The following is a 115,343-nucleotide window of genomic DNA, read 5'->3' as shown; positions in this document are numbered from 1 at the left end:
CTGCCTATCGCCGCGGTGGGTGCCTATGGCACGACCGGCGTGATCCGCGTTCGCATTGACGACCGCAAGGCCGCCTGTGAAATCACCCGCCTGCTGATCGGCCTTGGCCATCGCCGCATCGGCTTCGTCCTTGGCAACCCCGACCAGTCAGCCAGCGCCGAGCGCATGGCCGGATTTCACGACGCGGTGCGCGAGGTCGAGGGCGTGGAGACGATGGTGGTCGCAGGCGACTACCGCTACGAATCCGGTCTTGTGGCCGGCGAACAGTTGCTAGGCAGCGACAACCCACCCACCGCCATCTTCGCCAGCAACGACGAGATGGCCGCCGCTGTCGTTTCGGTGGCGCACCGCCGCCAATTGCACGTGCCGGATGAACTCACCGTCGTTGGCTTCGACGATACCACCGCCGCTGTCATGCTGTGGCCGCCGCTCACCACCGTGCATCAGCCCGTCCATCGCCTCGCCAAGGAGGCGCTGGGCCTGCTGGTGCGGAAGATTGCGTCGGGCGCGGACGGGGCCGCCGAGGGGCGCGACGTCATTCTCGATCACGAGATCGTTGTGCGCCAGTCCAGCGCGCCGCCTAGCGGCGGGTCAGCCCGCGGATGAGCGTGTTGGGCAGAAACGAGTTGTCCCATTCCGCGCTGCCGTCTTTGGGTGCAGGAGGCGTCGGCCCCACTCGCAGGGTGATCAGTCGATACTTCGGGCTGATCGCCACGATCTGGTTCGAGTTGCCATCGAACAGGTACAGCTCAGGATCAAGATAGGGTTCGGAATGAAGCACTTGCGGCCCCAACGTGCCCGGAGCACCGAAGCCGCGACGCAGGCGATAGGGATCCCCGATCCAGATGCCGAGGCCGAAGTTGGGATTCTGGGCCGTGCCTTTGCGCATTTCAGCGACATAACCCTTTGGTAGCAGGCGCTTGTTTTGCCACTTGCCATCGTCGAGCAGAAGCACGGCCATGCGCAGGTAGGTATCTGCCGGCAGAAAAGTGCAGCAGCCGGAATGGGCAAGGCCGCCCGGCTTGCCGACCCAGATCCTGCCGCCTTGCGCGCCTAGCGGAGCAAGCACTTCGCGGCTGAGAAAGTCGCCATAGCGCTGCCCGGTCGCCCCTTCGATGACCATCCCGACAAGGTCGCTCGGCGCATTGGCATAGGAATAGCGCGTGCCCGGCTCATAAGGCATCGGATAGCTCTCGATGATCCGCTGGCCGAAGTCGTTGTCGAGCAGAGCAGAATTGTAGGGATGCGCAGGGTCGGGGCTGAACCCTTGGTCGAGCATGCCTGATCGCATGTCGAGCAGATAGCGGATGGTGATCTTCGCTTTCGGCGTACCTTTTGCCGAAGGGATGAAATCGGCAATGGACTGGTCGAGGGAGCGGATCTTGCCCAATGCCATCGCCCGGCCGACCGCAATGGCGGTCAGCGGCTTCGACAGCGACTTGGAGACCAGAGGCGTTCGGGCATCCACCCCCTTGCCGTACCATTCGTTTTCAATCCGGCCATCGCGCCAGACGATGAAGGCGCTGCTGTTCATCGCTTGCGCATAGGCGCGCGCCTTCTCGAGAGCCTCGGGCGCAATGCCGCTCTGTTTCGCGCTTGCCTTCGGCAACGGTTTCCAGCGGCTGGTACCGGCGAGAGGTTCCATGGGGGCATAGGGAAAGTTGCCCGGGTCCTTGATGAAGACGGCAAGGCGCTCGTCAAAGACTGCGCGCGAGTCGGACCAGTTGGGCTGTGCCACCGCATTTGTGCCGATAATGGCAAGAAAGAGACCGGTTTGCGCAATGCGTAGTGCAATACGAGTTGGTTTCATGCCCATTCCCCATTCTGCGGCCTGATCCTCGGCGTTCTGCGCCGTCGGCCGCGTCTGCAGTTCTCCGATTTTCTGCGTGAATGTGCGCGCTCTCCGTCGCTTGCCCTGCTTTATCACCGCAAGGCGGATAGTTTGGTGGCTTTCGCAACCTCCCGCAGCGGCCCGGTCCATACCCCGTATCAGAAGTTAGATTGGAGTCCGCTGGATATGACAGGGGTTGAACGGTGCCAGGTGGCGATTGTCGGAGCTGGTCCCGTAGGGACGGTTCTGGCCACGCTGCTGGCCCAGGCGGGGGTTGATGTGGTCGTGCTCGAATCGGGCGAGGACTGTGCGCAGGATCTGCGTGCGTCCACGTTCCACCCGCCGACGCTCGAAATGCTCGATACCATCGGCATCACGCCGATGTTGCTGGAAAAGGGCCTGAAGGCGCCGGTCTATCACTGGCGCGATCGCAACACGGGCGAAGTGATCGATTTCGATCTCAGCGAGATCGACGACGTCACCCGCTATCCTTTCCGCATCCAGTGCGAACAGTATCATCTGTCTCGCGCGCTGGCTGGCGGCCTGGAAAAATACTCGAACGCCAAGATGCATTTCAGCACGCGCCTGCTGACCTTCAAGCAGGATGAAAGCGGCGTCGATCTGTGGGCTGAAACGCCCTACGGCATCAATCGCCTGCGTGCCGAATTCCTGATCGGGGCTGACGGCGCCAATTCGATCGTGCGCAAGTGGCTCGGGATCGAGTTCGACGGGTTCACTTACCCGGAACGCTTCCTGTGCCTGTCGACCGACCTTGAGCTGGCCGATCACCTGCCGAACCTGGCCTACGTGAATTACGTGTCCGATCCCAAGGAATGGCTGGTTCTGCTGCGCGTGCCATCGCTGTGGCGCGTGCTGGTGCCGACCGATGGCTCGCTCAGCGATGAAGAGTTGCGTTCTGACAAAATCAAGAACGGCATCTTCGATCGCCTCGTCGGCGATGGCGCTTCGGTAAAGACGGAGCACCGCACGCTCTATCGCGTGCACCAGCGGGTGGCCAAGTCGTTCCGCGAAGGCCGGGTCATGCTGGTTGGCGATGCCGCACACCTCAACAATCCGCTTGGCGGCTTCGGCATGAACTTGGGTGTCCACGATGCCTTCAACCTGTTCGAAAAGCTTGAGCCGGTGCTGAAGGGCAAGGCTGCGATGGAGCCCAGCCTCGCGCTCTATGATCGCCAGCGCCGCGAGGTAACACACAGCTTCACCCAGATGCAGACCAAGGAAAACATGGCCTTCATCAAGGGCGGGCAGGACGGAGCGCACGAAGCGCGTCGCGCCAAGATGCTGGAAATCAAGAACAACGACGAAACCCGCCGCAATTATCTGATGCGGCAAGCCATGTTCGACAGCCTCGCCCAGGCGGCTGCGATCGTTTGATGCGAAGCGGCGTCGCGGTGGTGGGACTGCGGCGCGGCTTTTTCCGGAGACATATCCAATGGTTGACGTCCAGGGTTACCGCGCCTGTCTCGGCGTGATTGCCCCTTCCACCAACACCACCGTCCAGCCCGACATGGAGCGCATGCGCCCCGCCGGCGTGACCAACCACTTCTCGCGCATTTTCGTGGAAGATCCGGTCGCCCTCTCGAATGAGGATTTCATCGCCGGCACGACAGCGATTGCCGAAAACACCATGGACGCGGTGCGTTCCGTGATGACCCTGCGGCCGGAATATCTGGTGCTGGGCATGTCCGCGATCACTTTCTACGGCGGGGTCGAGGGCGGCAAGAAGTTCAAGGCCGAGGTCGAGGAACTGGCCGGCGTAGGCGCGTCGACCGGATCGGAATCGGTGGCGGCGGCGCTGAATGCCTATGGCAACGTCAAGACCGTCAGCTTTGTTTCGCCCTATTACCCCGTCGCCAACGCTGAGGTACGCCGTTTCCTTGAGGAATCCGGCTTTTCGGTGGTGCGCGACGTGCCCCTGCAGTGCAAGCGGTGGACAGACATCGCCAAGGTAACGCCGCAGCGTTTGCGTGAAGTGATCGACCATCTCAACGGTAGCGATGTCGATGCAATCGTGCAGGTCGGCACCAACCTTTCGATGGTCAGCCTTGCTGCCGAATACGAGCTCAAGCTGGACAAGCCGGTGATCGCGATCAACACCGCAACGTATTGGCATGCGTTGCGTACGCTCGGCATTACCGACCGGATCGAAGGCCTCGGAAGACTCCTCTCGGAGATCTGAGGCTACGGGTGCGCGCGCGGTTCTCCCTCCGCAGACGCGCACCCTCAACGCCTTTGGCGGTTGACCTTCACCGAGGCTGGCCGCCGCTGCGCGTCCAGTGCGATCACGAGTTCCGCCCGAGCCGGCATTTCATCGAGAATGTGCCGTGTGATCCGTTCGTAGTACATCACGAAACGGTCGATCGCCTTTCGGTCCATCAAGCCTGAAACGTCACGGCCTTCGCTGGCCAGAGCGCGGCGCAGGGTCTCCTCCTGCTCCAGACGCCACTCGGCCACGACCTCGAAGCCGGGGGCCTGCAGCAGCACCAGCATGTCGAACTTCGAGAAGAACGCCTGATACTGTCCGGCGAGGCAGGCGTTCACGTGGCTCCGCCAGACCGCATCCGGGTCTTCGTCCCGTTCCAGCGCGTTGATGGGAGCGCTGAGCAGGCCGACTTCCTGCGGCCGCGCCCCGATGCACCAGCCTTCGAACAGGACGATATCGACGGGAGTGTCTACCATCCGCCAGTCCTCGTACGGAACCTGGTCGTCCTTCGCCTTGTCAAAAGCCGGCAAGGCCAGGGATCCCGTCCCGCCAAGCGCATCGAGAATGCGGATGCCTGCTGCAACGTCATGCGTGCCCGGAACGCCCCGCACCGCAAAGAGCGGATGGACCATCTCAGCCAGTCGCTGCCGGCCGGCCTTGGGCAGATAGAGATCATCGAGCGACAGCGTTACCGTTTGTAGGCCGTCTTGCTCCATGCGCTCGGCCAGCAGGCGAGTGGTCCACGTTTTGCCGCAACCTTGCGCTCCGCAGATGCCGACCGCGAAGGGACCTTTGCGGTCTTGCGAAAGCTGATCAAGGATCGCTTCGGCCAGAATCTCGACGGTGCTTGTCATGCGGTGTCCCCAAGATGGACACCGATTATCAGGCGCGCCGAACAGCGCCGCAACCTAGAACCGCAGGATCGGCTTTACCACACGTCCCGATTCTGCGGCCGCAAACGCCTCGGATATTTCGTCGAACCTGAACCATTCGACGAGGCGGTCGAACGGGAAACGACCTGCGCGGTGGTATTCGATGAGTTCAGGGATGAAGCCTTGCGGATTGGCGCTGCCTTCGACGACGCCGCGGATCACGCGGCCCGCGCTCATGATGTGGGTGGTGTCGGCCCGCACTTCGGTGCCGGGGGCATAGGCGCCGACCAGCGCGATTTCGCCCCGCGGCGCGAGGGCAAGGATCCCGGCATTTACCAGCGAGGCAATGCCCGTGGTATCGATGATATAGTCGAACCCGGCCGGACAGCCCGCTTCCGCCGCCAGCGCCGTGAAGTCGTCACCACTCCGCAAGGCGTGGGTCGCGCCAAGTTCGATGGCAAGGTCGAGCCGCGCTGGATTGACGTCTATCGCGGCAATCGTTCCCGCGCCAGCGATGCCCGATGCCATGACCGCAGACAGGCCGACCGCGCCCACTCCGATGACCGCGACGCTCGCTCCCGCGCGCACGCGGCAGGCGTTGAGCACCGCGCCCGCGCCGGTCTGGATGCCGCAGCCCAAGGGGCCGAGAAGCTCGATCGGCAAGTCCTTGGCCACCTTCACCGCATTGCGCCGGTTGACCACGGCATGCGTCGCGAATGAAGATTGGCCGAAGACATGGCTATGCACCGGTGCGCCACCTGCGTCGGTCAGCGCGGTCGAGCCATCGGCGCGCGCACCGAAGAAATTCAGCGGTACCCATGCATGGCAATAGGCGGGCGCACTTTCGTCGCAACTGGGGCAATCGCTGCAGGACATGAAGCTCAGCACGACATGATCGCCCACCACGAGATCGGACACGTCGCTGCCCACCGCCCGGACGACGCCCGAACCCTCGTGACCCAGCACCACGGGAAGCGGCACTGGCAGGTGCCCGTCGCGCATCACCATATCCGTATGACAGATGCCGACGCCGCGCATTTCGACGAGCACTTCGTCGGCGCGCGGAGCGTCAATGGTGACAGTCTCGATACTTGGCGCTGCGCCCGCAGTGCGCAGGACTGCGGCCTTGGCGGTGGTCATGTCGGATTTCCTGTGAATGGCAAAAGCGATGGAGGCGAAGCCCCGTCCACGGTTCGGATTTGTGGCGGGGCTTCGGACGATCAGAACTTGAAGCCGACGCGGGCGTACCATTCGCGGGGCCGGTTGTAGCTGCCGAAGTAAACCCCGGCCGCGTCGTTGGCTCCTGCCGAAACGAGGTAGCGCTCATCGGTCAGGTTCGTGGCGCCCACGGTCAGGTCCCACTTGCCGCCTGGTTCGCGGTAAGTGAGGCTGGCGTTGACGATGTCGATCGGCTGGCGGCGCAGCGGAAGATAGCGCGCCACGTCGTTCCACACCGCGCTCTTGTGCGTCCAGTCAGCCAGGAACACCATCGAGCCACCGTTGCCAAGGCCGAGTTCATAGCGCGGCGCCAGATTGGTGGACCACTTCGCGGTCTTTGGCAGCTGTCCGCCAACCACGGCACCTTCGCGCAAGCCGGGGATCGGACCCGCTACGTCGGGGCGCAGGACGCTGGCCGAGAGCGCCGTGAAATAGGCATCGAGATAGCCCACCGAAGCGTTTATCGTCAGGCCCTTGACCGGAGCGACGATGGCCTCCAGTTCAACGCCCTTGATCCGCGCTGTGCCGGCATTGTCGATGGTGGGCGAAGTGCCGACCTGCTGGTTCAACTGGACGTTCTTGTAATTGGTCGAGAAGGCCGCGATGTTTACTTGCAGGCGACGGTCGAGCCAGGTGGACTTCACGCCAACTTCGAAGGTCTCGGCAATTTCCTCGTCGAAATCGGGCGCCACGTTACCTTGCGGGTTGGTCAGTCGCGTGGTCCAACCGCCGGTCTTGTATCCTTCGGAATAGCTGCCATAGACCATCACGTCGTCATTGGGGTGCAGCTGCACGCCGATCTTCGGCGCGAAGTTCGAGAAGGTCTTGCGGTTCATGCCTGGCACGTAGACCCGTACCGGGTTGGTGGGATCGGGATAGGACAGCGCAGCAAAGCAGGGCGGGCCGCCCGCAGCCTGCGGCGGCGCCAGCGGGAAATCGCCGAACGGGAAGATCGTGCCTGCAGCGTTCGCGCAGCCGAACAACTTGTAGTTGCCGCCGTTCAGATCCTGCTGGCCGCCTTCGAACAGCTTCGTCTCCTTGGTGTATCGCCCGCCCAGCGTGATCCCGATCCAGTCGTTAACGCGGAAATCGACCTGGCCGAAGAAGGCGTAGTTCTTGGTGTCGAAGCTGTTGGGGCCATCCACCTGCAGCAAGCCTTCGTCGAAGGTCACGTAATCGTGCAGGTCACCGTCTTCCTTGAAGTAATAGGCGCCGGCCACGAAATTCAGCTTGCCGTCGAGAAGGTTGGACCCGAGCAATTGCACTTCCTGGCTGAACTGCTGCTGGTTCTGGCTGAAGGTCAGCTCAAGCATGGAAAGCGGCGAACCGTCGAGGTCTGACCCCGCCTTCCAGTCGGTCTTGCGGTAGCTGGTGATTGAGCGGACCATCAGGCCTTCGGCAAGGTCATACTCCAGATTCCCAGCAAAGCCCCAGGCACGCAGCTTGTTGAGCGTCGGACCGGTGGCATAGGTCTTGTCCGGATCGCCGGTGATGAAGCGCCCATCCCATGGCAGGCGATTGTTCGTGGGGTCGGCATCGGTGTTGACGCCTGCCAGCGAACCCAGGAGGCGACCGGGGTTGACGCTGGTGCCGCGCGCGCCACAGATCGCGCTGGCGCCGCGTGCGGCGATCTCCGCCTGTGTCGAGCCGATGCAGAAATTGTAGAGCCCGGCGAAGAGGAAGCCGCCGGCCGGATTGATCGGGTTGATGCCGGTTCCGGGCAGGGGGTTGGTCGGGGCAAACGGTCCCGGCGGGAAGGACACGCCGAGCAGCGAGTTGTTCTGGCCTGAGGAATCCTGATTGGTGTAATCACCCGAAAGCGTTGCGCGGAAGGCACCGCCATCGTCCCACCGCAGCTTGCCGCGCAGGCTCATGTTGTTGTCCGCGCTCTGGCGCGATGACGTCGAGTAGTCCGCGTTGTTGAACGAGGTGAAAGGATCGGAATTGGCAATAGCGCGCATTTCCGCCGCGCTTCCGTTGTAGGGGATACGCTTCTGGAAGCCGCTGCGGCTGGTGACCGCGCCCGTCAGCGAGGCGGCAAGGCTGTCCGTCAGTGGCAGGTCCAGCGTGGCGCGGGCGCGCAGCAGGTCGAAGCTGCCAGTGGTAAGGTCACCGGTCAGGCGGAAGTCCTTGCCGGGATTGTGCGTGACGATCGAGATCGCACCGCCGATGGTGTTGCGCCCGAACAGCGTGCCCTGCGGTCCCTTCAGCACCTCGATGCGCTCTACATCTGGCAGGTCCTGGTTGGCGCCGACGGTACGGGCCAGGAATACGCCGTCGAGGTAGATGCCGACGCCTGGATCGATGTTGAACGCAAAGTCGTCAGAACCGATGCCGCGGATCGTTGCGGAAAGCACGGCCGACGATCCCGAGAACGGCGTGCCACCATCAAGGTTGACGTTGGGCGCGATGCCGCTCAACGCGGAAATGTCGGCAACGGCGCGTTCCTTCAGCGCAGTGCCGCCGAATGCGGAAATCGCGATCGGCACGTCCTGCACGTTCTCGACGCGCTTCTGCGCGGTGACGACGATCTCCTCGATGCCGCCAGCATTATCGGCCTGCGCGGTTTCCTGGGCAAACGCCGGAACCGCCAGAATGGATGCAGCAAGCGCAACGACGCTAGCCGAAGTGAATCGAGCCTTCATGCAGAACCTCCCATGTTTATGGGATCGGTCTAGCTGTCCGTTTCAAAGCTGCATGTCCCAGCGCGCAGGAAACCGGACGGATGCGCAAGGACCTGTCAGTTCATGCGGCGATAGTGGCTGGGCGTTGTGCCGAAGTGCTGCTGGAACCGGCGGGCGAAGTGCGCGGGATCGGCAAAGCCGCATTCCATGGCAATGGTGGTGACGCCCGCACCGGGCTCGCTCACCAGCCTCCTTGCCGCGCGGTGCAGGCGGCGGCGCATGATCAAGGCGCTTGGCGTTGTTCCGGTACTGGCAGCAGCGGCCTGTAGCGTGCGCAGGGGAACGCCAAGGCTCTTCGCCAGAACCGACGGGGTGAGGTCTGGATCGCCGATCCGTTCAAGGATTACGGCTTCGGCGCGCGTCAGGAGGAAGTGACTGGGCGCTTCCGTCACTTCGCCGCTGCCCTCGATGCACGAGGCAATGATGTCGCCAAGGATGCCCGCGTGCATCTGCCAATGCGCATCGGGCAGAGTCTCGGGCGCTTCCTGCCACAGCGAGGACATGTAGCGATGGGCAAGCCGGGTTGAAGGCAGTTGGCCGGAAATGCGCTTTGCGACGAAATCGTCGATATTGGGCATGCGCTCGGCCAGCGTGCGGCGATCGAACTCCACCACCATCATCTCGTGCGTCGTACTGGTGTCGAAGCGATAGAACTCCTCGGCTGCGCACAGTACCATGTCGCCTTCCGTCAGATCGACGGTGCGGCCACGCTGTTCGAGCCGGGCTACGCCGCGCGTCAGTAGGTGCGCGACGAGCGTCTGATCGGTGGGCCGGGTATGCCTTTCGGCATGGCGCGAGATTACGGCAGCGCGCGAATAGGGGCGAACCATGCGCAGCGTTCCCATCTGCCACACGGTCAGTCGCGCGTCGAAGCGGTCGCGCGGGGCGTCGACGACCATGCCGGTGTAGGTCGAGGCGATCAGCTCGTTCCAGTAATCGAGCCGATCAACCGGAGCAAGTTCGCGCGTGCTGAGAACTTCGAGCATGGTTTTACCGCCGGTTTCAGGACTCTCCGGCAGCATTGTTATAGGATATAGCAACGCCTGCCAAGCGTCCGCTTGTCAGCCCAGCTTGCGAAGCGGTTCAGATCCGTCCCAGTCTTTCGCGGCGTCCTTGATCATCTGGAAGATGGCATCGGCGCCGGTCATGTTCTGGAGCAATTCGATCACGTGGCCGGGGCCCTTTCCGGGATCGACGTAGATCACCTCGCCGTCGGCACCGACTTTGCCCTCCACGAGAATCTCGGCGCCTGCTTCGGCGCAGGCGGCTCGGGCTTCTTCGATAGAATCCACAAAGATGCAGATGTGGTGGAGACTGTCGGTCACCGCGTATTCGCCGGTGTAGATAGAAGGCTCGCCGTTTTCCGGACGGATCAGTTCGATCTGCACATCACCCCAATAGGCGATGGCGATGGAGAACACCGCGCCCGTGGGCACGCCCTTGTACTTGGCATCCCCGAGCGCGACGTTCTCCATCAGGTAGAACGGGCCGACGCCCATCGTCTCGGTCCAGTATTTCACCGCCGCGTCGAAATCCTGCGGCAGGTAGGCGAGTTGGCCGACAGGGCCGAGTTTGGTGATCGCGCGGGTCATTGGAAAAGGCCCTCCGGTGCTTCGAGCAGGCCCTTGAGCGTCTGCAGGAACTGCGCCCCTGCTGCGCCATCAATGGCACGATGATCAACCGACATGGTCAGTTGTATGCGGGTCTCGAAGGCGATGCCGCCATTGTCCGCCTCCACCGCGACGCGATTGGCTCCGCCGACGGCAAGTATCGCACCCTGCGGCGGGTTGATGATCGCATCGAACTGTTCGATCCCGAACATGCCGAGGTTGGAGACGGAGAATGTGCCGCCATCCATGTCCTCATAGCCAAGCTTGCCTGCTTGCGCCTTGTCGATCAGCGCGCGGGTGGTCGCCGCGATCTGGGCGATGTGCATGCGGTCTGCCTGGCGGACAATCGGAGTCACGAGGCCCTTGGGGCTGGCCACGGCAATGGCGACGTCTGCGTGCGGGAACGAATGCACGCTGTCGCCATGGACCTGTACGTTGACGTCAGGGTGCTTCACCAGTGCCAGCGCCACGGCCTTGACGATGTAATCGTTGATCGACGCCCTGGTACCGAGAACGAGGTTCGCCGTCTTGCGCAAGTCCATCAGCGCATCGACCGAGGCCGAGACGCGCAGGTAGAAATGCGGGATGGTCTGCTTGGCCTCGGTGAGGCGCTTCGCCACGACCTTGCGCACCTTGTCGAAGGGCTGGACGCTCGGCTGGTTGACAACGAGTTCGAACGGCGCACCGAAGACTGGCGCAGCGGCCGTGGTCGGCTTGACCAGCGCTAGCACGTCGGCCTTGGATATGCGGCCGCGCGCGCCGGTGCCCCTGATGGAGGATAGGCTGATCCCGTGCTGCGCGGCAATGCGGCGGGCGAGGGGGGAGGCGAACGCCTCGGGGCTGTCCTCGACAAGTTGCGCGCTGCCCTTGTAGGATACCGCGCGTTCGGGGCGCAAAGCCTGCACCACGTCCTGGTAGGTAATGCGTCCGTTGCGGCCCGACCCTTCGATCGGCTCGATATCGACGCCTTCCGCTTCGGCGAGCTTCAGCGCTTCCGGGCTGATCGCACGGTTGGTGACGATCTTCTTGGGCTCGCGCGCCGGTGCCTGGGCAGGTGCAGCAGGTGTCGCTGCCGCCGGGGCCGGTGCAGAACCACCGCCCTTGGCCGCAACCGAGGTTTCGGCGGGCTTGAAGCCGGCGATGAACTCGTCGACCTCGGCGTCGCTGGTATCGGCATCGGCGAACACCGCCAGCAGCGCCCCCACCGGGTGCGCTTCGTCGCTCGCCGGGGTCAGCAGGCGCTTGAGCACCGCATCGTATTCAGCCTCGACCTCGTTGGTGATCTTGGCGGTTTCGATCAGGCACAGGACTTGGCCTTTGGAAAAGGCCTCGCCTTCCTTGACCATCCATTCGGCGATCGTGCCCTCGGTCATCTCGATGCCCCACTTGGGCATGCAGAACGGGCGGATATTGGCCATGTCGCGGCTCCTCAGCGGTAGCCCAGAACCTTGCGCACCGCCGCCTCGATCTTGTCGATCGAGGGGAGGTAGGCAGATTCCAGCTCGCGCGCGAACGGGATGGGGGTGTGCGGCGGGTTGACCGACAGCGGGGGCGCCTTGAGGCTGGCGAAGGCCTTTTCAGCTACCAGCGCGCAGATATCGGCCCCGAGGCTGCAGCGCGGCGGCGCTTCGTCGACGACAACGAGGCGACCGGTCACTTCGACGGAGTCGAGGATCGTTTCCTCGTCCAGCGGGCTTGTGGTGCGCAGGTCGATTACGTCGCAGCCGATGCCCTCGGCGGCCAGCTTGTCCGCCACCGCTTCGCAGAAGCCGAGAAGCAGACCGGTCGAGACGATCGTCACGTCCTGCCCGGCGCGGGAAAGGCGGGCGTGGCCGAACGGAATCATGAAGTCCGGATCGTCAGGCACTTCGCCGCTGACGCCATAAAGCGCCTTGTGTTCAAGGAAGATCACCGGATCATCGTCGCGGATTGCAGTGCGCAGCAGACCCTTCACGTCGGCAGGAGTGGTCGGCAGCACCACCTTGAGGCCGGGCATGCCGGTCAGGATCTGATGCACTGCCTGGCTGTGCTGGGCAGCGGCATTATAGCCCGCGCCATAGGCCATGCGGATCACCGCCGGGCACTTGGTCTTGCCGCCGAACATGTAGCGGAACTTGGCGATCTGGTTCCAGATCTGGTCGAGAGAGACGCCGATGAAGTCGGCAAACATCAGCTCGGCAATCGGGCGCTTTCCCGAAAGCGCAAGGCCCGCAGCCGCACCCATGATTGCGCTTTCCGAAATGGGCGTGTCGATCACGCGGTCCGCGCCGAACTTCCCGAACAATCCGGTCGAGGTCGACCAGATGCCGCCGATGGCCTCGGGGCCACCGGGCGTGCCCATGCCGCCGACAATGTCTTCGCCCAGGCACACGACGTTCTCGTCGCGCTCCATTTCCTCTGCGATCGTCGAGACGACAGCGTCGCGGTACATCATTTTTGCCATTGGTCCGCTCCCTCGTCTCAGTACGAAATGTAGACGTCGGTCAGGACGTCTTCGGCGGTGGGACGATCGGCAGCCTTGGCTTGCCGGACGGATTCCTCGATGGCCTCCAGCACTTCGGCGTCGATCTTGTCGAGGTCTTCGCCTGCCAGCAGCTTGGCCTGGGTCACGCTTTCGCGGAACTTCTTGAGGCAGTCGCGCTCCTCGCGGATGCGGTCGAGTTCGCCCGGGCCGCGGTAGCGCTGCGGGTCGCCCTCGAAGTGGCCAAAGAAGCGCTCGGTATCGAATTCCACCGCCGCTGGACCGTTGCCGGGAACGCGCACGTAATCGAGCACTTCGCGCATGGTTTCATAGACCGAGAAGAAGTCGGTCCCGTCCCCGCGCCACACCTTCATGCCGAAGGCTTCAGCGCGGCTGGCGATGTCGCCATTGGTGCCGACCGCATACTGATAGCCGGTGTGCTCGGAATAGTGGTTGTTCTCGAACACGAAGATGGTCGCGGCCTTGGTAACCACGGCCATGTTCATCGCTTCGAACGTGGTTCCCTGGTTGCACGCGCCGTCGCCCGAGAATGTGATGGCGACCTTGCCCTTCCCATCGATCTTGGCGGCGATCCCGGCGCCTACCGCGATGGGAGCGCCCGCGCCGACGATGCCGTTGGCGCCGAGCATGCCCTTGTCGACGTCGGCAATATGCATCGAGCCGCCCTTGCCCTTGCACAGGCCTTCGCGGCTGCCCCAGATTTCCTTCATCATTCCGTTCACGTCACAGCCCTTGGCAAGGCAGTGGCCGTGGCCGCGATGGGTCGAGACGATCTTGTCGTCATTGTCGAGATGCTCGCACACGCCGACCGCGACGGCTTCCTGCCCGCAATAGAGATGAGTGAACCCGGCAATTTCGCCGGTCTGGATATCGACGTGCAGGCGTTCCTCGAATTCGCGGATCACCTTCATCTGGCGATAGGCGCGCAATAGCGCCTCACGGCTCAGTTGCATCCTCTTCTTCCTTTACAGTCCGAGCACAGTGCGCGCGATGATGCTTGCCTGCACTTCGTTGGTTCCGCCGAAAATTGTCCATGCCCGGCTGTTGAGATAGCGCGCAGACGCGACCTGCGCGCCCTCTGCGTGGATCGGTGCCGGGGCATTGTCGCCATAAAGCGGCCGCGCCAGATCGAGCTGGAGGCCGGCCGGGCCATAAAGATCCACTGCCAGCAGATCGACGTCCTGACGGAGGTTGGAGGCCAGCAGCTTGCACAGCGAGGTTTGCGGTCCGGGCGGGCGACCCTTGGCGATCTCCGAGAGAATCTTCAGCTCGATCATCTCCAGGCTCTGGATGCCCAGTCGCACCTTGGCCACGCGGCGCTTCCAGTCAGTGTCGTCAGCCAGCCTGCCGCCACGCCCATCGGGCTCGTCCTGCGCCGCCTGTTCGATCTGGGCAAGGTCGTATTCCAGCTTGGGCGAATGGCACGAACCACCGCGCTCGTTCTCGAGCAGGAACTTGGCGAGCTTCCAGCCATCACCTTCCTCGCCGACGCGGTCCTCGACCGGCACGATGGCGTCTTCGAGGAACACCTGGTTGACCTCATGGTCACCGGCCAGCGTCAGCAGCGGCCGGACCGAGACGCCGGGCTGGTTCATGTCGACGAGCAGGAACGAGATACCTGCCTGCTTCTTCACGCTGGCATCGGTGCGGACCAGCGCGAACATCTTGTTGGCCCAGTGGGCGTGCGTGGTCCAGATCTTCGATCCATTGAGCTTGTAATGCGTGCCATCTTCGGAAAGCACGGCACGGCACTGCAGGCTGGCAAGGTCAGAGCCTGAGCCGGGTTCGGAAAAGCCCTGGCACCAGTAATCCTCGCCCGACAGGATCTTGGGCAGGTACTTCGCTTTCTGTTCGGGCGTTCCGAAAGTATAGATCACCGGGGCGACGAGCTTGAGACCCAGCACCGTCAGGTTCGGTGCGCCGGCAAGTGCACACTCCTTTTCGAAGATGTAGCGCTGCGTGGGCGTCCAGCCCGTGCCGCCCACGTCCTTGGGCCACTGATAGGCAAGCCAGCCCTGTTCGTTCAGCACCGCGTTCCAGCGCTGGCCGATGTCCGGTTCGACGAACACGGTGGGCGACATCGCGGCGCCATGCTTCACTTCTTCAGGCAGCTTCTCGGCCAGAAAGGCGCGCACTTCGTCACGGAAGGCCAGTTCTTCGGGAGAAAGATCGATATCCATAACTGTCAACGCTCGAGAATGGTAACGGCAGAGACGCCGGGGGCGCCATAGACATGACTGTATGCGGTCTTGGGATTGCCGGGAACCTGCCTGCCGCCGCCATCACCGCGCAGCTGGACGACATTCTCGTAGACCTGGCGCAGGCCCGATGCGCCGATCGGCTCACCACAGGCGAGGCAGCCGCCATCGGTGTTGACCGGAAGGCTGCCGCCAATCTCGGTGCGACCTTGCGCCAGCCATGCTTCCTGATCGCCGTCCTTGCAGAAGCCGTTCTCGGCCATGTGCATGATCTCCGCGCCGCATTCGGTGTCCTGCAGCTGGGCAAGGGCAATGTCTTCGGGCCCGATACCGGCCATGCGGAAGGCATCGGCGCTGGCGATCTGCGTGGCCGTGGCCTTGCCACCGCCGATGTCGATCGACGGCGCAAAAACCTCGAAGCTCTTCGGCGGGCGGGTGCGCATCGTCGCAGCCTTGAGCCGGACCAGCGGCTTGCCCAGCTCGCGCGCCTTCTTCTCGCTGGCCAGGATCAGCGCGACGCCGCCCTCAGCCGGAGAGCAGAACATGTATTTGGTATAAGGGTCCGAAACGAGCGGCGCCTCGAGAATGGTCTCCATGTCCACCGGTTCGCGCCGCCAGGCGTGGGGGGCATGCACCGCATTGCGGAAGGCCTTGTTGGCCACGCGCGCCAGGCTGGTCTGGCTGATGCCGTGTTCGTGCATGTAGCGCATGATCTTGGCCGCAAAGAACTGCGTGGTGATCATGTAGCCGGCATCGCCATACCATTCCGGCAGGTTGTATTCCGAAGGCAGGGCATTGAACGCGCCGCGCGGGTGCTTGTCGAAGCCGACGGCAAGCCCGATGTCGAACTCGCCGCTCTTGATCGCCATCTGGGCAGAGAACAGCGCCGAGCCTCCCGCCGCACAGCCGTTGCGCACGTTGATGAACTGCACGCCGGTCAGGCCCAGGCGCTCGACCATCGTATCGGGATTGCCAGCCGCGTCCGAACTGCCATAGGCAAACTGGATCTGCGGCCATTCGATCCCGGCATCGGCCAGCGCCTCGCGCACGGCATATACGCCCTGTTCGAGGCCGGACAGCCCATCGGTGCGACCGAACGGGTGAATGCCGACGCCAACAATGCAGACATCGTCGCTCATGCCGCATCTCCTGCAGGCCGGAAGGCGGGGATCATCACCGGATCGGCGGCATCCGGATCGAGCGGTATCATGGTCAGTTCCAGCGGCATGCCGATGCGGATGTCTTCGAAGGCGATGTCGGTCAGGCGCGATTCCACGATCACTTCGCCCGGCAGCTCGACGTAGGCGACGGCCCATGGGCGAAAGGCCTCGGGGCCCTTGTAGGGTGGCGATTTCGGGCGATAGCGCTGGATGGTGTAGGACCACAGCGTGCCGGTGCGTGACAGCACGACTCGATCGTACCGGTCACCAGTGGGACAGGGAAACACCACGCGGCCCGAATCACGCTCGCGCCCGCCGATCAGGTGCGGCGGGTTGTCCTCGGTAATGAGCCCTTGGGCGATAACGTGCATTCCACTCCCGTCCGTGCAAGTCCGGAGGCCTGATTCCGGTTTCCTGCACTAGACCCGTCGAAGCAGCATTTGCCGACTCTGCAAAACGCTAGGGTGGGCAAAACGCTAGGGTCAGCAAAACGCTAGGGCAAGCAAACGGACAGGGGCGAGCGCATTGGTCGAAGTTGGTCCAGCAGGCGCGGAATTTCGCTCTTGAGGTTGAAGAAGCCCTTGCCGCAGTGGGGCCAGCACAGGCGGTCCCACGTGCGCTGGTGTTCGGCAAGGACCATGCCGTTTGCGGCAAGTCGTGATCGCAGCGCGTCAAGCGCGGCAGCGACCGGACCGACGGGGGCAAAGCCGGTAACCACCTGCCTGCAGCCGTGAAGCGCGGCGAAAGCCACGGGATTTGCGACCCCGACAGGACATTGCCAGTGAGCAGCAGCACGAAGGGCTGCGTCGTCGAGTGCCATCCGGTCCCACTCGTTGGCCGCAAGATCGTCGGCAACAACCACGGCGCGCACGTCAAGATCTGGCAGGACAGTTTCCAGCGAGCAGTCTTCAGGCGTCAACAGGACCAGCGTGGGCAGGGCAGGGTCCAGGGCAATTGCCGTGCGGAGCGGCGTTCGCGGCAAGGGTGAAGCCGCCTCGGGAGTGCGCGCCACTCGGGCAAGGCCTTCGGGCCTGAACCTGCCCCCGGTCATCGCCGCGATCCGGTCGGCATCGGCAAGATAGGTCTTGCCCGGCGTGTGCAAGCCCGCCACCCATCGCCAGCTCAGCGTATTGGAAGCAGGGTCTGCATCGACCAGCTTCTCTAAGAACCACTGCGCACCCAGTTGCCAGGGCAGGCCGAGCGTGAAGATCCAGATCGATGCAACCTGCATCCGCGCCCAGTTGTGCAGGTAGCCAGTCGCCGCAAGCTCACGTGCCCAATGGTCGAAGGCATCGATGCCGGTGCGGCCTGCCATCGCCTCGGCAATCATGGTGCCGGGATGAAACGCGCTGACATCGGCGAGGTATGCGCTCCACACCCCGGGGCGCTGCTCCAGCCAGCCCTTCCAGTAGGTCCGCCAGAATACCTCGGCAAGGAACTTTTCGCACTTGTCCAGCCGATGCGCCGCCAGAACGCTTTGCACAACTTCGTCTTCGCCGATCAGACGGCGGCGCAGCGCGGCGGAAAGGCGGGAGACATTGGCGTGGTTGCCCTGCGGGTCGACGAGATTGCGCCGCGCCGCATAGGCGCTGCCGGCGCGGGGAACGAAACGTTCGAGTCGTTCGAGAGCAGCGGCGCGGGTGAGGGGGAACCTGTCCATGCCCATGGCCTAAACCCGCTGGCAGTAATCCTCGACGTGGCAACAGGGCCGTGTTGCGAGAGGATAGGCGCAGGGGCAGAGCGGGCGAACGATGAAGGAGTCTGCCCGCGTGACCCGAACCACCCTGCCTCCTGCCGTCACCGTCTTGGGACTGGCGGGCTGGCTGCCACAGGCGCTGTGCATCTGGGCAGTAATGGACAAGGGGCCGTATCAGTGGACCGCCAAGGCGGCAGGCTGCTTCTACGCTGCGCTGATCCTGTCGTTCCTCGGTGGGCTGTGGTGGATGGCCGGGCTGCTTGGCGGGGTGCGGAAGTCCGGGCTCTATGTCGTGTCGGTGCTGCCCAGCCTTGCTGCGTGGGCTGCGCTGCTGCCGTGGAGTGAGGGCTGGCACTGGCCGGGCCCTTCGCTGGTTGCGCTGGGCCTGCTGCTGCTGGCCAGCCCGCTGGTAGACCGCAAGCTTTCCGGCGACGTCACTCTGCCGCCGGGCTGGTTGCGTTTGCGGGCGTGGATGGCGGGCGGCCTTGGCATCCTGACCCTGGCACTCGCATCACTGGGCTGATCTCGCACTCACGTTTCGCTTGGTGGAACGCTCCGGAACAGCGCCGATAGCGAGGCGCCCACAGGCGCGATAACTCTTTCGGCAAGCGGAGATCACGCCGCACCGGAGGGGATATATGCCCGATAAGACCACAGCCCTTGCCATCGCAGGGGCAACGCTGCTCGCGCTGGCCGCGCCCGCCATTGCCAGCCAGAAACTGGGCGAGACGCAACCGATCCGCGCGCCGGAGACGGTCTACGCCAAGACCTGCGGCTACTGCCATGGCCGCAACGTCGGCCCGATTATCCTTGGCCGGGCAATCCCGGCGGAGAGCGTCAAGTACATCGTCCGCCATGGCCAGAACGGCATGCCCGCCTTCCGCCCGACCGAGGTGAAGCCTGAGGAGCTGGAAGCTCTCGCCGCCTGGATCGAGAAAAGCGATGCTCGCAAGGGGGAGCACGGACAATGAGCGATCTGAACCTCGACCGTCGCGGCCTGCTTGGCGCAGGCATCATCGGTGCAGCCAGCCTTGGCCTTGGCACCGGCGCCAGCGCAAGGAACCCCGCGCCGCTCGCCCCTCACATGTCCAAGGCAGACTTTGCCGGGGCGATGAAGGCCTTCCGCGCTGTCGTTGGTGCGGAATGGGTGTTCGGCGATGAGGAAGCAGTCGCTCCCTACGCCAAGGTCTATGTGCCAGACCCGGCGAACCGCCACGTGCCCATCGGAGCGGTCTGCCCCGAAAGCGTTGAGCAGGTGCAGGAAATCGTCCGCATCGCCAACAAGTACCGCCAGCCGCTCTGGCCGGTCTCCACCGGCAAGAACATGGGCTACGGGATGACCGCGCCCGCCACGCCGGGGCAGGTCGTGCTCGATCTCAAGCGGATGAACCGCATCCTTGAAGTCGACGCCGATCTCGGGACTTGCCTGCTCGAACCCGGCGTCACCTACCAGCAGCTCAAGGATTACCTGGTAGAGAACAACATTCCGCTGTGGATCGACGTGCCGACTGTCGGCCCGATTGCCTCGCCGGTCGGCAACACGCTCGATCGCGGGGTGGGCTATACGCCCTATGGCGAACACTTCATGTTCCAGTGCGGAATGGAAGTGGTGCTGGCCGATGGGCAAGTCATGCGCACCGGCATGGGCTCGATCAAGGGCAGCACCGCGTGGCAGGCGTTCAAGTGGGGCTACGGACCCTATCTCGACGGCCTGTTCACCCAGTCGAACTTCGGCGTCGTCACCAAGATGGGCCTGTGGCTCATGCCCAAGCCGCCAGTCTACAAGCCCTTCATGGTGCGTCATGGCGAAATGGCCGACGTGCCGCGCATCATCGAGGCGATGCGCCCGCTTCGCGTCTCCAATCTCGTCGCCAACTGCAACCTGATGATGAGCGCGTCCTACCAGCTCGCCATGTTCAAGCGCCGCAACGAGATCGTGCCCGATGGCGCGGTGCTCGATGAGGTGTCTCTCAAGAAGGCGGCCAAGGCCAATGGCCTCGGCATGTGGAACACCTATTTCGCACTCTACGGCACCGAACAGACCGTGGCGGGCGTCGAGCCGATCATCCGCGCCAGCCTTGAGGCCAGCGGCGGTGAAGTGCTCACCGCGGCCGAAATGGGCGATAACCCGTGGTTCCATCACCACGCCACGCTGATGGAAGGCGGCCTCAACCTTGACGAGATCGGCCTGTTGCGCTGGCGCGGGGCCGGCGGGGGCCTTGCGTGGTTCGCGCCTGTCGCCGCCGCGCGCGGCGTTGAGGCCGAGCGCCAGACCGCGCTGGCCAAGGAAATCGTCGAACGCCACGGCTTCGACTACACCGCCGCCTACGCCATCGGCTGGCGCGACTTGCACCACATCATCGCGCTGCTGTTCGACAAGTCCGATGCCGAGCAGGAGAAGAAGGCCGACGCCTGCTACCGCGAACTCGTCACCCGCTTCGGCGCGCAAGGCTGGGCGAGCTACCGCACCGGCGTGAACTCGATGGAGCTTGTCGCCCAGCAGTACGGGGCCGTGAACCGCGAATTCAACGCCAAGATCAAGCACGCGCTCGATCCAAACGGCATTCTCGCCCCCGGCAAATCAGGAATCGTGTAAGATGATGCGCTTCGAAGGAAAGGCCGTCCTCGTGACGGGCGCCGCCACCGGCATCGGCCGGGCCACAGCCATCGCATTCGCTCGCGAAGGCGCCTCGGTAATGATCGGCGACATCGACGACCGCGCCGATGAAACCGTCGCGATGATTCTCGGAGAAGGGGGCCGGGCGGCCTTCCGCAAGACCGACGTGCGCAAGGCCCCGGAGCTGGACGAACTGGTGGCGCAATGCCTCGACCGCTTCGGCCGGATGGATGCGGCGTTCAATAACGCCGGCGTCCTGCCACCGCAGCGTCCGATCCACGAAATTCCGGAGGACGAACTCGACCTTGCCATCGACGTCGACTTCAAGGGTGTGTTCTTCGCCATGCAGGCCGAAATCCGCCACTTCCTGAAGGTCGGCGGCGGGGCAATCGTCAACACCGCCAGCGTCGGCGCGCTGATCGCGGATCCCAATATGAGCGCCTACTGCGCAATGAAGCACGCCGTCTCCGGCCTGACCAAGGCGGCGGCCGTGGAATATGCGCAGCAAGGCATCCGCGTGAACGCCATCGCGCCCGGCTTCGTCGTCACCCCGATGACCCAGCACTGGGCCGACAGCAACGAATTCACCCAGATGTTCTTCGCCCAGAACATTTCAGGCCGCGCCGCGCGCCCCGAGGAAATCGCTCCCACGGTGCTGCACCTGTGCTCGGACGGAGCCAGCTTCATCAACGGCGCCACTTTCACCATCGACGGCGGCCAAACCGCACACTGAGGAGACGGAAATGCGAAAGGTTCTCTCGCTTCTCGCGGCATCGGCGCTTTCAATCAGCGCAGCCCATGCCCAGACACCTGCAAAGGGGCCGCTCGAATACAAGGTGATCCCGACCAGCCCGGTCAGCATGGTGGCCAACGTCACCCTGATCACCGGTGAGAAGGACGCCGTCCTTGTCGACGTACCCTTTGCCCGGTCCGACGCCATGCGCGTTGCCGCTGAAGTGCTCGACAGCGGCAAGAGCCTCAAGGCGATCATCATCACGCATGATCACCCCGATCACTTCTTCGGACTGGACGTGCTGCAGGATGCATTCCCGGACGCTAAGATCATCGCCAATCCGGTTGCCGCCAAGGATATGGCGCGCTCGATCCCGATCAAGTTCAAGCGCTGGAGCGGACAGCTCGGCACGAATGCGCCCAAGCGTCCTGTGCAGCCCGTGGCGATGGCCGGAGACAGCTTCGATCTCGAAGGCCACAAACTTCAGGTTCTGGGCCCGATGCAGGGCGATCACGTCCATTCGACCGTGGTCTGGGACGCCGAGACCCGCACCCTGATTGCAGGGGACATTCTCTACAATGGCGTCTACGTCTGGCTCGGCGAACACGGACCTGCGCAGTACGATGCCTGGCTGAAGACGCTTGACCAGCTCGAGGCGCTCAATCCGGTCAAGGTCGTCGGCGGACACACCAAGCCCGGCCTGCCTGATGACAGCATGAGCATCGGCTGGACCCGCGCCTACATCAAGGCCTTCGCCGAGGCGCGCAGCCGGTCGAAGACCTCAAAGGAACTCGCCGCGATCATGGCCGCGAAGTATCCCAATGCGACCGAAGTCTACGGCGGGTTCCTGCTTGGCATCTCCAGCCAGGTTGGCGCTGGCGAAATTCCGCCGTGGGATGAGTGAGGGACGATGAACGAGACGGAAGGCTGAGACCTCGAACGGCTGTTCACGCACATGCCTCGGTGACCACCCTCAAGTCGCCAGCGAGATATAGCCCAGCTGCGCCGCCTTGAAGACTGTCTGGCTGCGGTTCACCGCATTGAGCTTCATCGAGGCGTTGTGGATGTGGAAACGCACCGTGGCCCGGCTGCGGCCCATGATCATGCTGATTTCCAGGTCGGTCTTGCCGATGGCCGCCCAACGCAGGCACTCCACCTCACGCTTTGACAGGCGCGAGCCCGAGGGCAGGGCCTGCGCCGATCCCATCGCATGGACATAGCTGGCGATGAAGGTGCGTGCATAGATGCCGAAGGCGTCGCCGTTCTCAAGGAACACGTCATCCAGTTCGGTCTGCGCAGGATCGAGCGGATTGAAGCTGACTGCACCGATCTGCCCGAACGGCAGGTGCACGGGCACGACGATGGCAGCGCGGGTCATCGCGCGAGCCTCGAAGTTGGTGAGGTCGATGGCGGTCAGGTAGTGGTTAGGCTGGCGGGTGTGAAAACCGTTGGCGTTCACCCAGAATGGCTCGCTCTCGAACCGGCACGCAGACGTCAGCGGCGAATCGAGCGCGATGCGCGAATTGCGCCACCACACCTTCTCGTCGTTCCAGCCGAATACGTCGCGTGCCAGGATGTTGCCATCGGCATCGACCGGCGTGCGCTTGTCAGCAATATCGTGCGCAGGGGCGGCACGCATGCCGGCGGCCGTTGCGATCTGGTGCAGGGCTTCTGCCGCGCGGCGCACGTCCTGCGGATTGCTGATCCTGACCGAGTCGATCGACTCCACCGAAAGCTGCACTGACCTCTCCTGTACTTATGGACATGGGTCATACCGGCCAAGTGCTTTGGAAACAACGACGGTATTGGCTCAAACGCCTAGTCATTTGCGCAGCATGGCGAGCCGTGCGAACTTGTTACAGGTCGTCTCCTTGAGGAGAGGGACGTGAATTTCGACCTGAATGAAGACGAGGAAATGCTCAAGGCCCTTGCCGAGCGCTTCGTCGATGACAACTACGACCTCGATCGCCGCCGTGTCTATCTCGGCGGGGCGAATGGCTTCTCGCCGCAGATGTGGTCCCTGCTGGCCGAACTCGGCCTCGTTGCGGCACCCCTGTCATTCGAAAGTGGCGGGATGGCGCTAGATGCCACTGCGATCGCCACGGTGTTTCAGGCGCTGGGCAAGGGCCTCGTTGTCGAACCCCTGATAGAAAACGTGATGGTCGCAGCGCGGCTGTTCGAACGCGTCGCCCCGGCCGATCTTGCTGCACAGTGGATGGAAGGCCTTGCCATGGGCACCCGCCGCCTTGCGCTGGCCCATGCAGAACAGCGTGCCCGTGCAGGACGGACCTTCATCGAAACGCGCGTCGATGATGCGGGCGCTCTGACCGGAGCGAAATCGTGCGTGCCCGCCGGCGGCGGGGTTGATGGCTATATCGTCACCGCGCGCGAACATGGCGCACCTGCCGATCAAGACGGCGTGGCGCTCTATCTCGTCGCCGCCGATGCGCCCGGTCTTTCGATCAACCCGTGGCGGATGGTGGACGGATCGCTGGCAGTCTCGCTCGATCTCGCTGCGGTGCCGGCCCAGCGGCTCGGCGGCTCGCTGGCCGATGTTGCCGAAGTCGGCGTGCTTGCCTCGCTCGCCCGATCTGCCGAGGCGCTGGGCATAATGCAGCAGCTGTTCGAAGCCACGCTCGATTACCTGCGCACGCGTCAGCAGTTCGGCACGCCCCTGGGCTCGTTCCAGGCGATCCAGCACCGCATGGCCGCGCAATATGCCGCGATCGAGCAGGGTAGGGCACTGCTCGATCTTGCCATTGTCAGCCAGGGATCGGACAGGTTCGCCACCGCCGTTGACGGCCTGCGCGCCTTCGTCGCCCCGGCTTCGGTCGAACTTGGGCACGAGATGATCCAGTTCCACGGCGGCATGGGCGTGACCGACGAACTGTTCATCGGCCACGGTCACAAGCGCCTGCTTGCCCTGTCGCGCTGGCCCGACGACGGGCTTGCCGCGCTCGACCGGTTTGCTGCTGCCTGAAGGAAGATGGCCCGAACCTGAAGGTTTCAGGGCCGTCTTGCCTCAGAACTCCGACCAGTCTTCGGCAAGCGCGAGGCTGCCGCTGGGTTGCATCGGAGCAGCTGACTTTACAGGAGACTGAAGGGCAGCACCGGGCGAACGTACCACGACCGGTCCGGTAACCCTTGGCCTGGCGCTCGGCTGATCCTTGATCAGGAACGCGCCGACGCCTGCGGACAAGGCATTGGCCTGTTCCGACAGACTGCGCGCCGCCGCTGCCGATTGCTCTACCATCGCGGCGTTCTGCTGCGTCATCTGGTCCATCTCGGCCACGTCGGCATTCACGCCGGCAAGGTTGCGCACTTGCTCTGCGGTATGCGAGGCGACTTCGGTGATGAAGCTGCTGATCTCGTCGATCAGTCCGTTCAATTCGCCGAGGACGGAGCGTGTCCGCTCGACGGTCGTGACGCCCCTGGCAACCGTGCTGGTACTGCTATCGACCAGCCCCTTGATATCCCGCGCAGCTTCGGCGCAGCGCTGGGCAAGGGCGCGCACCTCGGTGGCGACAACGGCAAAACCCTTGCCGGCCTCCCCTGCGCGCGCCGCTTCCACGCCAGCGTTGAGCGCCAGCAAGTTGGTCTGGAAGGCGATGCCGTCGATCAGCCCGACAATCCGGCCGATTTCCTGAGACGATTTCTCGATCTCGTGCATGGAATCCATTGCCGAGGCGGCAACCTCGTGGCCTTCTGCGGCCTTGGCGGCTACGCTGGCCACGGAGCGGTGGGCGGTATCTGCGCGCTCGGCGGTCTGGCCAAGCGCGCTCGTAACCTGGTTCATCGCCGTCGCCGCACGCTGCAGGTTTGCGGCCTGCCGTTCGTTGCGGCGGGCAAGATCGGCTGAAGCTGCGTCAATCTCCTCCGATCCGGTCAGCACCGTTCCGGCGAGGCCGCGAATGCTGGCGAGCGCGTCCGAGATACTGGCAAGCCCTGCATTGAAATTGCGGCGCATCTCCTCGTACTCGCCGGGGAACGCCTCGGTGACTTCTGCCGTGAGGTCGTTGGCGGCCAGTCGTTCCAGCGAACTGTTCATTCGGTCGATGATCCGGCGCTGCGTTTCCAGATCGGTCGAGGCGCGGATGCTGAGGCGAAACTTCTCCATCGCCTTGGTCATGCGCCCCACGCAATCGGCATGGTTCGTATAGCGGATCGGACTCTCGGTATCGCCGCCGGCTAGCGCTTCCATGCGTACGACCGTGTCCACATAAGGCCTGCAAATCCGCTCCGTCACCGTGCGCATGATCATGAAGGTCAGGACCAGCGAGATGACTGCGGCGCCTGAAACGAGCATGAGGATGTGCTCGGGGAACAGCAGAATGGCGGGAACGTCGAAAAGGGTCAATGCCGAAGCGCCGAGCAGCGCCAGCATCATCAAGCGCATTTTTTCGCGGATCGGCGCCTGCGTTTCGAACCAGTCCAACATGCAGCGGTTCCTTTCTTTCCTCGCCGCTTCCATTGGTACGCACGGCGATGAACTGCGAAGAATCTCGCGAACCGTCTTACCTCTCGAGCATGAACGCCGGCCTCCATGCCCGATTGTTGAAACTCCTCATGTCCTTTGGTGCAGGTTTCGGCTTGGCCAAGGGGCAGGACCCTCGCGATGCGCGCAGCATCCTTCCAAGGTACAATTGGCCTCGTCCCGGCTTGGGCGCACACTGCTGCCAGATCTCGATAACAGGATTTCGGAGGACCGAGGATGTTGCAGCAGGCCCTTAGCCAGTTCACTGGCGTTTCACTCATTCGCGACAAGTTCGACAACTTCATCGGCGGCAAGTGGGTTGCCCCGGTGAAGGGTGCGTACTTCGACAATATCTCGCCGGTGACGGGCCAGGTCGTGTGCCAGGTCGCGCGTGGCACGGCCGAGGACATCGAGCTGGCGCTCGATGCCGCCCACGCTGCCAAGGATGCCTGGGGCAAGATGTCGACCACCGAACGGTCGAACATCCTGCTCAAGGTCGCCGACAAGATGGAAGCGAACCTTGATCTGCTGGCGATGGCCGAGACCATCGACAACGGCAAGCCGATCCGCGAGACGACCGCCGCCGACATTCCGCTCGCCATCGACCACTTCCGCTATTTCGCCGCCTGCGTGCGGGCGCAGGAAGGTTCGATTGCCGAGATCGACCACGACACCGTCGCCTATCACTTCCACGAACCGCTGGGCGTGGTCGGCCAGATCATCCCGTGGAACTTCCCGATCCTGATGGCTGCGTGGAAGCTTGCCCCGGCGCTGGCCGCAGGCAACTGCGTGGTGCTCAAGCCTGCCGAACAGACCCCGATGTCGATCCTCGTGCTTGCCGAACTGATTGCCGACATCCTGCCCGCCGGCACGCTCAACATCGTCAACGGCTTCGGCATCGAAGCAGGCAAGCCGCTTGCCACCAACAAGCGCATCAGCAAGATCGCGTTCACCGGCGAGACCACCACCGGTCGCCTGATCATGCAGTATGCGTCGGAAAACCTCATCCCCTGCACGCTGGAACTGGGCGGAAAGAGCCCGAACATCTTCTTTGCTGACGTGATGGACCACGACGACGACTTCCTCGACAAGGCGCTCGAAGGCTTCACCATGTTCGCGCTCAACCAGGGCGAAGTCTGCACCTGCCCGAGCCGCGCGCTGGTGCATGAATCGATCTATGACCGCTTCATGGAAAAGGCGATTGCCCGGGTCGAGGCGATCAAGCTCGGCAGCCCGCTCGATGCATCGACGATGATCGGCGCGCAGGCCTCGAACGACCAGATGGAGAAGATCCTCTCCTACATCCAGATCGGCAAGGACGAAGGTGCCAAGGTCCTCACCGGCGGCGAGCGCGCGATGCACGAGGGCGATCTTGCGCAAGGCTACTACGTCAAGCCGACCGTGCTCGAAGGCCACAACAAGATGCGCGTGTTCCAGGAAGAGATCTTCGGCCCGGTCCTCGCCGTGACCAGGTTCTCGACCGACGAGGAAGCATTGGAGATCGCCAACGACACCCTCTACGGCCTCGGTGCTGGCGTCTGGACCCGCGATGGAACCCGCGCCTATCGCTTCGGCCGCGGCATCCAGGCCGGTCGCGTCTGGACCAACTGCTACCACGCCTACCCGGCCCACGCGGCATTTGGCGGCTACAAGCAGTCGGGCATCGGGCGCGAAACCCACAAGATGATGCTCGATCACTACCAGCAGACCAAGAACCTGCTGGTCAGCTACAGCCCCAAGAAGCTTGGCTTCTTCTGAGGCGGAAGATGGAGATACCGGCGTAACTGCTGGAGGGAGACGGCGCGGCGCAGGGAGGAAGGTCCCGCCCGCGCCGTCACCATTTGTGATCTGCCCTTTGCACTTCGGCCGCAAGAGCGCGAAGGTGAAGCGATGAACAAGAGAGGATGAACCGATGGCCCAAGTCGTCGTCAACGTGATGTACAACGCGCCTGCCGATCCGGAAGCGTTCGAAGCCTATTACTTCGGCACGCACATGCCGATCGCCGAGAAAATTCCCTCGGTAGAGAAGGTCGTCCTCCTCAAGGGCCTGCCCGGACCCGATGGGAGCCCTCCGCCGTACTACCGCCTGACCCAGATCTGGTTCGCCGATGCCGCCGCAATGGCCGCGGGCATGGGCTCGGCCGAGGCCCATGCCGCTACTGGCGACATTCCGAACTTCGCCACAGGCGGCGCATCGGTCATGATCTCCGAAGTCGGATGAGCAACCTGCCGCCCCGCGTTCTCAATACGCCTGAAGCCGGGGACTGGATCGCCCGGCTGACGGCTGCTCACGGACCGTTGATGTTCCATCAGTCGGGCGGATGCTGTGATGGCTCCGCGCCGATGTGCTTCGTGGCCGGCGAGTTCCGGGTCGGAGGGCAGGACGTGCTGCTCGGCCATGTGGCCGAGGGTACGCCGGTATGGATCGGGGCGGCGCAGTTCGAATACTGGCGGCACACCCAGGTCACCATCGACGTCGTTCCGGGGCGCGGCTCGGGGATGAGCCTTGAAGCGCCCGAAGGCGTGCGCTTCATCGTGCGCAGCCGGGTGTTCAGCGATGATGAAAGCGCCGCGCTCGAGGCCGCGGGCGAGCCGCCGCGAGGGGACAGCGTTGCACTTGGCGAGGGCACGGCTTCGCCCTAAGCTGCGCGGCAGGCAGGAGAACCCGCAAGAGGTCAGGCCATGGAGGATGCGGTGATGGAAACGGCGACAGCAGTGGACGAGGCGCGCATGATAGCGTGCACTTCGCGCGCAGCCGATCCCCGCGCCGCAGTGGCCGAGCTTGCCGAGTGCATCGAAGGCCGCAAGCTGGCCGGGGCGCTGCTGTTCTGCTCCAACGCCTATCCCCGCGATGCCCTTCAGGCCGAACTGGCCAGCGCCATGCCCGAAGTGCGGCTCTTTGGCTGCACCAGCGCAGGTGAATTGAACGATCAGGGGTATGATACCCATTCGGTCGTGCTGATCGGATTCCCCGAAGGCCCCTTTTCCATGGCCTCGCTGCGCTTTGACGATCTCGATCATTTCGATCCGCAGGCTGCACAGGGCGCCATCCGCCAGCTCGTCGCCCAGTCGCGGCGCGAACATGGCGAGGGGCTGCATCAGGTCGCGCTGTTCTTCGTCGATGGCCTTTCCCACCGCGAAGAACTGCTGACGATGACCGCGCAGCATGCGCTGGGCGATATCCAGTTGATCGGCGGGTCAAGCGGCGACGGCCTGTCGTTCCGCGACACGGCCATTTTCCACGAAGGCGCCTTCCACAAGGACGCCGCGGTCATCGTCCTTCTCACCAGCCGCCGCCCTCTGCATGTCTTCTGCAAGAGCTTCTATCGTCCCGGCCCGGCCAAGATGGTCATAACCGAGGCGGATGCCGAATCCCGGGTCGTCACCGAGATCAATGCCGCCCCCGCCGCCGAGGAATACCGCCGCCTTGCCGGAAGTCCGCCGTCCGAACTCAACGCCCAGTTTTTTGCCGCCTATCCTCCCATCGTGCGCACCGGCGGCCAGTTCCACGTCCGGTCGATCCAGACGGCCAATGACGATGGCTCGCTGACCTTCTACTGCGCGATCGATACCGGCGTCGTCCTGTCCATCGGGGAACCGGTAGATCGCATCGCCGAAATGGATGCCCTGTTCGAGGAAATCGGTCGCAAGGTGGGCGAGATCGACCATGTCGTCGGCTTCGATTGCGTGCTGAACCGCCTCGATGCCGAAGACCGCCAGCAGGCCGGCATTGTCTCGCGCATGTACGTCGCCAACCGCGTTTTCGGCTTCAACACCTATGGCGAGCAGTTTCGCGCCGCGCACATGAACCAGACCTTCACCGGTCTCGCCGTCGGGCGATGAGCGGCTCGAATCTCACCGGCATTCTTGCCCCCGCCATGGTCAATGGCGAGGACGAGATCACCGCCTTGCGCGCCCGCGTGCGCCAGCTCGAAAAGATCAACGCCGCGCTGATGGACCGGGTGGAACGCTCAGGTGACATGGAGGGCGGCGCGTTCTCGATGTTCGAAACTGCCATCGCGCTCGAATCCGTGGTCCGGGACCGCACGAGCGCGCTCGAGGCGGCCATGGCCGAACTCGCCGCCGCTAACGAAGACGCCACTGCCGCCCGCGTCCTGCTGCGCGATGCGATCGAATCCCTCAGCGACGGGTTTGCCCTCTTCGACGCCGATGACCGCCTGATCCTGTGCAACCGCGCCTTCCTCAAGATATTCCCTGCCGTCGAACCGATTTCCGGTGACAGCCCGGAGTTTGCCGAAATGGCCAGCCGCGTGGCGCTGACCGGCTCGACTCTCGGCGCCGCAACCGGTCCGGATCGCTGGCTCAGCGACCGGGTCGACTGGCACCGCCGTGCCGAAGGGGCCCATGTGCAGGCGCTGGGCGACGGGCGCTGGATCCAGATCAACGAACTGCGCACCAGCGATGGCGGCATCGTCGGCATCTATACCGATATCACCTCGGTCAAGGCCGAGGACGCCCGCCAGCGCGCCTTGGAACTGGCAGAGCGCAACCTCGCGTTGCAGGCCACGCTCGATACCCTGTCCGAAGGCGTCTGCCTGTTCGATGCCCAGCGCCGGATGCAGGCGTGGAACGAAGGCCTCGTCCGCGTGCTCGGCCTTTCCGGCAGTGACCTGCTGCGCCATGTCGAAAGCCATGCCCAGCTGGTGCAGTGGTGCAGCTGGCGATTGGGCCTCGAATGTGCCGACAGCCTTGCCTGGCGGGAAGGCGATACGCGCCAGCTTTCCGCCGAATGCCTGATGGATGGCCGGCACTTCGTGATCCGCTCGGTCCCGCTCGGTAACGGCGGCATGGTCTTTACCTTTGACGACGTGACCGACCACGTCAGCCTGCAACGCTCGTTGACCGAGACCGCCGAACTGCTGGAGCGCCGGGTGCAGGAGCGCACTGCCGAACTGGTCGAAGTCAACCGCCAGCTGGTCGAGGCAAAGAACGAGGCCGAAACCGCCAACCGCTCCAAGACCAGCTTCCTCGCCGCCGCCAGCCATGACTTGCTCCAGCCCCTGAACGCCGCGCGCCTGTTCGTCTCGGCAATGGACGGCCTCAAGTTGCCGGAGCGTCCGCGCGCTCTCGTCAGCCAGGCGTCAACCGCGCTGGATTCGGTCGAAGACCTGCTCGAAGCCCTGTTCGAGATTTCCCGCCTCGATGCCGGTGCCATCCAGCCCGAAATCGGCGATCATTCGCTCGGCGCGATCCTCCATGCCCTGCGCGTGGAATTCGCCCCGCTCGCCGCCGCCGGCAAGCTCGAATTCGACGTGGTCGAAACGCCGGCCTGGGTTCGCTCCGACGCGCGCCTCTTGCGCCGCGTCCTCCAGAACTTCGTATCGAACGCGATCCGCTATACCGAGGCTGGCCGCGTCGCTGTCGAAGTCGACGAGATACAGGGCATGATCCGCGTCACCGTGCGCGATACCGGCCCCGGCATCGCCGCGTCCGACCGCGAGGAAATCTTCGGCGAGTTCCGCCGCGTCGGCAAGACGCAGAAAATCCCCGGCAAGGGCCTTGGCCTTGCCATCGTGCGCCGCGTGTCGACCATGCTCGATCACCCGATCGGCCTCGATTCCGTCCCCGGCCTCGGTTCCGCCTTCTCGATCATGCTCCCCCGCGTCGAACCTGTCGCCGCGCCTGCGCCGGTCGAGCCGGCCTCGGGACCGTCGACCGGCAGTGGGGGCCTTGTCCTGGTGATCGACAACGATCCCGCGATCCTCTCGGGCATGGAAGCGCTGCTCGAGAACTGGGGTCTCGAGGTGGTCACCGCGCGCGATCCGGCAGAGGCCTGCGTCGCTGCCGCTCTTGCCCGCCGCCCTGCCATGGCCATCGTCGATTACCAGCTCGATGACGGCCTGACCGGAGAGCAGGCCATTGCCGCGCTGCGAGCCCGGGCCAACTTCGATCTGCCCGCCATGGTCATCACTGCCGACCGCAGCGAGGAGACCAAAGCCCGCTTGAACGCACTGGCGCTGCCGATCCTCAACAAGCCGGTCAAACCCGCCCAACTCCGCGCCTTCCTGCGCCAGAGGGACGTTCTCTGATCCCCGAGTCCAACACCCGCTTACCCTAGAGCGCGCGCCGTGCCTTCATCCACGCCTTCGCGTGGTTCTGCACCTGCAATAGCGAGGCGAACACCGATTTGCGCGGCTCGGGCGTGCCGGTCCGCCCGATCGCATCGATCTGGGCATAGTACCACATTTGAACGCCGAAGCCCGCGATGGTGCGGACGGTATCGAATTTCTCCAGCCAGCGCAGCGCCGGGGGCAGCAGGCGCAGCGCGGCCTCGAAGCGGGGCAGGTCGGCGCTGTCCTCCAGCAGATTGCGGCAGGCATCCGGCGCCCCGCACAGCGGTCGCCCGATGCCGATCAGGTCCGCCGCGCCCGTCTCCAGCGCATGCTGCATCGCCGCGCGGGTGCGGAAGCCGCCGGTCACCATCAGCGGCATCCTCGTCAGGCTCGCCTTCATCGCCTTGGCGAAGTCCACGAAATAGGCCTCGCGTGCCGCCGTCGAGGCCGGGACATCCGGCCGTTCGAAAGGGTCCAGCCCTTCCATGTCCATCATCGCCGGTTGCTCATACGATCCGCCAGAAACCTCCAGCAGGTCGACGCCCGCCTCCTCCAGCCAGCGCGCGACGGTCAGGCTCTCATCAAAGGCAAACCCGCCTCGCTGGAAGTCTGCCGAATTGAGCTTCACCGAGATGCCGAACTGCGGGCCCACGGCTTCGCGCACTGCTCGCACGGTCTCCATCAGGAACCGCGCCCGGTTCTCCAGAGATCCGCCCCATCGGTCGGTGCGCTGGTTGCTGCGCGGGCTGAGGAATTGCGAAAGCAGGTAGCCATGCGCGGCATGGATCTGCACCCCGCCAAAGCCCGCGTCCTGCGCCGCTTTCGCACAAGTGGCAAACCGCCCGATCAGATCGAGGATCTCCGCTTCCTCAAGCGGCACCGGCTCGCCGAACTGCCCGCCCGGCAGCCCCAGCTTCACCGCCGATGGCGCCTTGGGGTGCGGGTTGATAGTGGCCTGCGTCTGCCGCCCTGCGTGGCTGATCTGCATCCACAACTGGTTGCCTGCGCGCGTCCCGGCCTTTGCCCACTGCGCCAGAGCCGCCTTCGTCGCCGCATCGGCCGCGCGATCGACGATGACATTGCCGGGGCGCTCCAGATGGTCACCATCGATCTGCACGTTGCCGGTTATCAGCAGGCCTGCGCCACCATCGGCCCATACGCCATAGAGCCGGTCAAGTTCCGGCGTCGGTCTGCCCGACGGATCGGCCAGTCCCTCGGTCATCGCGCCCTTGGCGAGGCGGTTCGGAATGACGATGCCGCACGGCAGGGCCAGCGGTGTCTTGATCAGCATGGCAATCTCCCCCGCGCCAGTCTGCCAGACCGGGCGCGTAGTGCAATTGCCGGATCGTGACCGTTTACCCCTTGAAGCCGATCTTCCCGGCCATGATCACCGCCTGCGTCCGCGAAAAGACGTTCATCTTCTGCAGGATCGCGGAAACGTGCGCCTTCACCGTCGTCATCGAGACATCGAGTTCATAGGCGATCTGCTTGTTGAGCCGCCCGGCGACGAGGTGCCCCAGGACCACCCGCTGCTGCGGGGTCAGGCTGTCGATCCGGCTGCGGATCGCGTCTTCCTCGGCAGCGGCGGAGTCATCACCTTCGAGTTCAGGCATGTAGATCTCGCCCGAAAGCACCTGGTTCAGCGCGTCGAGGATTGCCGCGCGCTTGAGGCTCTTGGGCACGAAGCCCGCCGCCCCTGCGGCCAGCGCATCGCGCACCACCTTGCGGTCTGTCACGCCCGAGACCATCACTACCGGCGTCGCCGGAAAGCGGTCACGCAGGGCTTCGAGGCCCGACAGGTGAGAAACATCCGGAATGTTGAGGTCCAGCAGGACCAGGTCGACATCCCCTTCCTGCTCGAGGGTATTGAGCGCAGCTTCCAGGCTGTCTGCTTCAAGGATCGTGCAGGAGGGAAAGGCGTCGTCGAAGATCGAGCGCAGCCCATCACGCACCAGCGAATGGTCGTCCACGATCAGCACGCGATCAGGTCCGTTTACGGCCATGGCAGCGCTCCCCCTTTCGGCTGCGAACGTGGTAATTGCGATGGTATTGCTCATCTGTCTCTACCCGGGGAGGGGGTGGAGCGCCAGACCTGCGGTAAGGTCCGGCGCCCCGGGGAAAATCACTTCGGCAGCTTGAACACCCAGAGCGAACCGCCCTGGCTGATCTCCTTGAAGGTCTTGGCCACCTCGCCGCCCCACAGCGGCACCGCGCCGCCCCAGCCGGACATGACCGCGACATACTGTTCGCCGTCCTGCTCCCAGGTCACCGGCGAGCCGACCACGCCCGACCCGGTCTGGAACTTCCAGAGTTCCGCACCCGTCTTGGCGTCGAAGGCCTTGAGGTAGCCCTCGGGCGTGCCGGTGAACACCAGATTGCCGCGCGTGGCCAGAACACCACCCCACAGCGGAGCCTTGTTCTTGTACTCCCACACGATCTTGCCGGTGGCCGGGTCCATCGCGCGAAGCGCACCGATGTGGTCTTCTGCAATCGGCTTGATGGTGAAGCCTGCACCCAGGTAGGCCGCGCCCTTCTTGTAGGCGATGGGCTCGTTCCAGATGTCCATGCCCCAATCGTTGCTGGGCACATAGAACAGGCCGGTGTCCTGCGAATAGGCCATCGGCATCCAGTTCTTGCCGCCGAGGAACGACGGGCTGGCGAACACGGTCTTGCCTTTTTCCGCGGCATTGGGCGCGCCGGGGCGGTTTTCGGCCACGTAGTTCGGACGGCCGGTCTTCAGGTCGATGCCATTGGCCCAGGTCGTCTGCATCACGAACTTGTGCGCGCCCAGCAGCTTGCCGTTGGTGCGGTCAAGCACGTAGAAGTAGCCGTTGCGGTCGGCCTTGGCGCCGAGCTTCATCGGCTTGCCCTTCATCGTGGCATCGAACGGGATGAACTCGTTCACGCCGTCGAAATCCCAGCCGTCATGAGGCGTGGTCTGGTAGTGCCACTTGATCTCGCCGGTATCGGCATCGATCGCCAGTGTCGAGGACGTGTAGAGGTTGTCGCCGGGGCGCAGGTGGCTGTTCCACGGGCCGGGGTTGCCGGTGCCGAAGTAGAGCAGGTTGGTGCCGGGGTCATAAGTGCCGCCCAGCCAGGTCGCGCCGCCGCCGGTCTTCCACAAGTCGCCGGTCCAAGAAGCGTTGAGCTTGCCGGTCATCGTGGAAGGCTTGCCACCCAGCGTGCCGATGTGGCCTTCGATGGTCGGGCGTGACCACACCAGCTCGCCCGTATCCACGTTGCGGGCCTGCACTTCGCCGATCACGCCGAACTCGCCACCCGAATTGCCGGTGATGACCATGTCCTTGACGATCAGCGGCGCCGCCGTTGCCGAATAGCCGGCCTGGTAGTCGGCCAGCTTCTTGTTCCAGATCACCTTGCCGGTATGGCGATCGAGGGCAACGAGATGCGCGTCCAGCGTCGCGAAAATCACCTTGTCGCCATGGATCGCCGCGCCGCGGTTAACCACGTCGCAGCAGGGCATGATGCCATCGGGCAGGCGGGCGTTGTATTCCCACTTCTTCTCGCCGGTGCGCGCATCGAACGCGAAGAGGCGCGAATACGAACCCGTTACATAGATCGTGCCGTCATAGACCAGCGGCTGCGATTCCTGACCGCGCTGCTTTTCACCGCCGAGCGATGCTGCGAAAACGGGCACGAGATTCTTGACGTTGCTGGTGTTGAGTTTGTCGAGCGAGCTGAACCGCTGCTGCTGCGGGCCCATGCCATAGCTGATCACGTCGCCGGGCGTGGCCGCATCGTTGATGATGTCCGCGCTGGTCGGCCCGCCGGCAATGGCTGGAACTGCCGAAAGACTGGTGGCTGCCGCAAGGCCTGCCAACACGATTGAAAAACGCCGCTTCATCCTGTCCCTCCTGTTATGGGGTCTTGTTCTGCGATGGAGTGCGGTCATGCGGGAATCCCCCCGGTTCGCCACTGATCCCCTATCGTCGATGTGAGCCTATCGGTTGCAGTATGCTGCACAATTGAACCTTGGGATAAGGCCTTGTGCTTCATGCCCAGGCGCGCCAAATGCTGCGCAACACAACCGCAGCAAAAACGGTTCGGGGAACACCGGTCGCAGTCGGTGTTCCCGTCCCCCCGTTGGCCCGCCAATCGAGGATGGCGGGTGCGAGATGACCGTTCAGGATTGCGCGGAAAGCGCCGGCTTCCAGTTCACGCCATGGCGTTGGAACAGCGCGGCCATGCGCCCATCGCCAATCATCTGCTCGAGCACTTGCTCAAGCCTGAAGCCCAGGTTGCGCGAATTTTCCTTTACCGCGATTCCAATGTCCCAGCCCGGCGACATCATCATTGGCAGCGGTCCCTTGCGCACCTTGATCCCGGCGTCGGGGTTGTCGGCGACGACAGCCTCGATCTGCGCGGTGGTCGCCACGGTGAAGTCGGCACTGCCATCCACCAGCGCGGCGGGCGCATCATAGCCATTGGGAACGTGGACCAGGTCCTTGGCAAGGACGCCGCCAGCGTGGCCGAGCAGGTAGAAGTCAGGGATCGAGGCGAGTTCGGCGGTGATCTTCCGGCCCTTGAACGACGCCGGCACCGCTTCGCAGTTGCCGCCATCGCGCGAACAGGCCGCGCCAAAGGTTTCGCGGTAATAAGGCGCAAGGAACACGACATTGTCTTCCTGCTGTATCAGCTGCCGCTCGAAGGGTACGTGCAGCATCACGTCGCATGGCTGAAACCCGAGCAGCCCCCCGCGCCAGACCACGTTGCGCAAGTCGTCGGAGATGTCCTCGCCCGCGAAGAACAGCTGGACATCGGCGCGAACGCCCAGCGCTTCGGCGAGCGCGCGCGCAATGTCGGCATCGATGCCTGCCACCTTGCCGTCCTTGTTCCACGACCAGGGCCGGTTATCCGCATAGAGTCCGACCCGAAGGACTCCGAGGTCTTTGACCTTCTCAAGCGGTGCGGCAAAGGCGCTGGAGGACGCGGCCAGCGCGGATAGCGCTAGCCCCTGCAGGAACGAACGCCTGCTGGCGCGCATTGCGGTCACTCTTCCGTATGCTTGGATTCGATCCAGGTGCGGATCGCCCATCCGGCCTTCTGGCCGAGCACTTCGCCGAACGGTGGCATATAGACCTTGCCATCGCGTGACGAGCCGTGCTGGAAGCGCTGGACGAACCATTCGTCGCCGCTGTCGCCGGTTTCGAGATAACGCAGGTCAGGCGCAATTCCGCCCGAGATCGCGTCGAGCCCGTGGCAGCGTGCGCAGTTCTGGCCATAGGCAGACTGGCCGATCTCCAGCGCCTTCTCGTTGCCGCGGTAGGGGTTGACCGTCACCCAGGTGTCATTGCCACCGACAAGGTCGGGCAGTGCCGAAGTGTCAACCGCTTGCGGCGTGACGTTACCATGCGCGGAAAGGCTCGATGCGATGGCGCCGGTGGCCAGCGCAGCAGCCGCCAGCAGGGCGGCACGGCCCTTGGAGATCTTGATCATCAGTCATCCTCTGCGACACGGGTGCGGATGATCGTCCGCCCCGATAATGCTCTTTGCTTATCGCGCTGCCGGGCCATCGCAAATTGAACCATGGTACAAGACCAAGGTGTCATATGCGCGCGCACGAGCGTCGGATATGGTGCGCAGCATGGAGAGACAACTGAAGGCATTCGCAGCAACCCTGCTGCTCGGCACCACCCTTGCGCCTGCGGCACACGCAACGCGCGCCTACGTCAGCAACGAACGGTCCTCGACCGTGACGGTGATCGATGTCGAGAAGGGCACGGTCGAGGCGGAATGGCCGGTCGGCAATCGCCCGCGCGGCATCGCGATGACGCGAGACGGCAAGGCCCTGCTCGTCGCCGCCAGCGCGGACAATGCGGTGGAAATGCGCGATCCCGCCACTGGCGCGCTGCTTGCTGCCCTGCCTTCAGGTGCAGATCCGGAGCAGTTCTTCCCCGCCTATTCTGGCAACCTGCTTTTTACTGCGAACGAGGACAACGCCGCCGTCACGGCGATCGATCTCGATGCGCGCAAGGTTGCGTGGCAGGTCACCGTCGGTGACGAGCCCGAAGGCGTCGCACAAAGCCCCGATGGCAAGTGGTTGCTCGTCACCAGCGAGGAGGACAACACCGTCGCCTGGATCGACCTTGCCACGCGCACCGTGGCCGAGGAGATGGAAACCGACGCCCGCCCCCGCCACATCGAATTCGAGGGCAAAGGCCAGAAGGTGTGGATCGCCGCCGAAATGGCCGGGACGGTGCAGATCGCGGACGTCGCCACCAAGTCCATCGAACAGACCATTGCCTTCGCTCCGCCCGGCGTTCCGGCCTACAAGGTCATGCCCTGCGGCATCCGTTTCACCCCCGATGGCAAGACCGCGATTGTCGCTCTTGGACGCGCCGACAGCATCGCCGTCGTCGACGTTCCCACCCGCACGGTGCGCGGCTACGTCAAGGTCGGCGACCGCCCGTGGCACCTTGCCATAACCCCGGACGGAACCCGCGCCATCGTCGCCAACGGAGCCAGCGATTCCGTCTCGTTCGTGGATATTGCGGCGATGCAGGTTACCGCCACGATCAAGGCAGGCGGCGGCCCCTGGGGCGTCGCACTGGGGCGCTGACTGACCTTCGTCATTATCCCAAAGTCCAACGCCCAAAGTCCAATATCGCAGTTTGTTTCCGCGCAGCATTCTCTCCGCTCAGTCGCAGAATAATCGACACGACCTTTCACGGAGGGGATGGAAATGAACATGAAGAAGGCGCTTTGCGCCTCGGTTGCGCTCGCCACGATGGCGATTGCGACCACGCCCGCCTACGCCGGCACGGCCGAACTTCTCAAGCGCCTGCACGAAAAGGGCATCCTCTCCGACGAGGAATATGCCGAGCTGCTGGCCGAGGAAAACAAGCCGTCTCCCGCCCCCGCAGCTGCCGCCGCACCTGCCGGCGATACCATGACCCGCGCCACTGAATCCGTCGATTCCAGCCGCATGGTCCGCATGGCCGCGTCGGGCATCGGCCTAGAAGTCGGCCCCGCCACGATCACGTTCTCTGGCTCGGTCAACGGGTTCTACGTGCACGACAATCCCGCCACGCCCACGGCGCGCACTGCCGTCACCGGGGGCATTGCCAGCGTCGGCGCCAACAACTCCAGCGCGATCCGCAATGGCCTGCTCCCCGGCTTCCTCAAGGTCTCGGTGGCGACCCAGCAGTCGGGTTGGGACGTCGGCGCCACTTTCGGCATGTACCCCGGCATCAACTCGACCGCCTGGGGCGCTCTCGGCGCCAACAACGGCGGCCAGCCGACCGCCCTTGCCACCGCCGGCATCGATTTCCGCCAGACCTACATGACCTTTGGGCGCCCCAACGTCGGCACCTTCAAGATCGGCCGCGATATCGGCCTGTTCGGGTCGGAGGGCATCCTAAACGACATCACACTGCTGTCCTCGGGCACGCCCGGAAACAACGTTGCGCCGGGCAACACCACACTGGGACGCATCGGCGTCGGCTATATCTACACCGATTTCCAGCCCCAGATCACCTACACCTCGCCCAACCTCAAGGGTCTGCAGGCTTCGGTCGGCGTGTTCCAGCCGCTGTCCTCGCTCACCGGCCCTGCCGAGAGCAATTCGGCTCCCGGTTTCCAGGGCAAGGTGACGTATGACGGCAAGTTCGGCGATGTTGCCGCGCGCCTGTGGGTGTCGGGCATCACCCAGAAGCACGATATCGTTGGCGGCGGCAGCTACACCGGCAGCGGCGTGGACTTCGGCGGCAAGGTCACCGTCGGCCCGGTCACGGCAACCGGCTACTACTACACCGCCAGCGGCCTTGGCACGACAGTGCTCGGCCTGTTCGACACCGGTCTTCCGCAGACCGGCAGCGGCGTTGCCAAGCGCGATTCCAGCGGCTTCTATGCCCAGGCGCTGGCCACCTTCGGCAAGGTCTCGGTCGGCGGAAGCTATGGCGAAAGCCACCTCGATTACGCAAGCAACACCGATCGTCTCGCCAATCCGAACCTGCTCGATGTGAACTCCAGCTATGTCGGCCAGGTCCGCTATGGCCTGACCTCGTGGGTCACGCTGATCGGCGAATACGTGCATTCGAAGGCCGTCGCCCACTCGGGCAACAAGGCCGAAAGCGATGCCTTGGCCGTCGGCGGAATCCTGTTCTTCTGAGCCGGATTTCATAAACTTAACATTCGATACCAAAGTCCACCCTTGTCGGCGGCGCCGATTGCTCCCAAAGCGCCGCCGACAGTTCTGTCTTCAAATCGTCATCCGGAAAGTCGCAGCAGATGGACGACACCAGTTTTCTTCGGGCCCGTTCAGTCAGGGTTGGCAGCCTCTTGGCCGCAGCCGCTCTTGCCTCCACCGCGCTTCCGGCCTTTGCCGATGAAGGTCCCGATGGCCAGATCGTCGTCACCGGCGCCGGCCTCGAAAAGACCCCGGGCACGCCTGCCTATTCTACTGTCGAGATCGGCCGCGATGCCATAACCACATCCGCCTCGGGCCGCATCGAGGACGTGCTGACACAGGTCGCCGGGTTCCAGCAGTTCCGCCGGTCAGACAGCCGCTCGTCCAACCCTTCGGCCCAGGGAGTCACGTTGCGGGCGCTGGGTGGCAATGCCACGAGCCGCGCGCTCGTGTTGCTCGACGGCGTCCCCATGGCCGATCCCTTCTTCGGCTACGTCCCGCTCCCGGCGCTCACGCCCGATACGCTGGGCTCGATCCGCGTCACCCGCGGCGGGGGCTCGGGCCCGTTCGGGGCGGGAGCGCTGTCCGGCACGATCGAGCTCGAGAGCGCAGGACCCGATCAGCTTGGCCTCGTCAACGGCCAGCTCCTCGCCAGCCAGCGCGGCGAGACCGAAGCTGCCCTGAGCATCGCCCCGCGCCTCGGCTCGGGCTTCGCGGTTGTCTCGGGCCGTTGGGATCGCGGCAAGGGCTTCTTCACCACGCCGGAATCGCAGCGCGTTCCCGCCACCGTTCGTGCCCGCTACGAGTCCTGGTCCACCCAGGTCCGCGCCGTCGCGCCGCTCACCGATACGGTGGAGCTTCAGGCCCGCGCGCTGGTCTATCGCGATGATCGCCTGCTGCGCTTCAAGGGCGCCACCACCTCCAGCGAAGGCCAGGACGCCAGCCTGCGCCTGGTCGGCCGGGGCGATTGGCAGTTCGATGCCCTCGCCTATGTCCAGGTCCGCAATTTCGACAACATCGTCGTCTCCGCCACCAGCTTCAAACCCACGCTCGACCAGTACGATACGCCCGCGCAAGGGCTTGGCGGCAAGTTCGAGCTGCGCCCGCCGATGGGCGAAAACGATGTGCTGCGCCTTGGCGTCGACTGGCGCCGGGCATCGGGCACGATGAAGGAGAACGCAATCAGCGCCGCCACCGGTGCCATCACCGCACGTCGCCGGGCAGGGGGCAACAACACCGACCTCGGCTTCTATGCCGAGAACGACCTGACGCTGGGCAGCCTTGTCCTCACCGGCGGTCTGCGCGCCGATCGCACCGTGATCGCCGACGGCTATTTCGAAGTGCGCAACACGGCAGGCACTGTCACCAGCCGCACCGATTACGCCACGCAGACCGATTGGACCGTCACCTGGCGCGGCGGCGCGGTGCTGCGCGTCAGTGACATGATTGCTCTGCGCGCCGCGGCCTATACCGGCCTGCGCCAGCCCACGCTCAACGAACTCTACCGGCCCTTTACCGTCTTCCCGGTAACCACGCAGGCCAACGCCGCCCTGCGCAATGAAAAGCAGAAAGGCTTCGAGGCCGGGATCGACCTGACCCCCGCCGAGGGCATCCGCCTGTCTGTTACCGGTTTCGACAACCGGATCGAGAACGCCATCGCCAACGTCACCATCGGCACCAACCTGCGCCAGCGCCGCAATGTCGACGAGATTCGCGCCCGCGGCATCGAAGCCTCCGCTCACGCCGAAGTGGGCATCGTCCGCTTCGACGGCTCGCTGGCATGGACTGACGCCGAAGTGCGCAACGGCCCCTTGTCGAACCTCACCGGCAAGCGCCCGGCACAGACCCCGCGCCTCGCCGCGTCCGCCACGCTTGGGCTTAGCCCTGCCGTAGGCTGGGACATTGCCGCTACCCTGCGCCATGTCGGCCAGCAGTACGAGGACGACCTGCAGATCGACAGCCTGAAGGCCGCAACCACGCTCGACATGTTTGCGCAAGTGCCGCTGCCCCGCGGGATCAGCCTGGTCCTGCGCGCGGAAAACCTGTTCGATACCGAAATCGTCACGCGCAATGCGGGCGGCTCGATCGATCTTGGCAATCCGCGCACGCTCTGGGCAGGGGTGAGGGTCAAGATCTGATGATGCGCAAGCTGATCCCGCTGCTGTTTGCCGCCGTTTCCGCACCCGCTCTCGCCCAGACCGATCCGCAGATCGTCGTCAATGCCCCCGGTGGCATGATCGACCTCGACGAGGCTCGCGCACTTGATCTTGCGGCCATTGATTCCTCGGGCCGCGCCGATCTTGGCCGCGCGCTCGAACGCGCCATTCCCGGCCTGACTCTGGGCGAAGCCGCCGGCAATCCGTGGCAGGCAACGCTGAACTGGCGCGGGTTTTCCGCCGGCGCGCTGCAGGGCATGGAGCAGGGCATCGCCGTCTATCTCGATGGCGTGCGCTTCAACCAGCCGTTCGGCGATGTCGTCCTGCTCGATCTCATGCCCGATACGGTGCTTGTCGCGGCGCAGGTCAACGATGCCAATCCGGTGCTGGGGCGCAATGCGCTGGCCGGATCGGTTCTTGTCCAGACCGGCGACGGCGTGACCCTGTCCGGCCTGCGCGGCCAGGGCGATGTCGACAGCGAAGGCATGGCGGGCGGCGCGGTCAGCTATGGCACCGGCACCGCACAAGGCAACCTGCTTGTCGCCTTCGAAGCGCGGCATGACAAAGGCTGGCGCGTGGCCAGTCCGTCGACGCTCTATCGCGGCTTTGCCAAGGGCATCCATCAGGGCGAGGGCTGGGGCATCGAGCTCTCCGCCCTCGGCGCTGCGACCGACCTGACCGGCAACGGCGTCTCGCCCGTCGAGCTGCTCGATGCGAAGTACGATGCGGTGTTCACCCGGCCCGACAGCACGCGCACCCGCTTTGCCCGCGCTGTCGCCGCGCCGTGGCTGTCCATGGGCGAGACCTCCCGCATCGAACTGCGCGCCCACTGGCAATACCTCGATCGTCGCAATGCCAACGGCGATCTTGCCGATTTCGGTGCCTGCGATGCCGACCCGGCGCAACTTTGCGTCGAGGATAATGACGACGGCTACAGCGATCCTCTCTTTGCCAATGGCGTTCCCGTTGCCGCCGACGCAGCTGGCGACGATCCTGCCGTGTTCAATCGCGGGAAGGAGCGCACGCAGGCCTATGGCGCCACCCTGCAATGGCAGGACACGGTCGAAACCGACCTCGGCACGCGCCGCATCGCACTGGGCGGCACATGGGAGCACGCCCGCACGCGCTTCGGCGCGCAGACCGACCTTGGAGAGCTGGAAGAAGACCGCTCGGTCGAGGATCTCGGCCTGCCGCTGGTCTCGGCGAAAAGGGCGATCCAGCCGGTGTCGCTGGTATCGAAACTGGACGATTTCGCCCTCTTTGCCAGTCTCGAACTGCCGCTTACCACGGTACTCTCGGTCGAGGCCGGGGCGCGTTATTCGCACAACCGCGTGGTGATGGAGGACCAGTTGGGCACCGCGCTGAACGGACGCCACACCTTCGATCGCTTCAATCCTTCGATCGAATTCGACTATGCACTGGCCCCGGGCCTTCACGCCACCGCCGGTTTTTCGCTCACCAGCCGCAATCCCACCCCTGCGGAATTGAGCTGCGCCGATCCGGAAGCGCCTTGCACCCTCGCGAACTTCTTCATCGCCGATCCGCCGCTCAGGCAGGTAACGGCAACCAACTGGCATGGTGGGCTGAGTGCAACCGGCCGAAGGCTGGCCTGGCGCGTCAACCTGTGGCGCTCGGAGACCAGCAACGATATCCGCATGATTGCCTCCAGCGTGCGCGGGCGGGCCTATTTCGCCAATCTCGGCCACACCCGCAGGCAGGGCGTCGAAGCCTCGGCGGAGTGGCGGCACGATGGCTGGTATTCCTCGGCCAGCTTTGCCTTCACCGATGCGCGCTTTCGCGATGCCTTCACCCTTTCAAGCCCGTCGAACCCGGCGGCCGATGACGAGGGCACGATCATGGTCGCGCGCGGTGACCAGTTGCCTGCCGTGCCGCGCCACGCCCTCAACCTGCGCCTTGCGCGCGAGGAGCGGAACTGGTCTGCCGGTGTCACGTTGCGCGCCCGCTCCGGCCAGTATCTTGCTGGCGACGAGGGCAACGACAATGCGCGCACGCCTGCCTATGCCGTGTTCGATCTCGATGGCGCGGTCCGCCTTGCGCCGGGCATCCGCCTTGTCGCGCAGGTCCGCAACGTGCTGAACAAGCGCTATGCCACTTTCGGCACCTTTTCCGAAGTCGATGAGATCGATCTTGCCGAAGCGCCCGGTGCCGAAGACCCCCGCGCCTACGCCCCCGGCGCCCCACGCCGGCTGACGGTATCGCTCAGGGCGGAGTTCTGATCACAACCTCGGCAGCAGTTCCGCTTCCAACCCGGGATAGAAGTGCGAGACGCTGCGCTGCAATTCATACCGCGCGGCCTTGAGCGTTGAAAAGCGGGGAGGAATCGGAAGGTCCCCAGCCTCGCTCATGTCGAGGCCCCGGGCCACCGCATCGCGCAGCGTCGCCTCGATCCAGTCGAGCCAATCGCGGGTCTGCGCAATCGCGGCTCCATTGCGGTCAATCGGCCCGTGCCCCGGCACCAGCAGCTTGTGCGGCAGGGCGGCAAGCACATCCAGCGAAGCGCGCCAGTCTGGCAGGTTGGCATGCGGCGTCGAAGGCGCGCGGTCGTGGAACACGAGGTCTCCGGCGATCAGCGTGCCCGTCGCCTCGTCGAGCAGAGCCAGATCGCCGCCGGAGTGGCCCTTGAGCGCCATCAGGCGGAACTGGCGTCTGCCAAATTCCACTGCGCCTTCAGACACATCGCCCTGCGGGAGGACGATTGCCGTGCCCTTCATCCAGTCGGCCAGCAGGCGGTACATCGCGTCCGAAAAGCCCTCGCCATCGCGCTCCAGTTCGGCCCGCGTCGCGGGCAGGGCGTGAACGATTGCCGGGTCGAACGCCGCTGCGCCCATCGCATGGTCGGGGTGCAGGTGGCTGATATAGACGCGGCCCACCGGCTTGCCGGTCAGCCTTTGCGCCAGCGCTCCCAGCGCAAGGCCGTGTTCACGTGAGACGCCGGGGTCGAACAGCACTGCGCCCGCCTCTGTCGCGATGATCGCGCTGTTGGCAATGGCGCCGCCATTGGCAAAGGCAATGGCCTCGTCCGCGCCGTGCACAATCCACAAACCGTCCGCGATCGGCTCGGCTATAGGATTGTATTTGCTTGCAAATTTCTCGGCGAAGGCGGCGGCGGGGCTGAACAGTCCGACCAGCAACAGCGCCCTGCGGTCCAGCCTCACGCACCCACCTTGCCGGGAAACTCCAGGCCGGCGCTGTCGCGTGCCTCGAAGGCAATGGGTCCCGTTGCCTTGACGACCACCGTAAACGCCGGGTCCTCGGCCACCGAGCCGAAAATCTGCATTTCACCCAAGGACTTGCCACTGGCGTCGCGGACTGTCAGTCGCTCGATGTTATAGGCGGGAATGTTCTCCACCAGCCCGGTGTCCATCGGATGCCGGAAGGTCAGACGCAGGCGGGTTTCTCCAGCCTTTTCAAGCCACTGCGCGCCCCGAACCTCCCCCAGATGATCCGCCCAGTCTCCCTTCACGCGGCTGACCGGCGGCGCGGAGCAGCCGCCGCCTGCGGCATCGATCCAGGATCCGCCGACGTGCCAGATTCCGTCCTGCGTCTGCACCGCCGCGCGCACCGGGGTGCGCTGATCGAGCTTGATGCGCGTGGCGAGGAAGGGTTGGGCCCGCGTGGGGGCGTAGTCGACGGCGACGGGGATGGGGTTGAGATCGGCAAAGAGGACGATGCGGCGCACGTTCGGCAGAGCGCGCGCGTCCACCGTCACCGGGAAAACACGTTGATTTTCAGCAATTTCGGGAATGTGGACGGCAACGCGGTCATCGAACACGATAGAGTCCTTGCCGAACAGGCGCGCGGCGTGATGCTCCCACATTGGCGAGTGCAGGGGATCGGCAGGGGCTGCCAGCGCGGGCGCCGAACCCACCATAAATAGGGCAGCAATCGTCATCCTGACCATCATGCGCATTCTCCCAAAGCACACTATGCGCGCATTGCCAGAGCGATCATATTGGACCTTGGAATAAGGCGTAGGGGGCGGAAAAGGCCATGAAAACAAGGCAGGTAGCGCTTTTCCTGGCGATCTTCGCCGCTTTCCAACTCCCCGGCAACTCTCGGGGGCAAACCGCCAACTCTGCCACAACTCTCCCCGAACTGTTCGACGCTGCGGGCTATCGCAAGGCACGCTATCGCGCTCCGGTCGATCGCCCGCCGACACCGGCCGTTGCCATCTCGGCGGAAGAGGCGCTCCACCTGAGGCCGGGGGTCGATGCCCTGTTCATCGATGTGCTTCCGGCAGAGGGTGGCGTGCGCGATCCGCTGTCGGGAAGGTGGACGCTTGCTGCGCAGCATGAGACGATCCCGGGTGCAGCATGGCATCCCGAAACAGGGCGCAGCCATCCCGACCCGGCGCTTTGGCAGGGGCTGCGCACCGCGATTTCTGCCGAGCGGGCGAGGCACCCTTCGCTTCCGGTGGTGGTGTTCTGCCGCAGCGATTGCTGGATGAGCTGGAACTCCGCGCGTCGCCTGGCCAGCGAGGGATTTGCGCAAGTCTACTGGTTCGCCGAGGGCATCGAGGGCTGGAATGACGCCGGGCGGGCGCTGGTCAAGGCAGAGCCGGTGACGATAGCGCCACACTGAGACCCTCCCCGTTTTAGCCCAGCACTATCGGGGAGGATTTTCCGGCGTTACTTCAGCGTCTTGAGGTAGGCGATGAGTTCGGCGCGCTTGGCCTTGTCTTTGATGCCGGGGAAGCTCATGCGGTTGCCGGGGACGAGTTTTGCCGGGTTTTCCAGCCACTTGTCGAGCGTCGCGTCATCGAGCTTGAGGCCGGATTTCTTGATCGCGTCAGAGAACTTGTAGGTGCCCTTGACGCCCATCTTGTGGCCATAGACGCCGTAGAGGTTGGGACCGATCTTGTCGGGCGCGCCCTTGGTGTTGCTGTGGCAGACGGCGCAGCGGGCCCAGGTTGAGGGCGGAGCGGCGGGGCCGGCTTGCGCGGCGTTGGCGGTCAGCAGGGCGCCGGCGATCAGCGCTGTGCGGAGGATGGTCATGTCGTCTCTCCCGGATTCGTTTACCCGGAAGGGTGTGACATGACCCCCTTGCCGCCAAAATTGGACTTTAGGATCAAGACTTGGGCGCGCGATCCTTGAGCCAGCCGATCCCGCGCCGCAGCAACTCGTAGAACACCGGCAGGTCCCAGGCGCAGCGGTCGACTGTCGGCCACCAATCAAGCATCGGTTGCAGGTCATAGTGCCCGCGGCAATGGCCGAGCGTGTTGTAGAGCACGCCGCCCTTTCCGTGGTCTTTCAGATACATGACGGCATGCTTGCCGATGGCGTCGGCCGCTTCGACGAAGCCGGTGCCCTCCACAGTGCAGTCGGTTTCCAGCAGCACATGTAGCTTGCCGTGGTACTCCATGTGATAGAGTTCGTCCGTGGTCTCGAACGGCTCGATACCCTGCACCAGCGGGTGATCGGGGTCCGCCACCGTGACCGTATAAGGCGCAATCGGCGGGTGGCTGAGGAACTGGCTGCCAAGCAGGTCCATCATCAGCGGCGCCCAGCGCGGCGCGTCCCACAGGTCCTTGTTGGGGCCTTCGGTGAGGAAGCGCAGGACGGAGTTGGTGCCGTGCAGCGCATACCAGCGCCCGCCCGCCTGCAGCCAATCGCGCAAGGCTTCCTGCGCCTTCAACGAGGGCGTGACGTCGCAAGTGTAGGTGATCAGGATGTCTGCTGCCTTGATCGCCTCGATGTTCTCATAATCCTCGAAGACGCGGGTGCGGATCGCCGGGTCCTCGGCCAGCAGCTTGAGGATCTCCAGCCGGGCGAAGTCCATGTCATGCCAGACGCCGCCGCAGATGAGCACGCAATCGATGCGTGGAGGGTGGGCAACTTCGCTCATGCGTTCAGGTACTTGTCGAGCGTCTGGTGGAACTGGCGGATGCGGATTTCCTGATAGTCGCCCAAATTGACCTCGCCGGTCTTCGACGCATGGAGGCCCTCCTGCACGTAAGGCAGGTTGTCCATGTCCTGTTCGAAGACGTGGCCGAGCACGCCGAGTTCGGGCGCATCGGTCCACTTCTGGTCGTTCGACAGCAGCTTCATCGGCACGCCGTGCGGCATGGGATCGCCCTTCTTGACGCGAGCGAGGATGCGCACTTCCATCAGGCAGGTGTCGGGCGTCTTTCCGGGGCGCCAGCGATAGACGATGTTCGGCATGAAGCCGCCCCACGGGGCGAAATTGGGGAAGACGTTGTAGACGAGGCCGTCGAGCAGTTCGGCGTCGGTGGCGTGGTCGTGATCATAGCCAGTCTGCGCGGTGTAGCCTGCGCGCATGGCGGCACCCAATGCGGCGCGCGCGGTCATGCCTTCGGGCACGCTGACCGCGAAGGGATCGCCCGAGGCATCGTAGTTGTCGGCGCTGCGGCCGTTGTACTTGCAGAACTCGTCAACGATCCACTGCTGCGTCTTGCCCTCGGGATCGACGTGCGGGGACATGATGCCGAACGGAACGTGGTTCACGTTGACGTTGTCGCCATAGGTCCAGTAGGCGGCGTTGGCATCGCCGGTGAAGGGCAGGAGCTGCGGGTGGGTGACGACGGTGTGCCAGGCTTCCATGAAGGCTTCGGCGGTGACCTTCCAGTTTGCCGGAACTTCCTTGGCCACCCAGATCACCGTGGTGCATTCCTCGTGGCGCCAGCGCTTGAAGAATTCAGGGATCGGGGCAAGGTATTCCTCGAGAGTGGGGCCGCCCGGTTCCTCGCGCAGGAAGATGTAGCCGCCCCAACGGCCGACTTCGGCCTCGGGCAGGGCCATCTTGTCGGCTTGCAGGTGCTTGAAGTCCCACGAGCAGGGCATGCCGGCAAAGCTGCCGTCCTTGTTCCAGGCAAAGCCGTGGAACGGGCAGGTGAAGGTGTCGGCGGTGCCGTCTTCGGTGCGCAGCTTGCGTCCGCGATGGAGGCAGACGTTGTGCATCGCCTTGACGCTGCCGTCTTCCTGGCGGGAGATCAGCCAGGAGCGCCCGGCGTTTTCGAACACGGTGTAGTCACCCGCTTCGGGGATGTCCTCTTCTCGCGCGGCGAATTGCCAGACGTGGGGCCACATCTTCTCGCGCTCGAGACGGGCGAATTCTTCAGACGTGTAGCGCTCTGCCGCCAGCGGTTCGGAGCCGCGGTACTGGTAGCTTTCCTCGGTGAGCATCGCCGGAGCGGGGCGCGAATCCTGGGCCAGCAGTTCCTGCCAGCTGATCGCTTCGCAACGGGCTTTTCCGCCGCCCATGTTAGGGTCACTGTCAGCCATTATGATTCCTCACCCAGATTCCGGTATTGGTGCCGGTTTTGCCGCCCATGCGCGCGCGCGTCACCTTGCTGAAAGCATAGGTTGCACGACTGCCGCCTGCGCGTAACCACTGACATCATAAACTGACGCAGATTCTTGCGGGAGAGAGCAATTGTCCAAGAGGCTTGAAGGCAAGGTCGCCCTGATTACCGGTGGCACCACCGGCATCGGCGCGGCCACCGTGGCACGACTGACCGAGGAAGGCGCCAAGGTCTGGTTCACCGGATCGAAGGAAGAGGCGGCCGCCACCCTTTGCGCCGAAACGGGCGCGGTGTTTCGCAAGCTGCGCGTGCAGGACGCCGCTGGCTGGCCGGGCTTGATCGACGAGATCATCGCCGCCGAAGGCCGGATCGACATCGTCTTTGCCAATGCCGGCACCGAAAGCGGCGATGCCAGCATCGAGGATGTTTCGATCGAGGGCTGGGACAATGTCGTCGCCGTCAACCAGACCGGCGTGATGCTGACCGTTCAGAACGCCATCAAGGGCATGAAGCGCAATCCCGAAGGTCCGCGCGGGTCGATCATCATCAATTCCTCGATGAACGCCACGCGCCCATTGGGCAATTACGTGACCTATTCCGTGACCAAGGCCGCTGTCTGCGCGCTTGCCAAGTCTGCCGCAGTGCACTGCGGGCAAAAGGGCTATGCCATCCGCGTCAATGCGATCCTGCCGGGCGTGGTGGAGACGCCTCTGATCCAGCAGATCATGAACAGCCAGCCCGATCCTGCCGCTGCGCGCGCGATGTATGAGGGCATGGCGCCGATGAAGCGCATGGCGCAGTTGAACGAGGTGGCCGGGCTGGTGGCCTACCTTGCCAGCGACGAGGCCGGGTTCATCTCCGGCGCCGAATACGCGATCGACGGCGCGACGACCGCCGGCATGATGGGGGTCTGAGGAACATGGAATTGTCTGCACAGCGCCTGAAGGGGCGCGTTGCCTTCGTATCGGGTGGCCTGCGCGGGATCGGTCTGGCTTGCGCCGAGCGCTTTCTCGCCGAGGGGGCCGAAGTCGTGCTCTCGGACCTCGATGCCGAGGATAGCGATACTGCGCGCGAAGTGATGAGCATGCTGGGGCAGGCGGCCAGCTACATCAGCGCCAATGTCGCCAAGGAAGAAGACTGGGAGCGCGCGGTTGCCCTCGTGAAAGAGCGCCACGGCAAGTGCCACGTGCTGGTCAACAACGCCGGGATCGACCTGACCGGGCCGGTCGAGAGCCTTTCGATGGAAGGCTGGCGGCGGATCATGTCGATCAACGTCGATGGCGTGTTCCTTGGCACCAAGCATTTCGTCCCGCTGATGGCAGAAAGCGGCAAGGATTTCCGCGGCGGTGCCTCGATCATCAACGTCAGCTCGATCATGGGCCTCGTCGGCATGAACGAGGTTTCGGCCTATAATGCCAGCAAGGGCGCCGTGCGGCTGTTCACCAAGGGCATCGCCATCGAATTTGCGCAGAAGAAGACGCCGATCCGTGCCAATTCGCTGCACCCCGGCTTTGTAGAGACGCCACTGCTCAAGGCCGGCTTCCAGCGCTGGGTCGATCAGGGCTTTGCCGAAAAGCCCGACGATCTGGTGGCAGGCGTGGTCGGCGCAACGCCGATCGGGCGGCTGGCGCAGCCTTCGGAACTGGCTTCGGCCGCGTTCTTCCTGGCCAGCGAGGATTCAAGCTACATGACCGGCGCGGAGCTGGTGATCGACGGGGGATGGACGGCGCAATGACAATCGCTCTCAACAATGTGGTCGCCGTCGTCACAGGCGCAGCGGGCGGGATCGGGCGTGAGCTGGTCAAGGCGCTGAAGGCCGCGAACGCCACGGTGATCGCCACCGACCTTGCGCCAGACGCGCAGATCGAAGGGGCGGACCACTACCTCAAGCATGATGTCACGAACGAGGCCGACTGGCAGGCCGTCGCGGCGCTGGTGCAGGACAAGTACGGGCGCCTCGATGCGCTGGTGAATAATGCCGGCTATTCGATCGTGACCAAGTTCGAAGAGACTCCGCTGGCCGATTTCCACCGCGTCAACGCGATCAACGTGGATTCGATCATCATCGGTACGCAAGTTCTGCTGCCGCTGCTGAAGGAAGGCGGCAAGGCGCGCACTGGCGGTGCTTCGGTGGTCAACTTCTCCAGCGTTGGCGGCCTGCGCGGGGCGGCGTTCAACGCGGCCTATTGCACCAGCAAGGCGGCGGTGAAGATGCTGAGCAAGTGTCTCGGTGCGGAATTTGCGGCGCTGGGCTACAACATCCGCGTCAACTCGGTGCATCCGGGCGGCGTGGACACCGGCATGCTGAACTCGATCATGGACCGCTATGTCGAGCTGGGCGCGGTGCCCTCGCGCGAGGTGGCGATGCAGGGCATCGTGGCCAACCACCCGATCGGCCGCATGGGTCGGCCTGAGGAAATGGGCGGCGGTGTGGTCTATCTGTGCTCTGACGCGGCGAGCTTTGTCACGTGCGCAGAGTTCGTGATGGATGGTGGGTTCAGCCAGGTCTGATGAACGTTCGTTCAATCTTTTGTCACAAAATAGAAAGACAATTCAGGGGTTTAGGGAAAAGATTCGTCATACTCTGTGATGAAAATGCATCATCCTGAACTAAAGTTATGGGGCTGCCCGGAAATGACCCTCCGGGCAGTTGACCCTGTTAATCTTTGAGTGGAATTCCCGGCCAAGCGCTCAGACGCGACCGATCAATGGGGATTTCCATGACGAAAATGACACTCCTGCGGGCAGCCATACTCGTTTCTGCCAGCAGCATCGCCACCCTGGCATTCCCTGCCCTTGCGCAGGATGCGCAGACGGCCGAACCGCAAGTGGCCGAGCAGGGCGCAGAAGCGACCGAAGACAGCGGCACCATTGTCGTGACCGGCAGCCGCATCCAGCAGCGCGCCGACTACAATGCGCCCAACCCGATCGTGTCGGTAACGTCGGAAACCTTGCAGCAGGCCGGCAACGTCCAGATCGTCGAGACGCTGGCCCAGAACCCGGCGCTGCTGAACTCGTTGAGCGGCGCGCGCACCTCGGGCTCCAACGCCGACTTCGGTGCGGTCGGCGTGCAGTTGCTCGACCTGCGCAATCTTGGCGAGAACCGTACGCTGACGCTGGTAAATGGCCGGCGCCACGTCGCCAGCCTTGCCGGTACCGCCGCTGTGGACATCAACTCGATCCCTACCGACCTGATCGAAAGCGTCGACGTCCTGACCGGCGGTGCTTCGGCGATCTATGGTGCGGACGGCGTCTCGGGCGTGGTCAACTTCCGGCTCAAGCGCAATTTCGACGGAGTGGTCGCTTCCGGCCAGATCGGCATCTCGGATCAGGGCGACGCCGGGCAACGCTATGGCTCGGTCACTGCAGGGCGCAACTTCGCAGACGGCCGCGGCAACATTGCGGTGGCCTATGAATTCCGCGAGATCGACCGTGTCAGCAGCTTCCGCCGCGACTTTACCGGTGATCCGCGACGCAGCTTTGGCCTGGTCCGCAATCAGGCGGACCTGCCGGACAATCCGAACTTGCCCGACCGGGTGCCGACCAACGACCTGCGCTACGCCGACAGCTCGGTCGATGGTGCGATCGACCTCGACTTCGACGGGATCCCCGACTTCACCGGTTCCGGCAAGGTCTATGACCGTGGTCGTTTGCTGAGTTCCGCCGGCGGCCTGACGCAAGGCGGCGACAGCACGCCGCTGGCCGGCTACCAGGGCGACTTGCAGGCCTACAACCGGACCCACAACGTCAATCTGCTGGCGCACTATGATTTCAGCGATGCGCTGTCGGTCTATGTCGAAGGAAAGTACGTCAAGAACCGGACCTTCACGCAGAATCAGCCCTCGTTCGATTTCTTCACGTACCTGACGCCGGACAACCCGTTCCTGCAGGATCGCTACGCCGGCATCGCCGACACCAGCGGCGGTGCGCTGCTGTCGCGCGACAACTTCGACCTTGGCGTGCGCGGCGAACGCAACGATCGCGAGACGATCCGCGCCGTCCTCGGCTTCGAAGGCCGCATTTCGGACCATGCACGCTATGACGTGTCCTACGTCTTCGGGCAGACCAAGTCGAACATCCTCCTGACCAACTACCGCATCGCCGATCGCTATTTCGCGGCCGTGGATGCGGTGCGTGATGGAGCGGGCAATATCGTCTGCCGTTCGACCATCGACCCCACTGGCAACATCGATCCCAACAACTACGATGCACCGGCCACGACCTTCACGCCAGGCGCGAACAGCGGATGCCTTCCGCTGAACCTGCTGGGCAACGGCGTGCGCAGCCAGGCCGCACTGGATTGGGTCAACGCCGACATCGTGAACCGGGCGCGCATTCGCCAGAACGTGATCTCGGGATCGATCTCGGGCGATTTCGGCCAGTTCTTCGAACTGCCGGGCGGCCCGGTCGGCTTTGCGCTGGGCGGCGAATACCGCAAGGAGTCGAGCCGTTTCGTGCCCGACGATCTGCTTCAGCAGGGTGCGCTGGCCGACTTTTCGCTGCAGCTGCCCGAGCAAGGCTCGTTCGACGTCAAGGAAGCGTTTGCCGAGCTTTCGGTACCGGTCCTGCGAGAAATGCCTTTTGCGCACAACCTGACGCTGGGCGCGGCGATCCGCCTTTCGGATTATTCCACGGTGGGCAAGACGACCACCTGGAAGATCGACGGTACTTATGCGCCGATCCCCGACGTGACGTTCCGTGGCACGCTGTCTGAGGCAGTGCGCGCTCCGAACATCACCGAACTGTTTGCGCCGCGCAACGGTGGCTTCTCGTTCATCAGCGATCCGTGCGATCCGGTGTTCATCACCGAAGGCACGCAGTTCCGCGAGGCAAACTGCCGCGCTGTGCTTACTGCAGCCGGCCTGACGCCCGCGCAGATCGCAGCCTTCAACCCCGAGAACGATCCGACCGCTACGGTCAGCCTCCCCGGCTTCTCCGGTGGCAACCGCAACCTTCGCGAGGAGACGGCGCGGACGTGGACCGCTGGCGTGGTGTTGCGTCCCAGCTTCATCCCCGGCCTCGTCGCCTCGTTCGACTGGTGGGACATCAAGCTGAAGAACGCGGTGAACACGCCGACGGCTCAGGACGTTGCCGAACTTTGCGTCGACCAGCCGAGCCTCGACAACGTGTTCTGCCAGAACGTGGGGCGCGCAACCGGCACCGGCTATATCAACACTTACTTCGTGCAGCCGGTGAACGTGGCGAACTTCCGCACGGCAGGTGCGGACTTCCGCCTGAACTACAGCTTCCGGACGGACAAGCTCGGCTCGTTCAGCCTCAGCCTGATCGGCGGCTATCTCGACCGGCTCGAGTTCATCCCGACCCCGGGCGCGAACGTGGATATCGATCGTGAGGAAACCTACAGCCCCAAGTGGAACGCCACTGGCGACATTACCTGGAAGATGGATGGCGTGACGGTGAACTACGGCATCAGCTGGTTCAGCAAGACGCGTCGCTACGAGCTGGAAACACTGGCCGCCAACCCGGACATTGTCGCGCCCGAGTACTTGTGGATCAAGGAACGCTGGCAGCAAGACGTGCAGGTGGCGTTCGACGTGGACGACAAGTTCCGCTTCTACATTGGCGGCAACAACATCTGGAACCAGAAGCCGGACCGCTTCTCCAGCAACTATCCGATCAGCTTCGTCGGCCGCTACCTCTATGCAGGTGCCCGCGTGACCATGTGATCGCCCAAGAGCTCTGATTGCGAAGGCCGGTCCCGCTGGGGCCGGCCTTTTGCGTTGTGGATCGCTTTGCAAGTGCCGCCTTGTTTCAGGGCAGGGTGACGACGCTGTGAGCAAATTTGGACTGGCCAATTTCCGTAGTCTCGGCTTTATGCCGGCGGCGCCATCGTGCCGCTGGCACTGCCGAAGCCTCTGATTGTTATGCAGAATGTCCAAATGTCCGACCCAAATGACCGACCCAAGTGTCGAACAGGGCAAAAAGTGCTTTGTGGTCAGGCCAAAATTTGCGTAAGTCATGAAGATTGGACGGTGAACCTTCGCCGGATTGGATCGACACGCGCTTTGCCTCAGGTTCGATCAAGTTCCGAGGGGCTGCCGGTCAGCAACGCAATAAGCAGAAGCTTACCTGGAGAGGTTGAATGGGGTCATTTCGAGCAGGTCGTGCGAGCGCAATCATTGCCGCTCCCGTCGCTTGCCTGATCATCGCCGGCACGTTGCCTGCCTTCGCGCAATCTCGGCGGGACGTGATGGTTCTGGATGCGGGCTGGCGGTTCTCGGCAGAAGACGTGGCGGAGGCGAGCGCCCCGGATTTTGCCGACGCGACGTGGACGCAGGTTTCGGTTCCGCATACCTGGAACCGGGTTGGTTATTACAAGCATGACCTTGGCGGCACGAACACGGCCGCGACAGTGGACAAGCGGCAGGGCATCGGTTGGTATCGCCTGCATTTTGCGACGCCGGCGGGCGCCAGGGGCAAGCGCCATTGGCTGGAGTTCGATGCGGCGAGCCGCGTGGCCAAGGTCTGGCTCAACGGGGTTTACCTTGGCGAACATCGCGGCGGGTTCTCGCGCTTCAGGTTCGATGCCACGGCGGCGATGAAGGCTTCTGGAGAGAACGTGCTGGTTGTCCGGGTGGACAATGCACAGCCCAAGGCCGGTGGCTCCACCGCCGACGTCCTGCCGCTTTCGGGCGACTTCTTCGTGCACGGCGGGCTCTACCGGCCGGTGCGGCTGGTGACGACCGCTCCGTTGCATATCGATCTCGCCGATGCCGGCGGCCCAGGTGTGCGCGCGACCACGGTAAAGGCCGACAAGGATCAGGCGCAGGTCGACCTGGTGGTGCGGGTGCAGAACGATACAGCCAAGGCTTCCAAGGCCAGCGTCAGGGTGCGGCTGATCGACCGAGACGGTGCTGAAGCGGCCAGCGCGACAGTTCCGGCGACGCTTGCGCCGGGCAAGGTCGGCGAGGTTGCCGCTAGGCTGACAGTGGCGGGTCCGCACCTATGGCACGGCACTGCCGATCCCTATCTCTACGATCTGGTCACGCAGGTGGTTGCCGCCGATGGCACAGTGTCGGACGAAGTGCGCCAGCCCTATGGTCTGCGCACGATGGCGTTCGATCCAGATCGCGGCTTCATCCTGAATGGCCAGCCCTATCGCCTGCGCGGCGCAGGCTATCATCAGGACCGCGACGGCAAGGGCTGGGCGATTTCGCGCGAGGATGTGGCCGAGGATATTGCGACCCTGCGCGAGATGGGCGCGAACACGATCCGCCTGACCCACTACCAGCACGGGCAGGACGTGCACGATCTGGCCGACCGCGCCGGAATGGTGGTGTGGGACGAAATCCCGCTGGTTTCGGTGTGGACGCTGGGCGGCAGCAAGGTGCCCGATCCGGCGCTGGTCGCCAATGCCAAATCGCAGCTGACCGAATTGGTGCGCCAGAACCAGAACCATGCCGCTTCGGCCATCTGGAGCATCGCCAACGAGGTGGACTTCGGCAATTCGATCCCGTCTTTCATGTTTGGCGGGGCTGATGGGCGCGAGGTCGATCCCATGCCGCTGCTGAACGAGTTGCAGAAGACGGCCAAGGCGCTCGATCCTTCGCGACCGACGGCGCTGGCGACGTGCTGCGAGGCGCGGGCATTCGGCAATGATATCGAGATCCCCACGACGGCCGCGGCAGCGGACCTTGGCGGGGCCAACCGCTATTTCGGGTGGTACTTCGGCAAGCCCGGCGACCTCGGGCCGCATCTCGATGGACTGCGCGCCAAGCGGCCGCAGCAGCCGCTGGCCGTGACCGAATACGGCGCCGGCGGCGCGCTGACCATGCACACCGACAATGTGCTGGGCGGGCCGGCCGATTCACGCGGCGCGGCGCAGCCGGAGGAATACGAGAGCCATATTCACGAAACCGCGCTGGCGCAGCTGGACGCGCGGCCCTGGCTCTATGCCACGTGGCTGTGGAACTCGTTCGACTTTGCCACGACGGTGCGGACCGAGGGCGATGCGCAGGACATCAATACCAAGGGCCTGATCGCCTACGACCACAAGACCCGCAAGGACGCCTTCTGGTTCTACAAGGCGAACTGGAACCCCGAGCCGATGGTCCACATCACCTCGAAGCGCTATGTCGACCGCGCCTATCCGGTGACGGACGTGAAGGTCTACAGCAACACCGCGAGCACCGAGCTGCTGCTCAATGGACGCTCGGTGGGGGTGAAGAGCGATTGCCCGCAGAAGGCCTGCGTGTGGAGCGGCGTTCGCCTGGACGAGGGCAGCAATGCGCTGGTGGCGCGGGGCGTCCACGCGGGCGGCACGGTCGAGGACAGCGCACGCTGGATGCTGGCGCCGGAGACTGCGCGGCGCTTCGTGATCGATGCCGGAACGTTGCTGGCGGCGAAGAGCGAAGGGCGCGTGCTGGGTTCGGACAACTGGTTCGAGGGCGGGCAGGCGGGTTCGCTCGACAAGCCGGCCAACTTTGGCAAGCCTGCGGTGCCCACCGCGATTGCCGGAACGACCGACCGGGCCGCGCTGGCGACTTATCGCAGCGGCACCTTCTCCTACCGCGTGCCGGTGGCTGACGGGCGCTACAAGGTGACGTTGTGGTTCGCCACCGCGCCCACGCAGAAGCCGGGCACGTTCGAGGTGAAGAGCGGCAATAAGACGCTGTTGCGCAAGTTCCAGCCAGCCATTCCGGCGAGCGGGGCGGTGGCTGAAGCGCGGACCTTCACGGTCAAGGCAAAGGGCAGCCTCGCGCTCGACTTCATCAGCGGCACTACCGATGCGCGGGTCTCGATGATCGAGATCGAGCGGCTGCGCTGACCTCAAGGCAACGGACAGAAGCTATGCTCAGGAAACTTCCGCTGCGCTGGTGGATCATCGCGCTGATCACGCTCGGCACGATATTGAACTACCTGGCGCGCTCGACGCTGTCGGTAGCGGCGCCGACGCTCAAGACCGAGTTTGCGATGACGACCGAGCAGTACAGCTGGGTCGTGCTCGCGTTCCAGGCGAGCTACACGGTGATGCAGACGGTTGCGGGCGCGGTGCTGGATGCGCTCGGCACGCGGCTGGGGTTTTTCCTCTTCGCCGTGGGCTGGGCGCTGAGCAACATGGCGCACGCCTTTGCCACGGGTTGGATGAGCCTTGCCTTCTTCCGCTCTCTGCTGGGCGCGAGCGAGGCGGCGGCGATCCCTGCTGGCACGAAGACCGTGGCGCAGTGGTTTCCAGCGAAGGAAAAGCCGCTGGCCACCAGCCTGTTCCAGATGGGCACGAGCGTGGGCAACATGATTGCCCCGCCGCTGGTGGCGTTCTGCATCCTGGCGTGGAACTGGCAGGCGGCGTTTCTGGTGACCGGGGCGCTGAGCCTCGTCTGGGCCGGAATGTGGTGGGTCGGCTATCGCGATCCCGCCGTCCACCCGCGCCTTTCGCAGGCAGAGCGCGATGCCATCGTGGCGATGAACCAGCCCGATGCGACCAAGCCGGCAACCAAGGGGCAGGTGCTGCGCAGCCGCTCGTTCTGGGCGATTGCCGTGCCGCGCTTCCTGGCCGAACCGGCGTGGCAGACCTTCAACTTCTTCATCCCGCTCTACCTCGTGGCGGTGTGGAAGCTGGATCTCAAATCCATCGCGCTGTGGGCTTGGCTGCCGTTCCTGGCGGCAGACTTCGGCAGTCTGGCTGCGGGGCTGCTGCCGCCGTGGCTGATGAAGCGCGGTTCTTCCATGCTGTCATCGCGCAAGATCACGATGACGATGGGGGCGCTTTGCATGGTCGGGCCTGCCTGTATCGGGCTTGCCACCTCGCCCGAGATGGCCATTGCCCTGTTCTGCATCGGCGGGTTTGCGCACCAGCTACTCAACGGCGCGCTGATCACGCTGTGCGCCGACGTGTTCGACAGCCGCACTGTCGGCACGGCCAGCGGCATGGCCGGGACCTCGGCATGGGTCGGCGGCATGCTGTTCACGCTGCTGATCGGCCAGAGCGCGGACGTGTTCGGTTACAACCCGCTGTTCGTGGCGCTGGCAGGGCTTGATCTGCTGGCGGCGGTGGTGCTGTGGAGCCTGTTGCGGGCGAGGCCTTAGGGGGCCCACATGGATGCCGCACAGGCGGGATGACCGCTGTTGTAGGTCGTCAACAGGAGCATTGAATGGCGGGAAGGGTGGGAAGAGGTCATGCACTTCAAGGCGCAACAGCTCCGTATACTCCAAAAACTTCGTCAATCTGCCCTTCGGTTGATCGCCAACGAACAGACCAAAGTGTTTGGATAACTATGCCCCATCGGACTGAAGCGCTTAGCCATCCGTCATAGAATAGGCGTTCATCGACGATGAAGCCTTGTCTCTTCAACTCCTTAATCATGCAATTTCGTCAGATCCGATAGGGAACCGTGTTCGCAGGCGTTCCGTGAAGGTTATCTCACCCTCGCTGCCCCCCGGAAGATCGCGGCCAAGCTCAGGAATTCGAGGGTATGGCCAACGCATTCAACCACTTCTCACGCTAAACCTTTGTCTGCAATGGGGTCGTGTCCTGACAGGCAACATTTGGTCGCAAAGGCCTGAAAGCTGCCCTTCGCCGCCGACTTGAACCAACGGCAGCTATTGGCTCACCCGCCTTGTCGCCCCAACGACCGCTTAGGGGTGGTCAGCTGCCATCGCGCCGGTATGGGCGAATCCGCTTCATACGCCGCGCAAGTGGGTAAGGTTGCCGCACCTCGAACCTGCTCAATTCTTTAGCAGCATCCTTGTCGCCGCCCCTTGCAGCACGTTGCAGCCATTTACGGTATCCAGGAAGGTCACCTGCATAGAAGAGTGTGAGAGCGAGATTTTGGGCAGCGTTGACTTCGCCCCGTTGGAAAGCGCGATACATCAAACCGGCTGGACTGGTCGCGTCGCTGAAGCGCCCAAGGTCTGCTCTCTTTCCCGTATCCGTCTTGCGAGCCGCAAGGCTAAGCATTGCAGGACCGTATCGCTTGTGAGCAAGCATTTGCAAAATCGGCATTCCAAAGCCATTTGACTTGCCGGCCAAAATTGCTTCAGCGCGGCTGAAAAGTCGGTCGGATCTGTCGCTCATCAAGCAATGTTAGCCTGAATCCAGACGTCCGCAATGGCGTCGTGTCCCGACAGTCCGCTTTTAGCGAAGACCGGCGGATAGCTGACGTTTCCAGCTATGATGACATTCGTCCACGCGCCCTAGCAGTCCCGCGGCGGGATCGCGCCTCTTCGCATGATGGTCCAGCCTGCCAGCGCGTGCCCCGCTACCGCAGCCTGTGCTGGTTCTTCGCCACGCAGGCGCGCACCGAGGTAGCCTGCGTTGAAGGCGTCGCCGGCGCCGCTGGTATCAACGGGCTTCAGGACTTCGGCAGGAGCGAGGATCTGGCCATCGGGTAGGCGGCAGCCTTGCGCGCCGAGCTTGACGATGGTTTCGCCGCAGCCAAGGCCTTGCCAGTGGGCGGCGACGGTAGCGGCATCTGCCTCGCCCGAGAGCATGGTTTCATCCTCGAGCGTGGGCAGGCCGATGCTGGCGACGGCGATGGCGGTATTGCGCGCGGCTTGGGCAGTTTGCCGGTCGGGCCAGAGGCGCGGGCGGTAGTTGCCGTCGAAGGCGATGAGGCCGCCCTTGGCGCGGACCTTGCGGGCGAGGGCAAGCAGGGCCTCCCTGCCGTTTTCGGGCAGGATGGCCAGCGATATCAGCGAGAAGGCAAGCAGGTCAGCTGCTTCGGCATGGGCCAGGGCGGCCTCGATGCCGTTGCAATCGAACAGAGCGCGCGCCGCGCTTTCGCCGCGCCAATAGGTGAAGCTGCGCTCGCCCGCATCGTCGCAGGTGATCGCGTAGAGGCCGGGATTGCGCGCAGGGTGAGCGAGGACAAGGCTGGTGTCCAAACCTTCGGCCGCCCACTGCGCCTTGATATCCGCGCTGAACGGATCGGTGCCGAGCGCGGTCAGATAGGCGGTCTCCACCCCGCTGCGGGCGAGGTGGATCGCGGTGTTGAGCGTATCGCCGCCATAGGCGAGGCGCCAGAGGCTGCCGTCCTGCGACAGCTCCAGCATCGCCTCGCCGACAAGGACTGCGCGCATCAGCGGCAGGCCGGGTTGGCGGCGCCGGGCATGGCGTAGAAGGCGATGGACTGGCCGGGCAGGGTGACCTTGCCGTTGACCGCCGTGCCTTCGAGGCCGGTCAGCTTGTAGTCCGCAGACAGGGCAGGGGCCTTGCCGTTGACCAGCACCGCGCGGGTGTCGAGCGGCTGCCCGGTCATCGTCCAGCCCATGCCCTTGCCGCCGAGGTTGACGCGCTGCGCGGCCTCGCCAGTATTGAGCGCCATGACAGTCACGCCACCGGGCTGGCCGGGCATGCAGTGGGCATAGAGCCGCAATGCGGGCGAGGGCGATGCCGGCGAGGCGAGCACGGTGCTGCCCATCGTGCGCTTCCATAGCACAGCGGCCCAGTAGTTGGGACGGGGCGTCAGGGTATCGCGGTCGATCAGGGCATAGTCGCTGGCGGCGAGCGTATTGTGCATGACCACCTGCAACCCTTGCTGCGCCAGCGCGGCGTTCTGGTTGAGGTAGCGGAAGGTGTCGAGGAAGGTCGAGGCCCATGGGCTGCCACCACAGGCGGCCTGAGCGGTTTCGGTGTTCCACATCGGCTTGCCGGGCTCGAACCGGTCGCGCAGCGCGGCGTAATAGCGGTAGTCGCGCACGGTCATGTCGAGCCACTTGGCGGTGAGCGCGTCGGCCTTTTGTGCAGTGCCGATGCCAAGGCCCGCGCAGCGCTGCGAGACGCTGCCGTAGAAGTGGTAGGAGACCCCGTCCACGCTGTTCGGGTTGGCCTGCATCATGTCTTCGCTGCTGACGTGGGTGCCCATTTCCGCGGGCACGGGCACGTCCTTGAGCAGACCAGCCTCACCAACACCGCCGGCGCCCAGAATCTTCATCTCGGGCACGGCCTTGCGCGCCCAATCGCGGAACAGGCGGAATTCGGCGCCGTAGTTGGCAGCGGTGTAGCCCTTGGGCATCTGCGGCGCGGCGCTGGGCATGTTGGCTTCGTTGAAGAACTCGGCGGCGTAGAGCGAGCCGCCCGCCTCGCGGGTAAGATCAACCAGGCGCTGCGCTTGCGCTGGCGTCCACACGCCATTGGCATCGCGCGTACCGTTGCTGACGGCAAAGCTGGTGACGATGGGGGCATCGACGGCCTTGGAGAAGGCGACCACGTTCTTCCACTGATCGCGGGTGAGTACCTGTACGAAGCCTGCGGGCGGGGCGGAGAGATGTTCGCCTTCGGCTTCAAGGTAGGTGTTATTGGCCCAGGTGCCGCTGACCCGCACGAGGCTGGGGCCGAGTGCCTTGGCCAGCGCGACGAGCTTGGGATCGGTCAGGTCGATCGGCGGGCGCTGGCGATAGCGTTCGTCCGCCGGGCCGCCATAGGGCGCCCAGAAGCGGCCGCCGGTCACTTCGACCATCTCGATGTTGTAGGACTGATAGCGATCGCTGACGGTACCGACCTTCGCGAGCCTGGCAAGCTGGAGCGAGGGGGCGGGAACGGACGTTGCGCCGGTCAGGGCAACCATGGCGGTCGCCGCAAGAAATGCCTTCTTCATGATATCCTCACTGTTGTCGTTGTTGTCCTACCAGTTCCACATTGTTCCGTCTTCGAGCCGTGCGACGGGGAGGTATGCTGGTTTGTAGGGGTATTTGGCGGCGAGATTTTCGTCGATGTCGACGCCGTGGCCTGGGGTATCGCCGATGAAGAGTTCGCCCTTTTCGAAGTGGTAGTCGTGGGGGAAGACTTCGTCGGTTTCGGGGGTGTGGCGCATGTATTCCTGGATGCCGAAGTTGGGGACCCAGGTATCGAAGTGGAGGGCGCAGCCCATGGTGACGGGCGAGAGGTCGGTGGCGCCGTGGCAGCCGGTGCGGATCTGGTAGAGGCTGGCCAGATCGGCGATGCGGCGCAGGTGGGTGAGGCCGCCGGCACCGACGACGGTTGCGCGGATGTAGTCGATCAGCTGGTTCTGGATGAGATCCTTGGCATCCCAGATGGTGTTGAAGATCTCGCCCACGGCCAGCGGGGTGACGGTGTGCTGGCGCACCAGCCTGAAGGCTTCCTGGTTCTCGGCCGGGGTGCAGTCCTCCAGCCAGAACAGCTGGTAGGGCTCGAGCATCTTGCCAAGGTTGGCCGCTTCCTGCGGGGTGTAGCGGTGGTGGCCGTCATGCAGCAGGTGATGGTCGAAGCCGTAGGTCTTGCGCAGCTCCTCGAACATCTTCGGCACATAGTTCAGCGCCTTGCGCGTGTCCCACCCCGTGACCGAGGGCAGGGCAGCATCGGCCGGTTCGTAGTAGAGCTTGCCGCGGCCCACGCCATAGGCATCCTTGATGCCGGGCACGCCGGTCTGGGCGCGGATCGCCTTGTAGCCCATGTCGATGTAGTGGCCGACCGCTTCCACCGTCTCGGCAATGTCCGCGCCGTTGGCATGGCCATAGACCATGATCCCGTCGCGGCTGCGGCCGCCCAGCAACTGGTAGACCGGCATGCCGGCCATCTTGCCCTTGATGTCCCACAGCGCCATGTCGACCGCGGCGATCGCGCGCATGGTGACAGGTCCCCGGCGCCAGTAGGCCCCGCGATAGAGATACTGCCAGATGTCCTCGATGCGGCGCGGGTCCATGCCGATGAGGCAGGGGATGACGTGTTCTTCCAGATAGGCGACGACCGAAAGCTCGCGGCCGTTGAGGGTGCCATCGCCGATGCCGTAGACGCCCTGGTCGGTCTCGATCTTCAGCGTCACGAAGTTGCGGCCCGGGCAGGTGACGATGACGCGGGCGGCGGTGATTTTCATGGGGGACACTCGCTAAGGACAGGCGGATTGTGGTAATACCGATTGACGGACCGGTTTCGGTCTGTCAAGTTTCTTGAATTGGTAATACCAGAAAGTTTCCATGACAACTGGCAAATCACACGACCGGCTCTATCAGGATCTCGCCCGCTCGCTGCTCGATGAACTGGCCAGCGGGCGCTATCCGGTGGGCAGCCGCCTGCCGGCCGAGCGCGACCTTGCGCTGCGCTACGAGGTGAGCCGGCCGACGGTGCGCGAGGCGATCATCGCGCTCGAAGTGCAGGGGCTGGTCGAGGTGCGGGTCGGCTCGGGCGCCTATGTCAAGCGGCTGCCCGGCGAGAACGACCGTCCCGGCTTCAACGTGACCGCGTTCGAACTGACCGAGGCGCGGCTGCTGTTCGAGGGCGAGGCAGCGGCACTGGCCGCCACGCAGATGACCGACGAGGACCTTGCCGAGATCGAGGTGCTGGTCCAGCAGATCGCCGAGGAGAACCGGAGCCCCAACGGCACCGAGACCGCCGACCGCGCGTTCCACCTCGCCATTGCCAAGGCCACGCGCAACGTGGCGGTCTACAACACCGTGGCGCAGCTGTGGGACCTGCGCGGCACATCGCCCGAGGCCGCGCTCCTGCACGAGAAGGCCCGCCACGCCAACATCAAGCCGGTGGTCGAGGAGCATACCGCGATCCTCGAGGCCCTGCGCGCGCGTGACCCCAACGCCGCCCGCACCGCCATGCGCACCCACCTCTCCGCCGTGCTCGACGGCCTCCTCTTCGCCACCGAAGAACGACTCCTCGCCGAAGCACGAAGAGCAACACAAGCCAAACGCGATCGCTACGCCAAAGCCACGGCGTGACGGTGGAAAGGCGCGCGCAGACTGCGCAGCTTTGAACGGATGAAATGCGAGACCTTGGAATGACGGCACCGTACCCGGAGCTTGATCCGGATCTGGTCTATGACCTGCTGGTCATCGGCGGCGGCATTAATGGAGTGGGCATTGCCCGCGATGCCTCGGGACGCGGTCTTCGCGTTCTGCTGGTCGAGCGCGACGATCTTGCCGCGCACACATCATCGGCGAGCACCAAGCTGATTCACGGCGGCTTGCGCTACCTTGAGTACTACGAGTTCCGGCTCGTACGGGAATCGCTGCAGGAGCGGGAGCGGCTGATCAGGATTGCTCCGCACATCAGCTGGCCGCTGCGCTTCGTGCTGCCGCAACCCAAGGGTGGGCGGCCGGGGTGGATGATCCGGATCGGGCTGTTCCTTTATGACCACATCGCCGGGCGGCACAGCCTGCCCAAGTCGCATGGGGTGAACCTGCGCGAACCGCAATGGGGCAAGGGGCTGAAGCCGGGGCTGTCCAGGGGCTTCGTCTATTCCGACGCATGGGTCGATGATGCGCGCCTCGTCGTGCTCAATGCCATAGACGCGGCGCAGCGCGGAGCGACGATCCTGACCGGGGCCGCAGTCACGGGGGCGGAGCAGCAGGGCGATGCCTGGACGGTGGCCCTTGAACCCAACGCCGATGCGCCGCAACCAGCCATCGCGGCGCCCTGCACGGTGCGCGCCCGCACGATCGTCAATGCTGCCGGCCCATGGGTGGCGAGCATGCTGGGCTCGGTCGCGGGTGCGAAACGCGATGGGGCGATCAAGCTGGTCAAGGGCAGCCATATCGTGGTGCCGCAGATCTATCCGGGCGACCATGCCTTCATCCTGCAGCAGGACGACGGCCGGATTGTCTTCACCATTCCCTATGAAGGTCAGTTCACGCTCGTCGGGACGACCGACGTTGCCGTAGGCGAGGACGAGCGGGCGCGGCCGAAAATCAGTGCGGAAGAGGTCGAATATCTGTGTGCGGCCTCGAACAGGTACTTCGAGCGGCAGATTGCGCCTGCCGATGTAGTCTGGACCTATTCGGGCGTGCGTCCGCTGTTCGACGACGGGCAGGAGGATGCCAAGGCCGTCACCCGCGATTACGTGCTGAAGCTGGGACGCTCGGAGGGACCGCAGGTGTTGAGCGTCTTCGGCGGCAAGCTGACGACCTATCGGCGTCTTGCCGAACATGCGCTCGATGATCTGAAGCCGTGGCTGGCCGGATCGGGAGATGCCTGGACGGACCTTTCGCCGCTCCCGGGCGGTGAGCTTGGCGCGGCCGGTTTCGATGGGTTTCTGAAACAGGCCCGCGAGCGGTGGCCCTTCGTTCCAGCCGCAACCATGAAGCGCATGGCGCACGCCTATGGCACGAGGCTCGCCATGATCCTCGGGGATGCGCAAGGTTGGCAGGACCTTGGCACCGATTTCGGCGGAGGCCTGACCGAAGCCGAGGTGCGCTATCTGCAGACCCACGAGTGGGCGCGCAGCGCGGAGGACGTGCTGTGGCGGCGCAGCAAGCTCGGCCTCACCGCTGCGGCAGACGTGGCCGAGAAGCTGGCGTATTGGTTCAAGGCGAACGCCTGACAAGGGTCTTGGGGGAAATGGGAATGGGTGATCTCGTACTGGCGATAGACCAGGGCACGACCTCGACACGCGCCCTGGTGTTCGATGCCTCGCGGCGCGTGGCGGCGAGTGCGCAGCGCGAATTTGCACAGCACTATCCGGCCGATGGCTGGGTCGAGCATGATCCGGAGGAGATCTGGCGCGATACCCTGCAGACCTCGCGCGAGGCCCTGGCCAAGGCCGGTGCAAGCGCCGACGATATTGCCGCGATCGGCATTACCAACCAGCGCGAAAGCGTTGTCCTCTGGGACCGGGCGACGGGCGAAGCGCTGCACAACGTGATCGTCTGGCAGGATCGGCGCACCGCGGATACTTGTGCCGCATTGCAGGCGCAGGGCCATCAGGCGTTCGTTCACGAAAAGACCGGCCTGCTGCTCGACCCGTATTTCTCGGCGACGAAGATTGCCTGGCTGCTCGATACTATCCCCGGAGCGCGCGAGCGTGCCGAGAAGGGAGAGCTGGCCGTCGGCACCATCGACACATTCCTGCTGTGGCGGCTGACCGAAGGGCGCAGCCACAAGACCGATGTGACCAATGCCAGCCGGACGCTGCTGTTCGATATCGTGGAGCAGCGCTGGTGTCCCGAACTGCTTGAACTGTTCCGGGTGCCTGCCGCGCTGCTGCCCGAAGTCTGCGCCAGTGCCGCCGACTTCGGCATGACGAGCCTGCTTGGGGGCAGCATCCCCATCTGCGGCATTGCCGGAGATCAGCAGGCAGCCCTGGTCGGTCAGTCCTGCTTTGCGCAGGGTCAGGCCAAGATCACATATGGCACCGGCGGCTTCATGCTGCTGAATACCGGCACGACCGTGGCGCGTTCGCGCAGCCGCCTGCTCAGCACGATCGCGTATCGGATCGATGGCGAAACGCACTATGCGGTGGAAGGCTCGCTTTTCGTGGCGGGCGCAGCGATCAAGTGGCTTCGCGACGGGCTGGGCATCATCGTCGAGGCGAAGCAGACGCAGGAGATGGCGGCGCGACTGCCAGACAACGGTGGCGTATACATGGTGCCAGCTTTCGTCGGCCTGGGCGCGCCGCACTGGTGCACTGAAGCCCGGGGCATGCTCGCCGGCCTGACCTTTGATTCGAGCGCCGCGCACATCGCCCGCGCGGCCCTCGAGTCGGTGGCCTTCCAGACAGCCGATCTGGTTGCCGCGATGGAACAGGATGGGGCCGGGGCGCTGGCATCGTTGCGCGTCGATGGCGGGATGGCGGCAAACGACTGGTTCTGCCAGTTCCTGGCGGACATCCTCGACATTGTTGTCGAGCGTCCTGCCAATCTCGAGACGACGGCTCTGGGAGCAGCGATGCTGGCCGGGCATCGGTGTGGTGGCTGGCCGGACGTGCTGGATGGGGCCGCGGCTGTCGAGGGTCTATCGAGATTCGAACCGGCGATGGAAAGCAATCAGCGAGAGCGTCTGAGGAGCGAATGGCGGGCTGCTATCCGCCGTGCCACGCTGACTTGAGATGTGGCGGATCCCGGAATCTGGCCTGACCAAACCTGCCATTGCTGCTCTGTTTCGCGTTTGCAGCGCCGGCTTCTGGGCGGAATCGGGCAACAAAACTCGATTGAATACCACTTTGAATGAAACATCTGACCAATATACGGGCTTACCTGTAAAACCAGTCTTGCATCTGGCTAGGCCATTTGGTAATAGACCTGCGTTCGAGGCGGATAACAGTCCGCGCATGAGGAGGGGTTTCATGAAGTGCATCCGTAATTCACTTGGTGTCAGCGTCATGGCCATGGCGATCGCCTTTGGCGCGCAGGCCGCATCGGCGCAGACTGCAGCGGAAGACGCCGCTCCTGCCGACACCGGCGAAATCATCGTGACTGCGCAGAAGCGCGCTGAAAACGTGCAGAACGTCCCGCTGGCCGTGTCCGTTGTCGGTCCGACGCAGCTGGCTGCTGCCGGCGTGCGTGACTTTGGCGACCTCGGCAAGATCTCGCCCTCGCTGACCATTCGCCCTGCCGAGCATCCGGTCAACGCCAACGTCTCGCTGCGCGGCGTCGGCACGTTCGCTTTCGGCATCGGCGTGGAGCCGAGCGTTGCCGTGCTGGTCGACGAAGTGCCGCTGGCCTTCCAGGCTCGCGCGTTCAGCGACCTGCCCGATATCGAGCGCATCGAAGTGCTGCGTGGCCCGCAGTCGACACTTTACGGCAAGGCGGCTTCGGCCGGCCTGATCAACCTGATCACGCGCAACCCCACTGACGAGCTGAAGATCCGCGCCAACGCCACGGCCACCACCGACAGCGAATATGGCGCCAACTTCAGCGTTTCGGGTCCGATCAGCGACACGCTCGGCTTCGTGGTTTCAGGTGCCTATTCCAAGTGGGATGGCAACGTCCGCAACCTGTTCAACGGTAAGAAGGTCAACGGCCGCGAATCCGGCAGCGTTCGCACCAAGCTGCGCTGGGAGCCTTCTTCCGATGCCAGCGTGACGCTGTCGCTCAACTACATGAGCGGCAATACCACGGTGGGCCGCCCCTATATCCGCATGACCGAAGGCCTGCGCTTCCGTGGCACCGGCCAGCTGGCGACAGTCGTCATGCCAGGCGTCAAGCCGGGGCCGGAAAACACCAACATCAGCAACAACTACAACGCCCGTACCAACTACGAAGGTGGCGGCGGCAACCTGCGTGGCGAATTCACGCTGGGCGATCACACGCTGGTTTCGATCACCTCGTACGACAGCTTCGAGCTGAACGATTACTTCGACTCGGATGAAACCTCGTCGAGCCTCGCCTCGGAAAACAACATCCAGACCGGCACCTTCCGCTCGAACCTGTTTACCCAGGAAGTGCGCCTGCTCTCGGACGGTTCGAAGCCGTTCCGCTACACCGTGGGCGCCTACTACGCGAACGTGGACTTCGAGCGCCCGTTCTATCGCGGCCCGGCGTTCTCGCTGGCCAACTGGTTCGCCACCTCGAAGTCCAGCCAGATCGCTGCCTTCGTGCAGGCTGACTGGCAGTTCATGCCCAATGCAACCTTCACCGGCGGCGCGCGCATCCAGAACGAGCGCATTGGCTATACCTTCAAGGATATCCAGAACGGCAACGCACAGTTCGCCGGCAACGCCTCTGACACGGCTGCAACCTATCGTGCCAGCCTGCGCTATGAGTTCACGCCGACGATCAGCGCATTTGCGACCTACTCGACCGGCTACAAGGGCCAGACCTACGACCTGACCACCGGCTTCAATGCAAACCGGGCCAATGCCGGTCCGATCAAGCCTGAAACATCGCGCGACATCGAATTCGGTCTGCGCACCCAGCTCTTCGATCGCAAGCTTACCTTCAACGTCACCTACTTCGACACGACCTACAAGAACCTGCAGGCGCAGGCTGTGGAAGTGCTGCCTGACCTGACCACCAACTTCCGCCTGACCAACGTCGGCAAGCTGGGCACGAAGGGCGTGGAAATCGATGCGGGCTTCCGTCCGAGCGACCTGTTCAACCTGAACACCTCGATCGCGGTGCTCGATGCCAAGTACATCAGCTTCCCGTCGTCGCCATGCTTCCCGAACCAGTCGGCGGCACAGGGTTGCGATCGCACGAAGTCTCCGGCCTTCCAGAACCTGACCGGCGAGCGCGCCGTCCAGGCGCCGAGGCTGAAGTTCAACGTGACCGGCGAAGTGACGCCTTCGCTAACGGAAAACATCCGCGGGTTGATCCAGGCAAACGTCCAGTACACCGGTAGCGTGTTCTACGTGGCGCGCGATCCGCAGACCTTCCAGAAGGAGTTCACGATCGTGAACCTTTCGGTCGGCGCGCGCGATGAAAGCCGCAAGTGGGAAGTGGCGGCATTCGTCAACAACCTGTTCGACGTGCAGTACTACCCCTCGCTGATCAATAACTCGGGCGTGTGGGGCGGCGGCAGCAATATCGCTACCGCAGCAATTCTCCCTCGTGATTTCCGCCGCTATGGCGGGGTTCGGGCCAGCCTGAACTTCTGATCACGGATGGCCGGGCGCGATAAGCGCCCGGCCATTTTTCTTTAAGGACTGCGACCGGCCAAGCACTGCAAGAGCAGGCCCGGTGGCGGATAAGCGCCCGATAAGTACGGCAGGAGAGAGCATGCGCGTGGCACGGTTCGATCAAGCATTTCTCGGCCCGCTTCTGGCGGGCGCATTTGCATTCGCGACGCAGGCTCTTGCCGCGGAGTCCGTCTTCACGACGCTGCCGCTTGCCACTGTCGATACCGCGCCATTGCTCGTAGCGGCCGACATGCGCGATGGCGTGGACCTATCGGGCGAATGGAACTGGTCGATCGATCCCTACCGATCGGGAATTGCCGGCTTCCATGGCGAAGCGCCCAACCGGACCGAGCAGCGCTGGCTCGACATCGATGTGCGCAAGACGCTGGCGCAGGACAACCGTGAGCTGTTCGAGTTCGATCTTGACCATGACCGCAAGGTCAAGCTGCCGGGGTCGTGGCTCGCTGCCTCGCCGGAAATGCGGCATTATCAGGGCCTCGTATGGTATCGCCGTCATTTCGACAGTCCGGCGGGGCGCAAGGGCCGTTATTTCCTGCGTTTTGGCGCTTCGAACTATGCCACGGTCGTCTTCGTCAACGGTCAGCCGGTCGGTCGGCACGAGGGCGGCTTCACCCCCTTTGCCTTCGATGTGACCCGGCTGCTGCGTGATGGCGACAACCAGATCACCATCGGGGTCGATTCTGCGGCCACTGCCGCTACCGTGCCGCCGCCGGTCACCGACTGGGAAAACTATGGCGGCGTCACGCGCGACGTGAAGCTCGTCCACACCAGCGACACTTACGTCGACAGCGCCTGGGTGCGGCTGACGCGCGAGGGCAAGATCGCCGTCGATGCGCATCTCGATGGACCGGCGGCGGCGAACCAGCCGGTGCAGCTGAAGGTCGCCGGGCTGCCGTTTGACCTGAAAGGTCGAACCGACGCGCAGGGCAACTGGCGCGCCACGGCGGCTGCGCCGCGCGCCTTGATGCGCTGGACGCCCGAGAACCCGAAGCTTTACGACGTTACGCTGGCAGCGGGCGATGACACATGGCGCGACCGGGTCGGTTTCCGCACGATCGAGCGCAAGGGTGCGGACATCCTGCTCAATGGCAAGCCGGTGTTCCTGCGCGGCATCTCGATGCACGAGGAAGAGATCGCGGCGAACCCCGCCCGCGTGATCACGCCCGACAATGCGCGGGCGCTGCTGGGCGAGATCAAGAACGGCCTCCACGGCAATTTCGTGCGCCTTTCGCACTATCCCCATTCCGAAGTGATGACCCGCACCGCCGACGAGATGGGGCTGCTGGTGTGGAGCGAGGTGCCGGTTTACTGGATGGTGGCATGGTCCAACCCGTCCACGCTGGCGACGGCGCGCAACATGCTGGCCGAGAACATCCTGCGCGATCGCAACCGTGCCTCTGTGGTGATCTGGAGCGTTGCCAATGAAACGCCGGTAAGCGATGCGCGCAACGCCTTCCTTCGCACGCTGATCGGTGACGTGCGGCGCCTCGATCCCAGCCGCCTTGTCAGCGCGGCCCTGCTGGTCGAGCGCGACAAGGCCGCTGCGGTGCCGACCATGACGATGGCCGATCCGCTGGCGGACGATCTCGATATCGTGTCGATCAACACCTACAACGGCTGGTACACGCCCGACCGTCTGGCCGATCTGCCCAGGAGCGTGTGGAAACTGCCGGCCGACAAGCCGCTGATCTTTTCGGAGTTCGGTGCCGACGCCAAGGCCGGGTTCCACAGCCCGGACGGCATGCAGAAGTTCTCGGAAGAATTTCAGGCCGAGTTCTATCGCAAGACACTGGAAATGGCCGACCGCGTGCCGACCTTGCGCGGAATTTCACCATGGATCCTGAAGGACTTTCGCTCGCCGCGCAGGCAGAACCCGGATTTCCAGATGGGCTGGAACCGCAAGGGCCTGATTTCCGAGACGGGTCAGCGCAAGCAGGCGTTCAGCGTGCTTGCGGAATACTTCGCGCGCAAAGCCGGAGAGCCCAGCAAGTGAAGCGTCTTTCTGCCCTGATACTCAGCCTCGTTGCCGTCCCGGCGCTCGCCGCACCGGGGGACTGGGTCAAAGGGGTGCTGCCCGTGGCAACGCCTCCTGCAATGGCCAGCGTCGATCTGCCGGTGACCCTCCCGCGCGCCAACCCGGCGCATGAGGCCTGGGCCCAGCAGACGCCCGACCAGCGGCTGGTATACAATGTGAGCAAGCCGCAGCTGATCGTCTGGCCGAGCAGCCTGCCGGCCGATGCCGAAGCTCCGGCAGTGCTTCTGGTGCCGGGCGGGGGCTTCCAGTTCCTAGCCATGGACAACGAAGGCTTTGATGTGGCTCGCCGGCTCGACAGCTTGGGCGTCCGCGTGTTCATCGTGAAGTACCGCACGCAGCCGGTGCCTGACAGCATCGACGGGTTCAAGGAAGCGCTCGGAAACCTGTTCCAGAAGGGCGCGCCGGTTGACCTGACGAACCGCGACTATGCCGTGGCCGATACGCAGGCGGCGATCAGGCTGGTGCGGAAGAATGCGGCGCGCTGGCACGTCAATGCCGCCAAGGTGGGCATCCTCGGCTTTTCGGCAGGGGCGATGACGACCCTGGCAACGACGCAGGCCAATGCCGCAGACGCGCGGCCGGACTTTGTCGGCATGATCTATGGGCCGACCGAGAAGTCGGAGGTTCCCGCCAACGCCCCGCCGCTGTTCGCCGCCATTGCCGCTGACGACCGCTTCTTCATCAAACAGGATTTCGGGCTGTTCCATGCCTGGCGCCAGTCCGGCGCGAAGGTGGAGTTCCACCTCTACAGCGCGGGCGGCCACGGCTTTGCCTCGCAGCCCAACGGCACGACAAGCGATGCCTGGTTCGACCAGTATGCCCTTTGGCTGAAGGCCAACGGTATCGTCAGCCGCTGACGCCGACTTATCCGATCCACCACTGCCAATGGCAGTTCCAACTACCGGCCCGAGTGCACAGCGCATTCGGGCCGGTTTTTTGTCGGGGTCAGACTTGCCAGTCGACGACCTTGCGAGTGAGCCCCAGGACTTGCGCTGAACGCACCGGCAACGCGTTGCCGTTCACGGAGATAGTGCGCTGCTCGCGCTCGGGCACGGCAAAGGACAGGACCGGCGAGGGCTCGGAACCGGGGCCGCGCCATGCTGCCTGAATGTCGATGGTGGTCGCAGAGGTGCGGATGGTCGTCTGCCACATCGGCGGCTGCGCCGGATCCGGCCACGCATCGCCAGCTTCGTCATAGCCGGTCCACTCGAGGCGGCTGTCGCCCGGTGCGAGCATCAGCAGCACGGCAGGCTGCGGCGCTGGCGGGGCAAAGCCGCCCGGAGCGATGTCAACGAGGTGGGCCGAGCCTTCACGCGCGAGGACAGGCGGAAGTCCTTCTGCCGGAGCGGGCAGGTCATGCACCTTGCCGCCTTCAAGAAGACGGTCGTCGCGCAGGTCGATCCAGCGGGTGGGGCCGGGGAGGTAGGCCTGAACCGAGCCGACGCCCTTGTCGAGCGCCGGGGCGACCAGCAGGTTCGGCCCGAGCATATAGGCGTCGGCGTCGGTCCACGCCTGCGGGTCTTCCGGAAAGTCCAGCCACAGCGGCCGCGTCACGACATCGTACTGAGCGTGATGCCGCCACAGCAGATCGTGCAGGAGTGGCACCAGCGCCCGGCGCAGGTTCATCATGCCGACAATCGCCGGGGTGGTTTCCGGATACATCCACGGCTCGTTTACCGTGCCATCGCTGTTCCAGCTGTGGATCGAGAAGCGTGGCATGAGGATGCCCGCCTGTACCCAGCGCAGCAGCAGTTCCGGCTCGGGTGAGGGGCCGGCAAAGCCGCCGATGTCGTGCCCCGTGTTGGAGACCCCGGACAGGGCGAGGCCCAGCCCCATCTTCTGGTTGTAGCGCAGGGTCTTCCATGCGGTGAAGTTGTCGCCGGACCAGGTCTGCGCATAACGCTGCATCCCGGCCATGCCGCTGCGGGTGACGAGATAGGGACGCTCGTTGGGGCGATAGGCGATCTGCGCGGCGCGGGAAGCGCGCATCATCAGCAGCGTCTGGGTCGGGCGCTCCGCAGCGGCGGGCCGGGGAGACCCGAATCCGGCAAAGCGCGCGCTCTTGTCCCAGATCTCGTATTCGTTGTTGTCGTTCCACGTGGCGCGCATGCCGAAGCTGAGCAGCTGTTCGGTCACCTGCTCGCGCCACCATGCCGCAGCTTGCGGATTGGTGAAATCGAGATAGCTGCCCAGTTCATCCCAGAACAGGCACTCCACCGGCTGGCCGTTCGCGTCGCTGACGAACCATCCTTTCGACGCCAGTTCGGCATAGCGGGGATGGGACAGCAGCAGCGCTGGCTTGATGTTGGGAACCAGCTCGACGCCCGCATCGGCGTAGCTTTTGACGAAGCCCTCGATGTCCGGGAACTTGTCGCGGTTCCAGTTGAACACGTAGCGCTTGTCGCCGATCGAGGTGTAGCCCGATGACAGGTGGAACGAGGTGCAGGGGACGCCGTGCTTTTCGAGGCCTGCCAGAAACTCGCCCATCTGCTCCTGCGCGTTGGGGGCATCGGTATAGAGCATGGTCGAGCCCGAATAGCCGACTGACCAGCGCGGCATAAAGGCGGGGCGGCCGGTCAGCCAAGTGAAGCGCTGAGCCACGGCGGCCGCATCCGGCCCGGCGATGATGTAGTAGTCAAGATCGCCGCTCTCCGCGCGCATATAGCGATAGTGCGGGTGGTAGTTGGAATGTTCGTGCCCGAAATCGAACACCGGATCGGCCAGGGTATCGTAGAACACGCCATGTGCCGCGCCCCCGCCGTCGACCACCAGCACCCACGGGATGGACTTGTAGAGCGGATCGTCGCTCTGCGCGTCGTAACCCATGCAATCGACATTGGTCAGGCGCAGGCGGCGTCCGGCGCGATCCATGTCGCCGCTGCGCTCGCCGAGCCCGTAATAGCGCTCGCCCGGGCGGCGCTTCACGTAGTGGTAGGTTGCCTCGTCCCACCAGCCGAAGTTGTAGGCCTGGGTAGGGCGGTCTTCGGAAATGAGCTGCCAGCCATCCACCGTGGCCTGATGCCAGGTGCAGAGCAGACCATCGGTTCTGATGGTAAGCTTCAGGCGTGACGTAGCGATGACGATCTGGCCGCCTGTGTCCTCCAGCGTAAAGGCCGGGGCGGAAAATCCGCTCGTGTCCATGCGGTCGCGGCCCGGTTCGGCAATGTCTTCGGCGCCCGGCGCTATGGTCCAGCTGGGTGGGGACGTGACTTCGCCATTTGCCAGCAAGAGCACCCGCATCACGTCGTCTTCGAGAACGAAGACGTGGGCCACAGCGGCGGTATCGGAGCCGAGCGTAACGCGCGGCCCGCTGGTTTCGGATACGGAGAAACGTGGCGGTGCGGAGAGGCGGGCGCGGCGGGGAGGGGAAAGGTCGTTCATCAACTCAGGCTTTCGCGAAGGCAAGGCGGCGGCGCAGGGCGAGGAGCCAGATCGCGCCGATCAGGTCGAACAGGCCAAGGCAGGCGAACAGTGGCGCAAAGCCGATCTTGTCCGCGAACTGGCCGATGGCGAGCGAGAACAGCAGCCCGCCGGTCCATCCCGCCATGCCGACGAGGCCGTTGGCCTTGGCGATGTCGGACTTGGGGAAGACGTCGGCGGACAGGGTATTGATCAGCACCGAGATCACCTGATGGGCAAAACCGCCGATGGCGAGCAACCCGATTGCCGCATAGGGACTGGCGACAAGTCCGACGCAACCCGGTGCGATCATCAGCACGGCACCGATCCAGATGCCGGCAATGCGCGATCCTTCGAGCGACAAACCCTTCCAGCGCTGCAGCCAAGGCGCGAGATAGCCGCCAAGGATGCCGCCAGCGTCAGCCGCAAGGAACGGAACCCACGCGAAAAGGGCAATCTGGGTAAGATCCCAGCCGCGCTCCTTGGCGAAATAGAGCGGCACCCAGAAGCTGAACGTCTGCCATGCGGGTTCGGCAAGGAAGCGCGGGACGGCGATGGCCCAGTAGCGCCACGAGCCGACGATGGAACGGATCGTGGTTGCGGATACCGGGACAGGGCGCTGGCCCTCCTGAATCTCGGCCAGTTCCTCGGCACTGACATAAGTCGCATCCTGCGGCGAGCGATACCAGCGATACCACGCCACGGCGAAGATCAGCCCGATGCCTCCGGTGACGACGAAGGCGGCTTGCCAGCCATAGTGCTTGGCCAGCAGCGCGGCCATCACCGGCGCGATCACAGCGCCCAGCGCCGTGCCGGCGTTGAACCAACCCGTTGCCACAGATCGCTCTCGGTCAGGGAACCACTCGCCGATGGTCTTCATGCCCGCGGGGATCACCGCGGCTTCCGCCATGCCGAGCAGGCCACGAAATGCCGCGAGCGAGAGCCAGCCCCGCGCAAAGCCATGCGCCATGTTGGCGACGCTCCACGCCACCGCGAAAAGGGCAAAGCCTGCGGTCAGGCCGATCCGGTCGATCAGCATGCCGCCGATCGGCTGCATGATCGTGTAGGCCAACTGGAAGGCGCCGACGATGTAGGAATACTGCTCTGTGGTGATCTGCAGATCGAGCTTGAGCTGCGGCGCCAGCGCACCCAGTGAATTGCGCGCGATGTAGTTGAGGATGGTGCCCACCATCACCAGCACCAGGATGCGCAGCCGCGCCGATTTCCAGTTCATGCCTTGCGATCCTCTCCCCGCGCCTGGTCCTACCAGTTCCACATTGTTCCGTCCTCGAGCCGTGCGACGGGGAGGTATGCTGGTTTGTATGGGTATTTGGCGGCGAGTTTCTCGTCGATGTCGACGCCGTGTCCGGGGGTATCGCCGATGAAGAGTTCGCCCTTTTCGAAGTGGTAGTCGTGGGGGAAGACTTCGTCGGTTTCGGGGGTGTGGCGCATGTATTCCTGGATGCCGAAGTTGGGGACCCAGGTATCGAAGTGGAGGGCGCAGCCCATGGTGACGGGCGAGAGGTCGGTGGCGCCGTGGCAGCCGGTGCGGATCTGGTAGAGGCTGGCCAGATCGGCGATGCGGCGCAGGTGGGTGAGGCCGCCGGCACCGACGACGGTTGCGCGGATGTAGTCGATCAGCTGGTTCTGGATGAGATCCTTGGCATCCCAGATGGTGTTGAAGATCTCGCCCACGGCCAGCGGGGTGACGGTGTGCTGGCGCACCAGCCTGAAGGCTTCCTGGTTCTCGGCCGGGGTGCAGTCCTCCAGCCAGAACAGCTGGTAGGGCTCGAGCATCTTGCCAAGGTTGGCCGCTTCCTGCGGGGTGTAGCGGTGGTGGCCGTCATGCAGCAGGTGATGGTCGAAGCCGTAGGTCTTGCGCAGCTCCTCGAACATCTTCGGCACATAGTTCAGCGCCTTGCGCGTGTCCCACCCCGTGACCGAGGGCAGGGCAGCATCGGCCGGTTCGTAGTAGAGCTTGCCGCGGCCCACGCCATAGGCATCCTTGATGCCGGGCACGCCGGTCTGGGCGCGGATCGCCTTGTAGCCCATGTCGATGTAGTGGCCGACCGCTTCCACCGTCTCGGCAATGTCCGCGCCGTTGGCATGGCCATAGACCATGATCCCGTCGCGGCTGCGGCCGCCCAGCAACTGGTAGACCGGCATGCCGGCCATCTTGCCCTTGATGTCCCACAGCGCCATGTCGACCGCGGCGATCGCGCGCATGGTGACAGGTCCCCGGCGCCAGTAGGCCCCGCGATAGAGATACTGCCAGATGTCCTCGATGCGGCGCGGGTCCATGCCGATGAGGCAGGGGATGACGTGTTCTTCCAGATAGGCGACGACCGAAAGCTCGCGGCCGTTGAGGGTGCCATCGCCGATGCCGTAGACGCCCTGGTCGGTCTCGATCTTCAGCGTCACGAAGTTGCGGCCCGGGCAGGTGACGATGACGCGGGCGGCGGTGATTTTCATGGGGGACACTCGCTAAGGACAGGCGGATTGTGGTAATACCGATTGACGGACCGGTTTCGGTCTGTCAAGTTTCTTGAATTGGTAATACCAGAAAGTTTCCATGACAACTGGCAAATCACACGACCGGCTCTATCAGGATCTCGCCCGCTCGCTGCTCGATGAACTGGCCAGCGGGCGCTATCCGGTGGGCAGCCGCCTGCCGGCCGAGCGCGACCTTGCGCTGCGCTACGAGGTGAGCCGGCCGACGGTGCGCGAGGCGATCATCGCGCTCGAAGTGCAGGGGCTGGTCGAGGTGCGGGTCGGCTCGGGCGCCTATGTCAAGCGGCTGCCCGGCGAGAACGACCGTCCCGGCTTCAACGTGACCGCGTTCGAACTGACCGAGGCGCGGCTGCTGTTCGAGGGCGAGGCAGCGGCACTGGCCGCCACGCAGATGACCGACGAGGACCTTGCCGAGATCGAGGTGCTGGTCCAGCAGATCGCCGAGGAGAACCGGAGCCCCAACGGCACCGAGACCGCCGACCGCGCGTTCCACCTCGCCATTGCCAAGGCCACGCGCAACGTGGCGGTCTACAACACCGTGGCGCAGCTGTGGGACCTGCGCGGCACATCGCCCGAGGCCGCGCTCCTGCACGAGAAGGCCCGCCACGCCAACATCAAGCCGGTGGTCGAGGAGCATACCGCGATCCTCGAGGCCCTGCGCGCGCGTGACCCCAACGCCGCCCGCACCGCCATGCGCACCCACCTCTCCGCCGTGCTCGACGGCCTCCTCTTCGCCACCGAAGAACGACTCCTCGCCGAAGCACGAAGAGCAACACAAGCCAAACGCGATCGCTACGCCAAAGCCACGGCGTGAATTTCGCTGGATCACTTCAAATACGGTCTGAAAGAGTAGAAATGCCCCGCATACTTGAGCTTCATCCGGACCGGCTTTTGCCGGCCGATCCATCGGTGCGCGCGATTGCGCGCGAGCTTCATGCAAGCGTTGCGGGTTTGCCGATCGTCAGCCCGCATGGTCATACCGATCCGCGCTGGTTTGCGGGCAACGAGACCTTCGGCAATGCCACCGACCTGTTGCTGGTGCCCGACCACTACGTCTTCCGCATGCTCTATTCGCAAGGGGTGGCGCTGGAAGACCTTGGCGTGCGCAACAAGGCGGTCGATCCGCGCGCGGCATGGCGGCTGTTCGCCGAACGCTACTGGCTGTTTCGCGGCACGCCTTCGCGGATGTGGCTCGACTGGGTCTTCGCCGAGGCCTTCGGCATGGGCGTGCAGCTGGGCGCGGAGACTGCCGACCTCTATTTCGACACGATCACCGAGATGCTGGCCAGCGACAGCTTCCGCCCGCGCGCGCTGTTCGATCGCTACAACATCGAGGTCATCGCCACGACCGAGAGCCCGCTCGACACTCTGGAGCACCACGCCGCGATCCGCGCCGAGAACGCGCGCGCCGGCGGATGGCAGGGCCGCGTCATCACCGCCTATCGTCCCGATCCGGTGATCGACCCGGAGTTCGAGGGTTTTTCAGCGAACCTCGACCTGTTCTCGGGGCTGACCGGCGAGGACTGCCGCACGTGGGCCGGCTACCTTGCCGCCCACCGCCAGCGCCGCGCCTTCTTCAAGGACATGGGCGCGACCAGCACCGACCATGGCCATCCCACCGCAGCAACCGCCAACCTTTCCGCATCCGAAGCGGCTGCGCTGTTCGAGCGGGTGGTTTCGGGCGAGTTCCATTCCTCGGACGCCGAGCTGTTCCGCGCCCAGATGCTGACCGAGATGGCGGCGATGAGCCTGGACGATGGCCTTGTCATGCAGATCCACCCCGGGTCCTTCCGCAACCACAATGCCGCGCTGTTCGAACGCTTCGGGCGCGACAAGGGCGCCGACATCCCGACCCGCACCGACTTCGTCCATGCCCTGAAGCCCCTCCTCGACCGGTTCGGCAACGAGAAGGACCTCTCGATCATCCTCTTCACGCTGGACGAGAGCGCCTATGCCCGCGAACTCGCGCCGCTGGCCGGGCACTACCCCTGCCTCAAGCTCGGCCCGGCCTGGTGGTTCCACGACAGCCCGGAAGGCATGAAGCGCTTCCGCCAGATGACGACCGAGACGGCGGGCTTCTACAACACCGTCGGCTTCAACGACGATACCCGCGCCTTCCTTTCGATCCCGGCACGGCACGACGTTGCCCGGCGCATCGATTGCGGCTTCCTGGCACAGCTGGTGGCCGAGCACCGCATCGAGGACTGGGAAGCGGCAGAGCTTGCGCAGGACCTGTCGTACAATCTGGCGAAGAAGGCCTATAACCTGTGAAGCGCCTGTCCCCGGACACGCTGGCAGCCCTGCCCGCAGAGGTTGCTCGCCCGCTCTACGATCGCGAAAGCCAAGAGGTTGGCATCGTCCACTTCGGCATCGGCGCATTCCACCGCGCGCATCAGGCCTGGTACACCGATGCGGCGATGAATGCTGGTGACCGTGACTGGATGATCACCGGTGTCTCGCTGCGCTCGGCAGGCGTTGCGCGGCAGATGAACCCGCAAGGCGGGCTCTATACGGTGGCCGAGCAATCGGACGACGGGATGCGCGCGAGGATCGTGGGATCGGTCCGCAACGTGCTGGTGGCGAGCGAGGAACCCGATGCGGTGATTGCCGCCGTGGCTGCGCCTGCCACCCGCATCGTCAGCCTGACGGTGACCGAGAAGGGCTATTGCCGCAATCCTGTTGGCAGCCTCGACTTCGACCTCGCGCATTCCTTGAGCTTCTACTACTTCGTCACGCAAGGCCTGCTGGCGCGGGCCAAGGCGGGACTGCCCGGCGTGACGCTGCTGTCGTGCGACAACCTGGCCGAGAACGGCGCGATACTCGAGCGCCTGATGCGCCAGTACCTTGCCCGGCACGAGCCTGATCTGGTGGACTGGTTCGATCGGAACTGCACCTGCCCCGCGACGATGATCGACCGCATCGTGCCCGCCACGACCGACGAGGACCGCGCGGCGGTGGCAGCAGCGCTGGGCGGTCCTGAAGACGAGGCCTGCCAGGATGAAGCCTGCCAGGATGAAGCTTGTGTCGTCACCGAACCGTTCAGCCAGTGGGTGATCGAGGACCGCTTTGCGTCCCCGCGTCCGCGCTGGGAAGCTGTCGGCGCGCAGATCGTCTCCGAGGTTGCCCCTTACGAGACGGCCAAGCTGCGCATGCTCAACGGCGCGCACTCGCTGCTGGCATACTGCGGGCTCAGGGCGGGCCATGAATATGTCCACGAAGCCATTGCCGATCCTGCCTTGCGCAGCCTTGCCGAGCAGTTGATGCGCAACGAAGCCGCACCGACGATCGCGACCGCACCGGGGCAGGACCTTGCCGCCTATGCCGACGCCCTCATCGCCCGCTTCGCCAATCCCAGCCTCAACCACCGCCTGATCCAGATCGCCATGGACGGTTCGCAGAAGATCCCGCAGCGCTGGCTCGAGACGCTGGCGCACAACGAGAAACACGGCCGCACCTGCCCCGCCATACGCGAAGGCCTGACCGCCTGGATCCACCACCTGCAAGGCCACAACGGACCCGTCGACGACCCCCTCGCCGACAAACTCTCCCGCGCCGCCAAAAGCGCCGATCCCATGACCGCGCTGTTCGGTGAAGGCGGGCTGCTTACCAGCAGTTGGCGGCCGCAATAGCCTGATTGGCCCCATCCTGTAGCCGTCGGCTCGCAAGTTTGGGGCAGGTCTGATGAGATCCGCTACCGGCCGAGCGGGATACTGGCGAATTCCTGCCTGATCTCCTGCAGGGAACGTGCGTCGCGCCAAGTCATCCCGATTGGCTTCGATGCCGCGCCGGGGCCGGTCGATCCCCGTTCGGCAAAGCGCGCGTCTTGCGGGTGGAAGACGGTACCCATGGTCCCGTCCCTCGACGTTCCATTCATCGGCGCCCAATGGTCGGGATGGATATGCGCGTCCATGTGGCATTCGATGAAAAGCGCATGTCCGACAGCTTCAGGATCGGCGTAGCGGCCATCGGCAAAGCGCTTTGTCGGATGCCATGGTCGGGCGAGCGCGACCGAAGCGTCCGGCACGCCCGGCTCGCGCGTCAGGCGGCTGCGATAGATCACGAGGCCTGTAGACTGGGATAGAGGGGTGGAGGGCGCCGCAATGAAGGAATGAAACTCGCCCGGTGCGATTTCCGCGGCCCTCTTTCGCGTCCGGATTTCGCTGTCTTCGATCAGCAGCTGTCCGTTACCGAAGATGAAGTCGATATTGCCGGAAATCAGCGAGCGCGCGATCCAGGCCCGGCCGCCATTCGTGAAAAGGGTATCCTGATAGCCGAGTATCGCTGCATCGCTGATCGCCACGCTGTCGCTGGCCACATCGAGGAGAAGCGCAACGGCTTGCGGGTTGGCAATCTTGCCTTCATCGCTGCCTGCGAGCGCATCGTTGGCCAGATAGTCAAAGGTGTTCTCGATCGTGATGTCCGAAATGCGCACCTCGGCTGCATTGATCGTGAGCGTGGCGGATCCCGGCGTTCCCCAGTTGGCGCGGTGATAACGGCCCGATGTCTGTGCCACGGCGCCGAAGTGGAGGCGGCTGACGTTCCGCCCCGCCCCAACGATCTTGATGCGGTTGCGCCGGATCACGGGCTTCTCTTCGTAATCGCCCGGCATGACGCGGATCTCGATCCATCGTTCGGACTGATCCCGCTCGGCCGCGTTCAGGGCGAGCTGCAGCGAGGTGTAGCAAGGCAAGGCAGACCGAGTGCAGTCCCGTGCAACAGCGTATGTATCGGCGGCAGGACTGGCCACAGCGGACGCTCCGCCGAGCAGTGCTGCGGCGAGGACTCCCAAGCAGAACTTCATCGCCCATCCCCAGTCTGGCTGGAACTCAGAAGGGCACGCAGAAACCGGTCGATCCTGCGCGCGGTAGGTGTCAGCCACGGCTCAAAAAGCCAGAAATCGTGTGGGGCATCGACCAGATCATATACTTCCGTCCGCGTTCCATGGCTTTTCAGCGCCGCCAGCACAGCCACTCTCCCTGCGGTAAAACGCGGGATGCCGCTCCCGAGGATCAGGGTCGGCGGAGACCTCGGCGAAACATGATGCGCGGCACTTGCGTCGATCCAGGTCTGCGGGGCGCTTTCGAACGATCCACCGACCCATTGCGCAAAGGGCGACTTGCCGCCCGCCGCATTCTCGAACTGCAACGCCAACGGATCGGTCATGTCGAGCACCCCGTCGAGATCGATCAGGGCTGCGACTGGTACCATGCGGCCCGCCTCGTCGGTGCGTAACCTTGCGTCATATGCGAGCAAAGCCGCCATCTGCCCGCCGGATGACGCTCCGCCTACAGCTATCCAACCGGGCTTGATGCCAAAGTGAGCCGCATTGTCGTGCACCCAGCGCAGGGCGTCTGCCGCATCGGTCATTCCCGAAGGATACCCGGCTTCGGGCGCCAGACGATACTCGGGAAGAATTACGGTATGGCCCAGTCCGGCGAGGCGGCTGGCCAGTGCGTAAAAGTGGCTCTTGTCGCCCGATCGCCAGGCACCTCCGTGAACCAGCACCAGTGCAGTGCCCAGCCGTCGTTTCTGCGACGGCAGGAATACATCAAGGCCAAGGCTGCGATCAGACAGGCGCTTGTAGGAACGGTCGAACAGGATCTCCTGTCCCTCGGCAAGGGTCACTGCCGGCCAGGTGATCCCGCTGTACTGATCTTTGTACCGCTCGAAGCGCTGGGCGACGGTATAGCTGTCGTCCACCTCTCTTGCGGTTGCCGGCAACGAACCGGTCAACCCGCAGGCAGCTGCAGCCGCAAGTGCCATCCTCAACAGCGTCATCAACCGGCCGCTTTCATGCAAGGGGGCCGCCCGCGAGGGGATTTGCGGACGGCCCAGTCATCGTCAGAACTGGTAGCGCGCTCCGACGAACCACTGCGCCCCCGTCCGCGAGAACTCGCGGCCCAGATACTGGCTGCCGTCGCCGGTGCCGTATATCCGCTCCTTCTCGTTCGTGATGTTGATGCCCTGTACCGTCAGGGTCAACTTTGGCGTGATGTTGTAATAAGCCGACAGGTCGACATGGGTCGGACCGTACTTGCGCTCCTGAACGTGGCCGTTTCCGCCCGGTTCACTCAACAGATAGTCATCGCGCTTGTTCACCGAAACGCGAATGCCCATGCTACCGGTGTCAAAATAGCCGGTGAAATTGTACGAATTGGGCGAAAGGCCCGTTGAGTCACGCGCCGATACATGGGTGTAGTTCGATGCCACGCCAAAGTAGGACAGGACGCCCGGCAGGAACGTGAACGGCGCGTTGAGCGTGACTTCGACACCCTTCACGCTGTTGCCGCCAGGGGTGTTGACCGCCTGGAAGAAGGTGTAGGGCACCTTGGCCGGATCGGCATTGTAGGATGCGTCATAGCGGGGATCGGCGTAGATCGCCTGCCAGTATTCCTGCGGCACCGGCTTGGTCACCACAGCAGTGCTGAGCGAGCTGATGATATCCTTCTTGAACAGACCGACAGCGACCAGTCCGCCCTTGCTGAAGTACCACTCCAGCCCGACGTCGTAATCGTTGGAAAGGTACGGCTTGAGGTCCGGATTGCCGAGATTGCCGACGGTCCTTGTGGTGTATTCGAAGGTCGGGGCGGCGATGTTGAGCGAGCCCAGCCCCGGCCGCGTCATCGATCGGGCATATGCGGCTCGCGCCACGATGTCGGGAGTGATGTTCAGCGCCAGATTGAGCGAAGGCAGGAAATTGTCATAGCTGCGCTTCACCGAAACCGCAGAACCGGCAATGGTTGCCCGAGAATCGATGTTGGTCTTCACGTAGCGGACGCCACCGTTGGCGCGCAGAACCATCCCGCCGAGGTCGAACTCCCCGGTAACTTCGCCGTAGCCGCCCAGTGTCTTCTCGATCACTTCCCAGCCCGCAGCCGTATTGGGCGTGTAAGTATCGGAGATCAGGTTGGACGCGCCAACCTTGTCGAAATCGAAGACGGCGAATGTCGGCAGGCCACCCGAGACGACGCCCTTGCCGAAGTTGGAGATGGGGAACGGTTGCAGGTAAGTCTGCGGCGCAAAGCTGGGCAAGTTGCCCTGCGCTTCGGAATAGGCCACCGACCTGCGGCTGTAGGCCACGCCGGTGCGAGCGGTTATGTTGCCAGCCTCGAGAACCAGGTTGCCCTTGGTGGTAAAGTTGTCCTTGATCACCTTGTTCAGGCGGTTGGCCGCTGTCAGCGCATTGATGAAGTTTGCAGCGTTGTTCGGATCGTAGTTGCCATAGTTGAGGACCGGCACGTCCTGGTTCTTGGTGAAGTCATACGAGTAGAAGTGCGGGACTGATCGTGCATAGAAGCGCAGCTCCTCGCGGTCGGCCGCGTCGCGCGCCTTGCCAGCCATGACATCAAGCTTGAGGTTGTCCGACGCCTGCCACTTGGCCGAAGCCACATACTGCTGGAACTTCGAAACCGAAGTCTGGTGACGACTTTCGTACCACGAAGTGACATCGTCAAACGACGCGGCAATCAATTGCTTGCCGTCTGGCGCGATCGTGAACGAACGGGGCGTCTGTCCGACGAAATTGCCGGCCGGACCATGTGTCAGCAGCCACTCCATCGAGTTGTAGCTGAGACGGTCGTTTTCCAGGCGCGAGAAGAGCCCGTCGAAGCTGACTTCCAAGGTGTCCGTCGGACGGAACTGCAGCGAGCCGGTCAGGCCGAGACGCTTCTGGTTGTTGCCGAAGAAATCGCCGCGAGGCAGTCGCGGCGCCCAAAGGCAGTCCAGATTGTCGGCAGCCGGGCAGTCCACCGGCGTCCCGGACACGACGGGATTGGTGTCAGCCCAGCTGTCGCCATTAACGAACGGCGATGTCCAGCGGACCGAGCCGAAGCCTTCCTGATAAACGGTGCGTTCCGAGTAGGCGGCAGACACCAGCACGCCGACCCTGCCATCGGCAAACTGATCGGAAAGCATGGCGGTGACGCGGGGATCGACCTTGCGGGTAATCGAATTGTAGCCGCCCTGCGCCGAGATCACGGCTTGCGGCTTGTTGAAATCGAACGGCTTTGCCGAATAGAGATCGACTGTACCGGCGATGCCGCCCTCTTCGATCGATGCTCGCTGCGTCTTCTGGACATCGACCCGGTTGAACAGCTCCGATGCAAAGATATGGAAGTCGAACGCACGGCCGGCATTGATGGTGAAACCGCCCGAGTCCAGACCGTCGCTGCTGGCAGGAACCTCCATTCCGTTGAGTGTCGTGCGCGTGAAATCCGGGGCAAAGCCACGCAGGGTGATGTTGCGACCTTCGCCACCTTCGCGGGAGATCGCGACGCCCGGCAGGCGCTGAATGGACTCCGAAAGGTTGAGGTCCGGCATCTTGGCCATGTCCTCGGCCAGAATGCTCTCGGTCAGGTTGATTGACTTGCGCTTGATGTCCTGGGCGCGAACCAGGCTGCCGCGAAAGCCGCTCACGACGATTTCCGGCTGCTGCGCAGGAGCGTCCTGCATGGCTTCCTCGGGCGCAGCAGCAGGAGCGGTGGCGGCCGCCACCGGTGTCATTTCGCTAACTGGGGTCAACGCGGACGCGCGTGTCAGGGCCACTGGCCGAGACGTCACCGTGGTCGACGGACTTCTCGTGACGATGGCATAAGATCCGTTGCCGAGCTGGCGCGCGGCAAGACCCGTCCCTGAAAGCAGTCGGTCAAGCGCCTCGCCAACGCTCATTTCGCCGCGAACGGCGTTGGTGCGGATCGAACGCGTTACCTTTCTGGCGGCAATGACCTGAACATCGCCCTGTCGGCCAAGGATGCTGATCGCCGTTTCGGCGGGTTGCGCATCGATGGAGAACTGCCGGGTCTGCGCAGCGGCTTCGGCTTGTGAGGAGACCGCACAAACAATAGCTGACGAAGCTAGCAGTATATTTCTCGAAACCGACATCAATCCCTCCCATATTCAGGCTTGCCAGGCTTTTGATTGTGCCTGTGCAAACAAGAGCTCCCAGAAACAAAAATCCTTCCAAAAAAGATTTGCTTCCGATCTTTTTTCAGGTCGCCTACTCTATTCTGATAATTCCCGGCTCGGCAGTATTTATGCGGACCCCAAGGCTTGCTTTGACCGCTTCTGCGAAACCATCCGGATCGTTTACACGAAACAGACCGTCGAATTGTTCGGCTGCGATCGCCGGATCGGCGATGACGATCTGGCGCCGGTTATAGCGGTTGAATTCCTCGGCAGCGCTGGAGAGAGGCGTGCCGTTCAGATCGATCATTCCGCTGCGCCACGCCAGCGCGCGGTCGACGTTGGTAGACTGACCGGTTTCGAAATCGACCAGCGCACTGGCGCCGACGATCGCCCGGTCCCCGCCCTTCAAGGTCAGCTTCAGGTTGCTGTCGTGCCTTGCGGAAGTCTCGACCACGCCTTCTGTCACGAGCACTTCCACCGCCGTTCCCCGGGTCCTGACCGAGAACGCCGTGCCGACCGCGCGAACCTGGACGTCGCCGACCTGGACAATGAACGGCCGCTTGGCATCCTTGGCGACCTCAAACCAAGCCTCGCCCTGCAGCAGGGCGATCTGGCGAACGTCCTGTGCAAGGTTCACCTTGATCTGGCTGGCAGAGTTCATCGTCATCACCGAACCGTCGGCCAGTGGTAACCGCCGGATCTCGCCCACCCGCGTCTCGAAATCAGTGGCACCGTCTCCCAGCCAGAAAGCAAGGTAACCACCAACCACCGAAGCGGCAGCAGCGCCCATCAACCCACGGCGAGTCCAGCGACCGGCGGATGAAATCGCAAGCGGTGCTGATGGCTCTTCATTCTTGGAGTCTGTGGCGGCCGAAGCTGGGTCGAGTGCAACCCATTCGGCTTCCATGCGCAGCAACAGGCCACGACGGGCGGGGACCTCATCGAGCCAGGTCTGCAGCGTTGCCTCGTCCGTTGCCGTCCAGGCGCCGGAGTCCATTCGCGCTATCTGCCCCGCGATGAAGTCCTCGTCCGAGGATCGGGTGCTGTTGACGGGCGAAGTCATGTCCGACCTCCACGCCGTGCGGTGGGCCGTGCCGTTCCGCTTATCAGCGCATCGACTTCCGCCTCGGTCTGCTGCCATGCCTGACGGACTGCCCGAACCCCAGTCCAGATCTGTTTCTCTACGGCTTTTTCCGTAATGCCGAGATGCGCGGCGATTTCCTTCTGCGACCAGCCCTGCAGCTTGCGCAGTTCAACCACTTGCCGGCAACGTTCAGGGAGGCCCGCGATAATGGCGAGGACGCGTTGGTAATCTAGGCGGCTCTCGGTCTGACGTTCCGGAGACTGCAGGGAATCGTCGCTGACGCATTCGATGTCTGCGACGACGTCCAGCGCGACGATCTGCTGTCGCTTGATGCGGCGCAGCACCAGGTTTCTGGCTACGGAGTAAAGGTACGCTACCGGATGCTCGATGTGATCGACCGCCGGGAGCATTGCAATTCTGCAGTAGGCTTCTTGCATGACCTCGTCGATCTCCTCGCCGGGCAAGCGGGACCGCGCAAGCCACCCCCGAACCTGCCGCTCATGCGGCAGCAGGTGTTGCGCAACCCACGTTGCCCTCTGGCGACGTTTCGCCAGCTCCGTGTTCGCCTCGCCTCTCGTAGCATCCTCCTGTGCGGCCGATTTTCGACCTTGCACCATATAAGAGTCACCGGATCGCCTAATCCTTCCGCCAAGAAAAATTTTTTAGCAGCAGAAAGAGTCGACGTAACGATTACGGGTGCGGCGGACCCGAAAGCCGTACTCTTGGGTCATAGAATGGGAGATCATCGAAGCACTGACCGACGAACAGGTCTTCTGCACATACACTGGTACCCTGCACGACTGGAGCATCCTATCGTTACAAGCCAGCAATGCGCTCGGCGCAATTGTGGGAAAGGTACAAAGCTGAGCGCGGCTTACCGCGAATGTGGTGAGATTCCGCCTGCACCCAGAACAGACAGATCGATCTTATCAATGCTCGACGCGCCGGTAATTGCCATAATCTCGGCGAGTTCGGCCTGCAGCAACTTCAGCACACGCTCCACCCCCTGAGAGCCCCCCTTGGTCAAGCCCCAAAGCACAGGCCGGCCGACAAGAACGGCACGTGCGCCAAGTGCCAAGGCCCGCAGAACGTCGGCGCCTGTACGAATGCCGCTGTCTGCATAGACTTCAATGTCCCGCCCAACGGCCTCAACGATTGCCGGTAGCGCGTGGGCCACCGGTTGTGAATGGCGCAGGCCCTGGCCAGCGTGATTGGAAACGATCAGCGCGCTTGCACCATGATCACGAGCGCGCAAGGCATCGTCGGGCCGGATCACGCCCTTGAGGACCAGCGGCAGGTCTGAAAGTCCGCGCATCCATTCCACATCTGCCCAGGTTGCAGCAGCGTCGGGAAAAGTTGCCCCCATCGGCCGATCTGCGTAGTCGCGAACGGCGTACATCTTGTGCTCCGGTTCCTGCCATCGCTGGAACAGCGCTTGCGCGGCAAGGCGCATGGGCCTGGGGAATGCCGGCATCACCGGAAGATCTACCGTGAAGCACAAAGCCGAAGCCCCTGCGGCTACGGCCCGATCAATCACGTCCTTTACCACGCCGCGATCGCGCATGAAGTAAACCTGCTGCCAGTATCGCCCGCTTGCTACCGCCCCCACGGCCTCTGGTGGACGCGTGCCCATCATGCTGAGCGTGGTGATCGTACCGGCCGCCACTGCCCCCCGCGCGGTTGCCACCTCCCCTTCAGGATCCACCAGCGTCGAGCCGACGAACGGCGCGGTCATGATCGGCATCGCGATCTTCTGTCCCAGCACCGTGGCAGTGGTATCGATGTGCGAGACGTCGACCAGCGCCCGCGGCCGCAGGTGCAGCGCCTGCCATGCTGCCATGTCGTCGTACAGCGTGCGCTCCATGCCGACGTTATTGACGAAGTCGCGGTAGGCCTCGGGCATCAGCGGCTCTGCCGCCGCGCGAAACTCGACCACGTCGAGAAGGTCCTCCTGCTGCGTCACCTGCTCGAAGACAGTCTTTGCCATGATGCCCGCTCCTTTTCTGTCAGCCCGGCTTGCGCTCGGCGATGGTCGGCAGGCGGCGGATCGGCTCGATCGTGATCGCGCGGAAGTACGTCTCTGCCCCCTCCGACTGCAGCTGGATCTTGCCTGCCGTCAGCGGGATCGTCCGGCCCTTGGCGTCCTTGGTGGTAAGGTTGGTCGCCGCCATCACCGGTACGCCGTTGACGACGTGGATCGACCTGTCACCGAAGACATAGAGGTCGAGCGAGTTCCACTCGCCGAGCGGCCTTTCCGCGTCGGTCCCGGCATCGACGTTCCACGTCGGGAAGCTCAAATTCGAGGGCAGGCCACCATGGAAGTAGCGGCGGCTCGGATAGGGAATCGACGGATCATTGGCGACCGCCACTGTCGCCCCCACGCGCCAGTCCACTGTCTCGAATGAGGGCTTGCCCTTCGAATCGCCGACCGTTAGCAGCATGCCGACCGAGTGCGGCACCACCTCGAACTCGATCGCGCTCATCCACGTGCCGAAGAACGCGCCATAGGCTCCGTGCGAGTGATAGAGGACGCCGTTATTGCGCGGCATCGGCATCCAGGTGTTCGCGCCCCACTTGTATTCGACGTGGAGGTGGTAGTTGCGGTGGGCCTCCTTTGTGATCAGCCCGCCGAACAGTTTGCCGCTGGAATAGATCGCCGGCGCACCGTCTTCCTGGACGACCTTGAACACGCCGTAGGTATCGTGATTGAGCCCGATCGGCGCGCTGCTGGGCGTCCCGTAAGTCGTGGCTGGCACGGTGTAACCAAGCCAGCTATCCCACCCGGTCAGATCGCGACCATTGAAAAGCTTTTTCGGCGCGGCCCTGTTGCGCGGCAGGTTCGTGAGGATGAGATCCTGCTTGCGGTAGGCCGGATCCTTGGCGATTGCCGCCTTCTGTTCGGGCGTCGAACCATCAGGCGGGCCATCGGCAGCAATCGCGCCGGCAGGAGCAACCAGGGCAAGGCTGCAGGCAAATTTGGCAGCCAGAATGCAATGACGTGCGGACATTTGGGGAAACTCCATCAAAGCGAGAAATCAGTGGGCCCAGGCACTCGCGGCCAGATCGAATGGCGATGCCGTCAGCGCAATCAGCGCGGCATCGGATTGGAGGTCGATGGTCGCGGGACGCTCGCAGGTGGATTCAAGGTCAATCACCGAATTCGTCGTGGCTGACCTGACGATGGCCTCCATCACTTCAACCGAGTGGACGATGAACTCGGCCCCGGTGCGGTGTCTGCTGCCGGTGCGGATCGCGAGTGCGAGATCGACGAGCCCTGCGCCGCGATAATCGGCCACCGCTCGCCCTGTGTGGTCATGCCGGTTGGGCGTAGCAAAGCCCTGATCGGCGGTAACGAGGCCCATGCGCGGCTCAGGCGGCGCAATCACCGCAGGCTCTCCCCCGAAGAACATTGGGTCGGCCATGGCCAAAATGCCGTCTGACCCGAATAGTTCGCCTGGCCGCAGCGTAGGCACCACAACGTCGAGCGAGATGATGAAGCTGACCGAGGCTTCGGCAAATTCAAGCACAGTGTTGAACGTTGTGTCGACAGTCACCGGAAAAGGCGTGCCCTGACGAGGGCCACGCAGGATGGTACGCTCTGACTTGCCTGCGCCCGAAACGGAGAAAACGCGCTTCACGGGGCCGAGCAGGTTGATCCACATCGTGGTGTAATAGGGGCCGGCATCATACGGCGGCTCACCCCCCGGACGGTAGAATGCCTCCGGGCTCGGGTGGAACAACTCAAGGCCTGGCAGCCCGAGGAACGAGGTGCCGAACACCGGCTTCCCAATCGCGCCCGCATCGAGCGCCTTGCGCGCTGCCTGATGTGCGCTGCCATAGAAGGTGTCCGGTGCCGAACCGATCAGCAGGCCCCGGCGCTCGGCAAGGTCCGCGAGCCGCCGCGCCGCGCCGAGCGACAGGGCGAAGGGCTTTTCTGAATAGACATGCTTGCCTGCCTCAAGCGCAGCGCCGTTGATCTCCTCGTGCGCCACGCCCGGGGTGAGATTGACGACAAGCTCGATCGCTTCGTCGGCCAGCAGCTGCGCCACCGAAACGGCCCGTGCTCCGAAAGCGGTGGCCTTCTCGGCAATTGCCTGAGGATCACGCGTGGCTATTGCACGCAGATCCAGCGCAGGCGAACGCGTAATCGCGTTGAGATAGACCGGGCTGATATCGCCCGCGCCGACGACACCGATCCTGACAGGCTCCATCCAATCCTCCCGGGCAGCCATCAGGCATGCTTCGCCAATGCCACAATTTAATCGTTGATTAGATTATCTTGCGACGAAGTCAATCGTCCTGCGTCCGGATGCGGCTGGCGCGGATGAGCAGACTTGCCTTAAGCGTTTCGCCCTCCGCCAGCATCGCCATCTTTTCGGGCGCGCGGTTGATGGCATCAGTCGGATGGCTGAGCGGTTCGACGCAGAAAAAATCTGCATCCCGCCCGACATAGACACCGGTACAGGGCAGTCCATCGGACGGTTCCATCTCGATCAGCAGGCCATCAGCAGGTCTCTGGATTGTCAGCTTCCCCTTGCGGCCTTCCTGAATCGTGTCGACCACGCGGCTCGTCATCGGAGCACCTTGCCACCAGTCCACCGCCCTGCCCGCATCGACCAGCGACTGCGGTAGCCCATCAGGCGAAGTTTCCCACTCACCGCGATGCAGGCCATGGTACACGGCGCTGTCATCGCCTGGAAAATACGGATGAAAGCCCAGTCCCGCCGGCATGGGGCTGCTGCTGAGGTTGGTCACGCTCATGCGAATCCGCACGCCGTCGGCCGCCACCGTCACTTGCTGCTCAGCCCGATAGCGCCACGGCCACACCCCTTCGTCGTAATCGTGGACCAGCCGGATTGACGCGCCATCAAGCGCCATCACCTGCCACGGCCGCACCCAGCCATAGCCGTGCAACGCGTGCGGATGCCAAGTATCCGGAAAGTTGGACGGCAGTCTATGCTCGACCCCATCTGCCGCGAAGCGCCCCAGCGCGATGCGATTGCAGAACGGAACGATGGGAAAGCACGCCGCGTCCAGAATGTGCCCGGTCCGCGCTTTGCGGAAGACTGGCAGCCCCCTCCAGTCCAGACTGCGCAGCGAACCGCCGACCTGCGGCGCAATCGTCACTTCGTAATTCGACGTCGCAAGCGTCAGCAGACCGTATTTATCCATGACAACATTTTGATCATTGATCAGATTGGCTGGCAAGCCGGTCGACACAATCTGTTGAAAGGCCTGCGGTCCACCAACCCTATTGCGCGATGGCGGTCGGTTTCGGTCTGGCAAGAAGGTGGTTTGCTGTTAGGGAAGCAATGCGATAATCCACCATTTTCCCGGTGGCCCGAGAGATTGATGCCCGCCAAGAAGCCCTATCACCGCGAAAACCTGCGCCGCGATCTGCTCGATGCCGGCCGCGAATACGTGCGGCAGCATGGGCACCACGGGTTATCGATCCGCACCTTGGCGCAGCAGGTCGGTGTCTCGCCGGGCGCACCCTACCACCATTTTCCTGACCGCCGCTCACTTCTGCTGGCATTGGCCATCGAAGGCTTTGAGGAAATGCTTGACGGCGCGGAGCAAGTCCGCCGCAGCACCGTCACCCCTGCGGAAAAGCTCAGCCGCATGGGCCTGCTGTTCATCCGCTTTGCCGAAACCAACCCCTTTCTGCTCGACCTCATGTACGAGAGCGAGCTGACCTCGCCAGTACTCGACCCGGCGCTGCTCGATTACCAGCTCAAGGGGCATTTCAACCTGCGTGATCACCTGCGGGCAGCACTCCCCGGCGTGACCGACGACGAGGCCGATTTGCGCGTGATCGCCTTCTGGTCGGCGATTTACGGGTTCTCGTCGATGCGCAAGAAGGGCGTGATCCGGCCGAGCGAGAGCGCCGTGCCGACTGTCGACATCGCCGAGGCCATTGTCGCCCGTGCAACTTTGGCCGCTCTGGCAAACTGAACTCTCCGACATGCTGAACCACGGCGCATCGCCGCGCCTGCGCCATCGCGCCTTTCTGCAATCAGAGCAGTGATTAGATTTACGCTTGACGCACAGGTGCCACCTATCTAATCGGCGATCAAATGGACCGACCATCAAGGTGTCGGCCGTCTTTTTTCGGGAGGGGAAAGCCATGAAGATCACTGCCATCCTGCTTGCTACGTCCGCCTTGGCGCTGGGCACGCCAGCCTTCGCGCAAAGCGCACAGCAATCGCAGAACGCCGGACAGTCCGATGACGCCGATCGCGGCGTGGGCGATATCATCGTTACCGCCAACCGCATCGAGACGACCGCGCAGGACACGCCGATTGCGCTCAACGTCTATACCGGCGCTGATCTTGCCGACAGCGGCATAAATTCGGTCCGGGACCTTTCGTCGATCGACCCCAGCCTCAACGTCTCCAGCTCAAACAGTTCCGCCTATATCGCCGTGCGCGGCATCGCCTCGACCGATGTCACCGAGCTGGGCGACCCCTCGGTTCCCGTTGCCCGCGACGGCTTCTTCACCAACCGCGCCTATTCGATCAACACCTCGATGTATGACGTTGCTCGTGTCGAAGTCCTGAAAGGTCCGCAAGGCACTCTGCAGGGCCGGAACTCGACCGGCGGCCTCGTCAGCATTGTCACCAACCGACCCAAGTTCAAGAACGAGGTCTCCGCCTCGTTCGAATACGGCAACTACGACACGACCAACGCCGACGCCGCCGTCAACTTCGCCCTGTCGGACAACTTCGCGCTGCGCGCTTCGGGCGTGTTCCTCAAGCACGACGGCTACCGCCGCCAGGTCGGCGTGATGAAGTCGGCCGACAACGAGGACTTCAAGTCCGGCCGCATCCAGGCCCGCTTCGCCAAGGACGGGTTTGACCTGTGGGTGTCCTACCAGCGCGATGATCGCGACACTGACGGCGAGGCCGTGCTCAAGAACACCCTCGGCGCGCCCCAGCCCAGCTTCGATCCGCTCCCGGCATTCCGCAGCGATTCCCCCACCCGCACCGTACTCAAGGGTGAACGCATCCGCTGGGAAGCCAGCTATAGCGGTCTTGGCAACCTCAACCTGATCTATTCGGGCGGATGGGACAAGCAGCGGTTCGACCTCACGCTCGACGCCACCGGCCCCAACTATCCGGCCAATCGCCAGTACCTCAACACCCAGGCGCCTACGACGTGGAACCACGAAGTCCGCATCAGCAACGAGAAGACCGGCAAGCTCTTCATCCAGGCGGGCTACTTCCGCTTCACCGAAGACAACGCGCTCGTAGCTGGCCTGTACAATCGCGAAATGACCGGCGCTTTTGCACCCGGTCAGCCGCTCTCCTTCGCGCCCAACGCCGACCAATCGTTCCGATATGGCATTGCCTTCGACTTTGCGGTGAAAACCAAGTCCGACGCCATCTTTGCCCAGGCAGACTATGATTTGAGCGAACAACTCCAGCTTTCTGCCGGCGCGCGTTACACCTGGGACAACAAGTCGCGTACCGGCAACTCCCGCCTTGTCCTGCCCGCACTGGCGTTTCCGCTATGCGGCAACGGCTTCCCGGCGCCCGGCACCTGCCCGCCGTTCCCGATCGTCAATTCAGGCAATGGCGAAACGAAGGAAAGCAAGCCGACCTGGCACCTCGGCCTCAACTGGCGTCCGGAGTCGGGCCGCCTGATCTATGCCAAGTACGATCGCGGCTACAAGTCGGGCGGCTTCAACTCCAACGGCTCGGTCGCCGCCACGCCCTATGGCGCGGAACAGGTCGATGCCTTCGAGATCGGCACGAAGAATACGCTGATGGGCAATGCCCTGCAGCTCAACTTCGCCGCCTTCTACTTCAACTACAAGGGTTATCAGGCGCAGCAGAGCACCTGCCCGACCTGCTCGACCGGCGTGTTCAACGTCGGCAGCGCCCGCGTCCTTGGCCTGGAAGGCCAGCTCAATGCCCGCGTAGCCGAGAACACGAAGCTCTATGTCAACAGCACGCTTCTCGACACCAAGTTCGGCGATAACATCATCGTCCGCAACGGCAACAACCAGAACGTCGACATCAGCAAGAACCAGTTGCCCAACGCCCCGCACTTCACCGCCTCCATGGGCTTCGAACAGGGCGTACCACTGGGCGATCACCTGCTCTCGTTCCGTGCCGACGGCAAGTACTCCTCGAGCTTCTACTTCTCGGCCTTCAACTTGTCGCAGATCCGCTCGCCGTCGTATTTCCTCGGCAACCTCTCGGCATCGATCGAGCCCAACGCCGGTGGCTGGAAGCTGCAGGCCTACGTCCGCAACGTCTTCAACAAGAACGTTCTGTCCTTCGCCGAGCAGAACTTCAACGGCTTCAGCGACAATTACCAGTTCCAGCCGCCTCGCACATATGGCGTGCGGGCGAGCGTGAACTTCTGATCTGACACGCGTACCGGCGGGAGGTGAAGCCTGGCTCCTTCTCCCGCCATCCAGGAGTAAGACATGCCCGGTTCGTTCAAATACGGTGTTTCAACCTACAGCTACGTCGACGACTACGGATCGGTCATGACGCTGGAAGACGCGTTCGATCACATCGCCGATACCGGTGCCACTGGAATCGAGATCCTCGGCGAAGGACAGATCGAAGGCTACCCCAACCCCTCCAGCCAGTTTATCGACCGCTGGTTCGGCCTGCTCGACAAGTACAAGCTGGAACCCACCAACATGTGCTCGTGGGTCGACATGCGCATTACGCTGGGGCGCAATCTCACCGTCGAGGAAGGTGCCGCGGAGCTGGAGCGCGACCTGCGCCTTGCCCACCAGCTGGGCTTCAAGTTCCTGCGTCCGAAGTTCGGTGTGCTTTCGCACGACCTGATCCCCGAACCGCAGTGGGAGGCCTATACCGAGCGCAACCTCGATCTTGCCCACAAGCTCGGCGTGGTCATCTGTCCGGAAATCCACGCTCCCACGCCGATCAAGCATGAAGTCGTCGATGGTTACATCAATTTCATCGAGCGCACCGGCACGAAGAACTTCGGCTTGATGATCGACACTGGCATCTTTCAGGACCGCCCGCTGACGCACTGGGGCTCGCACCAGATCAACGACGAGGCGCGCAAGCATATGGAATTCCTCAACGGCATTGCCGTCAATCCGGAGGAGTTCCTCGACATCGCCAAGTACGTCGTGTTCATCCAGGCCAAGTTCCACGATATCGACGAGAACCTCGAGGACCAGAACATCCCGTGGAAGCCGGTGATCTCGGCGATCAAGCGCTCGGGCTATTCGGGCTACCTGTCTAGCGAGTACGAAGGCTGGCGCGCGCCTTGGCGCTCGATCGATCAGGTCCGTCGCCAGCACGTGCTGCTGCGCAAGCTGGAGCGCGAGTTCGACGAAGGCAAGTTCGCCTGAGGCCTTCCGCCCCCCAAGATTTCCCGGAGAACACCATGCTCGAACACCAGCTCATCCAGAGCACCGGCTTCCGCAATTTCGGCCCTGTCGGTGCGCGCGAAGGCTTTGCCATCCGCATCCGTATTCCCAACTACCACGGCACCCGCCTGTCGCAACTCGACGGCTTCGACGTCACCGTCGACGGCGTGTTCTACGATCACGAGATCAACCGCTTCGGCATCCGCGACGAAGTGTATACCATGGCCGAAATGCGCGAGGAGACCACCGCGCGCTGGGGACTGACCGAATGGGGCGAAATCCTCGTCGACAAGCCGGGCGGCCTCGAACCGGGCGTCCACAAGATCGAAGTCCTCGCCCGCATCCGCTATTCCTACTTCCCGCCAGACGTGCATATCTTCCCGATGCACGCCGAACGATACGGCACCATCTGCATCGCCTGACAGGATAGGCATCCGGCGATTCTAACATGGGGCTTTGGAAGCTCATCAAGAAAACGAAGGTTTGAGCACAAATGACGCAGCAGTTCGGTAGACAGGGGGACGATTATATTCTCACGCCAGAGGAGATCGCCCAGTTCCATCGCGATGGCTACATCACTTTGCGCGGCGTGATGACCGAGGAGGAACTTGCGCCGCTCGAGACCGAATTCGAGCGCTTCATTCGGGGCGAAGTCAGGGGCATGGGCAAGGATTTCTGTGACATGTCCGGGCCATATGACCGTGCATTCGAGAACTTCAGCCTGGTAAATGCCGTATTGCCGCGTCACTACGAACCAAGCTTGCGCGACAACCTCTACGAACGGCGCGCAGCCTCGATCTCCCGACAGCTGATCGGAGAGACTGCAACTCTGGATTATGACCAGTTCCTCGCGAAACGCCCTGCGAAGCCCGATGCTGTTTTTACCATGCATCAGGACCTTGGTTACTGGCCCACCGGAACCCCTGAGCCATTGACCGCGACCTGCAGCCTTGCGCTCGACGATGCCGATCCGGAAAATGGTTGTCTCAAGGTTGTGCCGGGTTCGCAGAAGCAAGGCCTGCGTCCGCACCGCCCTCTGATGGGTGAAGATCGCAGCAAATCTCACATCCTCAGCGTCGAACTGAACGATGCCGATATGGTCGTGGACCTGCCGCTGAAGCGGGGCGACATTACCGTGCATGACGAACTGATCGTCCACGGCTCAGGTGGGAATACCTCGCCGGACCGCTGGCGGCGTACTTACATCGTTGCCTTCCGTTCGAAAGCCTGCGTGGACTTCGAACGTTCGATCGGCTTTACGCATTCGCACAACGACACAATCGCTTGGGAGACACATCTCGCCGCGCTAACCGCTTGAAGGAGGCGTTCCGACCGACCTCCAATGTGCCTCGAATTTTTTGTTCAAGGGTTTGCCGGCGGCTACCCAAATTGCTTGTGATCTCTCCGCGCCGGTAAATGCTCCTCTGGCCGTCGACGGCACGAAAAACAGTGCGTAAGCTGTAACAGAAAACAACTTAGCTACCGCTTGGGCTTGAGCGCTTCGCGTATTTCGCTTCCAGACGAACGGTCGAAGGTTTCAGGATCAGGCGTTCAGAAAGGGACATCTGACCGACCGGGCCCACTCGCGTCACTCATTCGTCGACAAGCCGAGCAGACTGGCGGGTGCTGGGGTGACCAACCCGGCTTGGACAGACATAACCGTCCACAATTGCTACCCCCGCGGTTCGAGCCACGCCAGCAGTCTGGCCCGGGCATCGGGAAGAAGTTCAAATTGAACAGGCCGCTCCGTTTTCAGCTGCATGACGATTACCCGCCATCTGCCGGCCGCTTTATTCTCTCGACCAGACTTCGGCAAAACCCGACTTCCAGTTCCAGGCCGACAGGCCTCACACATCGACGGGAACAGCGCAGCTGGTACCGAGGCATAGCGCAAGAAATGTCAAATTGGCGCGCAATCGGCCCTAAAGCCCTACCGCACCCAGTAGCCTAATCATCGCAGCATGTGAGCCACAAGAGCTCAAGTCTTTTACGGGAGAGAAGCATGGCTGGTATGGGGTACGTGCGCGCGGCGCTGTCGCTGATTGCTGCATCGACATCGAGCGTTGCCTTGGCGCAGGCTGAAGCACCCAAAGGTGATGACGAAATCGTAGTGACAGCGCAGCGCCGCGAGCAGTCGTTACTTGATGTGCCGCTGGCCGTGACCGCGCTGGGCGGGGATTCGCTGGCAGAGCGCGGCATCACCAATTCGGCGCAGCTCGGCGAGGCGGTGCCGAACCTCCAGATCAACAGCCCCTATGGCAACACGCAGCCCAACTTCACCTTGCGCGGCATTGGCGTGGCCAACGAATACAATTCCAATCAGGCTTCGCCGGTCGGGGTCTACCTCGATGATGTCTATCTCGCGCCACGCACCAGTCACGGGATGGGCTTGTTCGATCTGGACCGGGTGGAGGTGCTGCGCGGGCCGCAGGGCACGTTATTCGGCCGTAACACCACCGGCGGCGCGATCAACTTCATCACCAAGCGGCCGGATCTTTCGGGCAGCGAGGGCTACGTCCAGCTTGGCTACGGCAACTTCGGCACGTTCACCGCTCAAGGGGCGCTCGAAACCACGCTGTCAGAGGGCGTCGCTGGCATCCGCGCGGCGGTGAACTACGCCAAGGGTGACGGGCAGATCCGCAACACCTTCGCAGGAGGCCGTGATCCCAATTCGACCGATACGCTGCAAGGTCGCCTCTCGCTTCGCCTCAAGCCGAGCGAGAGCGTCAACGTTGTCCTGCGCGCCTACGGCGGGCGCGATCGTGGCACGCAGGCTGCGGTGCATGGCCTCGGTGCCTTCCGCGCTGGGCTCGACTTCTTCGAGACCAATGAAAACCGCGTAGGTGACAATAACACCGACGCCTGGGGCTTCAGCGCCAATATCGGCGTCGACCTGACGGACAAGCTGACGCTGACCTCGATCACTTCGTACGACGGCGGATCGCAGAACCTGCAACAGGCGGCGGACGGCTCGCCACTCGATATCCTCGATATCACCTGGCAGTCGCAGTATCGCCAATTCAGCCAGGAATTGCGCGCCAACTATACTGGCAGCGGCGTGACCTTCGTCGGTGGCTTGTTCTACGGCTACGACCGCAACGTAACAGACAACCGCTTCAACCTCCCGCTGCCACCAGCCGGCGGCTTCTTCCAGCACTACCGGCAGCAGCGCCGTTCCTACGCCGTTTTCGGGCAGGCTGACATCGCACTGACGAGCGCGCTTAGCCTGACGCTCGGCGCCCGCTATACCCGCGACACATCAAAGTACGACGACGCCTTCGCCTATCTCTTCGTGGGTGCAGTGGGTGCACCTGATTTTCCGATCGCCTCCACTGTGCCGTGCGTCGGCGTGCCCGGCACCTGCGCTTACGATCCCGCGGCCCGCTATGCGCTGAAGGACAACAACAACGCACTGACCGGTCGGGTGGCGCTAAGCTACACCTTTGGCAGCGGAGCGCTGCTCTACGCGAGCTACAATCGCGGTTACCGCGCTGGCGCGGTCAACGGCGGCGGCTACACTTCCTCGAGCGGGATCAGCTATATCAAGCCCGAGTATGTCAATGCCTTCGAGCTTGGCTTCAAGGGCCGCACGGCTGACCGCGTGCTGACCTATGCCATCTCGGCGTTTTATTACGACTACACCAACCAGCAGCTGCAGGACACGCGCCCCGGGCCGGTCTCATTCCTTGTCAATGCACCCAAGTCCGAGGTGTACGGCCTGGAAGCGGAAACGACGTTGCGGCCGATCAATGGCCTGAGGGTCAATGCCTCGTTCGGCCTGCTTCAGTCGAAGTTCAAGGAGCTGACCCTTCAGGGTACCGACCTCGCCGGCAACCGCCTGCCGTTTGCGCCCAGGTTAACCGGGCAGCTTGGAGCCGACTGGGATGTGGTCGATGTGGCCGGCGGTCTAGTGGCCTTCTCGCCGAACGTGGTCTATGCCAGCAGCCAGTTCTTCTCGCCCTTCAACGCGGTGAACGTGGCAGGCTCGGCACAGGTCAATTCGGAACTCGCGCAAGGGGCCAACGCCAGGGTCAACGGCGCGCTCAGCTGGAGCAACGACACAATCACCGTTCGCGCCTTCGCCAACAACCTCTTCAACCGCAAAACCTATGGCTACGGCCTTGATCTGCGCGGGGCTGGTTTCCCTTACAACTTCCTTGTTCCGAATGCGCCACGCACCTTCGGTATCTCCGTTCGCGCGGACTTCTGAGCATGGACACCGACCTCGGCGATCCTTCGCTCTATGCGGCGGGCATGCCTTATGACCTGTTCGCACAACTCAGGCGCAAAGGGCCTGTCCATTGGAATCCGCCCGCGCAGGATCGAGGCGGGTTCTGGGCGGTGCTCGGTTTCGAGGAGATCCTAGCGGTCTCGAAGCAGTCCGATCTGTTCTCCTCGGCCCGCGAGAATGGCGGCCACCGCATTTTCGACGAGAATGAGGCAGGGCTCGCCGGTGCGGGTGACAGCGGCATCGGGGTGCCGTTCATCTCGCGCGATCCGCCGATCCACACGCAATACCGCAAGTTCGTGGTGCCTGCGCTCTCACCGGGGCGGCTCGAGGGGATAGAGACGCGGATTGCGGCCCGGGTGGAGGCCTTGCTGGCCGGGGTCCCGCTGAACGAGATCATCGATATTCTGCCCTGTTTCACTGTACCGCTGCCGCTTCTCACGCTTGCCGAGCTGCTCGGCGTGCCGAGTGACATGTGGCGCGATCTGCACCGCTGGACCGATGCTTTCATCGGTGAGGACGATCCCGATTTCCGCCAGTCACCCGAAGCGATGCAGCAGGTGGTGGGCGAATTCTTCGGCTTCTGTCAGGCACTCTTCGAAAGCCGCCGGGCCGAACCAACCCGTGATCTTGCCTCGCTGCTCGCCAACAGCGAAATAGGAGGTGAACCCGTACCGTTTGCCGATTTCGTCGGCAATCTCGTACTCGCGCTGGTCGGCGGTAACGAGACGACCCGCAACACACTGAATCATTCGATGATCGCCTTCGCGCGCGAACCGGCACAGTGGCAGATGATCCGCGACAACCCCGACCTGTTGCCCGGCGCAGTCAAGGAAATGGTGCGCCATGCGAGCGCGGTGATCCACATGCGCCGCACCGCGATGCGCGATACCGAACTGGGTGGGCAGGCAATCCGCAAGGGCGACCGGGTGGTGATGTTCTACCCCGCCGGCAATCGTGATGCCGCTGCCTTCTCCGATCCCGACCGGTTCGATATCACCCGGCAGGTGCGCCAGCATGTCGCCTTCGGGGCGGGTGCTCATGTCTGCGTCGGCTCGCGGCTTGCGGAAATGCAGCTGAGGGTGGCATTTGGTCACCTTGCGCGCCATGTTTCTCGCTTCGAGATTGTGAGCCAGCCGCAGCGCGTGCGATCCGCGTTCATCAACGGGTTCAAGAAACTCGAGGTGCGGCTGGTTGGGTGACGAGGGACGAGTGATGCCGAAACAGCTCGAAAGGGAGAAGGACGCGTCCGCACCCGCCCAGAAGGTGTGGGACAACAAGGCAATCATCTGCGACGTGCTCGGCAGACCGCCCGAGATGGAGCTCGGGTCGCTGGGCGATGGCTGGTCGCTGTGCCGCTGGCGGCAGTTCGTAGGGAGCTATGCCCTGCCGCCAGTGCCCGATCCGATCTTCATCGTGCACATCGCGGGCAAGCCCCGCGTCAAGACCTGGGAGCGCGGCAGTTGGACCGAGACGCATTCGATTCCCGGTTGCGCTACGATCGTGCCCGCCGGAATGCCCACCGGCTGGCTTGTCGATGGCGAGCTCGACGTGGTCACGCTGAGCGTTTCTTCGGAGGTGCTCAAGACCGCCTCACTAAGTGACCAGTTCAGCAAGATGCGATTTGCCTTCACCGATCCGCTGGGCGTGGCGCTGACGCGGCAGATCCTCGCAGAGCTTTATGCCCCCCATGCAGACGAGCGCGAGGCCTATGTCTCGGCCATGGTGGGTGCGCTCAAGGCGCACATCCTCTCGGGCGTGCCGGCACAGGGCAAGCCGCTCGAAATCCCGACCTCGGACTTTTCAGCTTACCGGCTTCACAAGGTAATGAACGCCATCCTCGATCACCCGGAACACGAACACAGCCTGGAGCAGATGGCGGCGACCGCCGGCGTCACCCCCTCGCACTTCTGCCGCGTGTTCAAGAAGGCCACCGGAATCTCGCCGCACCAGTATGTGATGAAGGCTCGGCTCGACCGTGCACAGCATTTGCTGGCGCAGACCGACATGACGCTTGCCGCGCTTTCAGAATCGCTGGGCTTCACCAGCCAGAGCCATTTTAGCCGCGCCTTCCGGGCCTATGCCGGGCGCACGCCAAGCGACTTTCGTCAGCACGAGCAGACCATCCAGTAGCAGGAAAGACCCCGCATGACGCAATGCACCGCCGCCGTCGCCCGCACCCCGCATCAGGACTTCAGCGTCGAGACGCTGGAGGTCGATGCGCCGCGCGCTGGCGAGGTTCTGGTGAAGATCGCCGGAGTCGGCTTGTGCCACACCGATCTCGTGTTCCGCGACCAGTTCGCGCCATATGCGCTTCCGGCCGTGCTGGGGCATGAGGGTGCAGGCACGATCGAGGCGATCGGGGAAGGCGTAGAAGGGCTGGCTGTTGGCGACAGCGTCGTCCTCGGCTTTTCGAGCTGCGGGGCTTGCCCGCGCTGCGATGAGGGGCTGCCGAGCTATTGCCGCACTTTTGTGCCGTTGAACTACGCCGGAATGCGGCTGGAAGATGGCTCTCAGGCCTATCGTGCCGGAGATCAGGCAGTTGCCTCGCACTTCTTTGGACAGTCCTCCTTCGCCAGCCATGCAATCACCCGCGCGCGTAATGTGGTGAAGATTTCGGAGCATGCCGCACCTCTCGCCCTGCTTGGTCCGCTCGGCTGCGGCTTCCAGACTGGTGCCGGCGGGGTCATGCGCTCGCTGGCCGCACGCGCCGGTTCCAGCATCGCGATCTTCGGCGGAGGCCCGGTCGGCCTTGCGGCGGTCATGGGCGCGGTGATTCAAGGCTGCACCACGATCATCCTCGTCGAACCGATCGCTGCGCGGCGCGATGTGGGCCTCGATCTCGGTGCCACCCATGTGATCGATCCCGCCGCGACAGACGATCTTTCTGCCGCGATCCGCGCGATCGTCCCCGATGGCGTCGATTTCGGATTCGACAGCTCCGGTCGACCCGAGGTGATCGAGGCGGGGCTCGGCGCACTCGGCTCGCACGGTGCGATCGGACTGGTCGGGGTGCCCGCCCGGCCCGAGGCTGCGATCAGCGTGAACATTGCTGCGCTCATGACCCCGGGCCACCGTATCATCGGCATCATCGAGGGCGACAGCGACCCGCAGAACTTCATCCCCGAACTGATCGCCCATCACGCCGCAGGCCGCTTTCCGTTCGACCGCCTGATCAAGACATTTCCGCTCTCCGAGATCAACGCGGCCATCGCGGCGCAGGCGAAGGGCGAATGCATCAAGGCCGTACTTTTGCCGTGATGTCTTCGGGGTCTGAACCAGCCTCCAAGTGTCCTGGTTGGGAGTCAGATGCGGTTCACGCCCAAAACAGCCATTCAAGCTCTCGCTGCTAAATGTCGCAGTATGGTGGACCGTTGCCGTCCGCGGCGATCCCGACTAACGGTGGGTTTGAACCAAAGCTACCGTTTGCTCACGCCTCGAACAGGATCGAGAAGTGGGAAGGGTTAGAAGCGGATCGTCCCATCCCGCGCCGCGCCCTCATCGCACGGTTGGAGTGGTACAATCGAGCCTCATAGTGAAACCCAAGAGGTGTGTTCCATACCGCTGACAAGTCCTTCGCCCACCTGTGCAAGCCAAAGCAACTGGCCCTCGGGGGGAGTCGTGTGGTGGATCAGCCCATCGCAGGGCGTTCACTTCCACGCCATCGATGACACGCTGGCCCTCAAACTGATAGCAACCAGCGGTCTGGCGCTCTCGCAAAGGCCGAAAACAATACCGAAAACAATACTCAGCCTGTAGCCTTGCCCAGAAAAATCATGAAGGGTGGAATCAGTGCCTTGTACCTGACGTCTCGCAATCAGGATTCTTGTCTGAACAGGTCGCCGATCGACCGGGCGAAATGGGATTCCATCGCCACGCGCGCCAGTTCCGGATCCCGGGCGGCAATTGCTTCAGCAACCTCCCGATGCAGCACAAGAGATTCTTCGCGGTCCTCAGAGGTCACTCGTCCTGCCCAAGCCTTCGGTATCGCCACGAGCATCATCTGCTCGAACGACCGGACAATCTGGAAGAACAGCTGGTTGCCGCTGGCAAGAGCGATCAATTGGTGGAAGCGGGTGTCGGCCCGGGTTCTTTCGTTCTCGTCACGAAAATGCTCAAGTTCACGTGCCGCCCTCAGGATCTGCGATGCCTGCTCGTCGGAACGGTTGGCAGCGGCAAGTTCGGCCGTGCGAAGTTCCAGCGTGCGCCGTACGTCCCAAACGTCGACCAGAGAGACCTGAGCCGTGGAAACCGCATGACCGATGGAGGCGGCCATGACCGAACCGTCGATCGCCGCGACGCGCGCGCGGCGGCCATTCCCCACGTCGATCATCTTCAAGGCTGCTAGAGCGTGAAATGCCTCACGCATCACCGGGCGACTGACGCCCAGTTCTGCTGCAAACGCGCCTTCGGCGGGGAGCGCATCGCCGACCTTCAGGCCGTGCGCCCGGATGTATTCGCGCACAGCTTCGGCCGCGCTGTCAACCAATGTGCCGGCCTTCATGCTGCAATCCCCTGGCGGCGCAGTTCAGACGGGGCAATGCCATAGCGGCGGTTGAACGCGCGGGTGAACGACGCGTTGTTGAGATAGGAACACCGGTACGCGATTGTGGAAACCGGCAGCTGCGAAGACAACAACATTTGCCGTGCCTCCGCCAATCTGCGCTCCGTCAGGGCCTGAGCAATCGTCGTGCCGTAAATTTCATGGAAGCCGCGCACGAGCTTGTCGCGGTTGATGCCGGCGATCCGCGCAAGCTGAGCAATTGTCAGTTTCTCGTGCCAGCTTTGATCGAGAGACCGCCGTGCCATCGCGATCCGCGCGACGTCCAGTTCGCTGAATCCGCTGTCGCGCTCCACCGGGACCAGCGTCGCCCCGTCTTCGAAAGCCACATGGATCTGACACAGGAGTTCGATACTGCGGGCAAGGCGCAGCGTGGTTGCCGCCTCGCCAGTAGCCTCACAGTGGATGATCGAATTTGCCAAGGCCAGAAGCCTGCTGGGCAAATGCCATGTTGCTGCCTTTTGCGGCCTTGCCTCAAAAAGTCGCTCACAGGCCGAGGCTGCGACGAAGAACACGAGAACCGAATCCTCGATCTCCCCCTCTGCCAGCGCTTCGCGGTAATGCAGCAGGTCTGACTTGCCCTCGCCACCGCACCGGAACAGGTAGGCGATCCATCCCTCGGGTAGCCGGGCATCAGGGCAGACCCCCTGCCCCACCAGCGTGATCATTTCGTGCGAGACCTGGACCTGCTCTTTCATGGCGAACTCCTCGGAGTCGAATTAACCTATATGATAGGTTTTGCAACAGCTATCTTACAGGTGGCGGCGCCCGGTGTCGCGCGATGATGAACCCCGCACATCCCGTAGCGCTTGCCCCGAAGCCGACTATCGCCAGCCCTAGGCCGATCCGCCCTTCCCCGCCCAGCGCAGTGCTGACGACGGTCACCAGCGTCGGCGCCATGCCGAAGGCGACCAGACCGCCCAGTGCCATGAACACCCCGATCGCCAGCCCGCGCAGGTCGTTGGGCAGGAGGACTGCAAGCGTGGTGGCGGTCACCAGGCCGGTAATCGTGCCGCCAAGCAGCAACAAGAAGATCAATGCGGCAAACACGCCGGTATCTGGTGCGATCGGGAAAAATGCTGCAGGCAGGGCGAGCAGGGAACCGAAAACGGCACCAGTAAGGATGCCCCCGCGTCGACCGCTGCGCAGTCCCGCGTCGGCAGCGAAACCGCCTGCGAGGGAGCCGAGAATACCGGCCCCGAAGATCACGGCGCCCAACCAGCTGCCAAACTCCTGGGGCGATGCTGCGTAAGTGCGGGACAGGACAGGTGCTGCCCAGACCGCCGCTGCCGCATCGGCCATCATCACGCCGATCTGGCCAAGGAACAAGGGGGCGAGAAAACGTCGATACGCCGCCAGCTCGCGCAGAGTCTCGCTCACCGAGCGGCCTGCAGCGGCCGCCATTTCCTGTCGCAAAGGTTCACGCAATCGCGCCAGTGGCAACAGCAGAAGGACGCTCAGTACGCCAACCGCCAAGTGAGCGCTGCGCCAGGCCGAAAGGCCAGCCCATCCCCCGTGAGCGAGAAAGTGTCCGAGCAGCCACCCTCCCAGTGAAAAGGCGAGCGCCGTTCCAGCGTACTTGCCAACGGTCAGCAGCAGCAGCGAACGGCCACGGTTGGCAGGCAGGCTGAAATCCGATGCGAGGGAAATGGCAATGGTCGTCGAAACGCTCGCGCCCACGCCGCCCAGCATTCTTGCGGTGAAGAGGACCGGCATGCTCTCGGCAACCGCTGTCAGCAGCGTGCCGGTGGTCCACGCCACCGCCGTCCACAACAGGAGCCTAACTCGGTTTCCACGATCAACTATCAGGCCAACCGGCACCGCGAGAATGGCCAAGGGAATGGACACCGCCAGCCCGCTCAGCAGGCTGAGCTGGAAATCGCTCAGCGCCAGTTCCGCCTTTGCCTGCTCCTGCACCGCACTGAACAGGCCCATGGCCATGTTGCCGGTGGCCATGGCCACTGCAAGCGCGAGCAGCGCGATCCGGTGTCGTGGCCGGGCCGGATGGAAGGAACGTTCGGCTGGCCCAGACAATGCCTCGGTCACAGGGTAAAGATCTTCCCGGGGTTCAGCAGGTTCTGCGGATCGAACGCACGCTTTATCAGGCGCATCTGCTCCACTGCATTGCCGAGTTCGGCGACGAGCCAGTCCTGTTTACCGAGGCCTATGCCATGTTCGCCTGTGCAAGTGCCGTCCATGGCAAGCGCGCGCTCGACAAGCCTTCGATTGATGGCTTCAACCTCGACAAGCTCATCGGGAGCATCCGGATCCAGCGAGAACACCACGTGGAAGTTCCCGTCGCCAACGTGTCCCAGGATCGTTGCCGGCACACTGGCCTGCGACAGGTCCTTTTGCGTCTCGAGTATGCACTCGGCGAGGCGGCTCATCGGCACGCAGACGTCCGTTGCCCAGCCCACCGCTCCCTGCCGCAGGTTTATCGCCGCATAATAGGCTTCATGGCGCGCCCGCCACAGGCGCGAACGCTCCTCCGGCTTGTCGGACCATGCAAAGTCGCCACCGCCGTTGGCACTTGCGAGTGCCTCGACGGTCGCGACCTGTTCGGCGACATGCGCCCGTGTGCCGTGGAACTCGAAGAAGAGCGTTGGTGCTTCGGGATAGTCGAGCTTCGACCAGCGGTTCACGGCCCGCATCTGCAGAGCGTCGAGAATTTCGACGCGTGCCAGCGGGACGCTGCAATAGATCGATTGGACGACCGTCTCGACCGCACCTTCCAGCGTCGCAAAGCTGCACACCGCAGAGGAAATGGCCTCGGGGATGGCGTGGAGACGCAGGTTGATCTCGGTAATGATACCGAGCGTGCCCTCTGAACCCACATACAGGCGAGTGAGATCGTAGCCCGCTGCGGATTTGCGAGCCCGTCTTGCGGTACGGATCACCTCGCCCTGCGGGGTGACAACCTCAAGACCCAGTACCGCGTCCTTCATCGTCCCATAGCGCACGGCATTCGTGCCCGATGCCCGGGTCGAGGCCATGCCGCCGATCGTGGCGTTGGCGCCCGGATCGATGGGAAAGAACAGGCCCTGGTCGCGCAAGTGCTGGTTGAGCTCTTCGCGCCGCACGCCTGGCTGGACGACGCAATCGAAATCGGCAGCGTTGACCGCGATGATCCGGTTCATCCGCGACATGTCGAGCGAGACGCCCCCGAAGGGTGCCGCGGCGTTGCCTTCGATGGACGTCCCTGCGCCGAACGGCACTATGGGAACATTTGCCGCTGCACAGAACCGCACCAGATCGATGACGTCCTGCTTGTCCTGCGCAAATACCACTGCGTCGGGCACCATCTTTACGAAATGGGATTCGCTCGATCCATGCTGCTCGCGGATCGCCTGTCCGGTCTGGAGTTGATCGCCAAAGCGTTCTTCCAGTCCGGACAGGAACCCGTCAGGCGGTGGGCGTCGCCCTTCGAATGAAGTGACCTCGGTCATCTTCAGAACTTCATGCCAATACGGATACCGTAGCGTCTTGCATCGCCCATGATCCCGAGGTCCGATGCCGGGAGCCCTGCGAGCTGCAAAGTGGTGCGTTCGATGTAGCTTTCCCAATAGCCCTTGTTGAACAGGTTGCTGGCGAATGCAGAAACCTCGATCGGACCGGCGCGGTAGGTGGCCGATGCTCCGACCAGCCAATACCCGTCGAGCGTCGTCGGGGTGGTCTGGTTCAGGGTCGCGGCGAGGCGCTTGCCCTTGCCCGTCAGATTGGCGCCGAGAACGAACTGGTCCTTGCCGAGATCGATGGTGTAATCCGTCGCCAGATTGGCGGACCAGTCAGGTTGGAAGGTCAGGCGGTCCGAGGCGAGGCGCCGTCCGGTCGTCTGCGTGTAGGCCGAGGTGTCGGTAAGCCGCGCGTGCATCAGGGTAAGCCCGCCACGGATCGACCAAGCCGGCACCGGACGCACGAAACCTTCCAGTTCAAGGCCGTAGCTTTCGACGTTGCCAGTATTGAGATCCACCGTGACAAGCCCGCCACCGGCCGCCGGCGCAATCGAATTGAGGCCGATGTAATCCTTGTAATCGTTGTAGAATACCGCCCCGGACATACCGCTGCTGCCATCGGCCGCAGCATATTTGGCACCAAGTTCGTAAGTCCAGGCGCTGTCACCGCGATACGTGCGGGTCGGAGCCGTGGGCGCATTGAAGCCGCCGCCGCGATAGCCGCGCGCGACCGATGCATAAGTCATCAGCGAAGACGACCAGTTGCGCTTGACCGTCAGCTTGGGCTGCCATTCGTCGGACTTGATGCGCGCTGCGGGCAACGCGCCGCCTGTCGAACCAAGCGGGCCGAGCACTGTGATTATCGACCCATTGGCGACACGGTTTTCATGATCATAGCGCAGGCCCAGTGCGACTTCCCAGTCGCTGTTCGGCTTCCAGAACACCGTGCCGAAAGCCGCGTACGTGTCCGCTCGCGTCGAGTTGATCGTGTTCCGGACCACCGCAAATGGGAGGCGCGTGAAGGCCGGGAACAGCGTCGTCGCGTCAACACCGTCAGCTTCTTCGCGGCTGTAAAACACGCCAACCAATGTCGAAAGGGTCGAGGAGATGTCGCTGTCGAGGCGCATTTCCACCGTCTTGGTGCGCAGTTCGTCGCCGCCCTTCGCCCGCGCGAAGTCGCCCGGGCCGAAGTCCACATCACTTTCGACGTTGGTTGCCGAACGCGCATCCCACGCGCCGATCAGGGTCAGTCTGCTCGACAACGCATCGATTGGCACCGCAAGCTTGGCGTTCACGCCGCGGTACTTGTACTTGACCTGGTTGAGTGTGTTGAAGGTCAGATCGCGCGAGTAGGCCTGCGGTCCGCTGACGCGCGAGTAGGGAATGTTGACCGAGTCAATCCAGTCGTAATAGCCGTTCACGGTCAATTCGGCGACGCCCGGTGTAAACCGCAGCGTTGCGTTGACGGAGTCACTGTTGAGCGGGTTGCCATCCTTCTTGAGCAGCGTGTTGCGGGCAAACCCGTCCTGCTGCTGGTGCGATGCGGCAATGCGGACCGAGAGCAGATCTCGGAGCAGGGGTGACGATACCGAACCGGCCGCGATGAACTGGTTGTCGGGCCCGGCATAGCTGGCGCTCGCCCGCACCGAGAGGTCGTTGCCCGGCTGTCGGGTGATCACGTTGATCGCGCCGCCCAAGGTGTTCTTGCCGTAGAGCGTTCCCTGCGGTCCGCGCAGTACTTCGATACGCTCGACGTCGACCAGGGGATTGTTGAGGTACGCGGTGTTGGGCCGATAGATGCCGTCGACGAACAGGCCGACACCGGGCTGGACCGACTGGACAAGGGTGACACCAACGCCACGAATGGCCACGAACGCACGCCCCGCGCCGTCGCTGTTGATATTGAGACCGGGCGAAAGAACCGCTGCTTCGCGAACCGAGTTAAGCCCGCGCTCAGCCAGAACATCGCCCGTGATTGCCGTGACGGCAGCCGGGACGTCCTTGATCGTCTCTGCCCGCTTGCGGGCCGTGACCACAATCGAGGCATCGGCTGCGATTTCAGCCGAACCTTCGCCAGCGGCAGTCCCTGCAGCTTGCGTCTGCCCATGTGCCTGCACCGGGCCAAGCGCCGAAACGGCTGCGGTACCTGCAAGAATGGCGTAGCGAAGTGAAAGCATGTCGAGGTCCTCTGCCTGTCCTGTCTCTTTTCTCTGCGACCTGTATGACAGCCTTCAGACCTATATGAAAGGTTTTCGGACTGTGCCGATCGTCAGACAGGCTTTGCACGACGACGCCATGGCGCTCACCAGCAGGTATAGCCCCCATCGGCGATGACTATGCTTCCAGTCAGCAAAGAGGCCATGTCGGAAGCAAGAAACAGCACGACTGCCGCTACCTCCGCAGGTTCGCCCAAGCGCCCTTGGGGAGTGCCGTCGATCCAGCGGCGGTACATTTCCCCGGACTTGTCGGCAAAAGCGTTGAGCGGCGTTGCTATGTAGGTCGGAGCAACGGCGTTCACGCGCACGCCCCGGTTCGCCCATTCTGCCGCCAGGCTGCGCGTGAGCTGGTGCACGGCAGCCTTCGATGCATTGTAATAGCTTTGCGGCTGCGGGCGATTGACGATGAACCCGCTCATCGACCCGACGTTGACGATGCTGCCGCAACCTGCATCGAGCATGTGCCGGCCGAAAGCCCGGGCGCACCAGAAGCTCCCGTTGAGATTCACATCGAGCACGTTCAACCAGTGCTCGTCGGCAACATCCTCGGCAGGCGTGTCGCTCCGCGCGATACCGGCATTGTTCACAAGAACGTCGATGCGCCCTTCGCGCGCAAGCATGGCATCTGCTGCCTGCTGCACGGCAAGCGAGTTGGTCACGTCCAACTCGCAACCTGTCGCTTCGATACCCACCTCGCGCAGTGCATCAAGACCTTGCTGCAGCCTCTGGCGGTCCAGATCCGCAATCGTCACACGAGCCCCGGCTTCACCCAGCGCATGCGCGCTGGCAAGGCCAATGCCCTGTGCACCGCCCGTAACAAAGGCGGTTCGGCCATCCAGCCGCAGCTTTTCAAGGTACATGCGATCTCTCTCAATCTCGAAGGAAATGCGCTGCCGCCATCGGTGGTTCGACGTTCGTGTCTCCCGCTGCCAACTGATAGACCAACCGGTCCCCGTTCCAGTGGCGCCAAGGCACAGTCCCATCAGTCGCAAAGTTCACCCAGATCGAATGAATCCTGTCGGCAAGTTCGCTCGGTGGCGCTTCGCCAACCAGGCCTGCAGGTCCTGTCGCGATATCGAGGGTCTTGAACACGAAGGGAAGTTCGATCCCATGACAGGCGCCAAGTTCGCCGCTGCAAGCGGGCGAGCGCCATTCCATCTCGTACATGTGGGTTCGACCACGATGGGCGGACGCATACTGACGCGCAGGCCAACGAAAGACGAGGTCCGACATCGCGCGAGTCATCGCGACACCGGGCCGCACTCCTTTCTGCCCCCATCCGTAGGCCTTGAGCGCCCGGCGGGCATTCGGCAGCGACCGCGAGAGCAACCACCACGCCAGCGGGCCGGGGATCTTGTCGCGCACCGCGGTTGGCACAAAATAGAGGTTCATCTCCTCGGCGTTCGTGCCGATCATGATCTCGATTTCTGCGCCGGCTCCCTGCCGCAAAGCTTCGATCGGCTTCAGCGGGAGCACATCGTCGCCCCAGACCGGAATGAAGCGACTGATGCCGAAGACCGGCTCGAAGCCGTCACCGTCACGCAGGTCGATGGATGCCGGCTTGGCGACCTTTTCCAGCGCAGCCATTGCGGAAAGGTGCGAAACACTGCGAAAGCCATCTGCATCGGGTGAGACCCCCAGCAATCGAGCGAGCTTGCGCACGAGTCGTTTTGCAACCGGGATATCCCGGACCATCGCGCCATGCCCGCTCTGAATGATCGCGCGCCTGAACAGGCCTTTTGCCAGAGGCGACGTTACCAGGTTCGCAATTGCCATTGCCCCGGCACTTTCGCCAAATGCGGTCACGTTCGAAGGGTCGCCACCAAAGGCAGCAATGTTGTTCTTCACCCAACGCAACGCGAACAGCATGTCGCGCAGCCCAAGATTGGTCGGTGCGCCGGGGACTGGAAGGAACCCGTCAATGCCCATGCGGTAGTTTATCGCGACGCAAATGACACCCGATTGAGCGAATGCGGTGCCGTCACTGATCGGAGCATCCTTGCTGCCGACGACAAAGCCGCCGCCATGGACCCAGAACATCACCGGTGCATCCTTGGCGTTTTCAGGTGCCCAGAGGTTCAGACGCAGGTAATCGCCGTCACTGCCGTCGCTGCCGGTCCCTACCAGCGGCACGACATCAAGGTTCGGGAACGGACGCACCGTGTGAGGGGCTGTCGGTCCGCGCTCGCTGGCATCGCGCACCTGGGTCCAGCCTGCCGGACATGTCGGTAATTCGAAACGGGTTGGCGGAGCAGCATATGGCAGACCCAGATAAGTCGCTACGCCATCATTAATGCGTCCCCGAACCGGTCCGGACTTGGTCATGACGACAGGTGTGTAAGTCTTGCTGGTCATCGCGGCATTGTGCGTCTTGCAGGCGGCGGACTCCACCGGTTTCGGTGTGCCGATCGACAGAAGGGTTATGCCATTACTGAAGCGAGACTGCCGGACAAATCGGGCCTACTTTCGCACCCGCAGGTCCATAAAGGTCAACCGCATGAAGCAGTGAGCCAGCTGGACGGCGGCATGAACGCCCGGCACACGACGAATGATGGCGCGCAGACAGAACACGATCGTCGCCACGACCACCGGCTACTTCGAACCCAGGCGAACCGATATCCCCCCACCAGAATTCCGGGAATATTCGCCGGTACCGTCGACCTTTGCAATCTTCCGGTGCCGAAGCATCGCGGACCAGCACCAGTAGGAACTGCGATCCTGCCGCCTGCACCGAGTCGATGTAATGGGCATCGGCCGGAACTCATAAGCAGTCCCGAAGCAAAGGCGTTGGATCGATATGATGGCATCGAAAGAATGCGATGGTGTGGGTCTGGCGGGTCCTGCAGTT

Annotated in this window: 91 protein-coding genes and 1 pseudogene (1 of these 92 running past the window's edge); 43 read left to right on the top strand and 49 right to left on the bottom strand. The window is 63.6% G+C overall.

From position 1 onward, the window contains the following. A protein-coding gene (locus NJ75_RS14510; protein WP_082013400.1) for a LacI family DNA-binding transcriptional regulator crosses the window boundary here: on the top strand, positions 1-606 show its 3' portion. Its footprint begins 477 nt before the window's first position; only the last 606 of its 1,083 coding nucleotides appear in the window; the start codon falls outside the window, past its left edge; the stop codon is at positions 604-606. Here the strand turns inward: NJ75_RS14510 and NJ75_RS14505 are convergent. Further along, positions 581-1,810 carry a serine hydrolase domain-containing protein gene (locus tag NJ75_RS14505; protein WP_169745726.1) on the bottom strand — a complete coding sequence of 410 codons (1,230 nt, stop codon included), beginning with the start codon at positions 1,808-1,810 and terminating at the stop codon, positions 581-583. The genes NJ75_RS14510 and NJ75_RS14505 overlap by 26 nt on opposite strands. A 207-nt stretch (positions 1,811-2,017) precedes the next feature. Between NJ75_RS14505 and NJ75_RS14500 the strand changes: the two genes are divergently transcribed. Both NJ75_RS14500 and NJ75_RS14495 read left to right on the top strand, forming a co-directional pair. After that, positions 2,018-3,226, top strand: a complete 1,209-nt coding sequence (locus NJ75_RS14500) for an FAD-dependent oxidoreductase (protein WP_039335674.1) — start codon at positions 2,018-2,020, stop codon at positions 3,224-3,226. A gap of 58 nt (positions 3,227-3,284) precedes the next feature. Continuing rightward, positions 3,285-4,031, top strand: coding sequence for a maleate cis-trans isomerase family protein (locus NJ75_RS14495; protein WP_039335672.1), 747 nt, complete (start codon positions 3,285-3,287; stop codon positions 4,029-4,031). A gap of 44 nt (positions 4,032-4,075) precedes the next feature. Here the strand turns inward: NJ75_RS14495 and NJ75_RS14490 are convergent, their stop codons facing one another. The 12 genes from NJ75_RS14490 to NJ75_RS14435 all read right to left on the bottom strand — a co-directional run bounded on the left by NJ75_RS14490 (position 4,076) and on the right by NJ75_RS14435 (position 17,939). Continuing rightward, positions 4,076-4,909: a kinase gene (locus tag NJ75_RS14490; protein ID WP_052242519.1), complete on the bottom strand. Its 834-nt coding sequence runs from the start codon at positions 4,907-4,909 to the stop codon at positions 4,076-4,078. Between the two features lie 54 nt (positions 4,910-4,963). Beyond that, positions 4,964-6,067 carry an NAD(P)-dependent alcohol dehydrogenase gene (locus tag NJ75_RS14485; RefSeq protein WP_039335670.1) on the bottom strand — a complete coding sequence of 368 codons (1,104 nt, stop codon included), beginning with the start codon at positions 6,065-6,067 and terminating at the stop codon, positions 4,964-4,966. A gap of 80 nt (positions 6,068-6,147) precedes the next feature. Next, the gene (locus NJ75_RS14480) at positions 6,148-8,790 is read right to left on the bottom strand and encodes a TonB-dependent receptor (protein ID WP_039335668.1); all 2,643 of its coding nucleotides are present in this window, start codon (positions 8,788-8,790) and stop codon (positions 6,148-6,150) included. Between the two features lie 95 nt (positions 8,791-8,885). Continuing rightward, a complete protein-coding gene (locus NJ75_RS14475; protein WP_039335666.1) occupies positions 8,886-9,815 on the bottom strand; it encodes a helix-turn-helix domain-containing protein in 930 nt (309 codons plus the stop codon). A gap of 75 nt (positions 9,816-9,890) precedes the next feature. Continuing rightward, complete coding sequence (locus tag NJ75_RS14470; protein ID WP_039335663.1) at positions 9,891-10,421, bottom strand: VOC family protein; 531 nt, start codon at positions 10,419-10,421, stop codon at positions 9,891-9,893. Continuing rightward, a complete protein-coding gene (locus NJ75_RS14465) occupies positions 10,418-11,857 on the bottom strand; it encodes a dihydrolipoamide acetyltransferase family protein (RefSeq protein ID WP_039335661.1) in 1,440 nt (479 codons plus the stop codon). The genes NJ75_RS14470 and NJ75_RS14465 overlap by 4 nt, the downstream gene beginning before the upstream one ends. A gap of 11 nt (positions 11,858-11,868) precedes the next feature. After that, a complete protein-coding gene (locus NJ75_RS14460) occupies positions 11,869-12,882 on the bottom strand; it encodes an alpha-ketoacid dehydrogenase subunit beta (RefSeq protein ID WP_039335659.1) in 1,014 nt (337 codons plus the stop codon). Between the two features lie 17 nt (positions 12,883-12,899). Beyond that, on the bottom strand, positions 12,900-13,874 hold the full coding sequence (locus NJ75_RS14455; RefSeq protein ID WP_039335658.1) for a thiamine pyrophosphate-dependent dehydrogenase E1 component subunit alpha: 975 nt from the start codon (positions 13,872-13,874) through the stop codon (positions 12,900-12,902). A gap of 12 nt (positions 13,875-13,886) precedes the next feature. Next, positions 13,887-15,101: an acyl-CoA dehydrogenase family protein gene (locus NJ75_RS14450; RefSeq protein WP_039335657.1), complete on the bottom strand. Its 1,215-nt coding sequence runs from the start codon at positions 15,099-15,101 to the stop codon at positions 13,887-13,889. A 5-nt stretch (positions 15,102-15,106) separates the two neighbouring features. Then, positions 15,107-16,258 (bottom strand): thiolase family protein, encoded by a 1,152-nt coding sequence (locus tag NJ75_RS14445; protein WP_039335654.1) that lies wholly within the window; start codon positions 16,256-16,258, stop codon positions 15,107-15,109. Further along, the gene (locus tag NJ75_RS14440; RefSeq protein WP_039335652.1) at positions 16,255-16,650 is read right to left on the bottom strand and encodes a Zn-ribbon domain-containing OB-fold protein; all 396 of its coding nucleotides are present in this window, start codon (positions 16,648-16,650) and stop codon (positions 16,255-16,257) included. Before NJ75_RS14440 ends, NJ75_RS14445 begins: the two co-directional genes overlap by 4 nt. Positions 16,651-16,772: 122 nt before the next feature. Beyond that, positions 16,773-17,939, bottom strand: coding sequence for an FAD-binding domain-containing protein (locus tag NJ75_RS14435; protein WP_211257945.1), 1,167 nt, complete (start codon positions 17,937-17,939; stop codon positions 16,773-16,775). 91 nt (positions 17,940-18,030) lie between these two features. On the opposite strand from NJ75_RS14435, the gene NJ75_RS14430 reads away from it, so the two are divergent. From NJ75_RS14430 to NJ75_RS14410, 5 genes are all read left to right on the top strand, one after another. Then, complete coding sequence (locus NJ75_RS14430; protein ID WP_082013398.1) at positions 18,031-18,498, top strand: DUF3429 domain-containing protein; 468 nt, start codon at positions 18,031-18,033, stop codon at positions 18,496-18,498. Positions 18,499-18,613: 115 nt separating this feature from the next. Beyond that, positions 18,614-18,946, top strand: coding sequence for a c-type cytochrome (locus NJ75_RS23395; RefSeq protein ID WP_052242517.1), 333 nt, complete (start codon positions 18,614-18,616; stop codon positions 18,944-18,946). Continuing rightward, a complete protein-coding gene (locus NJ75_RS14420; RefSeq protein ID WP_039335651.1) occupies positions 18,943-20,571 on the top strand; it encodes an FAD-binding oxidoreductase in 1,629 nt (542 codons plus the stop codon). The genes NJ75_RS23395 and NJ75_RS14420 overlap by 4 nt, the downstream gene beginning before the upstream one ends. Position 20,572: 1 nt before the next feature. Next, entirely contained in the window at positions 20,573-21,325 is a 753-nt protein-coding gene (locus NJ75_RS14415) for an SDR family NAD(P)-dependent oxidoreductase (protein WP_039335649.1), read from the top strand. A 10-nt stretch (positions 21,326-21,335) separates the two neighbouring features. Further along, on the top strand, positions 21,336-22,229 hold the full coding sequence (locus NJ75_RS14410) for an MBL fold metallo-hydrolase (RefSeq protein ID WP_039335647.1): 894 nt from the start codon (positions 21,336-21,338) through the stop codon (positions 22,227-22,229). Positions 22,230-22,298: 69 nt separating this feature from the next. On the opposite strand, the gene NJ75_RS14405 is transcribed toward NJ75_RS14410, so the two are convergent. After that, positions 22,299-23,066, bottom strand: a complete 768-nt coding sequence (locus NJ75_RS14405) for a helix-turn-helix transcriptional regulator (RefSeq protein WP_039335645.1) — start codon at positions 23,064-23,066, stop codon at positions 22,299-22,301. Between the two features lie 144 nt (positions 23,067-23,210). Here NJ75_RS14405 and NJ75_RS14400 point away from each other — a divergent pair, with 144 nt between their 5' ends. After that, the gene (locus NJ75_RS14400) at positions 23,211-24,305 is read left to right on the top strand and encodes an acyl-CoA dehydrogenase family protein (RefSeq protein WP_039335643.1); all 1,095 of its coding nucleotides are present in this window, start codon (positions 23,211-23,213) and stop codon (positions 24,303-24,305) included. A gap of 42 nt (positions 24,306-24,347) precedes the next feature. Here NJ75_RS14400 and NJ75_RS14395 read toward each other — a convergent pair whose 3' ends face one another. Then, positions 24,348-25,763: a methyl-accepting chemotaxis protein gene (locus tag NJ75_RS14395; RefSeq protein ID WP_039335802.1), complete on the bottom strand. Its 1,416-nt coding sequence runs from the start codon at positions 25,761-25,763 to the stop codon at positions 24,348-24,350. A 273-nt stretch (positions 25,764-26,036) separates the two neighbouring features. Here NJ75_RS14395 and adh point away from each other — a divergent pair, with 273 nt between their 5' ends. From adh to NJ75_RS14370, 5 genes are all read left to right on the top strand, one after another. After that, on the top strand, positions 26,037-27,557 hold the full coding sequence (gene adh / locus NJ75_RS14390; RefSeq protein WP_039335642.1) for an aldehyde dehydrogenase: 1,521 nt from the start codon (positions 26,037-26,039) through the stop codon (positions 27,555-27,557). A 154-nt stretch (positions 27,558-27,711) separates the two neighbouring features. Further along, positions 27,712-28,020 carry an EthD family reductase gene (locus NJ75_RS14385; protein WP_039335640.1) on the top strand — a complete coding sequence of 103 codons (309 nt, stop codon included), beginning with the start codon at positions 27,712-27,714 and terminating at the stop codon, positions 28,018-28,020. Further along, the gene (locus tag NJ75_RS14380) at positions 28,017-28,442 is read left to right on the top strand and encodes a DUF779 domain-containing protein (RefSeq protein WP_039335637.1); all 426 of its coding nucleotides are present in this window, start codon (positions 28,017-28,019) and stop codon (positions 28,440-28,442) included. The genes NJ75_RS14385 and NJ75_RS14380 overlap by 4 nt, the downstream gene beginning before the upstream one ends. Before the next feature lie 54 nt (positions 28,443-28,496). After that, on the top strand, positions 28,497-29,642 hold the full coding sequence (locus NJ75_RS14375; protein ID WP_039335800.1) for an FIST N-terminal domain-containing protein: 1,146 nt from the start codon (positions 28,497-28,499) through the stop codon (positions 29,640-29,642). After that, a complete protein-coding gene (locus tag NJ75_RS14370; RefSeq protein WP_052242515.1) occupies positions 29,639-31,849 on the top strand; it encodes a hybrid sensor histidine kinase/response regulator in 2,211 nt (736 codons plus the stop codon). The genes NJ75_RS14375 and NJ75_RS14370 overlap by 4 nt, the downstream gene beginning before the upstream one ends. Positions 31,850-31,874: 25 nt before the next feature. Here NJ75_RS14370 and NJ75_RS14365 read toward each other — a convergent pair whose 3' ends face one another. The 5 genes from NJ75_RS14365 to pedF all read right to left on the bottom strand — a co-directional run bounded on the left by NJ75_RS14365 (position 31,875) and on the right by pedF (position 37,330). After that, positions 31,875-33,164 (bottom strand): NADH:flavin oxidoreductase/NADH oxidase family protein, encoded by a 1,290-nt coding sequence (locus NJ75_RS14365; protein WP_039335634.1) that lies wholly within the window; start codon positions 33,162-33,164, stop codon positions 31,875-31,877. Between the two features lie 64 nt (positions 33,165-33,228). Beyond that, complete coding sequence (locus NJ75_RS14360; protein ID WP_174544591.1) at positions 33,229-33,876, bottom strand: response regulator transcription factor; 648 nt, start codon at positions 33,874-33,876, stop codon at positions 33,229-33,231. A 119-nt stretch (positions 33,877-33,995) separates the two neighbouring features. Then, positions 33,996-35,738: a methanol/ethanol family PQQ-dependent dehydrogenase gene (locus NJ75_RS14355; protein WP_039335632.1), complete on the bottom strand. Its 1,743-nt coding sequence runs from the start codon at positions 35,736-35,738 to the stop codon at positions 33,996-33,998. A 279-nt stretch (positions 35,739-36,017) separates the two neighbouring features. Continuing rightward, positions 36,018-36,878: a substrate-binding periplasmic protein gene (locus NJ75_RS14350; protein ID WP_039335794.1), complete on the bottom strand. Its 861-nt coding sequence runs from the start codon at positions 36,876-36,878 to the stop codon at positions 36,018-36,020. A gap of 5 nt (positions 36,879-36,883) precedes the next feature. Further along, on the bottom strand, positions 36,884-37,330 hold the full coding sequence (pedF, locus tag NJ75_RS14345; protein WP_039335630.1) for a cytochrome c-550 PedF: 447 nt from the start codon (positions 37,328-37,330) through the stop codon (positions 36,884-36,886). A 148-nt stretch (positions 37,331-37,478) separates the two neighbouring features. On the opposite strand from pedF, the gene NJ75_RS14340 reads away from it, so the two are divergent. From NJ75_RS14340 to NJ75_RS14325, 4 genes are all read left to right on the top strand, one after another. After that, the gene (locus tag NJ75_RS14340) at positions 37,479-38,453 is read left to right on the top strand and encodes a PQQ-dependent catabolism-associated beta-propeller protein (RefSeq protein WP_039335792.1); all 975 of its coding nucleotides are present in this window, start codon (positions 37,479-37,481) and stop codon (positions 38,451-38,453) included. Between the two features lie 129 nt (positions 38,454-38,582). Continuing rightward, positions 38,583-40,004 carry a porin family protein gene (locus NJ75_RS14335; RefSeq protein ID WP_039335791.1) on the top strand — a complete coding sequence of 474 codons (1,422 nt, stop codon included), beginning with the start codon at positions 38,583-38,585 and terminating at the stop codon, positions 40,002-40,004. 119 nt (positions 40,005-40,123) lie between these two features. After that, positions 40,124-42,160, top strand: coding sequence for a TonB-dependent receptor (locus tag NJ75_RS14330; protein ID WP_052242514.1), 2,037 nt, complete (start codon positions 40,124-40,126; stop codon positions 42,158-42,160). Next, a complete protein-coding gene (locus tag NJ75_RS14325; protein WP_039335628.1) occupies positions 42,160-44,415 on the top strand; it encodes a TonB-dependent receptor in 2,256 nt (751 codons plus the stop codon). Before NJ75_RS14330 ends, NJ75_RS14325 begins: the two co-directional genes overlap by 1 nt. Here NJ75_RS14325 and NJ75_RS14320 read toward each other — a convergent pair whose 3' ends face one another. Together NJ75_RS14320 and NJ75_RS14315 are read right to left on the bottom strand one after the other, a co-directional pair. Then, positions 44,416-45,354, bottom strand: coding sequence for a quinoprotein relay system zinc metallohydrolase 1 (locus NJ75_RS14320; RefSeq protein ID WP_039335626.1), 939 nt, complete (start codon positions 45,352-45,354; stop codon positions 44,416-44,418). It lies immediately after the preceding gene. After that, on the bottom strand, positions 45,351-46,109 hold the full coding sequence (locus tag NJ75_RS14315) for a quinoprotein dehydrogenase-associated SoxYZ-like carrier (RefSeq protein WP_052242513.1): 759 nt from the start codon (positions 46,107-46,109) through the stop codon (positions 45,351-45,353). The genes NJ75_RS14320 and NJ75_RS14315 overlap by 4 nt, the downstream gene beginning before the upstream one ends. A gap of 80 nt (positions 46,110-46,189) precedes the next feature. On the opposite strand from NJ75_RS14315, the gene NJ75_RS14310 reads away from it, so the two are divergent. Beyond that, positions 46,190-46,780: a rhodanese-like domain-containing protein gene (locus NJ75_RS14310; RefSeq protein ID WP_039335624.1), complete on the top strand. Its 591-nt coding sequence runs from the start codon at positions 46,190-46,192 to the stop codon at positions 46,778-46,780. Between the two features lie 47 nt (positions 46,781-46,827). Here NJ75_RS14310 and NJ75_RS14305 read toward each other — a convergent pair whose 3' ends face one another. From NJ75_RS14305 to NJ75_RS14295, 3 genes are all read right to left on the bottom strand, one after another. Then, positions 46,828-47,193, bottom strand: a complete 366-nt coding sequence (locus NJ75_RS14305) for a c-type cytochrome (RefSeq protein WP_039335623.1) — start codon at positions 47,191-47,193, stop codon at positions 46,828-46,830. A 73-nt stretch (positions 47,194-47,266) separates the two neighbouring features. Beyond that, entirely contained in the window at positions 47,267-48,043 is a 777-nt protein-coding gene (locus NJ75_RS14300; protein WP_039335621.1) for a ThuA domain-containing protein, read from the bottom strand. Then, the gene (locus tag NJ75_RS14295; RefSeq protein ID WP_039335619.1) at positions 48,040-49,440 is read right to left on the bottom strand and encodes an aromatic ring-hydroxylating oxygenase subunit alpha; all 1,401 of its coding nucleotides are present in this window, start codon (positions 49,438-49,440) and stop codon (positions 48,040-48,042) included. The genes NJ75_RS14300 and NJ75_RS14295 overlap by 4 nt, the downstream gene beginning before the upstream one ends. 151 nt (positions 49,441-49,591) lie before the next feature. On the opposite strand from NJ75_RS14295, the gene NJ75_RS14290 reads away from it, so the two are divergent. From NJ75_RS14290 to NJ75_RS14265, 6 genes are all read left to right on the top strand, one after another. Next, positions 49,592-50,374: an SDR family NAD(P)-dependent oxidoreductase gene (locus NJ75_RS14290; protein ID WP_039335617.1), complete on the top strand. Its 783-nt coding sequence runs from the start codon at positions 49,592-49,594 to the stop codon at positions 50,372-50,374. Positions 50,375-50,379: 5 nt separating this feature from the next. Beyond that, entirely contained in the window at positions 50,380-51,195 is an 816-nt protein-coding gene (locus NJ75_RS14285; RefSeq protein WP_039335615.1) for an SDR family NAD(P)-dependent oxidoreductase, read from the top strand. Then, positions 51,192-51,971 (top strand): SDR family NAD(P)-dependent oxidoreductase, encoded by a 780-nt coding sequence (locus NJ75_RS14280; RefSeq protein WP_039335785.1) that lies wholly within the window; start codon positions 51,192-51,194, stop codon positions 51,969-51,971. The genes NJ75_RS14285 and NJ75_RS14280 overlap by 4 nt, the downstream gene beginning before the upstream one ends. A gap of 209 nt (positions 51,972-52,180) precedes the next feature. Then, positions 52,181-55,147: a TonB-dependent receptor domain-containing protein gene (locus NJ75_RS14275; protein WP_236727153.1), complete on the top strand. Its 2,967-nt coding sequence runs from the start codon at positions 52,181-52,183 to the stop codon at positions 55,145-55,147. A 416-nt stretch (positions 55,148-55,563) separates the two neighbouring features. After that, positions 55,564-58,248: a glycoside hydrolase family 2 TIM barrel-domain containing protein gene (locus tag NJ75_RS14270; protein WP_052242512.1), complete on the top strand. Its 2,685-nt coding sequence runs from the start codon at positions 55,564-55,566 to the stop codon at positions 58,246-58,248. A gap of 23 nt (positions 58,249-58,271) precedes the next feature. Then, positions 58,272-59,507, top strand: coding sequence for an MFS transporter (locus tag NJ75_RS14265; protein WP_039335613.1), 1,236 nt, complete (start codon positions 58,272-58,274; stop codon positions 59,505-59,507). Positions 59,508-60,066: 559 nt separating this feature from the next. Here the strand turns inward: NJ75_RS14265 and NJ75_RS14260 are convergent. The 4 genes from NJ75_RS14260 to manD (NJ75_RS14245) form a co-directional block, all read right to left on the bottom strand. Then, positions 60,067-60,495 carry a hypothetical protein gene (locus NJ75_RS14260; RefSeq protein ID WP_039335611.1) on the bottom strand — a complete coding sequence of 143 codons (429 nt, stop codon included), beginning with the start codon at positions 60,493-60,495 and terminating at the stop codon, positions 60,067-60,069. Between the two features lie 119 nt (positions 60,496-60,614). After that, positions 60,615-61,499 (bottom strand): sugar kinase, encoded by an 885-nt coding sequence (locus NJ75_RS14255; RefSeq protein WP_039335610.1) that lies wholly within the window; start codon positions 61,497-61,499, stop codon positions 60,615-60,617. Next, the gene (locus NJ75_RS14250; protein ID WP_039335608.1) at positions 61,499-63,016 is read right to left on the bottom strand and encodes a hypothetical protein; all 1,518 of its coding nucleotides are present in this window, start codon (positions 63,014-63,016) and stop codon (positions 61,499-61,501) included. Before NJ75_RS14250 ends, NJ75_RS14255 begins: the two co-directional genes overlap by 1 nt. 27 nt (positions 63,017-63,043) lie before the next feature. Then, positions 63,044-64,252, bottom strand: a complete 1,209-nt coding sequence (gene manD, locus NJ75_RS14245) for a D-mannonate dehydratase ManD (RefSeq protein ID WP_039335606.1) — start codon at positions 64,250-64,252, stop codon at positions 63,044-63,046. A gap of 100 nt (positions 64,253-64,352) precedes the next feature. On the opposite strand from manD (NJ75_RS14245), the gene NJ75_RS14240 reads away from it, so the two are divergent. From NJ75_RS14240 to NJ75_RS14215, 6 genes are all read left to right on the top strand, one after another. Next, a complete protein-coding gene (locus NJ75_RS14240) occupies positions 64,353-65,105 on the top strand; it encodes a FadR/GntR family transcriptional regulator (protein ID WP_039335594.1) in 753 nt (250 codons plus the stop codon). A 59-nt stretch (positions 65,106-65,164) separates the two neighbouring features. Further along, positions 65,165-66,706, top strand: a complete 1,542-nt coding sequence (gene glpD / locus NJ75_RS14235) for a glycerol-3-phosphate dehydrogenase (protein WP_039335605.1) — start codon at positions 65,165-65,167, stop codon at positions 66,704-66,706. A 23-nt stretch (positions 66,707-66,729) separates the two neighbouring features. Further along, complete coding sequence (glpK, locus tag NJ75_RS14230) at positions 66,730-68,208, top strand: glycerol kinase GlpK (protein ID WP_039335604.1); 1,479 nt, start codon at positions 66,730-66,732, stop codon at positions 68,206-68,208. Between the two features lie 238 nt (positions 68,209-68,446). Beyond that, a complete protein-coding gene (locus tag NJ75_RS14225; RefSeq protein ID WP_039335603.1) occupies positions 68,447-70,699 on the top strand; it encodes a TonB-dependent receptor in 2,253 nt (750 codons plus the stop codon). Positions 70,700-70,820: 121 nt separating this feature from the next. Further along, on the top strand, positions 70,821-72,734 hold the full coding sequence (locus NJ75_RS14220) for a glycoside hydrolase family 2 protein (RefSeq protein ID WP_082013396.1): 1,914 nt from the start codon (positions 70,821-70,823) through the stop codon (positions 72,732-72,734). After that, entirely contained in the window at positions 72,731-73,633 is a 903-nt protein-coding gene (locus NJ75_RS14215; protein ID WP_211257944.1) for an alpha/beta hydrolase, read from the top strand. The genes NJ75_RS14220 and NJ75_RS14215 overlap by 4 nt, the downstream gene beginning before the upstream one ends. 88 nt (positions 73,634-73,721) lie before the next feature. Here the strand turns inward: NJ75_RS14215 and NJ75_RS14210 are convergent, their stop codons facing one another. The 3 genes from NJ75_RS14210 to manD (NJ75_RS14200) are packed head-to-tail and all read right to left on the bottom strand — an operon-like array spanning position 73,722 to position 78,647. Further along, positions 73,722-76,157, bottom strand: coding sequence for a glycoside hydrolase family 31 protein (locus NJ75_RS14210; RefSeq protein WP_039335601.1), 2,436 nt, complete (start codon positions 76,155-76,157; stop codon positions 73,722-73,724). A 4-nt stretch (positions 76,158-76,161) separates the two neighbouring features. Further along, on the bottom strand, positions 76,162-77,409 hold the full coding sequence (locus NJ75_RS14205) for an MFS transporter (protein ID WP_039335599.1): 1,248 nt from the start codon (positions 77,407-77,409) through the stop codon (positions 76,162-76,164). 29 nt (positions 77,410-77,438) lie between these two features. Beyond that, the gene (gene manD / locus NJ75_RS14200) at positions 77,439-78,647 is read right to left on the bottom strand and encodes a D-mannonate dehydratase ManD (RefSeq protein ID WP_039335596.1); all 1,209 of its coding nucleotides are present in this window, start codon (positions 78,645-78,647) and stop codon (positions 77,439-77,441) included. 100 nt (positions 78,648-78,747) lie between these two features. Here manD (NJ75_RS14200) and NJ75_RS14195 point away from each other — a divergent pair, with 100 nt between their 5' ends. The 3 genes from NJ75_RS14195 to NJ75_RS14185 are packed head-to-tail and all read left to right on the top strand — an operon-like array spanning position 78,748 to position 82,315. Then, the gene (locus tag NJ75_RS14195) at positions 78,748-79,500 is read left to right on the top strand and encodes a FadR/GntR family transcriptional regulator (RefSeq protein WP_039335594.1); all 753 of its coding nucleotides are present in this window, start codon (positions 78,748-78,750) and stop codon (positions 79,498-79,500) included. Positions 79,501-79,541: 41 nt separating this feature from the next. After that, positions 79,542-80,957: a glucuronate isomerase gene (gene uxaC / locus NJ75_RS14190; RefSeq protein ID WP_039335592.1), complete on the top strand. Its 1,416-nt coding sequence runs from the start codon at positions 79,542-79,544 to the stop codon at positions 80,955-80,957. Then, complete coding sequence (locus NJ75_RS14185) at positions 80,954-82,315, top strand: mannitol dehydrogenase family protein (RefSeq protein ID WP_052242511.1); 1,362 nt, start codon at positions 80,954-80,956, stop codon at positions 82,313-82,315. Before uxaC ends, NJ75_RS14185 begins: the two co-directional genes overlap by 4 nt. Before the next feature lie 62 nt (positions 82,316-82,377). Here NJ75_RS14185 and NJ75_RS14180 read toward each other — a convergent pair whose 3' ends face one another. From NJ75_RS14180 to NJ75_RS14140, 9 genes are all read right to left on the bottom strand, one after another. Further along, on the bottom strand, positions 82,378-83,487 hold the full coding sequence (locus tag NJ75_RS14180; RefSeq protein WP_039335590.1) for a pectinesterase family protein: 1,110 nt from the start codon (positions 83,485-83,487) through the stop codon (positions 82,378-82,380). Further along, a complete protein-coding gene (locus NJ75_RS14175) occupies positions 83,484-84,449 on the bottom strand; it encodes an alpha/beta hydrolase (RefSeq protein WP_039335589.1) in 966 nt (321 codons plus the stop codon). Before NJ75_RS14175 ends, NJ75_RS14180 begins: the two co-directional genes overlap by 4 nt. Before the next feature lie 78 nt (positions 84,450-84,527). Continuing rightward, entirely contained in the window at positions 84,528-87,566 is a 3,039-nt protein-coding gene (locus NJ75_RS14170) for a TonB-dependent receptor (protein WP_039335587.1), read from the bottom strand. Between the two features lie 115 nt (positions 87,567-87,681). Further along, positions 87,682-88,653, bottom strand: coding sequence for a FecR family protein (locus NJ75_RS14165; RefSeq protein WP_039335586.1), 972 nt, complete (start codon positions 88,651-88,653; stop codon positions 87,682-87,684). After that, positions 88,650-89,183 (bottom strand): RNA polymerase sigma factor, encoded by a 534-nt coding sequence (locus NJ75_RS14160; protein ID WP_039335773.1) that lies wholly within the window; start codon positions 89,181-89,183, stop codon positions 88,650-88,652. The genes NJ75_RS14165 and NJ75_RS14160 overlap by 4 nt, the downstream gene beginning before the upstream one ends. A gap of 365 nt (positions 89,184-89,548) precedes the next feature. Further along, on the bottom strand, positions 89,549-90,661 hold the full coding sequence (locus NJ75_RS14155; protein WP_052242510.1) for an alpha-hydroxy-acid oxidizing protein: 1,113 nt from the start codon (positions 90,659-90,661) through the stop codon (positions 89,549-89,551). A 19-nt stretch (positions 90,662-90,680) separates the two neighbouring features. Continuing rightward, a complete protein-coding gene (locus tag NJ75_RS14150; protein ID WP_052242509.1) occupies positions 90,681-91,682 on the bottom strand; it encodes a 3-keto-disaccharide hydrolase in 1,002 nt (333 codons plus the stop codon). A 27-nt stretch (positions 91,683-91,709) separates the two neighbouring features. After that, complete coding sequence (locus NJ75_RS14145; protein WP_169745725.1) at positions 91,710-92,885, bottom strand: Gfo/Idh/MocA family protein; 1,176 nt, start codon at positions 92,883-92,885, stop codon at positions 91,710-91,712. A 79-nt stretch (positions 92,886-92,964) separates the two neighbouring features. Further along, positions 92,965-93,846, bottom strand: coding sequence for an aldose 1-epimerase (locus tag NJ75_RS14140; protein ID WP_156135809.1), 882 nt, complete (start codon positions 93,844-93,846; stop codon positions 92,965-92,967). 180 nt (positions 93,847-94,026) lie between these two features. Between NJ75_RS14140 and NJ75_RS14135 the strand changes: the two genes are divergently transcribed. The 5 genes from NJ75_RS14135 to NJ75_RS14115 all read left to right on the top strand — a co-directional run bounded on the left by NJ75_RS14135 (position 94,027) and on the right by NJ75_RS14115 (position 99,356). Beyond that, positions 94,027-94,629 carry a TetR/AcrR family transcriptional regulator gene (locus NJ75_RS14135; RefSeq protein ID WP_039335583.1) on the top strand — a complete coding sequence of 201 codons (603 nt, stop codon included), beginning with the start codon at positions 94,027-94,029 and terminating at the stop codon, positions 94,627-94,629. Positions 94,630-94,801: 172 nt separating this feature from the next. Then, on the top strand, positions 94,802-97,048 hold the full coding sequence (locus NJ75_RS14130; protein ID WP_039335581.1) for a TonB-dependent receptor: 2,247 nt from the start codon (positions 94,802-94,804) through the stop codon (positions 97,046-97,048). A 63-nt stretch (positions 97,049-97,111) separates the two neighbouring features. Next, on the top strand, positions 97,112-98,020 hold the full coding sequence (locus tag NJ75_RS14125) for a sugar phosphate isomerase/epimerase family protein (protein WP_039335579.1): 909 nt from the start codon (positions 97,112-97,114) through the stop codon (positions 98,018-98,020). A gap of 35 nt (positions 98,021-98,055) precedes the next feature. Next, complete coding sequence (locus NJ75_RS14120) at positions 98,056-98,460, top strand: C-glycoside deglycosidase beta subunit domain-containing protein (protein ID WP_039335577.1); 405 nt, start codon at positions 98,056-98,058, stop codon at positions 98,458-98,460. A 71-nt stretch (positions 98,461-98,531) separates the two neighbouring features. Beyond that, positions 98,532-99,356 (top strand): phytanoyl-CoA dioxygenase family protein, encoded by an 825-nt coding sequence (locus tag NJ75_RS14115; RefSeq protein WP_052242506.1) that lies wholly within the window; start codon positions 98,532-98,534, stop codon positions 99,354-99,356. A gap of 277 nt (positions 99,357-99,633) precedes the next feature. Here NJ75_RS14115 and NJ75_RS25120 read toward each other — a convergent pair. Beyond that, positions 99,634-99,818 (bottom strand): annotated as a pseudogene (locus NJ75_RS25120) (integrase); the annotation flags it as partial. Positions 99,819-100,040: 222 nt separating this feature from the next. Here NJ75_RS25120 and NJ75_RS14110 point away from each other — a divergent pair. The 4 genes from NJ75_RS14110 to NJ75_RS14095 are packed head-to-tail and all read left to right on the top strand — an operon-like array spanning position 100,041 to position 105,527. Continuing rightward, complete coding sequence (locus tag NJ75_RS14110; protein WP_236727152.1) at positions 100,041-102,248, top strand: TonB-dependent receptor; 2,208 nt, start codon at positions 100,041-100,043, stop codon at positions 102,246-102,248. A 2-nt stretch (positions 102,249-102,250) separates the two neighbouring features. Next, a complete protein-coding gene (locus NJ75_RS14105; RefSeq protein ID WP_039335574.1) occupies positions 102,251-103,468 on the top strand; it encodes a cytochrome P450 in 1,218 nt (405 codons plus the stop codon). A 13-nt stretch (positions 103,469-103,481) separates the two neighbouring features. Then, positions 103,482-104,399 carry a helix-turn-helix domain-containing protein gene (locus NJ75_RS14100; protein ID WP_052242505.1) on the top strand — a complete coding sequence of 306 codons (918 nt, stop codon included), beginning with the start codon at positions 103,482-103,484 and terminating at the stop codon, positions 104,397-104,399. A 15-nt stretch (positions 104,400-104,414) separates the two neighbouring features. After that, positions 104,415-105,527 carry an NAD(P)-dependent alcohol dehydrogenase gene (locus NJ75_RS14095; protein ID WP_039335573.1) on the top strand — a complete coding sequence of 371 codons (1,113 nt, stop codon included), beginning with the start codon at positions 104,415-104,417 and terminating at the stop codon, positions 105,525-105,527. Between the two features lie 556 nt (positions 105,528-106,083). Here NJ75_RS14095 and NJ75_RS14090 read toward each other — a convergent pair. The 7 genes from NJ75_RS14090 to NJ75_RS14060 all read right to left on the bottom strand — a co-directional run bounded on the left by NJ75_RS14090 (position 106,084) and on the right by NJ75_RS14060 (position 114,850). Then, positions 106,084-106,770: a FadR/GntR family transcriptional regulator gene (locus NJ75_RS14090; RefSeq protein ID WP_039335572.1), complete on the bottom strand. Its 687-nt coding sequence runs from the start codon at positions 106,768-106,770 to the stop codon at positions 106,084-106,086. Then, positions 106,767-107,525, bottom strand: a complete 759-nt coding sequence (locus NJ75_RS14085; protein WP_039335571.1) for a helix-turn-helix transcriptional regulator — start codon at positions 107,523-107,525, stop codon at positions 106,767-106,769. Before NJ75_RS14085 ends, NJ75_RS14090 begins: the two co-directional genes overlap by 4 nt. Before the next feature lie 49 nt (positions 107,526-107,574). Beyond that, positions 107,575-108,783 (bottom strand): MFS transporter, encoded by a 1,209-nt coding sequence (locus NJ75_RS14080; RefSeq protein WP_082013406.1) that lies wholly within the window; start codon positions 108,781-108,783, stop codon positions 107,575-107,577. An 86-nt stretch (positions 108,784-108,869) separates the two neighbouring features. Further along, positions 108,870-110,273 carry an FAD-binding oxidoreductase gene (locus NJ75_RS14075; protein ID WP_039335570.1) on the bottom strand — a complete coding sequence of 468 codons (1,404 nt, stop codon included), beginning with the start codon at positions 110,271-110,273 and terminating at the stop codon, positions 108,870-108,872. A gap of 2 nt (positions 110,274-110,275) precedes the next feature. Further along, positions 110,276-112,456, bottom strand: coding sequence for a TonB-dependent receptor (locus tag NJ75_RS14070; RefSeq protein ID WP_039335569.1), 2,181 nt, complete (start codon positions 112,454-112,456; stop codon positions 110,276-110,278). 125 nt (positions 112,457-112,581) lie between these two features. Beyond that, a complete protein-coding gene (locus NJ75_RS14065) occupies positions 112,582-113,355 on the bottom strand; it encodes an SDR family NAD(P)-dependent oxidoreductase (RefSeq protein ID WP_039335568.1) in 774 nt (257 codons plus the stop codon). Between the two features lie 10 nt (positions 113,356-113,365). Further along, complete coding sequence (locus NJ75_RS14060; protein WP_039335755.1) at positions 113,366-114,850, bottom strand: carboxylesterase/lipase family protein; 1,485 nt, start codon at positions 114,848-114,850, stop codon at positions 113,366-113,368. Positions 114,851-115,343 lie beyond the last annotated feature (493 nt).

The organism is Novosphingobium subterraneum (assembly GCF_000807925.1).
GTDB classification, from domain to species: domain Bacteria; phylum Pseudomonadota; class Alphaproteobacteria; order Sphingomonadales; family Sphingomonadaceae; genus Novosphingobium; species Novosphingobium subterraneum.
The sequence above is the reverse complement of the archived record's forward strand: the minus strand, read 5'-3'. Positions and strand labels throughout refer to the sequence as shown.

Coding starts and splice junctions, on each gene's coding strand:
- manD (WP_039335596.1), bottom strand. CDS start 78,647: ATGAAAATCACCGCCGCCCGCGTCATCGTCACCTGCCCGGGCCGCAAC.
- NJ75_RS14470 (WP_039335663.1), bottom strand. CDS start 10,421: ATGACCCGCGCGATCACCAAACTCGGCCCTGTCGGCCAACTCGCCTAC.
- NJ75_RS14435 (WP_211257945.1), bottom strand. CDS start 17,939: ATGGACAGGTTCCCCCTCACCCGCGCCGCTGCTCTCGAACGACTCGAA.
- NJ75_RS14490 (WP_052242519.1), bottom strand. CDS start 4,909: ATGACAAGCACCGTCGAGATTCTGGCCGAAGCGATCCTTGATCAGCTT.
- NJ75_RS14300 (WP_039335621.1), bottom strand. CDS start 48,043: ATGAGCGAAGTTGCCCACCCTCCACGCATCGATTGCGTGCTCATCTGC.
- NJ75_RS14180 (WP_039335590.1), bottom strand. CDS start 83,487: ATGAAGTTCTGCTTGGGAGTCCTCGCCGCAGCACTGCTCGGCGGAGCG.
- NJ75_RS14440 (WP_039335652.1), bottom strand. CDS start 16,650: ATGCACGTTATCGCCCAAGGGCTCATTACCGAGGACAACCCGCCGCAC.
- NJ75_RS14120 (WP_039335577.1), top strand. CDS start 98,056: ATGCTCGAACACCAGCTCATCCAGAGCACCGGCTTCCGCAATTTCGGC.
- NJ75_RS14105 (WP_039335574.1), top strand. CDS start 102,251: ATGGACACCGACCTCGGCGATCCTTCGCTCTATGCGGCGGGCATGCCT.
- NJ75_RS14450 (WP_039335657.1), bottom strand. CDS start 15,101: ATGGATATCGATCTTTCTCCCGAAGAACTGGCCTTCCGTGACGAAGTG.
- NJ75_RS14170 (WP_039335587.1), bottom strand. CDS start 87,566: ATGTCGGTTTCGAGAAATATACTGCTAGCTTCGTCAGCTATTGTTTGT.
- NJ75_RS14365 (WP_039335634.1), bottom strand. CDS start 33,164: ATGCTGATCAAGACACCGCTGGCCCTGCCGTGCGGCATCGTCATTCCG.
- NJ75_RS14355 (WP_039335632.1), bottom strand. CDS start 35,738: ATGAAGCGGCGTTTTTCAATCGTGTTGGCAGGCCTTGCGGCAGCCACC.
- NJ75_RS14280 (WP_039335785.1), top strand. CDS start 51,192: ATGACAATCGCTCTCAACAATGTGGTCGCCGTCGTCACAGGCGCAGCG.
- NJ75_RS14340 (WP_039335792.1), top strand. CDS start 37,479: ATGGAGAGACAACTGAAGGCATTCGCAGCAACCCTGCTGCTCGGCACC.
- manD (WP_039335606.1), bottom strand. CDS start 64,252: ATGAAAATCACCGCCGCCCGCGTCATCGTCACCTGCCCGGGCCGCAAC.
- NJ75_RS14240 (WP_039335594.1), top strand. CDS start 64,353: ATGACAACTGGCAAATCACACGACCGGCTCTATCAGGATCTCGCCCGC.
- NJ75_RS14475 (WP_039335666.1), bottom strand. CDS start 9,815: ATGCTCGAAGTTCTCAGCACGCGCGAACTTGCTCCGGTTGATCGGCTC.
- NJ75_RS14135 (WP_039335583.1), top strand. CDS start 94,027: ATGCCCGCCAAGAAGCCCTATCACCGCGAAAACCTGCGCCGCGATCTG.
- NJ75_RS14085 (WP_039335571.1), bottom strand. CDS start 107,525: ATGAAAGAGCAGGTCCAGGTCTCGCACGAAATGATCACGCTGGTGGGG.
- NJ75_RS14060 (WP_039335755.1), bottom strand. CDS start 114,850: ATGACCAGCAAGACTTACACACCTGTCGTCATGACCAAGTCCGGACCG.
- NJ75_RS14255 (WP_039335610.1), bottom strand. CDS start 61,499: ATGCGCGCAGTCCTTGTCGGCGAGGCGATGCTGGAGCTGTCGCAGGAC.
- NJ75_RS14165 (WP_039335586.1), bottom strand. CDS start 88,653: ATGACTTCGCCCGTCAACAGCACCCGATCCTCGGACGAGGACTTCATC.
- NJ75_RS14500 (WP_039335674.1), top strand. CDS start 2,018: ATGACAGGGGTTGAACGGTGCCAGGTGGCGATTGTCGGAGCTGGTCCC.
- NJ75_RS14330 (WP_052242514.1), top strand. CDS start 40,124: ATGGACGACACCAGTTTTCTTCGGGCCCGTTCAGTCAGGGTTGGCAGC.
- NJ75_RS14485 (WP_039335670.1), bottom strand. CDS start 6,067: ATGACCACCGCCAAGGCCGCAGTCCTGCGCACTGCGGGCGCAGCGCCA.
- NJ75_RS14125 (WP_039335579.1), top strand. CDS start 97,112: ATGCCCGGTTCGTTCAAATACGGTGTTTCAACCTACAGCTACGTCGAC.
- NJ75_RS14070 (WP_039335569.1), bottom strand. CDS start 112,456: ATGCTTTCACTTCGCTACGCCATTCTTGCAGGTACCGCAGCCGTTTCG.
- NJ75_RS14395 (WP_039335802.1), bottom strand. CDS start 25,763: ATGTTGGACTGGTTCGAAACGCAGGCGCCGATCCGCGAAAAAATGCGC.
- NJ75_RS14155 (WP_052242510.1), bottom strand. CDS start 90,661: ATGGCAAAGACTGTCTTCGAGCAGGTGACGCAGCAGGAGGACCTTCTC.
- NJ75_RS14310 (WP_039335624.1), top strand. CDS start 46,190: ATGAAAACAAGGCAGGTAGCGCTTTTCCTGGCGATCTTCGCCGCTTTC.
- NJ75_RS14360 (WP_174544591.1), bottom strand. CDS start 33,876: ATGGCCGTAAACGGACCTGATCGCGTGCTGATCGTGGACGACCATTCG.
- NJ75_RS14210 (WP_039335601.1), bottom strand. CDS start 76,157: ATGAACGACCTTTCCCCTCCCCGCCGCGCCCGCCTCTCCGCACCGCCA.
- NJ75_RS14285 (WP_039335615.1), top strand. CDS start 50,380: ATGGAATTGTCTGCACAGCGCCTGAAGGGGCGCGTTGCCTTCGTATCG.
- NJ75_RS14460 (WP_039335659.1), bottom strand. CDS start 12,882: ATGGCAAAAATGATGTACCGCGACGCTGTCGTCTCGACGATCGCAGAG.
- NJ75_RS14250 (WP_039335608.1), bottom strand. CDS start 63,016: ATGAAGAAGGCATTTCTTGCGGCGACCGCCATGGTTGCCCTGACCGGC.
- NJ75_RS14305 (WP_039335623.1), bottom strand. CDS start 47,193: ATGACCATCCTCCGCACAGCGCTGATCGCCGGCGCCCTGCTGACCGCC.
- NJ75_RS14380 (WP_039335637.1), top strand. CDS start 28,017: ATGAGCAACCTGCCGCCCCGCGTTCTCAATACGCCTGAAGCCGGGGAC.
- NJ75_RS14110 (WP_236727152.1), top strand. CDS start 100,041: ATGGCTGGTATGGGGTACGTGCGCGCGGCGCTGTCGCTGATTGCTGCA.
- NJ75_RS14225 (WP_039335603.1), top strand. CDS start 68,447: ATGAAGTGCATCCGTAATTCACTTGGTGTCAGCGTCATGGCCATGGCG.
- NJ75_RS14445 (WP_039335654.1), bottom strand. CDS start 16,258: ATGAGCGACGATGTCTGCATTGTTGGCGTCGGCATTCACCCGTTCGGT.
- NJ75_RS14505 (WP_169745726.1), bottom strand. CDS start 1,810: ATGAAACCAACTCGTATTGCACTACGCATTGCGCAAACCGGTCTCTTT.
- NJ75_RS14130 (WP_039335581.1), top strand. CDS start 94,802: ATGAAGATCACTGCCATCCTGCTTGCTACGTCCGCCTTGGCGCTGGGC.
- uxaC (WP_039335592.1), top strand. CDS start 79,542: ATGCCCCGCATACTTGAGCTTCATCCGGACCGGCTTTTGCCGGCCGAT.
- NJ75_RS14075 (WP_039335570.1), bottom strand. CDS start 110,273: ATGACCGAGGTCACTTCATTCGAAGGGCGACGCCCACCGCCTGACGGG.
- NJ75_RS14095 (WP_039335573.1), top strand. CDS start 104,415: ATGACGCAATGCACCGCCGCCGTCGCCCGCACCCCGCATCAGGACTTC.
- NJ75_RS14350 (WP_039335794.1), bottom strand. CDS start 36,878: ATGCGCGCCAGCAGGCGTTCGTTCCTGCAGGGGCTAGCGCTATCCGCG.
- NJ75_RS14375 (WP_039335800.1), top strand. CDS start 28,497: ATGGAAACGGCGACAGCAGTGGACGAGGCGCGCATGATAGCGTGCACT.
- NJ75_RS14295 (WP_039335619.1), bottom strand. CDS start 49,440: ATGGCTGACAGTGACCCTAACATGGGCGGCGGAAAAGCCCGTTGCGAA.
- NJ75_RS14385 (WP_039335640.1), top strand. CDS start 27,712: ATGGCCCAAGTCGTCGTCAACGTGATGTACAACGCGCCTGCCGATCCG.
- NJ75_RS14195 (WP_039335594.1), top strand. CDS start 78,748: ATGACAACTGGCAAATCACACGACCGGCTCTATCAGGATCTCGCCCGC.
- NJ75_RS14495 (WP_039335672.1), top strand. CDS start 3,285: ATGGTTGACGTCCAGGGTTACCGCGCCTGTCTCGGCGTGATTGCCCCT.
- NJ75_RS14260 (WP_039335611.1), bottom strand. CDS start 60,495: ATGAGCGACAGATCCGACCGACTTTTCAGCCGCGCTGAAGCAATTTTG.
- NJ75_RS14415 (WP_039335649.1), top strand. CDS start 20,573: ATGATGCGCTTCGAAGGAAAGGCCGTCCTCGTGACGGGCGCCGCCACC.
- NJ75_RS14465 (WP_039335661.1), bottom strand. CDS start 11,857: ATGGCCAATATCCGCCCGTTCTGCATGCCCAAGTGGGGCATCGAGATG.
- NJ75_RS14175 (WP_039335589.1), bottom strand. CDS start 84,449: ATGGCACTTGCGGCTGCAGCTGCCTGCGGGTTGACCGGTTCGTTGCCG.
- NJ75_RS14115 (WP_052242506.1), top strand. CDS start 98,532: ATGACGCAGCAGTTCGGTAGACAGGGGGACGATTATATTCTCACGCCA.
- NJ75_RS14315 (WP_052242513.1), bottom strand. CDS start 46,109: ATGCGCATGATGGTCAGGATGACGATTGCTGCCCTATTTATGGTGGGT.
- NJ75_RS14410 (WP_039335647.1), top strand. CDS start 21,336: ATGCGAAAGGTTCTCTCGCTTCTCGCGGCATCGGCGCTTTCAATCAGC.
- NJ75_RS14370 (WP_052242515.1), top strand. CDS start 29,639: ATGAGCGGCTCGAATCTCACCGGCATTCTTGCCCCCGCCATGGTCAAT.
- NJ75_RS14270 (WP_052242512.1), top strand. CDS start 55,564: ATGGGGTCATTTCGAGCAGGTCGTGCGAGCGCAATCATTGCCGCTCCC.
- pedF (WP_039335630.1), bottom strand. CDS start 37,330: ATGATCAAGATCTCCAAGGGCCGTGCCGCCCTGCTGGCGGCTGCTGCG.
- NJ75_RS14430 (WP_082013398.1), top strand. CDS start 18,031: ATGAAGGAGTCTGCCCGCGTGACCCGAACCACCCTGCCTCCTGCCGTC.
- glpD (WP_039335605.1), top strand. CDS start 65,165: ATGACGGCACCGTACCCGGAGCTTGATCCGGATCTGGTCTATGACCTG.
- NJ75_RS14420 (WP_039335651.1), top strand. CDS start 18,943: ATGAGCGATCTGAACCTCGACCGTCGCGGCCTGCTTGGCGCAGGCATC.
- NJ75_RS14150 (WP_052242509.1), bottom strand. CDS start 91,682: ATGTCCGCACGTCATTGCATTCTGGCTGCCAAATTTGCCTGCAGCCTT.
- NJ75_RS14145 (WP_169745725.1), bottom strand. CDS start 92,885: ATGGAGCCTGTCAGGATCGGTGTCGTCGGCGCGGGCGATATCAGCCCG.
- NJ75_RS14455 (WP_039335658.1), bottom strand. CDS start 13,874: ATGCAACTGAGCCGTGAGGCGCTATTGCGCGCCTATCGCCAGATGAAG.
- NJ75_RS14205 (WP_039335599.1), bottom strand. CDS start 77,409: ATGAACTGGAAATCGGCGCGGCTGCGCATCCTGGTGCTGGTGATGGTG.
- NJ75_RS14080 (WP_082013406.1), bottom strand. CDS start 108,783: ATGGCCACCGGCAACATGGCCATGGGCCTGTTCAGTGCGGTGCAGGAG.
- NJ75_RS14140 (WP_156135809.1), bottom strand. CDS start 93,846: ATGGATAAATACGGTCTGCTGACGCTTGCGACGTCGAATTACGAAGTG.
- glpK (WP_039335604.1), top strand. CDS start 66,730: ATGGGTGATCTCGTACTGGCGATAGACCAGGGCACGACCTCGACACGC.
- NJ75_RS14100 (WP_052242505.1), top strand. CDS start 103,482: ATGCCGAAACAGCTCGAAAGGGAGAAGGACGCGTCCGCACCCGCCCAG.
- NJ75_RS14265 (WP_039335613.1), top strand. CDS start 58,272: ATGCTCAGGAAACTTCCGCTGCGCTGGTGGATCATCGCGCTGATCACG.
- NJ75_RS14480 (WP_039335668.1), bottom strand. CDS start 8,790: ATGAAGGCTCGATTCACTTCGGCTAGCGTCGTTGCGCTTGCTGCATCC.
- NJ75_RS14090 (WP_039335572.1), bottom strand. CDS start 106,770: ATGAAGGCCGGCACATTGGTTGACAGCGCGGCCGAAGCTGTGCGCGAA.
- NJ75_RS14335 (WP_039335791.1), top strand. CDS start 38,583: ATGAAGAAGGCGCTTTGCGCCTCGGTTGCGCTCGCCACGATGGCGATT.
- NJ75_RS14065 (WP_039335568.1), bottom strand. CDS start 113,355: ATGTACCTTGAAAAGCTGCGGCTGGATGGCCGAACCGCCTTTGTTACG.
- NJ75_RS23395 (WP_052242517.1), top strand. CDS start 18,614: ATGCCCGATAAGACCACAGCCCTTGCCATCGCAGGGGCAACGCTGCTC.
- NJ75_RS14325 (WP_039335628.1), top strand. CDS start 42,160: ATGATGCGCAAGCTGATCCCGCTGCTGTTTGCCGCCGTTTCCGCACCC.
- adh (WP_039335642.1), top strand. CDS start 26,037: ATGTTGCAGCAGGCCCTTAGCCAGTTCACTGGCGTTTCACTCATTCGC.
- NJ75_RS14220 (WP_082013396.1), top strand. CDS start 70,821: ATGCGCGTGGCACGGTTCGATCAAGCATTTCTCGGCCCGCTTCTGGCG.
- NJ75_RS14275 (WP_236727153.1), top strand. CDS start 52,181: ATGACGAAAATGACACTCCTGCGGGCAGCCATACTCGTTTCTGCCAGC.